The sequence below is a fragment of the Glycomyces tenuis DSM 44171 genome, assembly GCF_000427885.1.
Lineage (GTDB): Bacteria > Actinomycetota > Actinomycetes > Mycobacteriales > Micromonosporaceae > Glycomyces > Glycomyces tenuis.
In genome coordinates, this window is sequence record NZ_ATYW01000005.1 from 169466 (window position 1) to 283541 (window position 114076).

The window sequence follows — 114076 nt, forward strand, 5'->3', positions numbered from 1 at the left end:
GATGACGTCGACCGAGCCGTGCCCGTCGGCCGCCAGCGCCCGGCAGGAGCCGCATTCGCCGCACGGGGTGGGGGTGGGCCCGGCGGCGCAGTTGAGGGAGCGGGCGAGGATCCGCGCCGACGAGGTCTTGCCGCAGCCTCTCGGCCCGGAGAAGAGGTAGGCGTGGTTGAGGCGCCCGGCGCCGATCGCGTTGATGAGCGGCTCGGTGACGTGCTCCTGGCCGACGACTTCGGCGAAGGTCTGCGGCCGGTATTTGCGGTACAGCGCGAGTGCCACGGCTTCCTCCAGCTCTCAGTCTGCTCTGCCTTGCAGCCACGATACGGCGTGGCTCCGACAATGCGGGCTCCGACCGGCCGGGTTGCCGCCGGGGGCACACGGGCGCCCGCCGCCTCGGGCCGCGGATCGGCCCGAGGCGGCGGGCCCGCTCACGACGCCGTCAGCGCCTCGGTCGGCGAGAGCCGCGAGGCCCGGATCGCCGGGTAGAGCCCGGCTGTCGCGCCGATGAGGAGCGTCGCGGCCAGGCCGCCGCCCGAGGCCCAGGCGGGCACCACGGCGGGCCACTCCCGCGAGGAGGCGTACAGCGCGGTCACGGCGGTGCCGATGAGGATCCCGCCGACGCCGCCGAGCGCCGAGAGCAGGAGCGACTCGGTCAGGAACTGGAGCCGGATCTGGCCCCGCGTCGCCCCCAGGGAGCGCCGCAGGCCGATCTCCGAGCGCCGCTCCAGCACCGAGATCACCATCGTGTTCGCGACGCCGACGCCGCCGACCAGCAGCGCGACCGCGCCGAGGCCGAGCAGCATCCCGGTGAACGCGGTGTCCACGGCCTGCTGCGCCTCCAGCGCGTCCGAGGGCCGCGAGACCGAGACCTCGTCGGGCGCCTCGGGGTTCGCGGTCGTCGCCAGCACGGCGGCGACCTGCTCGACGTAGGCGTCCTCCGAGCGGGTGTAGACCGTCGTCGGGTGCCCGTCGAAGCCGAGGTGGGCCGCCGCGGCCTCCCAGCCGACCAGGACCGACAGGTCCAGTTCGGGGGCCAGCGCCACCGGTTCGAGGACGCCGACGACGGTGAACCACTGCCCGCCGAGGTAGACCTCGACGCCGTCGCCGACGCCGGTGACGCCCAGTTGCTCGGCGGCGCTCGCGCCGAGCACCGCCGCCGGGTACCGCGCGGTGGCCGCGTTCAGCCAGACCCCGTCGGCCAGTTCGGCGCCGACGGTGTCCAGGAGGCCGAGCTCGGCCGCGCGCACGCTCAGCCCGCCGGTCCGCCCCTCCGGGATGCGGTCGGTGCGGTAGACGTCCGCATCCGACACGTCCCCGGTCGCCGCCACCTCGTAGACCGGGGCTATCCGGGCGATCATCTCGACCGACTCGACCGGCAGGGCCCCCTCCTCGCCGCTGAGCATGGAGGTGCCGGGCGCGACGGTGAGCAGGTTGGTCCCGAGCGCGGCGAGCTGCCGGTCGAGTTCGGCGCGGCTGGACGAGGAGATCCCGACGACGCTGATCATCGCGGCGATGCCGATGGCGATCCCCAGGGCCGACAGCCACACCCGCAGCGGGCGGGTGCGCAGGCCGGTGGCGCCGACGCGGACGACGTCGCCGGGGCGCATCCGCGCCGGGCGGAGCGGGGCGGCCACTCAGACCACCCGCCCGTCGCGCATCGCGACCTGCCGGGGCAGGGACGCGGCGATCTCGCGGTCGTGGGTGATGACCACGACCGTCGTACCCGAGCGGTGCAGCTCGCGCAGCAGGTCCATCACCCCGGCCCCCGAGGCCGAGTCGAGGTTCCCGGTCGGTTCGTCGGCCAGCAGCAGCGCCGGGCCGCCGACCACGGCCCGCGCGATGGCGACCCGCTGCCGCTCACCGCCGGACAGCTCGTTCGGCAGGTGGTCGAGGCGGTGGTCCAGGCCCACCCGGGCCAGCGCCTCGCCGGCCCTGGTCCGCCGCTCGGAGGCGCCCGCGCCCGAGTAGAGCAGGCCGTCGGCGACGTTGTCGAGGACCCGCTGCCCCACGGCGAGGTGGAACTGCTGGAACACGAAGCCGATGCGGGAGGCCCGCAGCGCCGACAGCTGCCGGTCGCGCAGCTTCGCGACGTCGAAGCCGTCGATGCGGACGTTCCCGCCGGTGGGCCGGTCGAGCGTCCCGATCAGGTTGAGCATCGTGGACTTGCCCGAGCCGGAGGGCCCGACGATCGCGACCATCTCGCCGGCGTCGATGCCCAGGCTGACTTCGCGGAGCGCCCGCACCCCGCCCGGGTAGGACCTGGAGACCGCGTCGAGCTCGACCACCGGCCGCGGCCCGGCCTGCGGCCGCGCCGCCTCGGGTCCGGCGACCGCGCTCATGACGGCACCACCACCGAGGCGCCCGCTTCGAGGCCCTCGCCGCTGACCTCCACGCGGCCGTCGGCGAACAGGCCGGTCTCGACGGCGATGACCTCGGTGGTCTCGCCGGTCGCGAGCTCGAGGCCGTAGCCGCCCTCGGCGAGGCCGAGGAGGGCCTCGACCGGGACGGTGAGGACGTCCTCGGCGCTGTCGCCGGCGAAGCCGACGTCGACCGCGGCCTGGTCGAGCCCGTCGAAGACGCTCGCGTCGTCGGCGGCGACGGTGACTTCGAGGACGGTCTCGGACTCGGCGTCCGGGTCCGAGCTCTCGCCCTCGACGGTGACGGTCTCGGAGGCGGTGACGGTCCCGGTGGCCTCGGTGCCGTCCGGGAGGGTGATCCGGACCGGCTCGCCGATGACGACCAGTTCCTGGTCGTCGAGGTCGACCTGGACGGTGACGACCTTGTCGAGCCCGGTGTAGTCCAGGACGGCGGTGCCGGGGCCGGTCTGGCTTCCGAGCGCCGCCTCGACCGCGTCGACCCTGATCTCCGCCGGGGCGTAGGCGATCCGGCCCAGGTCGACGGTGCCGGTCTCGTCCAGGCCGAGGTCCTCCTGCCACTCCTCGACCGCCGCGGCGGTCTTGGTGGTGTACTCGTCGTCGACGGTGAAGCCGCCGTAGCCGAGCTCGGCGAGGTTCTCCTCGAACTGCTCGACGTCGTCGCCCTCGACGCCGGGGAAGAGGGACCGGTAGGCCGGGAGCGAGCCGTACATCAGGATCACGGGCCGGTCGTCGACCGCGTAGAGCTCCTCGCCGCGCCCGATCGCGTCGCCGACGGCGGGCAGGCCGGTGATGGTGCCGTTCAACCGGCAGCCGAGGGCGACCGCGTCGCCGTAGTCGAGGTCACCGGCGGCGGTGACGGTCTCGGTGAGGGTCTGCCGGGTGACCTCGGCGGTCTGGGGGGCGGCCTCGGTCGGCTCGGCCTCGGCGGGGCGCCCCAGGGAGGTCAGGTCGAATCCGAGCGCGGCGGCCCCGGCTCCGGCGGCCGCGAGGACCGCCACGGCGGCGGCCACGGCCTTCCCGGCGCGGCCTCTTCTGCGCCTGCCGCTCATGCGTCCTCTTCCTCGTTCAGGCCGGGCTCCTCGGGGCCTTCGGGACGGAGGCCCCTGCAGGTCTCCTCGGCGGCCTCGAAGTCCTCGTCCTCTGTGAACCCCTCGTCGAACTTGATGCCGCCGTTCGGTTCGGGGTCCGGGAAGTCCTCGACGCCGTTCTCCCGCATGCACTCCGAGTATTCGATGAGCGCCTCGTACATCTCCGGGTCGATCGTGTCGCCCTCGCCGGGCCCGGGCATGAGCTCCTCGCAGGCCTCCTCGGCCGCCTTGAACTCCTCGCTGCCGGAGTCGATGTCCTCGGGCAGGGACAGCGACATCCCGCCCTCGCCCTCCTGCTCGGGGTCCGGGAAGTCCTCGATGCCGTTCTCCCGCATGCACTCCGAATAGGCGAGGGCCTGCTCGAAGGCGCCCTCGGGGCCGGCCTCCCCGTTCTCCGCGCTCGCCGAGGCGGTCGCGTCGTCGGCCGAGGCCACGCCGCCGCCGTCGTCTTCGCCGCCGCACGCGGCCGCGAACAGCAGCAGCGGGCCGATGAGCACGAGCGCCGTCTTGATGCGCATCTCGTTCTCCTCTCGTCCGCGGCCGGGACGGTCCCGACCGCGGCATCAGTACAGCGACCGGCGCGTTTCCCGGCCGTAAGCGGAGACGGTGACGCGAAGGAAACACCGCGTCGGCCAGGATGGTGGCATGCGAATCCTGGTTGTGGAGGACGAGCCGCTGCTGGCCGAGGCGGTGGCCGAATGGCTGCGCGGCGAAGCGCACGCCGTCGACGTGGCCCTGGACGGCGGCGAGGCGCTCGAGCGCGTCGGCGTCAACGACTACGACGTGGTCGTGCTCGACCGGGACCTGCCGGTGGTGCACGGCGACCAGGTGTGCCGGGCGATCGGCGACGAAGCGGGCGAGACGCGCGTGCTCATGCTCACCGCGGCGGCCGACATCGACGACCGGGTCGCCGGGCTCGCGCTCGGCGCCGACGACTACCTGCCGAAACCGTTCGCGTTCCGCGAGCTCGCCGCCCGCGTCGCCGCCCTCGGCCGCCGGGCCCGGCCCGCCGCGCCGCCGGTCCTCGAGCGCGCCGGGATCCGACTCGACACGCACCACCACCAGGTCTTCCGCGACGGCAGGTACGTGCCGCTGTCGCGCAAGGAGTTCGCCGTGCTCGCCGAGCTCATGCGCGCCGACGGCGCACCGGTCTCGGCCGAGCAGCTGCTCGAGAAGGCCTGGGACGAGCACGTCGACCCGTTCACGCACGCGGTGCGGATGGCGATCCTGAAACTGCGGCGCAAACTCGGCGAGCCGCCGGTGGTGCTGACCGAGCCGGGAGTGGGGTACCGCATCCGATGAGACGGCCCCGCCTGACCCTCCGCGCCCGCCTGACGCTCGTCTACGGCGGGCTGTTCCTGCTCGCCGGGCTGGTGCTGCTGGGCCTGACCTACCTGCTGGTCGAAGGGCAGTTCCCCGACGAGGGGCAGGTCGTCAGCGACGCGGTCCACACGGAGCAGAACCCGCCACCGGGCGCCGAGGAGGAGTGGTCGCACCTCCAAGGCGTCGTCGACGTCACCTGGGACGAGGCGCTCTCGGCGATCCTCACCCAGGGCGGGCTCGCGCTGTTCCTGGTCGGCGCCATCGCCATCGCGATCGGCTACCTGGTGGCCGGGCGCATGCTGCAACCGCTCCAGCGCATCACCGACACCGCCGGGCGGATCGCCGAGGCCCCGGCCGCGGACCGCGGCCTGCACGAGCGCATCAAGCTCGACGGGCCCCGCGACGAGCTCGGGGAGCTCGCCGAGACCTTCAACGTCATGCTCGAGCGGCTCGACCACTCCTTCGACGGGCAGCGGCGGTTCATCGCGAACGCCTCCCACGAGCTGCGCACGCCTTTGACGCTCACCAGGGCGCTCCTCGAAGTCGCCCTGCACCGGCCGAACGCCTCACCGGAGGTGCGGCAGCTCGGCGAGACGCTGCTGGAGATCAACGGACGCCACGAGCGGCTCATCGAAGGGCTCCTGCTGCTGACGCGCTCGGACCGCGAACTCACCGAGCGGTCCTATGTCGACCTGGCCGACCTCGCCGAGCACGTCGCCGCCCAGACCCCGGCCGAGGGCCGCGAGATCGCCGTCGAGGCCGCCGAGGCCCCGGTGACGGGCGACCCGGTGCTGCTGGAGCGGCTGGTGCACAACCTCGTCGAGAACGCGGTGCGCTACAACGTGGACGGCGGCCGGGTGCGGGTGCGGACCGGCGCGCGAGGCGGGGCGGCGGTGCTGGAGGTGTCCAACACCGGCCCGGCGGTGCCCGCCTACGAGGTGGCGGCCCTGTTCGAGCCGTTCCGGCGGCTCGGGGCCGAGCGCCTCGCGAACACGCCCGGCGCGGGACTGGGCCTGTCGATCGTGCGGGCGGTGGCCAGAGCGCACGGCGGCGAGGCCGACGCGGCGCCGCGCGAGGGCGGCGGCCTGACCGTCACCGTCACGCTGCCCGCGGCCGAGACGCCGGTCAGTTCGGCATGAGCTTGGCGACCTCGGCCTCGAGGCGCTGGCGGGTCATCCGCAGCTGCTCCTCGGCGACCTCGACCGCCTCGAGGAAGCTGCGGGCCTTGACCAGCTGCCTGATGCGCTCCTCGGCTTCGCTGTCGCCCTCGCCCCGGTTCTGGTCGCGGTACTCGGCGACCGCCCGGTCGGCCTCGACCTGGGCCTTCTCCTGGGTGCGGCGCATGAGCTCGGCGGCCTGCGCCCGCGCCTGCCCGATGATCTGCCTCGAGTAGTGCTGGGCCTGGTCGACGTAGCTCTCGGCCTGCTGCTGGGCCCTGGCGACCAGCATGACCGCGTTCGTCGTCGGCGTCTGGACCGTCTGCTGGAGCCGCTTGTCGCTCTGCTGCGACTGCCACGAGCGCAGCGCCTCGCGGAGCTTGTCGGCGTCGGCCTGGAGGGCGGCCTCCCGCTGGTCGCGGCTGGCCAGCTCGTCGGCGACCTTCGCCAGGAAGCGGTGGACCTCGTCGGGCTGGTAGCCGCGGCGCGTCAGGCTCGTCATCGGGAACCTGGCCTTGTTGACCTGTCCGGCGGTCACTTTCGCGCCGGACGAGCGGTAGCTGTACATCGTCATATGTCCTCTCACTCGCCCAAGGACTCGTAGTGGATCGCACCGGCCGGGACGCCGGAGTCGACGAGCAGCTTGTGGCTCGCCTCCACCATGCCGGTCGGTCCGCACAGGTAGATTTCGGCGCCGGTGCAGCGCCGGTGGGCAAGGGCGAGCTCCGCTGGGGAGCCGGAGGGGACGCCGCGGCCGAAGAGGTCCTCGTCGGCGCACGGCGCGAAGTCGAGCCAGTCGTACTCGGCCGCCATGGACCGCATCCCGTCCAGGTCGTACAGGCCGCTCGCGGCGCGCGAGCCCCAGTAGAGGGCGACCGGCCGCGGTGCGGCGGCGACCTGCTCGACGAGGGCCTTCATGGGGGCCAGGCCGGTGCCTCCGGCGAGCATGACGATCGGGCGCGGCGCGGCCTCGCGGCGCATGACCAGGCCGGTGCCGACGGCCGGGCCCACCCGGATGGCGTCGCCGGGCTGGACGAGGGTGACCAGTGCCGTGGACACCTGCCCGCCGTCGACGGCGCGGACGTGGAGGTCGATGGTGCCGTCGGCTCTGGGGGCGTTCGCGGGCGTGTAGTAGCGCCAGACCCTGGGCCGCCAGTTCGTGCAGAGGGTGACCGACTGCCCGGGGAGGTAGTCGAGCCGGGGGGAGGTGGCGATGGTGATCACGGCGGTGTCGAGGTCGCGCCGGTCGTGCGCGACGACCTCGGCGTCCCACCAGGCGGGGGCGCGGTGCGCGGCCTCGTCGGCGGCGTCGGCCATGGTCTGGGCGACCAGGTCGTAGGCCGCGGACCAGTCGGAGGCGATGGCGGGGGTCCAGTGCGGACCGCTGAAGTGCTCGAGCGTGGCCAGCAGGGCCTGGCCGACGGCCGGGTAGTGGTCGCGGAGCGCGCCGAATTTGCGGTGGTCGCGGCCGAGCTGCTGGAGGTGGGGGACGACCCGCTCGATGGTGTCGACGTTGCTGATCACGGTTCCCAGCGCGGCCACGAGCTTGTCTCGCTGCGAGGCCATGTTCATCGGGAACATGTCGCGCACCTCGGGGTGGGTGAGGAACAGTGTGGAGTAGAAGTACAGAGGGACCTGCTCGCCGTGGGAGGCGACCAGGCTCCAGTTCTTCTTCAGCCTGTCGGCGTTGATCATGCGATCGGCGTCAGGCTTCGATGATGTCCGGGGCGACCGAGGCGAGGACCTGCTCGACCGACTCGATGATGTCGCGGGGGACCTCGAGTTCCTCGAGGACGGCGGTGAGGTGCATGCCGACGGCCTTGTACTGGCCGGGGCTGATGTCCATGCCGCGGTGGGCCTCGGCGAGCTCGCGGCCGGCGTAGGCCTTGGGGCCGTCGAGGACCTGGGAGATCAGGGCCACCTGGTGGCGCTTGAGCTGGGGGAGGTCGGTGCCGGTGAAGAAGTCGGACAGTTCGTCGTCGGCGAGGAGCCTGCGGTAGAAGCGGTCGACGGCCTCGGTGACGGCGGGCGCTCCGCCGATTCGGTCGTATGCCGACATCGCTGGTGCATCTGCGGTATTCATGGTGTCCTTTCCTCGAATGGGATGTCTCATCCGAGGCCAGATGTTACTCACCCCGCCAAGCCAAGTCCATAGTGTTACTCATGTTTTTACGTGTTCATCCCGGATATAGCACAAGGTGAGGAAATGACGACACTGTGCCAAATGGATCTTTGCGAATCCGCAATTGAAACCATCGAATGTGGCCCATGAGGCCATAGGAGGGCGACTGCGGAGCGCCCAGGCGGTACCGGACACACACCGGACACTGACCCCGAAACCGCAGCCGCACCGGAGGGCTTCCCGGCGGCCGCGAGCAACGCGGCCGACCGGCGCGGGCCCGGCCGCCGCGGCCTCGTCCGTGTCCGGCCGCCCGGACTCGCCCCTCCCCCGCGCGGGGCGACACAGCGAACGAGCCGGGAGGGCGGCGACACGGCCGGTCGCCGCGGGCGGCACCGCGGCGCCGGCCCCCGCCCGGCCCGTACCGCTCGCGGGCATGAAAAAAGGCCCTGTCACCAGGGCCTGAACGAGCCGCCTGTCGGAATCGAACCGACGACCTTGTTATTACGAGTAACACGCTCTGCCGACTGAGCTAAGGCGGCGGGGTCCCTCACGCACCCGCCAGAGCTCGCTTATCCTTGCTGCCTTCCGGCCCTGGGGAGGTTCACAAGATGACGCCGCATGAGGGACGGCCATAGCCTACCTCACCGAGCCGGTGTCCCCAAGGCGGGCGCGGGACCCGAGTCGCGAACGTCACCGCCGCTCACCCTGTGGGTGGCCCACTGCGGCATCGGGTAAGCTTCCCGGCGGAGGATTCGCATAGTGGCCTAGTGCGCTCGCTTGGAAAGCGGGTTGGGTGTTAAAGCCCTCAGGGGTTCGAATCCCCTATCCTCCGCCAGGATATACGCGGTTTACCTGCGAAAACATCAGCCGATCGGTTCTCACGAGCTGGTCGGCTTTTTGCTGCACGCGTCCGATCCTTGCCGTTGTTGTCCTCTGTTGGAGGCGCACGGGGGATGCAGTCCACTTTGACCTCATCAGTAGAGACCGGGCTCACTGAGCATGATCTGGTCGTGGTTCCGGGTGTCGGGTCTGGCCGACCCCTCCGCACTGCGGAGGTCAACCGAAGGCGGTTGTCACGTTCAAGCTTGAACATATGTACTCCCCGCGCAGCGGGGAAGGCTGTGTTTCGTTTGGGGCCCGGAACCACCTGACGGGACCCTGAAATCCAGGGTTGCGAACTGATGGAGGCCGGGTTCATCGGCCGGGACGATCCGCTGGACCGGCGACTGGGCGGCCCCGCTCACATGCCCCCGCGGGACTCCTTCCGACCGCCCGGCCGGAGACGCCGCCGCCCGGCTCGGTCCGTGTCGGACCGGCCGGGCGGAGATGTGCGGCGGGGATTCGGCCTCAGGCGCGGGAGACGACGTCCTGGACGGCCTCCAGGGCGACATCGGGCGCGTCGACGTAGATGTAGTGCCCGCTGCCTTCGGCGGTGTCCAGGCGGCTGTCGCTGGAGAGGGCCAGCCAGGCGTTCTGGCCCGCGGTCCAGTCCTCCTCCAGGCCCGCTCCGTACTCGGGGGACGCTTCGGCGAGGTACTGCACCCCGTGCTGGATCACCCGCACCGGGATGTCGCCCGCCGACTCCACCTCGCCGTCGGTGAAGACCAGTTGCTCGTGGTTCTCGCCCGCGAAGACCGCCAGCGTCCCGGCCCGCAGCTCGGCCGAAGGGCCGGTCGCGTCCTCGGGGATCCGCTCCTCCATGTCGCCGACCGCGGTCGGCGAGGTGGCGTCCAGCAGCACCAGACCGGCGACCTTGTCCTGGTGGTCGGGGGCGTACCTGCCGGCGATCAGCCCGCCCATCGAGTGGCCGACGAGGACGACGGGCTCGCCGCCGCCGATCGTGTCGATGACGCCGTTCAGCGTCTCACCGACGGCCGCGTAGTCCTGCGGGCCGTCGGGCCGGTCGCTCGCGCCCGCGCCGAGGCGGTCGTAGGAGCACGCCCGGCTGTCGGCGCTGATCGCCTCCTGGAAGTCGGCCATCGCGGTCAGGTCGTCGCCACCGCCGTGCAGGAGGAGGACGGTCGGGCCGTCGGCCTCGGGGTCGCCGGAGCACGAGATGTTCACGGTGTGGTCGCCGATGGTGAACGTCTCGGTGCCGGTGAGCAGCGCGCCCGCGACCTCGTCGGCCGCGCTGTCCATCTCCGACTCGAACTCCTCGACCGCGTCGTCCACTTCCGAGCTGCCGCAGCCGACGAGCGCCGCACCGGCCAGCACGCAACCCGCCACGGTGGCCGCCGTCTTCCCGATCCTCTTGCGGTTCATGCTTTCTCCTCCATCACGAGAATGTCCGTCTTATTGCAATCGAGACTATTGAGCAGGCGGCCCGGCATCATCCCCATTCGGTGGACACTTCCCCGTAGCTCGCATGGGGGACAAAAGGAAGCCTCCCGGCGGATCCGCTCTGAGGCGGGTCCGCCGGGAGGCTTCCTCGGTGTTCGGGGCCTAGCCGATCGTGCCGCAGTGCGGCTCGATGGTCTCGGCGAGCGTGGCGCCGTCGGCCTCCTCGACGCCGAAGAGCTCGGCGATGTCGCGGGCGAGGGTCTCCTCCTCCTTGCCCTCCTCGATCTGCCGGCAGGCCTCCTCGAGCTTGCCGAGCAGTTCCGTCGGGTCGACGTCGGGCGCGATCTCCATGACCTCGGAGGCGACGTCGGTGGGCAGCTCGGTGGGGAGGTCGGGGACGAGCTCCTCCAGGGATTCGTCGAAGGAGGGCGCGCTGGGCGCCTCGTCGAGGGGCAGCTCTTCGCCGCAGGCGGTGAGCGCGAGGGCCGCGCCCAGGGCGAGCGCCGCGAGTGCACGTCGTGCCATGGAACTTGCTCCGTTCGTCGAGGATTCCCGACCACGGTAACCGACGGGGCCGGCCGGCAGCGCCTTCGAACGGCGCGGCGGGAGCGCGCGGGCGGCGAGTCCGTCTGCGTATCATGGGGTCCGACTACCCCCGGGATGTTGGATGAGACTCGACCGCCAAGCAGTCCTAGCGGACAAATCCCTGCTCCTGCTCGATTTCGACGGGCCGGTGTGCAGTGTCTTCGCCGGTTACCCTGCGCCGACCGTCGCCGCCGAACTGGTCGAGCGCGTCCGCGGGTTCTCCCCGCGTCTGGCCGCCGAGCTGGGGGGCGAGACGGACCCGATGCGGGTCCTCCGCGCCGCGGCCGAGGCCCTGCCGAAGCACACGGTCGACCGGATCGACGAGTTCCTGTGCCGCGCCGAGCTCCGCGCCATCGACACGGCGACCCCCACACCGGGCACACCGGACCTGATCGAGGCCGCCCGCCGCGACGGGAAGACCGTCGGGATCGTCAGCAACAACTGCCCGCGGGCCATCGCCGAGCACCTGCGGCGGACCGGCCTGGACGCCCACATCTCGCTCGTCGTGGCCAGGCCCTACGGCCGCCCGCGGCGCATGAAGCCCGACCCGTACCTGCTGATCCGGGCGCTGTCCTCCACCGGCACCGACCCGGCCCGGGCCTGCTTCATCGGCGACTCGGTCACCGACATCGAGGCCGGCCGGGCGGTGGGCGTCACCACGATCGGCTACGCCAACCGGCCCGGCAAGGCCGAGCCGATGGCGGCGGCGGGCGCCTCGCTCGTCGTCACCGAGCTCTAGCCGTCTCGGTGATCACCCACTGGTGGTAGGCGGGGTTGGCGGCCATCACCGGCAGCGCGATGACGCACGGCACCTCGTAGGGGTGCAGTTCACCGACCCGGTCGACGATCGTCGGCACCAGCGAGGCCCGCGTGTGGAAGCGGACGCGTTCCTCGGGCTGGTGTTCGAGCTCGCCGTCCCAGCGGTAGGTCGACTGGACCCAGTCGGAGCGCTGCCCGCACGCGACGAGGCGCTCGGCGACGAGCGTCTCGACCATCTGCTGCATCAGGCTGGTGCGCGGGCCGGTCACCACGAGCTCGCAGATCGGTTCGGGATCCGGTGCCTGCTGGTCCACGACTCCCCCTCTCGAATGCGGCGGGGCGGAACCGTTCTCGGTCCCGCCCCGTCATTGTCGGTTTGTTCGTTCGTCGCCCTCGCCGCGGCTAAGCGCCGCCCTCGCCGGCCATGCCGCCCCTCGGCCCGGCTCCCGGGCTCTTCGGCGGCATCGTGCCGGTTCCGGCGCCGGGGCTCTTCGGGGCGCGCTCGCCGGCCAGCGCGGCCGGAGGCGTGTCCGGGATCCCGGCGGGCTTGTCGGCCCCGCGGAACGTCAGGTGCGCGTTCTCGATGTCCTTCGGGTCGCCCTCGACGTCGACGATGACGATCTGCCCGGCCACGAACTCGTTGAACAGGATCTTCTCCGAGAGCGTGTCCTCGATCTCGCGCTGGATCGTGCGGCGCAGCGGCCGGGCGCCCAGCACCGGGTCGTAGCCCTTGTGCCCGAGGTACAGCTTGGCGTTCGAGGTGAGCTCGAGCGCCATGTCGCGGTTCGCGAGCTGGTCCTCGATGCGCTTGACCATGAGATCGACGATCTCGACGATCTCGGGCTCGGACAGCTTCGGGAACACGATGGTGTCGTCGATGCGGTTGAGGAACTCCGGCCTGAAGTGGTTCTTCAGCTCGTCGGAGACCTTCTCCTTCATCCGCTCGTAGTCGTTCTCGGCCTCGTCGCCGGACTGGAAGCCCAGCGTGACGGCCTTGCCGACGTCCCGCGAACCGAGGTTCGTGGTCAGGATGAGCACCGTGTTCTTGAAGTCGACGATCCGGCCCTGGCCGTCGGTCAGGCGCCCGTCCTCGAGGATCTGCAGGAGCGTGTTGAACACGTCCGGGTGGGCCTTCTCGATCTCGTCGAACAGGACCACGCTGAACGGCTTCCTGCGGACCTTCTCGGTGAGCTGCCCGCCCTCGTCGTAGCCGACGTAGCCGGGAGGCGCGCCGACCAGGCGCGAGACCGTGTAGCGGTCGTGGAACTCGGACATGTCGAGCTGGATGAGCGCGTCCTCGGAGCCGAACAGGAACTCCGCGAGCGCCTTGGCCAGCTCGGTCTTGCCGACGCCCGAGGGGCCGGCGAAGATGAACGAGCCGGACGGGCGCTTCGGGTCCTTGAGCCCGGCGCGGGTGCGGCGGATCGCCTGCGAGACGGCCTTGACGGCGTCGATCTGGCCGATGATCCGCTTGTGCAGCTCGTCCTCCATGCGGAGCAGGCGGCTGGTCTCCTCCTCGGTGAGCTTGTACACCGGGATGCCGGTCCAGTTCGCGAGGACCTCGGAGATCATCTCCTCGTCGACCTCGGTGACCTGGTCGAGGTCGCCGGCCTTCCATTCCTGCTCGCGCTTGGTGCGCTTCTCGTGCAGGCGCTTCTCGGCGTCCCGCAGGCGCGCGGCGGCCTCGAAGTCCTGCGCGTCGATCGCGGACTCCTTGTCGCGGCGGGTCTCGGCGATCTCCTCGTCGATCTCGCGCAGGTCCGGCGGCGCGGTCATGCGGCGGATCCGCATCCGGGCCCCGGCCTCGTCGATCAGGTCGATCGCCTTGTCCGGCAGGAAGCGGTCCGAGATGTACCGGTCCGCGAGCGTCGCGGCCTGCACCAGGGCGCCGTCGGTGATGGAGACTCGGTGGTGCGCCTCGTAGCGGTCCCTGAGGCCCTTGAGGATCTCGATGGTGTGCGACAGGCTCGGCTCGGCGACCTGGATCGGCTGGAAGCGGCGCTCGAGCGCGGCGTCCTTCTCCAGGTACTTGCGGTACTCGTCGAGCGTGGTGGCGCCGATCGTCTGGAGCTCGCCGCGAGCGAGCATCGGCTTGAGGATCGAGGCGGCGTCGATCGCGCCCTCGGCGGCGCCTGCGCCGACGAGCGTGTGGATCTCGTCGATGAACAGGATGATGTCGCCGCGGGTCTTGATCTCCTTGAGGACCTTCTTCAGGCGCTCCTCGAAGTCACCGCGGTAGCGCGAGCCCGCGACCAGGGCGCCCAGGTCCAGCGTGTAGAGCTGCTTCTCCTTGAGCGTCTCGGGGACCTCGCCCTTGGTGATCGCCTGCGCCAGGCCTTCGACGGCGGCGGTCTTGCCGACGCCGGGCTCGCCGATGAGCACCGGGTTGTTCTTGGTGCGGCGGCTCAAGACCTGCATGACGCGCTCGATCTCGCGCTGACGGCCGATGACCGGGTCGAGCTTGCCGTCCCGGGCGGCCTGGGTCAGATTGCGGCCGAACTGATCCAACACGAGCGAACCGGACTGCTGCGACTCGGAGGTCGTGGCGCCGGTGGTGGCGCCGGCCGGCTCCTTGCCCTGGTAGCCGGACAGCAGCTGCAGCACCTGCTGGCGGACCCGGTTGAGGTCGGCGCCGAGCTTGATGAGCACCTGCGCGGCCACGCCCTCACCCTCGCGGATGAGGCCGAGCAGGATGTGTTCGGTTCCAATGTAGTTGTGGCCGAGCTGGAGCGCCTCGCGCAGGCTCAGCTCGAGCACCTTCTTCGCCCGGGGGGTGAAGGGGATGTGCCCGGCGGGGGCCTGCTGACCCTGGCCTATGATCTCCTCGACCTGCTGACGGACGCCTTCGAGGGAGATGCCCAGACTCTCCAGGGCCTTCGCCGCCACGCCTTCGCCCTCGTGGATGAGGCCGAGCAGGATGTGTTCCGTGCCGATGTAGTTGTGGTTGAGCATCCTGGCCTCTTCTTGGGCCAGGACGACCACGCGTCGAGCACGGTCGGTAAACCGTTCAAACATGCGCTTCTGCTCCTCGCACTGCAAAGTTACGGCTCGCGAGCTTCGCCGCGGTGGCGCCGCTACTTGTCGTCAATACTGGTCGTGGCTTGCAAAACCCTGTGGGTACACCTTATCTCCCGAGTCTGCGGACCACGGGCGCCACGTGGGTGACAACAAGCGTGCCCCCTGGCCCATTCCCATCGAGAAAACGTTCGCTGTGAGCGCAATGCCGCCTCCTTCTGCCGGTTCCACCGATCCAATGGTGCCTCGCGCCTGTGACAGGGAGGTGAAAGACCACCGTTTCGGCTGGGGGTGCCTGGTGGACCAGGGCGAGGCGGTATCCGAGTCCGTTTGTTCGCTCGCAGTGCCAAGTTATGGCTCGCAAGCTTCGCCACGTGGGCGGAAGGGTACCCAGATATCGGTGTTTATATCTGGGTACCCGACAACGCAGCCTTCCTTACAGGGCGAGCGCAGCGAGCACGATGTCGGGTGGTGGTGGGCGACGGGCACACGACCAGCCGCCGCAAAGCGGCGTCCGGTTCGGGTGGTGGTGGGCGACGGGCGGGACAAATGGGCCGGGTACCGCCCGGTCTGGTCCACCGGGCACCCCCGACCCGGGGCCTGGACGCGCGAAACGCCCGCGTCCGTGAGCGGAGGCGGGCGTTCGGCCGATCGTGGTCGCCTTTAGCGCGACGCGTTGTATTCCTCGACGATGCTCTGGGGAATGCGGCCGCGCGGGGACACCTTCTTGCCGTTGCGCTCGGCCCACTCGCGGATCGCCTTGTTCTGCTCGCGGTCGCCGGCGGGGCGGCGCACCGAGGTGCCCCGGGCCGGTCCGCGCACGGCGCCGACAGTGTAGCGGCCGAGCTTGGTGCCGGCCTCCTGGAATTTCGCCAGGGATTGGCGGAGTTCATTGGCGTGCGCAGGGGAAAGGTCGATCTCGTAGGCCTGCCCGTCGATGGCGAATTTGACGGTCTCCTCAGCCTTGCCGCCGTCGATATCGTCGATCAGGATGACCTGTGTCTTCTTCGCCATGGCAAATTCCTCTCGATGAGCTAGCGACTGGACGCTTACCGGCAAACCGTTGTCAATGCAAGAGCATATACGAGTCCCTTAGAGATGCGAAAGAGGGTCTCGGAGAAAGATCAGGCGGTCTCGTCTTCGAGGCGAATAAGGCCGCGAGGCCGTGAAAGGGACCGCTCCATCCGGTGCGGCGGCGCGGTCCAATTCTTTATTCCGGTTTCACCAGCGGGAAGAGGATCGTCTCTCGGATACCGAGTCCGGTGAGCGCCATAAGCAGCCGGTCGATTCCCATGCCCATGCCGCCGGTGGGCGGCATTCCGTATTCCATCGCCCGCAGGAAGTCCTCGTCGACGCCCATGGCCTCGTCGTCGCCTTTCGCGGCCAGCCTGGCCTGCGCTTCGAGGCGTTCACGCTGGACGACCGGGTCGACCAGCTCCGAATAGCCGGTGGCGAGTTCGAATCCGCGGACGTACAGGTCCCATTTCTCGGTCAGCCCGGGCAGGGACCGGTGACCGCGGGTGAGCGGCGAGGTCTCCTCGGGGTAGTCGTACACGAACGTCGGCGCCCGAAGCTCCGGGACGACGAGGTGCTCGAACAATTCCTCGGCGAGTTTCCCCGGTCCCCACACGGGGTCGACTCCGAGCTCGACTTTGTCGGCGTAAGCCCGCAGCGTCTCCATCGACGTGTCGACGGTCACTTCTTCGCCGAGTGCGTCGGAAAGGGAGCCGAAGAGGGTGATCTCGGCCCAATCGCCGCCCAGGTCGTAGCTCGAGCCGTCGGCGAGTTCGACGGTATGGGAGCCGAAGACGGACTCGGCGGCGCCTTGAATGAGCGTTTTGGTCAGTTCGCCGATCACGCGGTAGTCGGCGTAGGCCTGATACACCTCGAGCATCGCGAACTCGGGAGAATGCGAGGAATCGGCGCCCTCGTTGCGGAAGTTCCGGTTGATCTCGAATACGCGGTCGATGCCGCCGACCACGCACCGTTTCAAATACAACTCGGGCGCGATGCGCATGTACAGATCGATGTCGTACGCATTCATATGCGTGACGAACGGCCGGGCGGTGGCCCCGCCGGGCTGGACCTGCATCATCGGCGTCTCGACTTCGACGAAGTCGCCGTCGTGGAGTCGCTCGCGAATGGAGCGGATGACCGCGGCCCGGCGGCGCGCGGTGTCGCGGGCCTCGGGGCGCATGATGAGGTCGACGTAGCGCTGGCGGACGCGGGTCTCCTCGGCGAGCGGCTTGTGGGCCACCGGCAGCGGCCTGAGGGCCTTGGCGGTGATCGTGAAGGAGTCGGCCATGACCGACAGCTCGCCGCGCTTGGAGGTGACGACCTCGCCGGTGACGCCGAGGTGGTCGCCGATGTCGACCAGGCGCTTGAAGTCGGCGAGGGCCTCGGCCCCGACCTTGGCCTGGGAGAGCATCACCTGGAACTCGGTGCCGTCGCCGTCGCGCAGGCGCGCGAAGCACAGCTTCCCGGCGGTGCGCACGAAGATGACGCGGCCGACGGTGGCGACGGTGGTGCCGGAGGACTCGCCGGCCTCCAGGCCCGCGAAGCGTTCGCGCAGCTCGGCGAGGGTGTGCGTGCGCGAATAGCCGAGCGCGTACGGCTGCTTGCCCTCGGACAGGAGGGCGGCGCGCTTCTCGCGCCTGATCCTCATCTGCTCGGGAAGGTCGTCGCCGGTCTCTGTGGGCTGCTCGTGCTCGGTCACGTCTTACAGGGTAAACGCCGCTTCCGGGGCACGGCATGCGAGTTTCGCCGCACCCCCGGCGGATCACAGACCGTCCGGCGTCTCCACGGGCGGCGCCTCCACGGCGAACGCCGGGTAGCCGACGACGCGGTCGGTGTGGCCGGTGGTGTCGGCGGAGGTGCCGAGCGCGAGCTGGCGCGGGCGCCGCCCGGTCGCGTCGGCCCAGGCGACGGTGCCGCGCAGGGCGAACACGCCGCAGGCGTGGGTGGTGGAGATCTCGCGGGGACGCAGGCCTCGGATGGCCTCGGCGGTGCCCCCGTCGATGCGGCGGGCGGTCTCCAGGTCGTGGTAGTGCGACAGGTCGGTCGAGCACAGCAGGACGGCGCCCTCCCCGGCCTCGGCCAGGAGCGAGGCGATGACGCGCGCGGTGTCGGGCGTCTGGCTCATGCCGACGGCCACGGGCGTGACGGTGAAGCCCTCGCCGAGGGCGACCTGGAGGAACGGCAGCTGCACTTCCAGGGAGTGCTCCTCGGTGTGCGGGAGCCGCGAGGAGCCGACGACCCCCGTGGGCGCGGCCTCGATGAGCCCGAGCGGCGTCTCCCAGGCCGTGTAGGGGGCGGCGGCGTGCCCGCGCAGCGGGTGGTGGTGGGAGGGGCCGACGAGGACCACGCGCTCGATGCGGTCGCGGTGGCGGGCCAGGCGCGCGTACACCTCGGCGGCCACGCGTCCGGAGAAGCGGTGTCCGGCGTGGGGCACGATGTAGGCGCGCGCGAGCGGCTCGCCGCTCGGGACGTCGACCGCGTCGACGAGACGGGCGGTCTCGGCGCGGAGGCGGTCGGGGTCGGCGGAGTAGAACCGTCCGGCGACGGCCGGCGGCCTGACGGTGTCTGATGTCGTCAAGGGCATGTTCTCGCGTCTCTCGGGTTATGGTTCCTGCTGTGCTGTACCGGGCCACCAGCTGGGCTGTGTTACTTATGGGACGATGCGGTGAGGCGGATCGGTTGCCGCCTCGGACCCCAGTCTCCGGCCTTTCCCTCGTAGACACCGGGAATGTTCACGCCGCAGAATGAGCATTGTCCGGAATTTGACAACGCATAACGGTCAATCCGGTACCAATCGCGGATCACGAGAGCTTCGCCACAGCCGGGGCAGTAGGTCGTCTGGTTCGCCGTGTCGTGGACGTTGCCGGTGTAGACGTAGCGCAGCCCTTCGGCGAGGGCCCTCGCGCGGGCGCGCCTGAGGGTGGCGGGCGGGGTGGGCGGCACGTCGCGCATCTTGAAGTCGGGGTGGAACGCCGTGAAGTGCAGCGGGACGTCCGGGCCGAGGTGCTCGGCGATCCACGCGCACTCGGCGGCGATCTCGGCGTCCGAGTCGTTGTGGCCGGGGATGAGCAGCGTCGTGATCTCGGTCCACACCTCGGTCTCGTGCACGAGGTATTCGAGCGTCTCCAGGACCGTCCCCAGTGAGGCGAACGCGATCTTCTTGTAGAAGTCCTCGGTGAAGGCCTTGAGGTCGATGTTCGCGGCGTCCATGTGGGCGTACAGCTCGGCGCGCGGCTCGGCGTTGATGTACCCGGCCGAGACCGCCACGGCCTTGAGCCCGGCCGCTCGGGCGGCGTCGGCGCAGTCGGCGGCGTACTCGAGGAAGATCGTCGGGTCGTTGTAGGTGAACGCGATCGACTTGCATCCGAGGCGTTTCGCCTCGGCCGCGAGCGTCTCGGGCCCGGCCGCGGAGGCGAGCGTGTCGATCTCGCGGGACTTGGAGATGTCCCAGTTCTGGCAGAAGCGGCACCCCAGGTTGCACCCGGCCGTCCCGAACGACAGGACCGGCGTGCCCGGCAGGAAGTGGTTGAGCGGCTTCTTCTCGATCGGGTCGACGCAGAACCCCGAGGAGCGCCCGTAGGAGGTCAGGACGATCTGATCGCCCGCGCGGGCCCGCACGAAGCACAGCCCCCGCTGGCCGTCGCGCAGGCGGCACGCGCGGGGGCACACGGTGCACTCGATGCGGCCGTCGTCGAGCGCGCGGTGGTGGGCGGTGCCGACGGTGAACTCGTCGGCGCCGTCCACGCGGGGCCTGGCGGCGATCACGACCGGGCCGCCGCAATCGGGGTGATGCGGGCCATACCCCAACGGTAGCGCCCGCGTCGAGGCGCCGAAACGGCGACCGCGCGGCGCCCGGAGCGGGCGCCGCGCGGTCGGAATCGAATGTCGTCAGTTCAGGCGCTTGCCCGTGCTCGCGTGGAACACGTGCTCGTGGCCCGGCTCGGGGACCACGTGGACCGTCTCGGCCAGGCGCGGCACGTCCTTCGACTCGGCGCGGACGACGAAGCGCTCGCTGCCGCCGTTGTAGGTGGCGTGGCCGTAGACGTAGGCCTCCGAGCCGAGCTCCTCGACGAGGTCGACCTCGATCGGGATGCCGCCGGAGGACTCGGTGCCGAGCTTGCAGTGCTCGGGCCGGATGCCGATGGTGACTTCCTGGCTGCCGTTGTCGGCGGTGGCGGCGTCGCGGACCTCGCGGGAGAGCGGAAGCGTGACGTCGCCGAACAGGGCGCCGCCCTCGGTGAGCTTGACGGTCTTGATGTTCATCGCCGGCGAGCCGATGAAGCCCGCGACGAAGACGTTGCCGGGGGTCTCGTAGAGCACTCGCGGCGTGTCGCACTGCTGGAGGACGCCGTCCTTCATCACCGCGATGCGGTGACCCATCGTCATGGCCTCGATCTGGTCGTGCGTGACGTAGACGGTGGTGATGCCCAGGCGCTTCTGGAGCGAGGCGATCTGCGAACGGGTCTGGACGCGCAGCTTGGCGTCGAGGTTCGACAGCGGCTCGTCCATGAGGAACACCTGCGGCTCGCGCACGATGGCGCGGCCCATGGCGACGCGCTGGCGCTGGCCGCCGGACAGGGCCTTGGGCTTGCGGTTGAGGTAGTCGGTCAGGTCGAGGAGCTTCGCGGCTTCCTCCACGCGCTGCTTGATGTCGGCCTTCGGCATGCGGCGCAGCTTGAGGGCGAACGCCATGTTGTCGAAGACGGACATGTGCGGGTAGAGCGCGTAGTTCTGGAAGACCATCGCGATGTCGCGGGACTTCGGCGGGAGGTTGGAGACGTCGGTCTCGTTGATGAACACCGAGCCTTCGTCGATCTCCTCGAGACCGGCGAGCATCCGGAGCGACGTCGACTTGCCGCAACCGGAGGGTCCGACGAGGACGAGGAATTCGCCGTCCTGGATCTCGAGGTTGAGCCGGTCGACGGCGGGTACATCGGAACCCGGGTAGATGCGCGTGGCATCCGAGTAGGTCACTGTGGCCATGATGAGGTCCTTTCACTGGCAGGCACGTGCCAGACGATCCGTTGTAAAAGGCGTGCTTGTACAAGCCGTAGGAAGGACCTCGCTGAAGCGCGGCCCCGCACTGCGACCTGCGCGCCGCAGACGTCGCCGCCGCGGAGCGTGTGGTGAGCCTAACGGCATCTGAATGCCTTTGCCAAGTCGGCGGCGAACGTTTGTCCGATTTCCAAAGGAAAGTTTGCGGAACCGTTACCCGCGTCACTGCGCGTCATCGGACGCGACGCGCCGTCACCGGACGCGCAGCGACTGAAGCAGGGCCTCCTCGCCGGCGACGTCGCAGATGCCGAACGGCAGCCGCCCCCACAGGGCGAGCGCGATGTCCGAGGCCGAGCCCGCCGCGCGCGCCTGGAGGGCCGTGCGCGGCTCGGGGTCGTCGAGCAGCGACACCAGGCCGTCGCGCAGCCGCACGAACCACGTCGCGTCGGCGTCCTGGGCGAACAGCTGCACGAGCCCGCCGGGCTCGGCGTGCGGTCCGCGCCTGATCCCGACCGGGACGAACGCCTCGAACACCTCCGAGATCGCATCGGCGGCGAGCGCGGTGGGCAGCGGCGCGGTGGAGCCGACGGCCATCTGCGCGTCCCAGCGGGCCAGGGCGGTGGCGACGGCGGCGCGCCGCTGCCAGAACTCGGCGTTCCACGGCACGGGCGCCCACGTCCACACCGGCGAGTCGGCCGGGTGGGATTCGAACGCGCGGAGGAGGCGGTCGAGCGATGCGTCGAAGGCGGCGAGCGTCTCGGCCTCGGCCGGGCGCGCGGGCGGCGGCTCGGGGACGCCCTCCTCGACGGCGCCGGACGCGAGGGCGTCGACGGCCCAACCGTAGAGGCGCACGAGCTCGGCCGGCAGATCGGCGATGGTGACGTCGGGGCGGGAGGGGACGAGACGGCCGGGCGCTTCGCGGTCGGCGATCTCCCGCAGCGCGCCGGCCTCGTGCTTCAGCTCGGTCAGGTAGTCCGTGTTCCGTGGCTTCGCCATGGGTGACCGCCGATCGTTGTAGCCCATGAACAGCTTAGGCTTTGCGGCGTGACTGACGCCAGCCCACACGGAAGCGAGCATACCGCGACAGGCCGCGATCGCGGCGCGATGCTCGCGCCATTCACGACGCTGCGGCTCGGCGGCCCGGCGCGGCGCCTGGTGGAGGCGTCGAGCTCCGAGGAGGCCGTCGAGGCGCTGCGCGAGGCCGAGGGCCCGACGCTGGTGCTCGCCGGCGGCAGCAACGTCGTCATCGGCGACGACGGCTTCGACGGGACGGTGGTCCTGCTGCGCGGCGCCGGGATCGAGCCGCTCGACGACGACGTGGTGCGCGTCCAGGCCGGGCAGGTGTGGGACGAGTTCACGGCCTGGGCCGTCGACCACGGCCGCTCCGGCGTCGAGTGCCTCGGCGGCATCCCCGGCTCGGCGGGGGCGACCCCGATCCAGAACGTCGGCGCCTACGGCCAGGAGGTGTCGCAGACGATCGCGGCGGTGCGGGTGTGGGACCGCGAGGCCGACCGGATCCGCGACTGGTCGCCGTCCGAGTGCGGCTTCGCCTACCGGCACAGCGTCTTCAAGCGCGAAAGCCGCTACTTCGTGATGAGCGTCGACTTCCGGCTCGAACCGGGCGGGCTGTCGCGGCCGATCGCGTACGCCGAGGCGGCGAAGCGCCTGGGCGTCGAGGTCGGCGAGCGGGTGCCGCTGAAGCGGGCCAGGGAGGTCGTCCTCGAGCTGCGGCGCGGCAAGGGCATGGTGCTCGACGAGGGCGACCACGACACGTGGAGCGCGGGCTCGTTCTTCACCAACCCGGTGCTCGACCGAGGAGCGTTCCACGCCCTCACCGCGGCCCTGGGCAAGGACGCTCCGCATTGGCCGGTCGGCGAGGGCGAGGTGAAGGTCTCGGCGGCGTGGCTCATCGGCGCGGCGGGCTTCGACAAGGGCCACCGGCGGGGCCGCGTCGGCCTGTCGACGAAGCACACGCTCGCGCTGACCAACCGGGGCGGGGCGACGGCCGCCGAGCTGCTCGCGCTGGCGCGGGAGGTGGCCGACGGCGTCGAGGCGAAGTTCGGCGTCAGACTGCGCCCCGAGCCGGTCCTGGTCGGCGCCTCACTCGATTGAGGCCCTCGGGTCTCAGTCGCTGACGCCGATGCGGGCGTGGAGCCTGCGCAGCGGGGCGGGCGCCCACCAGTTCCACCGGCCGGTGAGCCGCATGAGGGACGGCAGGAGCACGCCGCGGATGACGGTGGCGTCGACGACCACGGCCAGGGCCATGCCGACGCCGAGCATCTGCAGCAGGACGACCTGGCCGGTGGCGTAGACGGCGAAGGAGAACGCCAGCACCAGCGCCGCGGCGGTCACCAGCGGCGCGCTGCGCTGGAGTCCGATCGCGATCGAGCGGGCGTTGTCGCCGGTGCGGTCGTACTCCTCTTTGATGCGCGAGAGCATGAAGACCTCGTAGTCCATGGACAGCCCGTAGGCGACGCAGAACATGAGGATGGGGATGCTCGGCTCGAAGGAGCCCTGCGGAGTGAATCCGAGGAGCCCTGAGAGGTTCCCCTCCTGGAAGATCCACACCAGAGCGCCGAACATCACCGACAGCGACAGCGCATTGAGGACGGTGGCCTTGAGCGGCGCGATGACGCTGCCGGTCATGAGGAACAGGATCACGAAGGTGACCAGCACGATCAAGGCGAGCACGAGCGGGAGCCGGTCGAGCAGGGCGTCGCGGAAGTCGGCCAGGTCGGCCGGGTAGCCCGAGACGGCGGTGTCGAACGGCGCCTCGACGGCCCGGAGGTCGACGACCATCCCGTAGGGGTCGTCGCGCATGGCCTCGCCGGTGGGCACCGCCTCCAGCCAGGTGTCGCCGTTCTCGGCGACGGCGAAGCGCCCCTCCGCGGCTGGCGAGGTCCGCTCGCCGTCGACGAAGCGGCCCGCGGCCGAGTCGACCTGGGCGATGCCGGGCACCTCGGACAGCTCGGCGGCGTAGGCGGCCAGTGCCGCCTCCTCGGGGGCGTGGGCGAGGACGCGCATCGCGTCGGTGGCCTCGGCGGCGAAGTTCGCGGTGATCTGGTCGGTGACGGCGCGGCTGTCGGCGCTCTCCGGCAGCGAGCGCTCGTCGGGGACGCCGAAGCGGACGCCGAGGAACGGCGAGGCCAGCAGCAGCACCAGCGCGAGCGCGGCGGCGCCCCAGGCGAGCGGGCGGCGCATGACGGCGGCGGTGAGGCGGTACCAGCGTCCCCGCTCCAGCGGCCGGGACGGGCGGCGGCGCAGCTCCACCCGGTGGCCCCAGGCGGCGAGCGCGGCCGGGAGGAGGACCACGGCGCCGACGACGGCGGTGAGCGGGACGAGGAGGCCGGCGTAGGCGAAGGAGCGCAGGAACGGGAACGGCATGGCCAGCAGCACCGAGAGGCCGGCGGCGACGGTGAGGGCGCTGAACAGGACCGTCCGCCCGGCGGTGGCGACGGTCGCGGCCACGGCCTCGGCGCGCTCGGCTCCGGCGGTGATCTGCTCGCGGTAGCGGTTGATGATGAACAGGCAGTAGTCGACGGCCAGGCCCACGCTCATGACGAGGACGAGGTTGGCCGCGAAGGTCGAGACCTCGACGAGGGCGGCCACGCCGCGCATGAGCGCCAGCGAGGCGACCAGGGAGAACAGTCCGACGCCCATGGTCAGCAGCGCGGCGACGGGCCTGCGGTAGAGGACGATCAAAAGCAGCAGCAGGCTGGGGATGATGATGGCCTCGGCCACCAGGAAGTCCCCGCGGGCCAGTTCGGCGACCTCGCGGAACAGCTCGTCCGAGCCGCCGACGCCGACCTCGACCGCGCCGTGCTCGCCCGCGAAGTCGTCTTTGAGGCCGGGCAGGACGTTCTCGCGCACGTCGGTGACATCGCCGGGGATGTGGGCGAGGATGAGCGCCTGGGAGCCGTCCTCGCTGACCAGCGTCGGGGACCGGCCGTCCCAGTAGGAGTCGACCGAGGCGACGCGCCCGTGGGCGGCCAGCTCGGCGGCGAGCGCCGCGCCGGCCTCGGCGGAGGCCGCCGAGTCGACCCGGCCGTCGTCGGCGGTGACCAGCAGCAGGAAGTTGGCGTTGCCGACCGCGAAGCGCTCGTCGAGCTCGTCGCCGGTGACGATGGACTCGGAGCCGGGCACCTCGTAGCGCGACAGGACCAGCGCGCCCATGGTGCCGGAGCCGATCAGGCCGCCGACGACGAAGAGGAGGGCCGCGGCGGCGAGCAGCGGGCGCCTGCGGCGGACGACGGCCCGGCCGAACCGGTGCAGCGCCGAGCTCGGCGGCTCATCGACCGGACTGGGCTTAGGATGCGGGGCGGTGGTGGAGGTCATGAGGGTCTCCCGACCGACGTAAACTGAATACGAGTAAATGCTCGTATTTAAAATACGAGCGTTTGCTCGTGTTTTCTAGAGCAAAGGACGCTTCGTGACCGACGACACGCCGAAGACGCCCCGGAAGCGGCAGGCCAGGGGCGAGAAGCGGATCGCCGAGCTGCTGGACGCCGCCGCGGAGGTCTTCGCGGAGGAGGGCTTCAAGGGCGCGAGCACGAACGCGATCGCCGCCCGGGCCGGGGCTTCGCCGGGGACGCTGTACCAGTTCTTCAGGAACAAGGAGGCGATCGCCGAGGCGCTGGTGGCCCGCTATGTCGAGCGGCTGCGGGAGGCCCACGGGGAGGCCTTCGACATCGAGGTGTCGAAGCTGCCCTTGGACGAGATGCTCGACCGGATGCTCGACCCGCTGATCGCCTTCGACCGCGCGAACCCGGGTTTCTACGTGCTGCTGTCCGATCCGCACGTCTCCCCCGAGCTGGCGGGGGCGAAGCGGCCGGCCCAGAAGCTGATGCTCGAGCGGATCGACCGGATCCTGGAGGCGCGGGCGCCGGGGCTGACGGCCGAGGAGCGGGGGCTCACCGCGGAGATGGCGGTCCACCTCTTCAGGGGGGTGCTGCCGATGATCATGGCGGCCGAGGAGGACGAGCTCCCGCGGGTGAGCGCCGAGACCAAACGCGCCCTGCGCGCCTACATCGCCCCGATCATCGGCGAGGACTGAGGAGCCGAGAGCGGCGCCGGAGCGGCCGCGCCGACCTCGCCGGATTCGCGCCGCAGAGCCGGTGCGGCACCGCCGGATAGGATTCGCCGCATGGCTCATACCGGTCCCCCGCCGCCGCAGTCGCTGATCGACGGCATCGCGGTCTCCTACACCGTGGCGTGCGCGTTCTTCACCGACCCCGAAGGCAAGGTGCTGCTGGTGAAGCCGAACTACCGCGACGACTGGGCGTTCGTCGGCGGCCTCGTCGACAAGGGAGAGTCACCCCACGAGGCGTGCGCGCGGGAGACCAAAGAGGAGATCGGGCTGGACGTGCCGCCCGGCGAGCTGCTGGTGCTCGACTGGGTTCCGATGCACGAGTTCGTGTCCGCGCCGTTGACGTTCTACCTGTTCGACGGCGGCGTCATCGACGACCCCGGTCGCATTCGGCTGCAAGCGGATGAGCTCGACGAGTTCGGCTTCTTCCAGCCCGAGCGGGCGGCGGTGCTGTCGGCCGAGGTCAACCCGGGCCGCGTCGATCTGGCGCTGCGGGCGCGGCGAACGGGGAGGACCGCCTACCAGCCGTCGCACCGCTCGGCCTGAGCGGGCCGCGGCTCCGGCTTCGCCGGATCCGATCCTCAGCGGAGCGTTTCCGCCTCATTCACCCCAAGGGCATCCATTTTGCCTCCGAGTCTTGCGCGGACGTAGAGAGGATATTAAATTTATCTATAAATAAGCTTTGTTAAAGATTAGAGGTGAAGCCCGTGCTTCTGCGACAACGCAAGAGAACCCTGGCGATCATCGGCGCCTTCCTCGCCGCCGCCGCGCTGGCGTTCGCGATCCCCGCCGCTCAAGCCAACGCCCAGGCCGCCTGCGCTTCGGCATGGAACGCGACCACGGCCTACACCGGCGGCGCCGTCGTCTCCCACAACGGCTACAACTGGACCGCCCAGTGGTGGACCCAGGGCGAGACCCCGGGCACCACCGGCGAATGGGGCGTCTGGCGCGACCAGGAGCCCTGCGGCTCTGGCGGCGACCCCGGCGACCCGCCCGGCGACGGCTGCGCGTTCACCGTCTGGTCCGCAGGAGCCGACTACCAAGTCGGCGACGTCGTCCTCTACAGCGACGGCAACTACTACGTCGCCGTGCACGCCAACCCCGGATACGACCCGACCATCAGCACCTGGTTCTGGGACCCCACCAGCTGCGACGACGGACCGACCGACCCGCCCGACCCGTCGGGCTTCGTCGTCTCCGAGACCCAGTTCAACCAGATGTTCCCGAACCGGAACTCCTTCTACACCTACCAGGGCCTGGTCGAGGCCACCGCGTCCTACCCGGGCTTCGCCGACACCGGCGGCGACACCGTCAGCCGGCAGGAGGCCGCCGCCTTCCTCGCGAACGTCAGCCACGAGACCGGCGGACTGGTGCACATCGTCGAGCAGAACACCGGCAACTACGGCCACTACTGCGACACCAGCCAGCCGTACGGGTGCCCGGCCGGGACGGACGCCTACTACGGCCGCGGCCCGATCCAGCTGAGCTGGAACTTCAACTACAACGCCGCGGGCGACGCCCTCGGGCTGCCGCTGCTCACCAACCCGTGGCTGGTCGAGCAGAACCCGACGGTCGCCTGGCAGGCCGCCCTGTGGTACTGGAACACCCAGAGCGGCCCGGGCACCATGAGCGGCCACACCGCCATGACCACCGGCGCGGGCTTCGGCGAGTCGATCCGCTCCATCAACGGCGCGATCGAATGCGACGGCGGCAACCCCGCCCAGGTGCAGAGCCGCGTCACGAAGTACCAGCAGTTCACCTCGCTGCTGGGCGTGCAGCCCGGCGGCAACCTCTACTGCTAGCGCACCTCCGACCTTTCGCGGTTCCCGATTCCACGGCCCGCGGGCGCCACCCTGAGGCGCCCGCGGGCCGTGGCCTGTCCGGGGCGACGGATTCGGGCGCTTGCGGCCTTCGACATGGGGCGAACCCGCTGAAGCGACGCTCCGGTGCCGCACCGGGGCCCCCGCGGACTTCGACTTGAAGCGGCCGCGGCACACCTGGGGCCGCCTCCGAACGATTCGCCGGACGCAAATACCCGATCACCATTCACGAATAGTGATCCTATGCAAATCTCATACCTCAATGGACGAATCATCCGAGATCCATGGAGGACTCTTGAAGCATCTCAGTCGAACTCATCGATCAGCTGAGCTGACCGCGGCAGTGCTCGCGGCGATCGTCGCGACCCTGTTCTTCGTCCCGGGGGCCGTATCCGCCTCACCGCAGGCCCCCGACGACAGCACGGTGGACGCGAGGAGACCGAGCAGCGTCCCGACGGGGCTGCAGACCGACCTCGACGCGCATTGGACGGCCGAGCGCATGGCCGCGTCGAGGCCCGCCGACGTCGACGAGGCGACGGTCGGCACCGACACGGGGACCGAGCTCGACCTCGGTCCCGCCAGAAGCGTCGAACCGACCGCACCCGAAGCGGAACCCGGCGCGAAGCAGCCCGCATTCTCCTACGCCACGGGGCGCCTGTTCTACGACGACCAGAGCGGCGAGCCCTGGAACTGCTCGGCATCCTCGATTGCCAGCACCAACCAGAGCCTGGTCCTGACCGCCGGGCACTGCCTGCACGACGGCGGCGGGACCGAGGCCGGCTGGTCGGTCAACGTCGTGTATGTGCCGGGCTACGACGAGGGCGACGAGCCGCGTGAACGGTGGAACGGCATCTTCTCCTCGCAGCTGGTCTTCGACACCTGGTACTCGGGCGGGGACCGCACGAGGGACGTCGGCATGTTCCTGGTCGAGCCCAACGCGATCGGCCAGAGGCTCACGCAGATGACCGGCGGGCACGGCTTCGCCACCGGCCAGGGCTACGACCTCGATCTGCACGTCATCGGCTACCCGTCGAACCTCGACAACGGCGAGGTCCAGCAGCATTGCTGGGGGCCGGTCTCCGAAGGGGACGATCGCGTCGAGCTCGAATGCGGCTTCGGCAAAGGCGCCAGCGGCGGGCCGTGGCTGAAGGACTATTCGGCCCCCGGCCCCGGACTCGGAAAGGCGAACGGGGTGACCTCGTCGCTGACGAACGATGGGAAGTGGAACCGCAGTCCGTACTTCGATGACGCGGTCTGGAACATCTACATGGAGATGGAGTCGCTGTAAGCCGCCTCCAAGGGGCGGCGGTGACGCCGCCCCTGTCCGCAGGGGGACAGGGAGGAGGCCATGCGAGTCCGAGCCGTGCCTCTCGTCGCGGGGCCGCCGTCGCGAATCGACGACCGAACCTCAGCGCTGAACATCACGGCCGGGAGCCTCAGCTCCCGGCCTCCGTCCGTCTCCGAACTCCCAACACCGCTCAAGGCCCCGCCAGCAGCTTCTCGAAGTCATCGCCCGCCAGCACGGCGTCCAGCGACCGCTGATCCTCCCGCCAGGCCTGGCAGCTCTGGTGAACCGTCCAGACCGCCGCCCACCGCCGTGCGCGATGCCCGTCCAGCCCCATCCGTTCGGCAATGGCCTCCGCCCGCTGCAGAATCGCGCTCGCCGGCCGGTGGTATGCCGCGAAGAACCCGACATCCGAGTGCGGATCACCCACCTGCGGCGACGGATCGACCACCGCATAACCGTCCCGGGCGCGGAGGATGTTCTTGTCCACGAAGTCGCCGTGCAGCAGCACGAGCCGGTCGGCACTGGCGCAGAGCGCCATCGCAGCGGCTCTGGCGGCGCCGATCCGGACGAGCCCGGCATCGCCCCGCTCGGGCTCGTCGCGGACCCGCCGTTCGAAGGCGACGTCATCGAGTGCCTGCGCCTCAAGCGAAGGATAGGCCTCGGCGAGAGTGGGGAAGGAGAGCGCCTCGGGCGTGGCCCGGTGCAGTCTCGTCAGAAGGTCGGCCGCCACCTCGACAGCCTCGTCGTCACTGCCTTCCTGCAGCGGTGTTCCCGGTCGCATCCGCTCCAACAGCAACGCGCCGAGAGCGAAGTCCGTCTCGATGAGGCGCACCGCGGCCCGCGTGCCCGCCCATGCGGCCAGCGCTCCCGCCTCCGCTCGCGCCTGGCCGGGCGGCTTCACCAGCTTGAGGACGACTTCACCGCCGCCGATGCGCGAAACGGCGAAGACGTCCGCAACGCATCCTCCGTCCAGACGCCGAGGATCTTCGAGGCCCCAGCGGCGCGCACACGCCTGGAGCCTCCATTGGACATCATCCACCGCGACATCGTTTCAGCTCCCAAGGGCAGCCGCAAGCCTGATCCGTAAGCGGCCCGTGCGTCAAGGTCTTCGCCGACATCACTCCAGCGGGGACCCGGGGAGCTCATGCAGGACTCTCAATGGTGTTTGTCAAGCCTTGAGGCCGGGTGGGTCGGGGGTGAAGAGGCGGTTGTCGCGCAGGAGTGCCCAGAGGACGTCGATTCTGCGGCGGGCGAGGGCGATGAGGGCCTGGACGTGACGGCAGCCCTCGGCGCGTTTCTTCAAGTAGTAGTCCCGGCTCGGGCCTTGGGCGACGATGCTGGCCTGCGCGGACATGTAACACACCCGGCGTAGCTTGCGACTGTAGCGTTTTGGCCGATGCAGGTTCCCGGTCCGGCGACCCGAATCACGGGGCACTGGGGCCAAACCGGCTGCCGAGGCCAGGTGGCCGGCGTCGGCGAAGGACGACAGGTCACCTGCAGCGGCGATGAACTCCGCGCCCAGGATCGGGCCCATGCCCGGCAGCGAGGTGATGATCGTTGACTGCGGGTGGGTCTCGAACACTTCCCGGATCCGCCGGTCGAGCCGGACGATCCGCTCGTCGTAGCCGAGGACGGCCTCGGCCAGGTCGGCGACGAGTTCGGCGGCGACATCCTCGCCGGGCAGCACCGTCCGCTGCGCCCGGGCCGCCTCGACGGCTTTGGTCGCCAACCGTTCGGCGGCATCGATGCGGATACCGTGCCGGTTCAGCCAGGCTCCCAAGCGCTTGAGGCCGCGGCGGCGGATGGCCGCCGGGGTCTGGAAGCCGGTCAACAGGACCAGGCCCGCGCGGGACCCGGCCAGATCCAAGGCCCGCTCGAGGGTGGGGAAGACTCCGGAGAGCAGGTCTCGCAGCTGGTTGATCGCCCGGATCCGCTCGGCGGCGATGTCGCGGCGCCGCTCGGTCAGCATCCCCAGATCGGCCACCAACTGGGCCGGGATCTCCACCTCGGTCAGGTCCCGGCGCAGCCGGGCGGTCTCGGCGATGACGAACGCGTCGCGGGCATCGGTCTTGGCATCACCGGCGAATGCCCCGGTCATGCGATGCACCGTGCGGCCTGGCACGTAGACCACATGCTGGTCCTCGGCGGCCAGGAGCGCTAGCAGCAGCCTGGCCGCGGTTCCGGTGATGTCGACCGCCCAGACGAGTTCGGCGGCAAATGATCTGGCTTCGCTGACGGCCTCGATGATCGCGGTCTCGTCGTTGGCGAAGGGCTTGGAGTGCAGGATGCGGCCGTCGGTATCGACCACCGCCACGTGGTGGCGGGTCTTACCGACATCGATCCCTGCCCAGGCCTGGTCTATGCGATCCATGGTGGTCCTCCTCAAGGCTGGTGTTCTCCGGTTCAGCCCGTGGAGCACTCCGCCTCCATGTCCCTAGATAGCGACCAGAACGCACATCTCAATCAGTGGCCGGAGCGCCCCGCCGGACCGGGCGGCCAGTCCTGCAAAGCCACCATCGCGGCAACAACCTTTCAGCCACACCCGACCCGACTGGGCTGCTTACCAACCTAGGGACAACCTCTTTCGAGTGATGTCGGCACCTCTGGAGCTTGATCCGGGTCTGTCGGGGCTGCACGCTCTGCGAACGTCGACCGGCAGGCGATCCCGCCTGCTGCGAGAAGTCGAGGACAGCGGGGGCCGCCCGTCGAAGCCGATCGGCTCAAGTGAAAACCGTCTCGATATCGAAGATCCGCCATGTCCGAGCGCGGTCGTCTCGCCCGTCTCCCGAAGCTGTCGAAGGAGGAGCGGGCTGCTCTGCCTCGGCCGCCCTGTGTCGAGAGCACACCAGCTCCGGCCCGCGGGCCGGAGCTCGTCCGGGGCCGAACGTCGGGGTCGGGAGCCGAAGGGCTCCCGGCCCCGACGCGGAACGCCCGACATCAGGTCAGCCGGCCGGCGCACCGGCCGTCACGCGCAGCTCGGGCGCCCCCTGGATCCGCATGGACGGCTCGAACCACATGGACAGCCGTCCGCACTCGCAGCGGGCGTACACCACGGTGCCGGTGGAGGTGCGGTGGCGGGACACCACGGTCATGGCCTCGCTCATGCGCAGCTCGCAGAGCGGGCAACGGTCGCCGGAGAACTTCTCGGTGTTGGTCATGAGGCAAGTGTCGACCTAGAATCGTACGAGAGCAACGAAAGTTTTCACACGTGACCTTGCGAGGTTGTCGAATGATCGATCCGAGGCTGCACACGCTCCGCGTCCTGCGGACGCAGGGCACGGTCACCGCCACCGCCCTCGCCCTGCACCTCACGCCGTCGACGGTCTCGCATCAGCTCAAGCAGCTCGCCGAGGAGACCGACATCCGGCTGCTGGAGCCGAACGGCCGCCGGGTCCGCCTCACCCCGGCGGCGGAGCTCCTGCTCGAGCACGCCGACGTCCTCTACGCCCAATGGGAACAGGCCAAAGTGGCCCTGGCCGCGCTCGCCGCAGGGCAGATGGGCGAGCTGCGGGTGTGCGGCCTGTCCAGCACGGTCTCGGCCTTCATCGCCCCGGCCGCCAAACGGCTGCGCGAGGACCATCCCGGGGTCCGGCTGCACCTGGCCGCGGTCGAGTCGGACGAGGCGTTCCGCAGGCTGGAGGCCGGCGACGCCGACATCGCCGTCTTCAACCCGACCTACGCCACGCCCCAGCCGAGCGACCCGCGGTTCGAGCAGCACCTGCTCATGGACGACGTGGAGGACCTGCTGGTGCCCGCGGGCCATCGCCTGGCCGGACGCGAGAGCGTGGCGCTGGCCGAGGCCGCGGACGAGGAATGGGTCGGCATGCCCACCTGCCTCGACCAGGAGCAGCTGCTCCGCAGCTCCGCGGCGGCCGCGGGATTCACCCCGGACGTCGCCCACCACGCCGACAGCTGGACCAGTGCGTCCGGGCTGGTGTGCACCGGTTTCGGGGTGAGCCTGTACTCCCGGCTGGCGCCGATCCCGGCCGAGCACGCCGTGGTGCGCGTCCCGATCCACGGGAACCCGGTGCCGACGCGGCGGCTGTTCACCGCGGTGCGCCGCGGCAGCACCGAGCAGCCCGCGATCGCGCGCGGCCTGGCCGCGATCCGCGAGGCGGCCGAGGCCCACCGCCGAGGCGGCGGCAACGACGGCACGAAGTGAGGCCGGACCGTGCTGGATCTGCGGCGCGGCAAGGGCATGGTGCTCGACGCCGACGACTGCCGGGCTTGACCGAGAAGGCCGGCGGCGAGGCCCCGCGCTGGCCCAGCGGAGACGGGGTGAAGGTCTCTGCCGCCTGGCTCATCGGCGCGACCGGTTTCGAGAAGGGCTGCCGCAGGGGCGAGGCGGGCCCGTCGACCGAGCACACTCCCGCGTTGACGAACCGGGGCGGGGCGACGACGGCGGAGTCGCCGGCGCTCGCCACGGAAGTGGCCGACGAGGTCGAGAGGCGGTTCGGCATCCGCCTGCACCCCGAGCCGGTCGTCATCGGCGCCCGATTCGACTGGACGCTCCAGGGGCGCGGGCTTCGCCCGCGCCCCTGGAGCGTCCGCACTACCGAGGCAGGTTCAATTCGGTGTAGTAGTTGGGATCGCCGTCGAGTTCGCCGTTGTACGGGTTGTCGCTGGCGTCCTCGTCGCGTTCGGTGGGCCGCGCGGCCCTGTCCACATCGAATCCTGGGTCGACCTCTCCGACGCCGCTCCGGTCCCAGCTGTCCAAGGTCCGCTCGACGGCGGCGGCCGAGTCCTCGTCGACCTGCGCGTAGGCCTCGGCGGCCGCCCGGATCTCCTCGTGGGCGAGGTAGTACCGGGCCGAGGTCGTCTTGACGAAGCCCTTGAAATCGGCGAACATCTGCTTCACATCCTTGTCGGCTGCAGTCGGATCACCGTCCTTGTCGGCCAGGTGCGGCTCGGCGTCGAACAGGTCTTCGAAATGCCGCAGCAGGCCTTCGTAGTCCTCCCCGGCCAACTCGCAGTGCTCGGCGAGGGTCAGCACGTTGCTGATGTCGACGGTGTAGCCCTCGGCCGAACCGGCGCTGTCGGTGCCGCCCGGGGTGTTCTCGGTGAGGTCGTAGAGCTCGAGGTCGAAGCTCGCGGCATCGTTGATGGCCTCCATCGCGGACGCGGCGGCCTCGCGGTACTGCGCCTCCTGTTCGTCGAGTTGGTCGTTCAACTCGATGAAACCGTCGACCAGGCCGGTCACGATGTCGACCATCGCATCGGCGAAGGTGTGCGCCTCGACCTCGGCGAACCACTTGTCGCCCAGGAACTGCAGCAGCTTGAGCGCCGCAGCGACCGCTTTGGGCAGCGGCCCGCCCAGGGCGCTCCACAGTGAGAAGGCGTCGAGCCCCGACTGCACCGACTTCCAGCCCTCGGTCTCGGTGAACGGGCTCGCATCGACCTCCCCGAGCGCGGCCGTGGCCCGCTCGATCAGATGCAGGCCATTGTTGCGTCCCGCTTCGATGATCGCGGCGCGCGTGGTCACGAGGTTCCCCAGCGCGGTCGCGATGACCGAGTGGTTCATCAGGGTCGGCCCGGCGGAGGTGCAGAAGTTCCCTCTGACGTGGTCGGCCGCCAGCCCGGTCCACCCGACCCACCAGTCGCGGCTCTCGCTGTCCTTCGACCAGATCTTGGCGACCGTGCCGGGAAGGTCACCGCCGCCGGCAAGGTCGCGGTGGCCTCCCTGGCTGATGTCGACGTCGGTGTATTCGGCGAGCGTGGCCTCGCGCAGCTTCTTGGCCGCGTCGTAAGCGGATTCGAGCTTGGCGACGTCGTGCCCCTGGAACTTCGGGATGCTCGGCTCGATCGCCGACCGCTCCTGCACCGCCCATTGGTCGACCATCGCCAGTGCCGCGTCGAGCGGGCAGTCGATCTTCGGCCCGATCGCGACCATCTCGCCGCTGCTGTTCTCCACCTCGACCGGCTGCCCGTTGGGATCGAGCCAGCCCTCGCATCGGCCCGCGTCGCCGGGGTCGCCTCCTTCCAGATAGTGCGGCATGGTGCCGCAGTACGTCTTGTGCGCGGACCATTCCGCGCTCGTGAACTGGCCCGCGAGGTACCCCGGCACCGGGTTGCCGAAGGTGTTGCGCACGATGCTGGTGACGATCGGCTCGTCGCTGTTGACTCGCTCGGCGATCTCGCGCCTCCACCGCTTCACCAGGGCCTTCTCGAATTGATCCATCCGTTCCGCGATCGCCGCGAGATGGTCGGTCTGTTCGATGTATCCGCTCATGGCCGCAGTGCTCGCTCAACGCCGCTCGGGCGGGTCAACGCCCCGCTCCCTGAGCTCGTGCCGTATGCGCTCGAAGACCCGCGCCAGCTCGCGTTCGAGGGTGTGCCGGTCCTGGGCGTACGCCGACTCGAAGGCCACGTCGTCGAATCGCTCGTCACCGTCGCCGTCGCGGGAATCACGCGAGGAGTGCGCTCTCATGTCCGGTCTCCCGATCGCCGTCACAGCGTTCACTCGCAGGTCCAGATCACGGCGTTCTGCACGTACGAGCCGTCGGCGTCCTGGCGGACGTAGAGGTTCCCGGCGATCAGTGAGCCGTCGGCGCTGATCTCGACGGCCACGTCCCGCGGAAGGTCGACGTCGGAGTCGACGCCGGGGAGCTCGACGACCGTGTCGCCGTCCTGGTAGGCGGCGTTGTCGGTGTCGGGGTGGTATCCGGCGACCGTGCCGTCGGCGCTGACGGCGACCTGGCGGTTCAGCTCGGTCATCTCGGCGGTGCCGTCGGCGAGGTTCCAGCGGATGCCCTGTGCCCTCGAGCCGGTCCCCGGGCTGTAGAAGTGTCCGGAGGCCCAGTCGCCGTTGATGTCCCAGGCGATCCCCGTCCAGTGATCCGCGGGGTCGGCCGCGGGCGGCAACGGCAGCTCGCCGCCGACGTGGTCGCCGGAGGCGTCCGGACGCCAGGTGTAGGCCTTGGCGGTGCCGTTCTCGTCGTACACCGCCCCGACGACGGTGCCGTCGTAGCCGATGTCGTGGGCGGTGCCGCTCTCGGCGCCGTCGGGCAGCGGCAGTTCGACCGGCCCGGACCCGTCGGCGGGCCAGAGGACCGGCCTGCGCTGGTCGACACCGACGATGTCGCCGTCCTCGTTGATGCCCCTGGCCTGGGCGGATCCGGCGCTCGGCAGTACGTCGAGCTCGCCGTCGCGCCAGACGTAGGGAACATAGGCACTGTCTACATATGACAAACCGACGGCGACTTCGGCCGAGTTCACGTCCAGCAGCTCCGGGTATTCGCCGGGCATCCGCACCTCGGTTGCCTCGCCGCCCGCGTAGAGGTGGGGAAAGTTCACCCAGTCCTCGGGTCCGTTCTGGACCACCGGCAGCGCCTGGTAGGCGATGACCGAGCCGTCGTCGCTCATACCGGTGACCTGCGTGGTCCGGAGCCCCTCGGGGATCGGAAGGGCTTCCCAGCTGCAGGCCTGCGCCGCTTCGTGATCGGTTTCGTCGGCAGCGGCCGTCTGGATCGAGAACGCCCCGGCCGCGGTGGCGGCGGCGACCGCGGCGATCGCGGTCATGGTGCGCGTCTTAGACTTTCGTTCGAAGATGGTCGACATCGCGCCTGTCCTTTCGGGTGTTGGCTTCGGCCGGACCGATCCGGCCACCGCCAGGCTATGCCGACCGTTCCGGTGAGGACAGACACTGTTTTCCGGGCGACCGTCGCGACCGGCGCCCGTTTCGGCTGGTGAGAGCCGTCCTGATGCGATTTCGTCCGCGACCGGCGGCCGAGCGGCCGCCGGTTTCCCGCCGGTGTCCCGCCGCCGATCCTCCGGGCCGCTAGAGCCGCATGGCGATCGCCTCGGCCTCGGGCACACCGCAGTCGGCGTATCCGCGGGCGGCCAGTTCCAGATGGCGCCGCTCCGCGGCCGCGTCGCCCGATCGTCTGCGCGCGTCGGCCAGGCCGTGGTGGGCCCGTGCCAGTTCGTAGGCGTCCTCGTGGACCTCGGCCAGGTCCGCCGCCCGCCGGTGGTGGGCCTCCGCCTCCTCGGGGCGACCGGAGGCGGTCAGCGCGCGACCGAGCGCGTTCCGGGTGGAGCGCTCCAACGAAGGGTCGGCGAGCCGCACCGCGTACGAGACGGCCCGGTCGAGGTGGCCGGCCGCCTCGGCGCCCCGCCCCGAGCGCAGCAGGTCCTCGCCCAGCTCGATGAGCGTGGCGGTCACGTCGGCCGTGACTCCTTCGCCGCGGTAGGCCTTCAGGCATTCGGTATGAGCGGCCACGGCCGCCGCCGCGTCCCCGCGCTCGCGGGCCAGCACCCCGCGGAAGACCTCGATGCGGATGCGGTTGTGCTCGTCTCCCGCGTCGAGGCGGCTCTCTGCCGCCGCCAGCAGGCACTCGGCTTCGTCGAAGCGTCCGAGCCGCAGCAGCGGGACCACCATGTTCGTCCGGATGAGCGCCGCCGCGGCCTCGTCGGCGGCCTCCTCGGCCTGCGCCAGCGCCGCCCGGTGCACCTCGACCGATTCGGCGAACCGGCCGGACCGGCGATGCAGGACGCCGATGTTGGCCAGCGTCAACGCCGCGTCGCCGTACTCGCCCAGGTCGCGTTTGAGCACGACGGACCGCTCCAGGCACACGATCGCCTCCCGGTGCCTGCCCGCCGCCAGCAGCTGGCGGCCCGAGTCGCCGAGCGTGAAGGCCTCCTTCCGGCGGTCGGCGGTGCGGCGGGCGATGTCGAAGGCGATCCGGTTGACCTCGGCGTGCGGCCCGGCGTCCGGGTCGTGCACGAAGAACGCGTTGAACGCGGTCGCCAGATGCCAGGCCTGCTCGGTCAGGTCGGCGCGCTCGGCCGCGACCACCGCCGCCTCCAGATTGCCCCGTTCGGACTGGAACCACGACAGCGCGGCGGGCTGGTCGGCGAAACCGGGGAGGCCCGCGTCGTGGTCGGCCGCGCCCCCGGTGAAGCGGCGCTTGTTCGGATGCAGCCGCGCCGCCGCCTGGAACGCGAAGTGCAGGTAGCACTCGACCAGCCGGGCGAACGCCGCGTCCAGGTCGCCTCGGGTCTCCTCCCGCGCGGCGACTCGGGCCGCGAACAGGCGCACCAGGTCGTGCAGCCGGTACCGCCCCGGGGTCCGGGTCTCGGCGAGATGGACGTCCACCAGCGATTCGAGCATCGCCTCGGCCCGCTGCGGGCTCGCGCCGCACAGCGCCGAGGCCGCGAAGGCGTCGACGTCGTCGCCGTGGACGAGGCTGAGCCGCCGCAGCAGGCGCCGCTGGTCGCCTTCGAGTTCGAGGTAGGAGGCGCGCAGGGCGGCGGCGACGCCCCGGTGTCCCATGTCCAGTTCGTCGAGCAGCCGCTCCTCGTCGGCGAGGCGCGTCAGCAGGTCCTCGGCCCGCCACTGCGGGCGGCTGCTCAGCCGGGCGGCCGCCAGGCCCATCGCGAGCGGGAGGCGGCCGCAGCGCTCGGCGATCGCCGCGGCCTCGTCCGCGGTGATCCGGTCGACGACGGCGGCGGCGAGCATCGCCACGGCCTCGGGCATCGGCGGCGGCTCCAGCGCCACCGAGTGCGCTCCGGCCAGCGCCGACAGATCGTGGCGGCTGGTCGCCACCACCAGGCTTCCCGCCGTTCCGGGCAGCAGCGCCTCCACCTGCTCGGGGCCGGTCGCGTTGTCGAGCAGCAGCAGGACCCGGCGGTCGGCGATGACGCTGCGGTACCTGGCGGTGAGCTCGTCGACGTCGGAGGGGACGGACTGGGCGTCGGCGCCGAGGCAGCGCAGCACGCGCGCCAAGACCGATTCGAGGCTCGGGCGCGGACCGGGCGCGGGCGAGAAGCCGCGGAGGTCGATGAACAGCTGCCCGTCGGGGTACCGGGGGGCGAGGACGTGGGCGGCCCACACGGCCAGGGAGGTCTTGCCGACTCCGGCCATGCCGTGGACCGCGACGACGGCGGCGCCCGCTTCGACCGCGGCGCCGAGCGCCTCCAGGTACCGTTCGCGTCCGGCGAAGGTCGACAGGGCCCTGGGCAACTCGCGCGGCGCCACCGGAAGCGGGGGGTCGAGGACGCCGGTCGGCGCCAGCTCGCGCTCATCCACGCCCAGAGCCTCGGCGAGCAGGCGCAGCGTCTTCGCCTGCGGCCGTACCCGCCCCGACTCGATGTCGCGGATCGTCCGCGCCCCCACTCCCGCTTTGCGTGCGAGCTCCTCTTGCGTCATCACCGCCCGCAGCCGGAGCGGCCGGAGACTGATGTGGGCGTCGGGCCGTCGCTCAGTCATACGGCCATGATAGGGAGGTCCGACCCCCCACTAAGTAATCGATGAAGATCGATTCCATAAGCGCAGGAGGTTCGCCGCGTCGATCGCGGCGTAGGTGGCGATGATGCCCGCTCCGGCCCGCTTGATGCTCGTCAGGCTCTCCAGGATCGCCGCGTCACGATCGATCCAGCCGCGTTCGGCCGCCGCTGCGATCTGCGCGTACTCGCCTGAGATGTGGTAGGCCGCCACCGGCACCGGGGAGTGGTCCGCCGCCGCCCGCACGATGTCCAGATAGGGCAGCGCCGGCTTCACCATCACGATGTCCGCCCCTTCGGCCACGTCGAGTTCGATCTCGCGCAGCGCCTCGGTCGCGTTCGGCGGGTCCTGCTGGTAGGTGCGCCGGTCGCCCTGCAACTGCGACTCCACCGCCTCGCGGAACGGCCCGTAGAAGGCACTGGAGTACTTGGCGGCGTAGGCGAGCAGCCCGGTGTCGCTGTGCCCGGTCCGGTCGAGCGCGGCCCGGACGTAGCCGATCTGGCCGTCCATCATCCCCGAGGCCCCGAGCAGGTCCGCGCCAGCTTCGGCCAGGCGCTCGCCCATCTCGGCGTAGCGCTCCAGCGTCGCGTCGTTGTCGACCGTCCCGTCCGCCTGCAGCACACCGCAGTGGCCGTGGTCGGTGAACTCGTCCAGGCACAGGTCCGGGATGAGCACCAGCTCGTCGCCGATCTCATCGCGGATCGCCCTGGTCACGACATTGAGGATCCCGTCCGGGTCCGTCGCGGCCGAGCCGATCGCGTCGCGCCGCTCCGGGACGCCGAAGGGCATCAGCCCGCCGATGCCCGCCCGCCGGGCCTCCACGGCGAGCTTGCGCGCCGAGTCCACAGTGTGCTGCCACACTCCCGGCATCGAGGCGATCGGCCTCGGCTCGCCCAGGCCCTCCTTGACGAACAAGGGCAGCACCAGATCCGCGGGATGCACGCGGGTCTCGGCGACCAGACGGCGAATGGCCGCAGTGCGGCGCAGCCGCCTGGGACGGATCGTCGGAAAGGCGGGTTCGTTGCGCGGCACTGCGGCCATCTCCTTACGGCTTAACGGAACCTCAGCGCCGTGGGCCCCTGCACCTTCTGGCCGCGCCGGGTCTTGATCGGACCTTCGGCGAGGCGCTTGCGCAGCTCCACGGCGTATTCGGCGAGTGATTCGATGAGATCCGGGACCGAGGCGTTCTCGGGCTTGGCGTCCACGCGCAGCCCGAACTCGATCGCGGTGTCGGCGGTGTGCGGCCCGATGCAGGCCACGACGGTCCGCTGGTGCGGCTTGCCGGCGATGCCGACGAGGTTGCGCACCGTCGAGGACGAGGTGAACAGGACCGCGTCGAAGCCGCCGGACTTGATCGCGTCGCGGATCTCGGCGGCGGGCGGCGAGGCGCGCACCGTCCGGTAGGCGGTGACGTCGTCGACCTCCCAGCCGCGCTCGGTCAGCCCGGACACGAGCGTCTCGGTGGCGATGTCGGCCCGCGGCAGCAGCACGCGCCCGACCATGTCCAGGACCGGGTCGTGCGGGGGGAAGACCTCGAGCAGCCCTTCGGAGGTCTGCTGCCCCGAGGGCAGGAGCTCGGGCTCGATGCCGAACTCGCGCACCTTGTCCGCGGTGGCCTCGCCGATGCAGGCGATCTTGATGCCGCCGAAGGCGCGCGCGTCCAGGCCGTGCTCCTTGAACTTCTCCCAGATCGCCTTGACGGAGTTCTGCGAGGTGAACACGATCCACGCGTAGCGGCCGTCGACCAGGCCCTTGATGGACCGCTCCATCTGGGCGGGGGTGCGCGGCGGCTCGACGGCGATGGTCGGCACCTCGCACGGGATCGCGCCGTAGGACCGCAGGCGCTCGGACATGACGCCGGCCTGCTCCTTGGTGCGCGGGATGAGGACCTTCCAGCCGTACAGCGGGCGCGACTCCCACCAGGCCAGCTCGTGCCGGTCCTCGACGCCGGGGCCGATGGTGAGGACGACCTGCCCGGCGTAGCCGAGCGCGGCCTCCACGAAGGTGTCCACGGCGGAGGTGGTGGTGTACTCGGTCTCGCCGGTGGCGTCGCCGGTGACGGCGACGGCGGTCTCGCCGGAGACCCCGCCGGCGAGCAGGATGTCGCGCAGGGACGACAGGTCGGAGACGTCGGCGGTGACGGTCAGGCTGCCGCGCTTGACGGCGTCGGCGAGGGCCTGCGGCTCCAGGGAGGCGATGTCGTCGATGTCGATGACCGTGCGGACCTCGCCGGGGGGCATCCCGGCGTACACGGCGACGGCCTGGGCGTGGCTCATGCCGGGGATGACCTCGAAGCGGGCCTGCTCGGCGGAGGCGGCCTTGATCTCGGCCTTGGCGAGGCGGTTCGGGTAGGCGTCGCCGACGACGAGGCGGGCGATGTTCTCGCCTTCGCGGGCCGCGGCGGCCATGAGCTTGCCCTGGTCGCTCGGGGAGTTCTCGATCAGTCTGATCTTGCCGTCGTCGCCGGCGATCTCCTTGGCGGCCTCGATCAGCGACTGCGGCAGGGACCGGTCGTAGTAGACGCGGTCGGCCTCGCTGATGGCGTCGAGGGCGCGCTTGGTCAGCAGTCCCGGATCGCCTGGGCCGGTCCCGACGAATCGCACGCGGCCCACCAGCTTACGGGCACTGGTCATGTTCTCTCCATCAACAGTCGTCTGAGCTACAGGTCTAATTTCAATGGTCGCTCGGCGCCGCCGTCGGCGGCGCGTGCAAGCCGTAAATTCGCAATGCTCAGCAAGTCGTCGGCCAGCGCCCGCCCCACGTCGGCGGCTTCGGCGGTCAGCTCCTCGCCCGCCGCGTCGGCGAGCGTGGCGGTGGTCGAGAGTCGTTCGACCGAGCTGCCGTCGACTTCGCCGACCGCCCCCCGCAGGTACAGGTCGATCTTGCCGGGCGATGAGCCCTCTGAGACGTCGGCGAGTGCGGCGACCGGGGCGCTGCATCCGGCTTCGAGGCGTTCCAGGAGGCCGCGCTCGGCGGCGACCGCGGCTTGTGAGTACCGGTCGTTGAGCATACTCGAAATACGCGCGGATGTCTTGTCCGCTTTGCGGCATTCGACCGCCAATGCCCCTTGTGCCGGTGCGGGAAGCATCACCAGCGGGTCGAGGTATTCGCTCACGTCACCCGCTCGGCCTACCCGCTTGAGCCCGGCGGCGGCGAGGACGACCGCGTCGAGGTCGTCGCCGACGCGGCCCATGCGGGTGTCGATGTTGCCGCGGATCGGGACGCACTCGAAGCCGCGCCCGAGGGCGAGCAGCTGGCTGATGCGCCGCGGCGAGCCGGTGCCGATGCGGCTGCCGGGCTCGAGTTCGGCGAGGGTGCGGCCGCCGGAGGCGATGAGGACGTCGCGCGGGTCGGCGCGCGGCGGGACGCTGACGACCAGGTGCTCGGGCTGGGCGGTCGGCAGGTCCTTGTAGGAGTGGACGGCGATGTCGATCTCCTCGCGCTCCAGCGCTTCGCGCAGTTGGTTGACGAAGACGCCGACGCCGAGCTGGGCGACCGGCACGGTCGTGCCGTCGCCTGTGGTCTTGATCTCCACGAGCTCGACGTCCTCGCCCGAGACGCGGGCGAGCTCCTCGGCGACCATCCCGCTCTGGGCGAGCGCCAGCTTCGAGGCTCTGGTACCGACACGGATCATTTGGCACTGCCTTCCGGCTTGACTTTCAAGGCTTCGGCGAGGGCGGTGTCGCGGGGATCGGCGAGCGCGGCGGGCGTGAGCGCGAACAGCTCGCGCAGCGCCTTGGCGTAGTCGGGGGCGCCGGGCTGCCCGGCGAGCTCGCGGACGCGGACGGTCGGCTCGTGCAGCAGCCGCTGGACGACGCGGTGGACGGTGCGGGCGACCTCGGCGCGCTGGTCGTCGGTGAAGTCGCCGCGGCGGGCGACGCGGGCCAGCTCGGCCTCGACGATGTCGGCGGCGGTGGCCCGCAGGGCCGCGACGGTGGGCGTGACGGCGTCGGCGCGGAGGCTCTCGTCGTAGGCCTCGATCTCCTCGGCGATGAGCCGCTCGACGTGGGCGAGGGTCTCGGCTCCGGCCCCGGCGGTCTCGGAGCGCTGGATCTCGGCGATGTCGATGACGGTGACCCCGTCGAGCCCGGCGACCTCCTCGGCGACGTCGCGGGGCAGCGCGAGGTCGCAGATCACCAGCGCCGAGCGGCGGCGCTCCAGCGTGGCGGCCTCGATGACGGGCGCGGTCGCGGCGGTGGCGCACACCAGCAGGTCCACGCCGGAGGCGAGCGAGGCGAGGTCGTCGTACGCGGCGACGACGGCGCCGTGCTCGGCGGCGAGGCGGCGGGCCTTGCCGCGGTCGCGGTTGGCGACGGCGAGCGTCGCGGTCCCCGCGCGAGCGAGCGTGGCGGTGGCGAGGCCGCCCATGGCGCCGGCGCCGACGACGGCGGCGTCGGCCTCGTCCAGCGGCTTGCCGAGCGCGGTCCGCGCGAGGTCGAGGGCGGCGGTGACGACCGAGGGCGCGGCGGCGTCGACGTCGGTCTCGGCGTGGACGCGCTTGCCGACGCGCAGGGCCTGCTGGAACAGTTCGTGCAGGTGGCGGCCGACCAGGTCGGCCTCGCGGGCGGTCTCGTAGGCGTCGCGCAGCTGCCCGAGGATCTGGGGCTCGCCGGCGACCATGGAGTCCAGGCCCGCGGCGACGCGGAAGACGTGGGCGACGGCGTCGGCGCCGTGGCGGACGTAGCCGCAGGAGGCGAAGTCGAGGGCGGCCTCGGTCTCGGCGTACCCCCACAGCTCGTGCAGCTCGTCGACGATCGCGGAGAGGGCGCCGTGGAAGCCGGCGGCGGCGGCGTAGACCTCGACGCGGTTGCAGGTCGAGAGGACCACCGCCTCGCGGACCTCGCCGCCGGCGAGGAGCCGCTCGGCCAAGCGCGCGCCCGCCTCGGCGTCCACCGCGAGCCGTTCGAGGGTCTCCACCGCGGCGCTCCGGTGCGAGATGCCGACTACCAGGAGGTTCACTTCACCGTTCCCGTCTCTTGACGTCTGAGCGTCTTGTGGTGTTCGTGGAATGACAGGATCTGCAACTCGACGGCCAGGTCCACTTTGCGGACCGCCACGCCCTTCGGCACGGCGAGCACGCATGGCGCGAAGTTGAGAATGCTCGTGACCCCAGCATGGACGAGGAGATCGGCCACGTGTTGCGCGGCCGCTTCAGGTGTGGCGATCACCCCTATGTTGATGCCTTCGTCACGGATCGCGGCGGCCAGGTGGGCGACGTCGCGCACGGTCAGGCCGTCGAGGTCCTTCCCTATGATGCCCGGGTCGGCGTCGAAGAGGCCAACGATGTCGAAGCCGCGTTCGGAGAATCCGGGGTAGCGGGCGAGGGCCTGCCCCAGGTGGCCGAGGCCGATGATGGCGACGCGGGAGTCTTTCGTGAGTCCGAGCACGCCCGCGATGTAGGAGGCGAGCGCGGCCACGTTGTAGCCGACGCCGCGCATGCCGGTCGCCCCGAGCTGGGAGAGGTCCTTGCGGAGCATCGCGGAGTTGACGCCGGTGGCGGCGGCGAGGGTCTCGGAGGAGACGGTGTCGACTCCGGCGTCGGTGAGGGTGCTGAGGGCGCGAAGGTATTCGGGCAGGCGCCTGACGGTGGCGGCCGGGAGGTCGGCGGCCGTGGTGAGGTAGGGGTTCGCGGGGGCCTGCTGCTCGGTGCCTTCGCCGGTGGTCGTCAATGGAACTCCAGGTCTCTCGCCGCCTGTGCTGTTGCGCGTGGCCGTTGTGCGTGCGGGTGCGGGCGGGCCCGCGTTCGCCGGAGCGTTCCCGCCGCATCCGCCGGGGTCGATGTCTTCGCCGTGTGGCGCACAGCTCTTGTGAGTTACTCAGCTTAAGACTTCGGCCGGAGGGGGGATCGCGTAGGCAGTGCTAACCGGCGGCGCCGAACGCGGGCCCCTGCGGGATGCGACGGCGCTCACGTCGGCCGCGGGCCGATCCGCGGCGGCCGGGCCCGAAGCCGGATCGGGCCGCGCAGGCGATCGGCGCCCGGGCCCGACGGCCCGATCGCCGGACATGGTCGCGGCTACTGCCGGGCGGCCGATCCGGTACACCCCCGTAACACTGAGCAGCGCTCAGCTGTACCGAACCGTTCGGTCTCGCCCGGCGAGTAGCCGTCGGCACCATTTTGCCCCGAAACAAGACACATGCCCGCTAACCGGTGTGCTTCGGCGCGTCACAGGGCGTGTCGCGCGGAGTGCCGCGAGTGAGGGCGGCGTCCGAGCGCGGGGCGCTCCGATCCGCCGACCGCGCGCACGGCGGCGCCGGCGCGGCGTGGTCACGTTCCGGCGGCCAGGTCCCGCTTGAGCCGCTCGACGTCGACGTCCCAGTAGCCGTGCTCCCTGCCGTCGAGCAGCACGACCGGCAGGCGGTCGCCGTACTCGCGGGCGAGCTCGGCGTCGTCGGCCACGTCGACCTCGGTCCACCGCTCGCCCGTCTCGCGCGCCACCGCGTCGAGGTCGGCCCTCGCCCTGCCGCACAGATGGCAATCCTTTGTAGTCAAAAGAGTCAGTCTGTTCACCCTGCTCCCTCCCTCGATCGCGGGTCGGCTCCAAGATCGCACAACCTGTGCGACACCCTCTGTCATTTCTCCGTCACCATTGGTTCAGATCAGGTCCGGGACACCGGGCCGTTGAACATATGGGGAGGTAATGGTGGGATTCCGCCCCCGCGAGGAAGGGTACGCCGAACGCGGCTTCGAAGACCGACATCGGCGTGCGGGCGGCCGTCACTCATTGCGACACGCCGACTCCAAATCCCTCTGGAGTGCCATTGCGATTCCTAGAATCAGGCGGGTCAGTCCCTGCGGGACCCGATCGCATGACTCGGCCCGACCCCTCACACGAGGAGGCCAATAGTGCCCGGTATTGCACCAGCAATGGCAACACTCGCAAGCCATCGATTCGCAACGCACACAGCAGATACCGTCCCCTTTCTTCATGGCGGCGCGATCGCCGGGGCCCTGTCGCTCACCGCGGCGCCGCCTCTGGAGCGGCTCCGCCACGCCCTCTGGGCGGTCCTGAGCCTGGACACCGGCACGGCCGAACAGCACTCCGTCCGCGTCGGACGCTCCGCTCCGGACACGGCCGAGACGGCGCGGACGCGCGGCGGCAAGCACCGCCGCGAACCGGAGGAGCAGGTCGACGGCGAGGAGGTGGCGGCCCTGGTCGCCAGGGCCCAGGCGGGCGACTCCTCGGCCTTCGGCGAGATCTACGACCGCTACAACGAGACGGTCTACCGATACATCTACTTCCGCGTCAACAACGCCCAGCTCGCCGAGGACCTCGCCTCCGAGACCTTCCTGCGCGCGCTGCGGCGGATCTCCAGCTTCAGCTGGCAGGGTCGGGCCTTCGGGGCGTGGCTCGTGACGATCGCGCGGAACCTGGTGGTCGACCACTTCAAGTCCGGTCGCTACCGCCTGGAGATCGCCAAGCCCGACGTGCTCGGCGCCGACTCCCCCGAAACCGACCCGTCCACCTCGCCGGAGACCGCGGCGCTGGAGAAGCTCACCAACGCCACGCTCCTGACCGCGGTCAAGAAGCTCAACCCCGACCAGCAGGAGTGCATCGTCCTGCGGTTCCTCCAGGGCTTCACCGTCGCCGAGACCGCCCGCACCATGGGCAAGAACGAGGGCGCGGTCAAGGCGCTCCAGTACCGGGCCGTGCGCACCCTCGCGCGGCTGCTGCCGGAGGGGTTCCGCGGCTGAAGCGGCCGCGGCCCCTCGGCCCACGACGCAACTGTCGGGTACCCGACACTCGACCGTTCGCCAGGGCGGGAGCCCGCGGCCGCGGGGCGCATCGGCCGGCCAGAGCCGGTGCGCGGCGCGCACACGCCGTCACGGTCCGGACCCCGCCGTGGCCGACGAACACCATCGGACCGAAGCAGAGGCCGACCCCGGCACGACTCGAACCGAATTCATGTTTCGCAGGCATCGCCATGGCGGCCGTAACCTCAGGGGCTATTCGTGCGTTGTTCTAAGTACAGGAGCAGGATCCACGCAGTGAGAGGGGGTGTGCCCGGTGATCTACAACCCTTTGGAACGCCGGCGCGCGGAGGAATTCGCGCGTCAGCTTGATTCCGACGGTCCGACCCTCCCTCATTCGAGCGATGACGCTCACGCATCGGGTGCGTCAGAGGAAGCACTCGTCGAGCTCGTCGGCGTCACCGAACGCCTCCACGACCTCGGCGACCAGATGAACGCCACGATGAGGCCGTCGGCCGATTGGCAGGACGCCACGCGCCGCCGCCTCATGGCCGTCGCCGCCGACGAGGGGATCGGCGTCACCGCCCGCCACCGGGCCAGTGCCGCCGTCCCCGACTCCGAGAAGGCGCCGGTCCTCGACGAGCTGTTCCCCCGCCGCCCGCGCGGCGGCAGGCGTCTCGCCGTCGTCGCCGCGCTGCTCACCGGCACCGTCGCCGTCTCCGGCGTCTCCGCCGCCTCCGGCGACGCGCTGCCGGGCGAGACGCTGTACAACGTCAAACGCTCCACCGAGCGCGCGCAGCTCGCGCTCGCCGGCAACGACCTCGGGCGCGCCCAGCTGCACCTCGAGTTCGCGGGCACCCGCATCGAGGAGGCCGCCGCGCTCGCCCACGACGAGGACGCCGCCGCGGGGGCGCTGCACGAGGCCGCCGACGAACTGCGCGCCGGCACCGTGCTCCTCGGCGAACTGGCCGTCGAGAACGGCGAGGCCGCGCCGCTGGACTACATCGACCTGTTCACCAACGAGCACCGCTGGACGCTCGAGGAGCTCGCCGCGGGCCTGGACGGCGAGGCCGCCGACGCCGGGGACGAGCTGATCGCCCTGGTCGAAGAGGCGGCGCTGCGCTCGGTGGAGCTGCGCGAGTCGCTCGACTGCACCGAGCCCGGCGGGCCGGCCGACGAGCTCGGGCCGGTCCCCGGCGGGTGCGCCGACGGCGCCGCCGAGAGCGTGGTCCCGTCCGAGCAGGGCTCGGACGACACCTCCGTCACCGGCGAGACCGAAGGCGAGGGCACCGAGGAGGCGCCGCCGACCCAGGCCGAGCCGTCCCAGGAGGGCGCCTCACCGAACCTCACCGAGGACGTCGTCGAGGACGTCACCGACGCCGTGAGCGACCCCGCCACCAGCACGGACACCGACGTCGAGGGCGAGGACCCCGACGACGCCCTCGACGAGCTCTCCGGCATCGTCGAGGACCTGTTCGGCTGACCCGGCCGCAGGCCCGGGACAAGCCCCCCAAGGGGTGCGTAACTGGGCCCACACTGGAAATTCACCAAGCTCGCGTCCTGGCGTTACAGGCCGTCTGTTTTTGACCGGTAGGCTTCTAGAGTGTCTGAAACCGAGGCTTCCAGCATCGCCTCCTGCGTGACCCGACCCACGGCCATGCGGGCCGGCGGCCACGAGCAACCGCGACACCACACCGTCGTCGTCCAGGACGACGCCCCCGGCGAGGACGAGCGGGCCCATCTGCCCTCGGCCGCGTTCTTCGACGTCGACAACACCCTCATGCACGGCGCCTCCATCTACTGGCTGGCGCGCGGCCTCGCCCGCCACGGCGTCCTCTCCGGCCGCGACATCGCCCAGTTCGCCTGGAAGCAGGCCAGCTTCAAGTTCCGCGGCACCGAGCACCACGGCCACATCCAGTCGGTCAAGGCGTCCGCGCTCGAACTGGTCGCCGGCTACCCCGTCGCCGAGATGCGGCAGCTGTGCGAGGAGGTCGTCGACCGCGACATCTCCCCGCGGATCCTCGCCCCCGTGCGGCGCCTGGCCGAACGGCACCTCGAAGCCGAGCAGGAGGTCTGGCTCGTGACCGCCAGCCCCGTCGAGCTGGCCGGAGTGATCGCGTCCCGGCTCGGGCTCACCGGCGCGCTCGGCACCATCGCCGAGGTCGCCGACGGCTGCTACACCGGCCGCCTCGTCGGCGGCCTCATGCACGGCCCGGCCAAGGCCGACGGGATCGCCGAGCTCGCCGCCGAACGCGGCCTCGACCTGGACCAGTGCACCGCCTACTCCGACTCGGCCAACGACCTGCCGATGCTGCGCAAGGTCGGCAAGGCCATCGCGGTCAACCCCGACGCCAGGCTGGCCCGCCAGGCGAGGCACCACGGCTGGCCGGTGCTGGACTACCGGCGCGGCCGTCGCGCCGCGAAGCTGGCGCTGCCCTCGGCCGCCGCCGCGGGCGTCGCCGCCGGGCTGTTCTACCTGCTGCGGGGACGCGACCGCGAGTAATGGCCCTGGACAGGCGACTGACCTTGGCGGGCGCGGTCGCGCTCGCCCTCGCCTGGCTGGCCTGGCCCGCCCCCGAACGCGGCGAGCCCGCCACCGCTCCGGCCGAAGACGGCACGCCGACCGTATGGGAGACATGGGATCTGGCGCCCGCCGAGTGGCCGGGCACGATCGACGGGCAGGCGTGGCGGCCGATGTCCTTCTTGGACGACACGGCGGCGCTGGGCACCGACGAGGCCGGGCGGCTGCTGTACGTCGAGGCCGAGGGCGACGCCGAGCCGACCGCGACGGTGGTCGCCGCCCCCGGGGCCGTCCCCGGCGTGGTCGCCGCCGCCGCGAGCGGGGAGCACCTCGCCTGGATCGAGTCCCGCCCCGACGAGGCGGGCCGGGTCGTCTCCGAGCTATGGATCGCCGACCGCGGCACCGACGGGTCCCCTGGCGAGGCACGGCTGCTCACCGGCGACACCGGCGACGTGGTGCTCGCCGGCAGCGCCTACGACCTCCAGTTCGCCGCCGAGGAACTGCACTGGCTCGCGACGGCCCGCAGCGCCGAGCGCATCACCGAGCACCGCTCGGTGAGCACCGGAGGCGGCGAGGTCGAGGTGGTGGGCCATGTCGGCGCCTGGCAGGCCGCCGCGTGGCCGTGGCTGTCCAGCGCCGGATCCGACTCGCTCGGCGGGGCCGAACTGGTGCGCACCGACAACGGCTCGGGCGTGAGCGTGGCGGCCGGAACCGACGAGCTGGCGCTGTGCTCGGCGACGTGGTGCCGGCTCATCGTGACCGCCGCCGACGGCTCCCGCATCGACCTCGTCCGTCCAGACGGGACCGAGCGGGTGACCGTCGCCGAAGGCTTCGCCTCGGCGGTCTCGGCCGACGTCGGACTCATCGACCGCTTTGAACCCCTTGAGGAGTCGACCGGGGAGACCGGCGACTCGCAGCGGGTGACGCTGTTCGACCTGGCCGAGTCCGAGACGTACCTGGTGGCCTCGGCCGCGGGCGAGACCGGCGCGGACGCGCGGCATCTGTGGTGGTCGACCGGCTCGGACGAGTTGCGCCAGTGGCACGTGCTGGACCTCACGGACCTCGCTTAATCCGATTCGCCGGGCCGAGAAGCGCGAGTAACGTCGAGTTCGTGACCACACCACACGACACGGATCCGGTCCGGCCGCAGATCATGGGGATCCTCAACGTCACGCCCGACTCCTTCTCCGACGGCGGGCGCTACCTCGACTTCGGCGACGCGGTGGGCCACGGCGAGCAGATGGCCGCCGAGGGCGCCGACCTGATCGACGTCGGCGGCGAGTCGACCCGGCCGGGCGCCGAGCGCGTCGACGCGGCGACCGAGATCGCGCGGGTGGTGGACGTGGTGGCGGCGCTGGCCGAGCGGGGCCTGGCCGTGTCGATCGACACGACGCGCGCGGCGGTGGCCGCGGCCGCGATCGAGGCGGGGGCGAGCGTGGTCAACGACGTCTCGGGCGGGCTGGCCGATCCGGACATGGCCGGCGTGGTGGCCGACTCCGGGGTGCGGTGGGTGCTCATGCACTGGCGCGGGCACTCCTCGGACATGCAGCGGCTGGCGCACTACGACAACGTGGTGGCGGACGTGAAGGCCGAACTGGAGGACCGCGTCGAGGCGGCCTTGGAGTCCGGTGTGGATGCGGGCAGGCTCGTCCTGGACCCGGGCCTCGGCTTCGCGAAGACCGCCGAGCACAACTGGCGGCTGTCGGCGCACCTGCACGAGTTCGTGGCGCTGGGCTACCCGGTGCTGTTCGCCTCGTCGCGGAAGTCGTACCTGGGGTCGCTCCTCGGCGAGGAGGGCGGCAAGCCGCGCCCGGTGGGGCAGCGGGAGGCGGCGACGCTGGCGACCTCGGTGCTGGCGTTCGAGGCGGGGGCGTGGGGCGTGCGCGTCCACGACGTGGCGGGAACGGCCGACGCCCGAGCGGTGTGGCTCGCGACGAAGCGGGCCGCCTGAGCGAAGGCCGTGACCGCACCTCCGGTTCCACCTCGTGACCGCCCTCCGGTTCCACTTCGTGACCGCCCTCCGGTTCCACTTCGTGGAACTACGGTTGCAGTCCAGCTTCGGGCGGCCGTAGCATTCGGCTCGTACTTCATCCAGAGCAGCTGAGGGGTCCGGCCCGACGACGCTGCGGCAACCACCGGCGGCAACGCCGGCAGGTGCCAATTCCGGCCCGCGCAGCGGGAAAGATGAGGGAGGAGCCTTCTCGTATGTCTTCAAGCAGCACGCAGTCCACGGAGCAGAGCAGCCTGTTCGCCGACAGCCCGGCCAAGGGACTCATCTGTCGCAACTGCGGCACCACCTATGACCTGATCGCCCAGCACGCCTGCTGGCAGTGCTTCGGCCCCCTCGAAGTCGACTACGACCAGGCCGCGCTCACCAGGGTCACCCGCGAGCAGATCGAATCCGGCCCGCAGAACATCTGGCGCTACGCCCCCCTCCTCCCCGTCGGCATCGACCCGGCCGACCGCGTCAGCCTCGACCCGGGCCTCACCCCCCTCGTCGACGCGAAGCACCTCGCGAAGGCCCTCGGCATGCGCAGGCTCTGGGTCAAGGACGACAGCGCCAACCCCACCCACTCCTTCAAGGACCGCGTCGTCTCCACCGCCGTCTCCGCCGCCGTCAAGCTCGGCTTCGACCGCTTCGCGTGCGCCTCCACCGGCAACCTCGCCAACTCCGTGGCCGCCCATGCCGCGCGCGCCGGCATCCCCTCCACCGTGTTCGTCCCCCACGACCTCGAGCCGGGCAAGATCGTCCAGACCGCCGTCTACGGCGGGCAGCTGGTCGCCGTCGAAGGCTCCTACGACGACGTGAACCGGCTGTGCTCGGAGCTGACCGAGACCGACGAGTTCGAGTCGACCGCGTTCGTGAACGTCAACATCCGCCCCTACTACGCCGAGGGCTCCAAGACGCTCGGCTACGAGGTCGCCGAGCAGCTCGGCTGGCGGCTGCCCGAGCAGGTCGTCGTCCCGATGGCCTCGGGCGAGCTGCTCACCAAGATCCACAAGGCCTTCGAGGAGTCGGCCGAGATCGGCCTGACCGAGCCGGGCAAGGTCCGCGTCTTCGGCGCGCAGTCGGCCGGGTGCAGCCCGATCGCCGACGCCTTCGACTCCGGCACCGACGTCATCACGCCCGTCAAGCCCACCGGCATCGCCAAGAGCCTCAACATCGGGGACCCGGCGGCCGGCCCGTACGCGATCGAGGCGTGCCGGTCGACCGGCGGCGGCATGGCGAAGGTCGACGACGACGAGATCCGCGAGGGAATCCGGCTGCTCGCCTCTACGACCGGAATTTTCGCCGAAACGGCCGGCGGCGTGGTCGTCGCTACGCTCCGTAAGCTTCTGGAATCCGATCGGCTCGACCCCGAGGCGGAGACGGTCATCTACAACACCGGTGATGGACTGAAGACTTTGGACGCCGTATCATCACTGGTGGGGCCGACCCACACCGTGAAACCTTCGCTGAAATCGGCTCGCGAGGCGGGGCTGCTGGAGGCCTGAGCAGAGGTGACGTAAAACGCTTGCCGAACCGCCAAAATTATCACTCTGCGTGACCAATGGGAAGGTAAGTGTCGGCTACCCGACAAAAAGAAGCGAAGATCGGGTCTTGACCGTATTCACTGAATGAGTAAGAATTCTTCTTGCGGGAGGCCGCAGCTGTCCTGTCGCCACTCACCCGGTTGACTGCGAGTCCTGGGGCTAGAACGTGTCGAGCAGCGCCAGCCGGTGTCAGGGACTGCGGTCTCCCGACCAACTTCTCCCCTCAGTGTCCCCCAACGGCAGCGATCTGTCAGCGAAACCGGATCTTCGGCTGCGCGGCCACTTCCATGAGCACCTCCATGGACGCCGTCATCCTTCTGGCGCACTGGAATTCCGTACCTCCCTGCGTTTTGTCGGAGGGACCGGACACACTCGTCGGATGAGCGACTTCACGATCGTCCGCCTCGACCACACCGACCACGAGCTGGTGCAGTCCAAGATCGACGCCGCCCTCGAGGTCTTCGCGCACGACCGCGTCCCGCTGCCGCCGCCCACGCCGACCGAACTCATGCTCGAGCTCGTCCAGCACCCGCGCGACAGGGCCGAGGAGCAGTGGGTCGCCGTCGAGGACGGCCGCGTGATCGGCTTCGCCCCAGTGCGACTGCCGGTCCTGGACAACACCCACAACCTCCAGTTCGACGTCCGCGTCCGCCCCGGCTCCCGCGGCCGGGGCGTCGGATCGGCCCTGCTCGGCCACGTCGAGGCCCGCGCCGCCGAGCTCGGCCGCACCAACCTCACCGCCTTCGTGCGCAGCCCCGTCCCCGAAGGATCGGCGTTCCTCGACCCCGGCTCCGCCTTCCTCGAACGGCGCGGCTACACGAGCGCGATGACCATGGGCCTGCGCGTGGTCGACCTCGACGACGTCGACGACGCCGAAGTCGATCGACTGTGGACCGAGGCGTGGAAGCGGGCCGAGGGCTTCGAACTCGTCCTCTTCGAAGGCGCGCCCGACGAGGCGCTCCTCGAAGGCATCGGCTACCTCCACGGCCGCGTCTACGCCGACTCCCCCACCGGCGACTGGGACATCCGCGAAGTCGTCTACGACGCCGAGCGCGTCCGCGACGGCGTGCGCCTCCAACGCGAGTCGGGCAATCTGCACCTCCAGGCCGCGGCGATCCACACCGAGACGGGCGCGCTCGCCGGCTACACCGAGATCGTCATCGCGGCCGGCCACGAGCACGCCGCGAACCAGGGCGACACGATCGTCGACCCGCGCTTCCGCGGCCACCGGCTCGGCACGATCCTCAAGATCGCCAACCAGCGCCGCGTCCGCGACTGGCGCCCGAAGATGCGGCGCATCTGGACCGGCAACGCCGAGGACAACCACCACATGATCGCCGTCAACGAATCGATCGGCTACCGGCGGGGCGCCCTCGGCTCGCTGTTCCAGAAGGACCTCGCCTGAGGCAAATCGACTTGCCGCCACCTGCACTCCACGGGAGACTCGCCGCATGAAGGATTTCGACATCGTCCCGATCGACCCCGCCGACCACGGCCTGGTGCAGTCCTGGCTCGCCATCGGCGAGGCCGTGGAGCGGCACGACTGGCGCGACACCCTGGGCTGGCATCCCACGCGCCGCATGATGAGCCTGGTCCAGCACCAGTCCGACACCGACACCGAGCGCTGGGCGGCCGTCCGGGACGGCCGGGCCCTCGGCTGGGTCTCCCTCGACCTGCCGGTGCGCGACAACACGCACCTGGCCGAGTTCGACCTCGAAGTGCACCCCGAGCACCGCCGCCAGGGCATCGGCTCGGCGCTGCTGGCGCACCTGGAGCGCCGCGTGGCCGAACTCGGCCGCACCACCCTGTCGACGTGGGCGCCCGTCCCGGCACCCGGCGGCGTGCCCGTCGGCGACACCGCCGTCGGCTTCGCCGAGGCCACCGGCTACCGCAACACGCTCGACAACGTGATCCGGATCTGCGACCTCGACAAGGTCGACGACGCCGAGATCGAGCGGCTGTGGGCCGCGGCGTGGGAGCGGGCCGAGGGCTTCGAGACCGTCGTGTTCGAAGGCGAGCCGCCCGCCGAGCTGCTCGACGGCATGGCGTACATGCACGCCCGCATGTACACCGACATGCCGCTGGGGGAGTGGGACCTCCAGGAGGCCGACTTCGACGCCGGGCGCGTCCTGGAGATGGCGCGGCTGCGGCGCGAACGCGGCGAGCTGGAACTTCATGTCGTGGTGCGCCACATCGAGTCCGGTGACGTCGCCGGGCTCACCTCGATCATCGTCGAGGGCGGCCGGGAGCACCACTGCTTCCAGTCGGACACGATCGTCGACCCGCGCTTCCGCGGCCACCGGCTCGGCACGATCCTCAAGATCGCCAACCAGCGGCGCGTCCGCGAGTGGCGCCCGAGGATGCGGTACGTGTGGACCGGCAACGCCGAGTCGAACGAGCACATGATCGCCATCAACGAAGCGGTCGGCTACCGCAAGTTCTGCGACGAGCGCGTCTACCAGAAGAAGCTGGGCTAGCCGCCGGTCCGGCGGAATCGCTCATCGGCGGGCACCGGACCCTCACGGCCATTACTCTGTGTGACAGCAGGGAGGCAGGAGCGTCAACATGCCCGCGAAGGACAAGCGCGAACGGAAGAGCGACGGGACCGAGGCGGACGGGAAGCGCCGGGAGCGGACCGAGGCCGGCGCGGCGATCGACCGGCCGTCGGCGGAGCCGGACGTGTACCTCGACGTGCCGCAGGTCGACGTCGAGGAGCTCATCGTCGACGTCGAGGACCTGCGGGCCCGCGTGTCGCTGAGCGTCGAGGTGCTCGACCTGGTCAGGCTCAACGTGGGAGCGGACGTCGTGCTCGGCAAGGTGCACCTCGACCTCAAGGGCGTGCACGCGCAGGCGATGCTCAAGGTGCGGCTCGACCGCGTCGCCGAGATCGTCGCCAGGGTCCTCGAGACCGTCGACCGGAACCCCCAGGTCCTCGAGCAGGCCCTGTCCGCGGTCGAGCGGACGGTCGAACCGGTGACCGAGAGCGGCGGCAAGGCGGTCGAGGCCGCCGGGAAGGGCGCCGCCGGGGCCCTCGAGCGCACGGGCGAAGGCGTCGGCGACGCGGTGCACCGCACCGGGGAGGGCGTCGGCGAGGCGGTCGAGTCCGTGCCGGAGACCGCCGAGAACGTCGCCGACGGCGAGGACGGACAGGACGCGAAGGACGGCGGCCGCGCCCGGAAGCGGCAGCCGGGCAAGCGCGAGCGCACGGCCAAGAAGGCCGCGAAGAAGGCGGCGCGGAAGCGGACGGCCCGGAAGCGGTCGTCGTGACCGCGCGGGAAGCCGGACCCGGCCCCGACATCGAGTTCGACTCGGTCGTGGAGGCCGAGGAGCTGCGCTTTCGTGAAGCGCCGCGCACCGAGGTGACCTTCGACGGCGAACCCGGCAGGCGATGGGTGAAACGCAGCCGTCGCGTGCGCCTGCCCGAGGCGGTCGAAGCCGGGGTCGTCTACCGCGAGGTGCGCGTCGAGTACGGCTTCGAGGTCAGCGTCGACGTTCCCGGCTAGCGCTGCCTGGGCGTCTCGGTCGGGCTCGCGGGCCGGTCGACGACGGCGGCGTGGATCTCGGCGACCTGCGCTTCGAGCGCGGCCAGGCGCTCGCTCAGCTCGGCGGTCTCGGTGTGGGCGGTCTCTTCGCCTTTGGTGCTGACCCGGTTGACGAACCAGGACGCGAGGGAACCGCTGACGAGGCCGACGAGGCCGATGCCGGCGAACATGAGCATCGCGGCGATGATCTGGCCGGAGGGACTCTGCGGGACGAGGTCGCCGTAGCCGACGGTCGTGGCGGTCACCACCGACCACCACAGGGCGTCGCCGAAGGTGGTGATCTGCGCGGCCGCTTCGCCCTGCTCGGCGTCCAGGACCGCCAGGCTGGAGACGAACAGGATCATCGCGGTGAGGCCGGTGATGTACAAGGTGGCCTTGGTGCGCAGCGAGGTCCGGGCGTGGCGGCTGAACGCCTCGACGATCACGAGCATCATGCGCACGACCCGCAGGGGACGGGTCAGCGGGATGAGGACCATGACGAGGTCGAGCGGGTGGGTGTAAACGAAGCGGAGCCGGTTGCCCCGGCCGGCCAGGACGAGCCGCCAGATGTAGTCGGCGGCGTACAGGACCCAGACCGCGAGGTTGATCAGGGTGGCGACCTGTTCGCCCCAGGCGGGCATGTCGTCGTAGAGGATCGGGGCGGCGTAGGCGATGAGGAACAGCAGCGCGAGCAGGAACAGGGGCGTGTTCGTCGCGCGTTCCCAGGCGGTGAGCTGCTCGGGCCAGCGCGCCTCGCGGTCTCGGGGGGAAGGTGAAGCAGGCACGCCCCCAGGCTAGCGGTCGGTCCTGAATCAGGAGCGAAGCCCGTGAGCGGGCCGGATACGGTCGGTCACTCCGCCTCCATGAGCCGGCGGAGCCGGGGCGAGAAGACGGCGAGCACGAGCGCGCACACGACGGCGAGCCCGGCGAGGACGTAGAAGAAGCCCATCTCGCCGATGCGGGGCACCAACAGTGCGTAGACCTGCCCGCCGAGGGGCGTGCCGACGGCCGGGGCCAGGAACCACACGCCCATCATCTGTCCCTTGAGATGCGCCGGCGCCAGTTGCACGGTCACGCTGAGGCCGACCGGCGAGAGCGCCAGCTCGCCGAAGGTCATCAGCAGGTACACCAGCGCCATCCAGCCCAGGGCCACGAGCACGCCGTCGTCGGCCCGGCCCTGGAGCAGGCCGAGCAGGGCGTAGGCGAGGCCGACGAGGCCGACGCCGAGGGCGAACTTCTTGGACGCGTCGAAGCGGTCGCCGGCCTTGAGCCAGATGTAGCCGAAGATCGGCGAGAAGACGATGATGAAGACCGAGTTGAAGTTCTGGACGCCGCCGGCCGGCACGTGGAGGCCGAACAGGCTCAGCTCGACCGAGTCCTCGGCGAAGGCGGTGAGCACGCTGCCCATCTGGAGGAACAGCATGAAGAACACGACCGCGGCGATGAACAGCCCCACGTAGGCGCGCAGCCCGGCCATCTCGGTGCGGGTGATGTCGCCGGCCGCGCCGAAGATGTAGATGAAGTACCAGACGGCGGCGGCGATCGACAGGGCGGTCAGGACGGTGGGGACCGTCTGGAGGGTGAGCGTCCCGGTCAGGGCCCACACGACGACGGCGACGACGGCCAGGGCGGCGGACCAGGCGACGATCTTGACGACCTTGCGCCGCTCGTCGTCGTCGAGCGGGCGGCTCGGGCCGACGCCGGTGCCCTTGAGGCGGGGCCAGCCGCGGATGTACCACAGCAGGCCGATGGCCATGCCGACGGCGGCGGCGCCGAAGCCGAGGTGCCAGCGGTCCTCCCCGGCCAGGTAGGGGGTGAGGAGGATGCCGAGGAAGGCGCCGAGGTTGATGCCCATGTAGAACACGGAGAACCCGGCGTCGCGGCGGGCCTCGCCCTCGCCGTCGTAGAGCCTGCCGACCATGACGGAGATGTTGGGCTTGAGCAGGCCCGAGCCGGTGATGACGAGGAAGAGCCCGAAGAAGACCGTGGCGGGCCCCTCGAAGGGCAGGGCCATGCTGATGTGGCCGCACATGATGATGATGCCGCCGATGAGGACGGCGCGGCGGGGGCCGAGGAGGCGGTCGGCGAGCCAGCCGCCGGGCAGCGAGGTCAGGTAGACCATGCCGGTGTAGATGGAGGCGATGGGGACGGCGGTGGTCTCGGCGAGTTCGAGGCCGTTGTCGGCGGGCGAGGCCATGAGGAACAGGACGAGGATGGCCTGGAGCCCGTAGAAGCTGAACCGTTCCCACATCTCGGTGCCGAAGAGCACGGCCAGCCCGCGCGGGTGGCCGAAGAAGGTCCGCTGATCGCTGACGGCGCGCTCTCCTTTGGACATCGCTGCTCCCGGCGTCGCACGACGGCGGCACCGGTGTGGTGCCGTCGACCTTGAAGGTAGTCGGTGGGGTGGGGCGGCGGAGGGATATCCGGAGCGAGCGGGGGTGAAACCCGGACAACAGTGCAGTAATTCGTCACTTATGCGCGTTCGCTCCTCTACGATCCGGCTATGAGCGACGATCCCTACTGGAGTGCCGAGACGCCCGGCGAGCCGTCGGGGCGCTTCAGCGGTGCGGACCCGCTGGTGACCGACACCTTCGTCCCGTGGTGGAACGCCTCGATCGGTGTCGTCGCCCGCTCGTGGCGGTCGATGGGGCTCATCCTGCTCATCGGCGCGGTCCTGCCGCGCTGGATCCTGGGCGCCTACTGGTCGCTCGCCTCGCCCGATCGCTCCTTCGAGGGCGAGGACTGGCGGGAGGCGGCCCAGTCCGCGCTGCCGGGCTGGCCCGCCGCGTTCATCGGCGGTCTGCTGGGCCTGGTGCTGCTGTACCTCGCCGCGGCGGCGGCGCTGGCCGCGACCAGGACCGCGGCGGCCGAGGCCGCCGGCGGCTTCCTCAGCCTCGGGGAGGCCTTCGGCTTCGGCTTCGCCCGCGGCTGGAAGCTGTGGCTGTGGCTGCTGCTGGCGTGGGTCACCGTCTCGGTCGGCCTCGTGCTGTGCCTCCTGCCGGGCCTGTGGGCGGCGTTCGCGCTGAGCCTCATGGTGCCCGCCGCGACCTTCGAGCACCGGCGCAGCCCTTACGCCCGCTCGATCCGCTTGACGCACTCCTCGTTCTGGCCTGCGCTGGGCCGCCTGATCATCGTCGTCCTGGTCGTCTTCGCGGCCAACGCCGCCATCGGGCTGCTCGGCGCGCTGCTGGCGGGCCTGTGGCACGCGGTCTTCGCCGGCTGGCTCGCCTCGGTCCTCACCGTCGCCACCGAGGCGGTCATGGCCCTGCTGCTGCTCGTGCCGATGGTGTGGGCGCTGGCCGCCGCGCTGTGCTCGTACGCGTGGCTGCGGGGCCGGGGCGAGCCGGTCTCGGCGACGTCCCTGTCGGCCGAGGCCTCCGGCGGGGCGCGCGCCTGAGCGCGCCGGGGCCTGCCACTTGTTTCGCGCCCCGGATTGGCACTCTCGAGTCGAGAGTGCTATACCTGACTTGGCACTCTCAGACTGTGAGTGCTAACGCGCGATGAGGTGGTCGGGCCTGCGCACCGCGAAGCTCGCGAGCCGAGGCGCTCGCGGGCCGCGTTCACGCCGGCCCACCGTCGCGGGTGCCGCCTCACCGTCGACAACGCACGTTATCCGAAAGGAAGCCATCTGCAATGGCGAAGATGATCGCATTCGACGAGGAGGCCCGCCGCGGACTCGAGCGGGGTATGAACATCCTCGCGGAAGCCGTCAAGGTGACCCTCGGCCCGAAGGGCCGCAACGTCGTGCTGGACAAGAAGTGGGGCGCCCCCACGATCACCAACGACGGTGTCTCCGTCGCCAAGGAGATCGAGCTGGAGGACCCCTACGAGAAGATCGGCGCCGAGCTCGTCAAGGAGGTCGCCAAGAAGACCGACGACGTCGCCGGCGACGGCACCACCACTGCCACCGTCCTCGCCCAGGCCCTGGTGAAGGAGGGCCTGCGCGCGGTCGCGGCCGGCGCCAACCCGATCGCCGTCAAGCGCGGCATCGAGAAGGCCGTCACCGCCGTGGTCGAGGAGCTCCAGGCCGCCTCCTCCGAGGTCGACACCGAAGAGCAGATCGCGAACACCGCCTCGGTCTCCGCCGGCGACAGCACCGTCGGCGCCATCATCGCCGAGGCGATGGAGAAGGTCGGCAAGGAAGGCGTCATCACCGTCGAGGAGTCGAACACCTTCGGCCTCGACCTCGAGCTCACCGAGGGCATGCGCTTCGACAAGGGCTACCTGTCCGGTTACTTCGTGACCGACCAGGACCGCATGGAGGCCGTCCTCGAGGACCCGTACATCCTGATCGCCAACCAGAAGATCTCGGCCGTCAAGGACCTCCTGCCGACCCTGGAGAAGGTCACCCAGACCGGCAAGCCGCTCCTGATCATCGCCGAGGACGTCGACGCCGAGGCCCTGGCCACCCTCGTGGTCAACAAGGTCCGCGGCATCTTCAAGTCCGTCGCCGTCAAGGCCCCGGGCTTCGGCGACCGCCGCAAGGCCATGCTCGGCGACATCGCCATCCTCACCGGCGGCCAGGTCATCTCCGAGGAGATCGGCCTCAAGCTGGAGGGCGCCACGCTCGACATGCTGGGCACCGCCCGCAAGGTCGTCATCACCAAGGACGAGACCACCATCGTCGACGGCGGCGGCGAAGAGGACCAGATCCAGGGCCGGGTCGGCCAGATCCGCGCCGAGATCGAGAACTCCGACTCCGACTACGACCGCGAGAAGCTCCAGGAGCGCCTCGCGCGCCTGGCCGGCGGCGTCGCGATCATCAAGGTCGGCGCGGCCACCGAGGTCGAGCTCAAGGAGCGCAAGCACCGCATCGAGGACGCCGTGCGCAACGCGAAGGCCGCGGTCGAGGAGGGCATCCTCCCCGGCGGCGGGACCGCGCTCGTGCAGGCCGGCGCCACCGCCTTCGACAAGGTCGAGGCCGACGGCGACGAGGCCACCGGCGTCGAGATCGTCCAGCGTTCGCTGGGCGCCCCGCTGCGCGCCATCGCCGAGAACGCCGGCCTCGAGGGCGGTGTCGTGGTCGAGAAGGTCAAGGGCCTGCCCAAGGGCGAGGGCCTGAACGCCGCGACCGGCGAGTACGTCAACATGCTGGACGCCGGCATCCCGGACCCGACCAAGGTGACGCGCTCGGCGCTGCAGAACGCGGCCAGCATCGCGGGCCTGTTCCTCACCACCGAGGCCGTCGTGGCCGACGCCCCCGAGAAGGAGGCCCCGGCCGGCGGCGCTCCCGACATGGGCGGCATGGGCATGATGTAAGTCGGTTCCGCACGGCGGCGAGCTTGCGAGCCGTCGATCGGCACCGAAGTGCTGCGAGGGAGGACCGCTCACGGTAGAGTGAGTGGTTCTCCCTTTCTCTGTACTGGCCGACAGTGCAGAACAGGCCAAGCGCCTACTGCGCCTGCGGCAGGCCGTTCTCCCAGAACGGCCTGCCGCAGCCGTGTTCGCACCCGTGTACAGGACATGCGGGGCGGGATACCCTGGAGCCATGCCCCCGCATGCCCGCAATGTCCTTCTGCCCGTGGCACTCAGCGCGCTGGCGGGCGCCGCCGTGGGCGCGCTCGCGGCCGCCGCTCCGGCCGCCGCCCAAGGCGCCGAAGCACCCGAGCACCGCGGCGACGGCCCCTACCTGCTCGTGTGCGGCGACGACGCCGAGGCCTTCGCCGAGCGCAACGACCAGGTCGCCTACAACCAGCGCATCGTCAACGAGCGGCTGTTCGAGGAATGCCTCGACACCGGCCACCGGGACCTCGCCGCCGCACTGGAGGCCGTCGAGGAGCCCGGCACGCGGATCCAGATCCTCCCGGGGCGCTACGCCTTCGAGGAGACCGTCGTCGTCGACGGCGCCGAGGACCTCCAGATCGAAGGGCTCGGCGACAGCCCCGACGACGTCCACCTCTCGGTCCGGTACGTGGCCGAGGCCGTCATCGAGGCGAGGGACTCGACCGGCCTGTACTTCAAGGGCTTCACCGTCGGGCAGAGCCTGGGCGCCGGGCTGGTCGTCAGCGGCGCCGAAGGCGCCGCCGTGGACGGCGTGAAGGCCGTCCACAATGGTGGAGACGGTCTGCGCGTGTCCGACTCGACCGCGGTGCGCCTGAGCGGGTGCGCCGCGTCGGGCAACGACGGCGCGGGCATCGCGGTGGACGACACCGACGCCGAGGTCACCGGCTGCGAGTCCGCGGAGAACCTCATCGGCCTGCGCGAGGGCGGCGGCGGCGAGGTCGTCCTCGAATCGAACCGCCTGCACGACAACACCACCGGCCTGGTCGTCACCGAGACCTCGGAGGGCCACCGCCTGGAGGCGAGCGGCAACAGCGTCTTCGACAACAACGCCGACCACTACGCGAACCTCACCAATGGACATTGCGATGTCGAAGCGACGCAGCGCGACTGGTCTTCGGGCGGCCGCTGCCCGGCCGAGGCGGCGCCCGTGGGCGTCGGCGTCCTCATCGCGGGCGGCAACGACACCGCCTTCACCGGCAACCACATCTGGGGCCAGGAGACCGCCGCGGTCATGGTGTGGGGCGAGCCGGGCGCGGGCGACGCCGCCTCCCACCGCAACCGCTTCGAGGACAACGAGCTCGGCTACCGCGACGACGGCCGCCGCTTCCGCAACCGCCTCGACCTGTGGTGGGACGGCAAGGGCGACGGCAACTGCTTCGCCGAGCCGACCGCCTGGCACACCACGCCGGCGGTCATGCCCTCGTGCGAGGACCCCGGGCCGGGGCGGATCCTGGCCGAACCGCTGAAGGCCTTCAAGGTGTGGCACTGCGGCACCGACGCGATCGGGGACGGCGTCCCCGCCGGGTGCGACTGGTTCGGCGCCAAGTTCACCGACCGGATCGAGGCGCAGGCGGCCGTCGCCTTCGCCGCGGGGCTGCTGTTCCTCACCGGGGCGGGCTGGTTCGGCGCCGCCCGGGCTCCCGAACCGCCGCCGCCGATGTCCATGACGTTCTCCGCCATCGCGACCTGTCTGGGGGCGCTGCTGCTGGTGCTCGCGTCGTGGTCGGGCCGCAGCGACTACGAGGCGCTCGCGATCGGCCTGTGGGGCTTCGGCTGGATCCTGGCGGGCCGCTCCTGGTTCTCCTCGGGGCTCGGCGCCTTCGGCGGCTTCACCGCGCTCATCGGCGGGCTCGCGGTCATCGACGCCGTCGATCGCGGCGTGTGGATCGTCCCCGTCCTGCCGGTCTCCCCCGGCTGGATGTGGCTCGTCCTGCTGCCGCTGTGGGTCCTGCTCGCCCTCGGCGCGGTCTTCCGCCGCCGCCCGCGCGCGGACGCCCGGCCGCCGGTGGAGCGCACGCCCGCCACCGTCCCGCCGCGCGACCGCTTCGACTGGTAGGCCCGGATCGCATTGCGGGCAAACACGGCAGGAGGCGGACGTGTCGGGCCGCCTACGGTACCGTTACGCCATGACTTGGACCTGGCAGATCGAAGACGCCGACGGCAACGCCCTCGAAGTGCCCGACACCGACCTGGGCAGTCAGGGCGACGCCGAATCGTGGCTGGGCGAGCGCTGGCGCGACTTCGTCGCCGACGGCGCGACGACCGCCGTCCTCCAGGAGGACGGCAGGACGATCTACCGGATGGACCTGGCCACGGCCGAGGAGTAGCGGCCCCGCCGGGCCGAGGACGGCCGCCCGCGGACGAGTACCCACGGCGACGCCTGCGGAGCCGTAGATGAGTACCCACGGCGACGCCTGCGGAGCCGTAGATGAGTGCGGCCTGAGCGTAATAGGCTGGTCGGTGTGACCGATGCTGGTTCTCTCACACTCACAGCCGCCAGAGCGCGAGCCGCGCTGGACGCCCGACGCGGCATCGTCCGCCTCCACTCCGAGGTGCTGACCGCCCTCGGACTCCAGGCGGGCGACGCGGTGGACATCGCGGCGCGGCGCACGACGACGGCGATCGCACTCGCGGCCGACCGGTACGCGTCCCGCCGCTCCCTCTACGCCGACGACCTGACGCTCGGCAACATCGGCGCCAGGGACGGCGACCCGGTGCGCCTGAGCCCGGCGCGGCTGGCCGCGGCCGACCGGGTCGTGCTGTCGGGGCCCGCGTCGGTGGTCGCGGCCGTCGACCCGGACACGCTGCGGCTGGCGCTGCTGAGCAAGGTCGTCAGCGTCGGCGACGACGTCTCGCTCCTGCCGATCGAGATCGGCGACGGCCAGCGGGAGATCGTCTCGGCGACGCGGCGGACGCTGAACAACACGCTCGGCATGGGCTGGACGACGATGGTGCTCAACGTCACCGAGGCCGAGCCGGCGCAGGCGGCGATGATCACCACGGACACGCTGGTGCGCTGGGAGCACGAGGCGCCCGCGTCGATCGACGTGCCGCTGCCGGGCCTGGGGCGCGTGGCGAAGCTCGAGCGGGCCCGCGTGCCGGTGCCGACCGGCGGCGAGGCCGTGCGGCAGCGGGAGTCGCCGCCGCGGGCCGAGACGCCGGTGCGCGCGGAGGAGCCGCGCCGGGAGCCGCACATCCCCTACGAGGAGCTCGCGGGCGCGCGGATCCCCGCCGAGGAGCTGCGCGAACTGCTCGACCTGGGTTTCAACCACCGCGAGGTGCTCACGGTGGTGGGCACGGACATGACGCTCGGCGTCCTCGTCTCCGGGCCGTCGGGCGCGGGCAAGGCGACGGTGGTGCGCTCGGTGGCCGCCGAGGTCGGCGCGGGCGTCAGCGAGGTCGCCGGGCCGGATCTGGCGGCGATCGAGGCCAACGCCGCCGCCGACCGCCTCAGGAGCGCCGTCGCGGCGCTGCGGGCACCGGGAGTGCTGCTGGTGACCGGCGCCGAGGCGATCGCGCCCGCCGAGCGCACGACGCCGCTGGGCACGATGTTCAAGAAGCTCGTCGAGGAGGTCCTCGCGGGCGGGCACGCCGTGGTGTGCACGACCGCCCGCGTCGACGACCTCGACACCGAGCTGCGCGGCCGCCTCGAGCACGAGGTGGTGGTGCCGATGCCCGACGCCGACGCCCGGCGCGAGCTGCTCTTGTACTTCACGCGCGGCATGAAGGTCGCCGAGGACGTCAAGCTCGAGTCGGTGGCGCACCGCTCGCCGGGCTACGTCGCGGCCGACCTGGCGACGATGGTGCGCGAGGCCGGGGTGCGGGCCGCCATGCGCGCCAAGGACGGCGGGGCGACGGCGCTCCAGACCACCGACTTCGACGCGGCCCTGGACTCGGTGCGCCCCTCCAGCATGGCCGGGGACTCGGTGGAGCTGGGCGGGCTCACGCTCGACGACGTCGGCGGCATGGAGGAGCTGAAGCAGACCCTCACCGAGACGGTGCTGTGGCCGCTGACCTACCCGGACGCGTTCACGCGCCTCGGCATCGACGCGCCGCGGGGCATCCTCCTGTACGGGCCGCCGGGGTGCGGCAAGACCTACATCGTCCGCGCCGTCGCCGGCGAGGGCCACGCGAACGTGTTGAGCGTCAAAGGCTCGGAACTGCTGAACAAGTGGGTCGGCGAGTCGGAGAAGAACGTGCGGGAGCTGTTCCGCCGGGCCCGCCAGGCGAGCCCGACGCTGATGTTCTTCGACGAGCTGGACGCCCTGGCGCCGGTGCGCGGCGGCGGCACGGACGGCGGGACCGCCGACCGGGTGGTCGCGGCGCTGCTGACCGAGTTGGACGGCGCCGAGGCGCTGCGGGACGTCGTCGTGGTGGGCGCGACGAACCGGCCGGACATGATCGACCCGGCGCTGCTGCGGCCCGGGCGCCTGGAGCGGCTGGTGTACGTGCCGCCGCCGGACGCGAGCGGACGCGCCGACATCCTGCGGGCCAACGCGAAGAACGTGCCGTTCGCCGACGACGTGGACCTGGACGAGGTGGCGGACGAGCTGTGGCTGTACTCGGCGGCGGACTGCGCGGCCCTGGTGCGGGAGGCGGCGCTGACGGCGATGCGCGAGTCCCTCGAAGCCACCGTGGTGACGGCCTCGCATGTGGAGCAGGCGATCGAGCGGGTCCGCCCCAGCCTGGATCCGAAGCAGCTGGAGTACCTGGAGAACTACGCGAACGACCGCGAGGCGTAGCGGGCGGCAGCGCCGCCCGCCTCCCCCCGCCGCGTCAGCCGATCGGGTCCCAGCCGTCGGAGCCGCTGAGGTAGTCGGACGGCTCGTATTCGGCCGCTTCGGCATCGCTCATCTGCGGGCGGTCGTCGTTCACGCCCGCGCCGGGGCCGGTGTTGGCGTACTCGCTCAGGCGCGCGTCCCTCCAGTCCAGACCGGACATGTCGGTCCACGGGTCGCTTCGGATGTGCGAGCCGAGGTTCGACTCGCGCACCAGGACCTGGCCGCGGGCCGTCTCGGACCCGCCCGCGGGCCAGGGCCGTCCGAGGTAGACCGAGCCGTCGGGGGCGTCGCTGACGAAGTCGCAGCCGGTGAACAGGTACCCGTACCGGTTGCTCAACTCGGTGCTGGCGGCGGTGATGTAGCCGTTGTCGGCGTCCGAGCCGCGGTCGAGTGATCGGATGGTGCAGTCGTCGAACACGGCGGTGCCGCGGCCGAAGATGAAGTCGACGTCGCCCTCGACGTAGCAGTCGCGGTAGTACTGCCTGCCGGCCTCGTCCTCGCTGGGCGAGTTGGCGTAGAGCGTGTCCTGGTTGCCCAGGAAGCGCACGTTGTCGAAGACCATGCGGTCGCCGTTGACCTTGACGGCCACCGCTTGGCTGTCGCCGTTCGCGGCCTCGTCGTAGGCGTTCTCGAAGGTGAGGTCCGAGGCGGTGAAGTCGTCGCCGTTGAGGGTGACCGAGGCGCTGCCGGTGGTGCCCCAGGTGCCGCCGGAGCCGTCGTCACAGGCGGCGCAGCGGTCGTCGGTGATGACCACGTCCGTCGGGTCGCCGGTGGCGCCGACGAAGCTCAGGCCGGTCTTGTCGCCGGGCACGGTCACGTTGCCGTCGTAGGTGCCCGGCTCGATGAGGATGGTGAAGCCGTCCGAGGCTGCGTCGACGGCGGCCTGGACGGTGGTGTGGGTGCCCGAGCCGTCGGCGGCCACGACGAGGTCGGCGTCGACCTCGCCGCCGCCGTAGCCCCATTGGGTGAGCTGGGCGCCCGGTTCGGTCGAGCCGCCCTCGATGTCGAAGACGAGGCCCGAGCGCCGGGATTCGATGGCGTACCAGGTGTCGGTCTCGATCGCGGCCGCATCGGAAGTGACCGTGACCATCGCCGCGACGACGGCGAGGGCGGCGCCGACGGCGCCCACCAGGAGGCCCGCCCGTCGGCGGGCGCGAACGGAGAGGGTGTTCGTATGCATGATCGCTCCATTGGGAGAGTCGTTCGTCAAGGGAGCCTGGACGGTGCCGGGTGGGTGCCCAAGACACGATATCGAGATATGTAAATTGATTTTACATAATGCGGCGGCCGGGAGGAAGACCGGCCGCCGGAACCGCACGGGGGATTCAGGCGTCGCCGTCGAGCTCGGTGCACTGGCGCACGACCCGCAGCCCCTCGTCGGACAGTTCCATCTCGTACAGCTTGCCGCGGGCGTTCGTGAAGGGGCGGTGCAGCACCATCATCAGCCGCCCTTCGAAGTCGGTGAAGAGCATCCCGTGCCCCGAGTCGCCGCGCACGAGCGGTTCGCCTTGCGCCCAAGGGCCTTCGAGCGCGCCGCTGGCGGCGACGGCGTAGGTCTGCACGTACTCGCCGTCGATCCGGCCGCCCGAGGCGCGGTTCTTCTCGTAGGTCGACCACAGGCACACCAGCGCGCCCGAGGGGGTGCGGTACAGCTGCGGCCCGTCGGTGACGTAGGGCGCGAGCTGGTACGGCACCCCGGCGGGCAGCTCGCGGGTGATCCAGGCGGCGTCGGAGCCCTTGAACAGCATGACGGCCGCTCCGGCGACCGCGTCGAGGCCCTCGGTGAGCGGGAACGCCTCGACGGTGCCGTCGACGCGCTGGAGCCATTCGTTCGCGTAGACCATCCACGGCCGGCCCTCGTCGTCGACGAACAGGGTCCCGTCGAGCGTCATCAGCTCGGCCGGGAGGATCGGCGCCTCGGGCTTGAGCATCCGGAACGGCCCGGTGAGCGAGTCGGCGACGGCCGTGACCGTCGAGCGGCGGTGGCCCGGAAGCGGGACCGGCAGGCCGTAGCGGTCGGGCGGGGGCACCTCGAGCACCGCGTCCTCGTCGTGGAGCGTGGTGAACAGGTACCAGGCGTCCTTCCAGCGGTGGACCTCCGGCGCCCACGCGCCGTGCCTCGCCCAGGGCTCGTCTTGATCGTCGACGAGGAACACCGGGACCGGTTCGGCCCAGTCGCGGAGGTTCTCGGAGCGGTAGACCATGGTGCCGACACCGGTGCCGAGGCCCTGGGCGGCGGTGTACAGGTGGTAGAGCCCGCTCTCGGCGTCGGCGACGACGTACGGGTCGTGGAGCGGCATCCGGGGCATCCGCAGCGGGAACGAGGTGGGGCGGGCCGACCCGGGAGCACTCATGAGGCAAACGCTAACAACGGTTTCGGGCGGTGTCAATCGTCCCTGCCGAGCCACTCCCCCGCCTGGGCGACGAGCCGCCGCACCGGGTTCTGCGACGGCAGCGAGGCCCGGCTCGGGCCCGCCTGCGGGACCTTGAAGCCCGGCTCGATCAGGCGCGGGCGCAGCGGCTCGACCGGTTTGATCCACGAGTCGGCTGGGGCCCCTTCGGGATCGGCGGCCCACTGGCGGCCGGATCGGTCGAGCCCGATCGGGTAGACCGTGGCCCCGTCGGGGCCGATCCTGATCCGCAGGAAGCACTTCTGGTCGATGATGGACAGACCGGCGAACAGCTCGTTGGCGTTGACGCCGAAGCGGTTGGCGACCACCAGGTACAGGCCCACCAGCCAGGTGGAGACGAGCCCGGCGACCGGGAAGTAGGCCGCGAACGCCCAGAAGTCCGGCCACGGCATCGCCTTGACCGCCTGCGCCCCGGCCCAGGCCAGGCCCAGCTGCGCCGCCCCGTGCGAGAGCCCGAGCAGGTAGTGCCGCACGCCCCTGGCGCCCTGGCCGGGGTGCGCGAAGCCGACCCCGGCGGCCAGGAGCACCGCCGCCACGGCCACGAACGGCCCAGTGCCTTCCAATATGGACACGGTCCCGATGAGCATGATGACGCTCATCAAGAGCGTGAAGCCCTTGTTCAGCAGCGGCAGGCGCCCGAAGATCCCGAAGGCGTAACCGAGGGACCGCGGCTGGCTCGGGTAGGTGTGCGCGAGCTGGTATTCGCGCTGGGCCGCATCGGGTTCGCTGATGGACTTGCGCGGCGCGGTCAGCCGCGCGGGCAGGTTGTGCGTCGGCGACAGGTAGGCCCCGCCGCCGCCCGCGGTCACCAGGTGCCGCTTGCCGTCGATCTCGGCGTAGTGCGCGTAGTGGTGCCGGTCGCCGGTGAGGATGAGCGGCACGTCGGCCTTGCGGTCGGCGATGACGTCGCGGATGAAGTGGTCGATGCGGTCGTAGGAGCGCGGGTCGTCCTCGGTCCACACCCACGAGGGCTGCGGCACGCACAGGATCACCTGGTCGCCGGGGCCGAGGTCTTCGGCGGCGCGCTTGAAGTACTCCAGCTGCGGCCGGTCGAGGTGCGCGTCGAACTGGGCGTCGACGGCGAACAGCCACCAGTTGTGCGGCAGGCTCAACGCGAAGTACGAGCGGGCCTGCGCGGTCCGGTAGCCGCCGAAGGTGCGGCCCTCGACGAACTGGCGGCTGAAGGCGGTGAGCCCGTCGAACCAGTCGTGGTTGCCCGGGATCGCGTACAGCGACACCGGGGTCGCGGGGTTCGCGGCCTCGTAGGGGCCCTTCATGCGGTGCTCGTACTCGCGCCAGTTCGCCGCCGGGTAGACCTCGTCGCCGCCCATGACGAGGACCGAGCCGCGCGGCAGGCGCTCGCCGCCGACCTCGAGTTCCCTCTGCGCGGTCAGGTAGGCGATCGAGTAGGTGGAGTCGAAGCCGTCGCCGATGTCGGCGACGTAGTCGAGCCACAGCTCCTCGCCGGCGTCGTGCGCGAACACGCCCTGCTCGCGGGAGCCGAACAGCTCGCGCTTGTCGAGGTAGCCGCCGAGGAGCCGGGCGAGGCCGAAGCGGGCGGAGGTCTCGGCGAGCGTGCGCGGGGACATCCACCGGACCGGGCGCTGCGGGAAGAAGCGGAGTTCTTCGGGGCTCAGATCTCGTGGGCGGGGACGTTCCATGTGCACATAATGGCATGTTTTATGCCCCAAGGGAACCCATGATGCCCACTTGTCCGTCCCGATGGGCGGAAAACGGTTCGGGCGCCACGGTGCCCCACAGTACCCTCTCGGGCATGGGTATCGCGAGGTTCGCCACCGCCGACGACGTCGAGGAGATCGTCCGGCTCCGCCAGGTCATGCTCGAGGAGTGGTTCGACTGCCCCGACGACGGCTGGAAGGAGGGCACGGCCGTGATCCTGAAGCGGCGCCTCGGCGAAGCCGAGCCGACGATGGCCGTCACGGTCGTCGACGCGCCGGGTACTCCAGGCGCCCTGGCCTCCTGCGCCGCCGGGGTGATCTCCGAGCGGCTCCCGTCGCCGCACAACCCCACCGGCCTGGCCGGCTGGGTCTTCAACGTCTCGACCGACCCCGCATGGCGCCGCCGCGGCTTCAGCAGGGCGTGCATGGAGGCGCTGCTCGAGTGGTTCGACGATCGCGGTATCCGCTCGGTGGACCTGCACGCCTCCAGTCAGGGCGAGGGCCTGTACCGGCAGCTCGGCTTCCAGCCTCCCGCGGAACCGGCGATGCGCCGCAAGTCGCCGTAGCGCCCCGGCGGTGCGGCGTGCCATGACAGGAGCGCCGCGATCCGCTACCGTGAAAGGCAGCCGTCTCGCGGGCCGAGGCCGGATGCCAAGGCCGCCAGCGGTTCCCTCGATCAGAACGGAGCCTTGCACCATGGCCAACATCGATGAGCTGTCGAGCGCTATCGGCGCGAACAAAGAGGCGATCGAGCAGGCGAACACGAGCGTCGCCGCGTCCATGAGCAGCGCCGACGAACTGTCCGGCCAGTTCCAGTCCCTCGGCAGCGAGGACAAGGTCGGCGAGATCGAGCAGATCAAGCAGGGACTCGAGCAGCTCCAGCAGGCCCTGGCCGGGCTCGTCTCGAACGTCGAGTCCATCCACGCGCAGGCCGAGGCGCTCCGCGGATAGCCCCTGCCGGGCCCGGGGCAGCGCCCGGGGCCCGGAACACCGGGGATCCAGACGCCGCGGCAACGCTGAGTCGCCCGTTAAAATCGAGACGTGACACGCCGTCGCGTTCCAACGATCCAGGGCCGTTTTCCAGTAGAATGAGCACCAGCACCCCAGCACCCCAGCACCCCAGCACCCCAGCACCCCAGCACCCCAGCACCCTCGGCCCGAGCGAACGGCTCCTCATCCTCGCGGGCCGCACCTCCCAGGCCCTCGCCCGCCTGTACTTCGACGTCGCGCCGCTCATCGCCCACGACCCCCGCATCGCCGTCGCTTACGCGCTCATCCCCGGCTCCCGTTTCGAGCCGGGGGCGCCCGTCTTCGCCCGCCGCGTCGGCATCGACCTCCACCCCTGGGACACCGCGAAAGTCCTGCGTCCGAACCTCATCGTCACCTCCAGCCCCGACCCGTGCCTCTACGAGGCGGGCGCCCCGGTCCTCAGCCTCCCGCACGGCGCCGGTCACAACCGCCTCCGCGCCGAGCTGAGCGGAGTGTCGGGCCTCTCCCCCGAGCAGATCCTCGGCCCGCAGGGCCAAGTCCCGTCCTTCCTGGCCCTGCCCGGCCCGGCCGCCGCCAAGCGCCTCGCGATCGACTGCCCGACAGCCACGGGCAACGCCGAAGTCATCGGCGACCTGTGCCTCGACCGCCTTCGCCGCAGCGCCCACCTTCGCGAGGACTACCGCCGCGCCTTCGGCGTCGGGCCGGACCGGCGCCTCGTCGTCATCTCATCCTCATGGGACCGGTCGGCGCTGACGCGCAAGTCCACGACGCTCCCCGAGCAGCTCCTGGGCGAGCTGCCCATGGACGAGTTCAAGCTCGCGTTCGTCCCCCACCCCAACGACGAGGTGGGCGAGGCCCCGCACCCGGTCGAGTCCCTGCGCCCCTACGTCGACAACGGTCTGATCATGATTCCGCCCGAAGAAGGATGGAGGGCGCTCGTCCTCGCCGCCGACTGCCTCATCGGCGACCACGGCTCGGTGACGTTCACGGCCGCCGCGATGGGCGTGCCGGTCCTGCTGGCGTCCTTCGGGTTCGCGGGCATGCCGCCGGACGTGCCGCTGGCGCGGTTCGGCCGGATCGCTCCGCGGTTCGAGCCGAACGCACCCGCCGCCCCGCAGATCCGCGCGGCGATCGAGGCCGGACCGGTCGGTTTCGACTTCGCCGACGCGCTCGCCGAACCCGAACCGGGCGCGCCGTTCCTGCTCGCCGAGGCCGTATACCGCCTCATCGGACTGGACGCCCTCGAGCTCGTCGAACCCGAGCCGCTGCCGCTCCCGGCACCGGTCCCGGAGCACCGCGACACCCGCGCATGGCGCTGCCGGACGCGGCCGACCACCGCGGGCGCGGCATGGGAGCGGCGCCCGGCCTCGGTTCCCGAACCCGGCGAAGGCCACCTGGCGGCGGACGTCACCTGCCGCGACGGACGGCTCCGCTCGGCCGCGAACGTGCTGGTGCGGCACCGCGGGACGGTCGATCCGGCGATGGCGCGGCAGACGCTGCGAGCCATGCTCGAAGCGCATCCGGTGTGCACCGTGGCGAGTGCGCGCGTCGGCGCCGGCGAGGTCATGATCGCCGTGCGCGACGGCACGGTCCTGCGCGTCGGCGCCCGGCCCGCGCAACTCGACCTGATCCCTTCGGCGGTCTACGAGCGCCTAGCCGAGCAGGGCTCGGACGCTCCCGGCCTGTCCGCTGCCGAGACGCTCGTATATCTCCAGCGCCGCTTCGAGCCTGGTCCGGCCTTCATCACCGCCGAGGATGCCGCCTAGCCGCTCCAGCGCTTCGCCGGCGGAACGCTCCAGGCCGAGATCCCGCAGATAGCCGATGGCCGTGTCGGCGTCGGCGACGGCTCCCGGCTCACCGGCGGCGGCTCCGAGCGCCGCGAGTTCGAATCGCACGATCACGATGTTGCGCGCATCCTGGATCTGCATGAAGATCGCCAGCGCCTTGGCAAAGCGCAGGCGCGCCCGATCCGGCTCGCCGAGGTCGCGGTAGACCAGGCCCAGGAGCTTCAGTTGGAGCGCCTGCGCGCGGCGGCGGCCGCCCTGCTCGGCGATCTCCAGGGCCGCGGTGTACATGGCCTCGGCCTCGAGGAAGCGGCCGCGCCGGTAGGACAGCCATCCGAGCTGTTCGGTCGCGGATCCGAGCAGCGCCCGGTCGCCCTCGGCGTTCGCCAGGCTCACCGCCTCGGACAGGACCCGTTCGGACTCGTCGTCTTCGTGCAGGTCGATCAGCGTCCGGCCGAGGCATATCAGCATCCGGGCCTTGGCGGCCGGTTCGTCCGCGGACTCGGCTGCCACCCGGTAGCAGCGTTCGGCGGCTTCCGGATAGGAAAGGTTCGTGAAGAAGGCCCACATCGCCTCCGCGAGCGCCCACGACTCCTCCCGGCGGCCGAGCAGCGCCGCGGTGCGGACGAAGCCGATGAGCGTCCGGTGGTTGTCGTGGAGCCACGCCAGCGCCGCGCCGGAGGACTCGAAAGCGGGGCAGTCGATCTCGGCGGGCACCGTCCCGAGGCGGAGCCGCTGCTCGCCCATGACCTTCCGGTCGGCGAGCTGCGCCCGCTTCACATGCCAGCGCAGCGACACCTGGAGGGCCGCGGTGAGGTCCACCGGCAGCACCCGATCGGAACGGCCCGCGTCGCCTTCGAGGCGGTAGCGGTCGGGCCGGACGCGGGTCACCAGTTGCGCGTCGACCAGTTCCTGGAAGGCCGTGTCGTCCGCGGCGCTGAGCGCGGCCAGGATGTCGCCGTCGAACTCCTCGCCGGGCAGCGCCGCCAGGAAGCGGTACAGCCACGCGGCCGGTTCGCTCAGCGCGCGGTAGGTGGCGTCGATGAAGTCTTCTGTGGAATACGCGGCGACCGACTCGCGTCCGAGCTCCGAACCGGCTCGGGACCGGTGGCGGGCGCTGAGCAGGCCCGCGAGATGGCGAACCCGCTCCGGCCGCCACTCGCGGCCGGCGACATGCTCCTCGGCCTCCGCCGCGGTCAGCCACGGGCAGGTGTTCACCAGCAGCTTCGCGGCGTGCTCGGCCTCCAGGTCGCGCACGTGGTGGACGACCGCGTCGAGGTCGCGGGGCCACCGTTGCCCGAGGACCATGAATCCGGCGGCGCGCGAAGCGGGTTCGAACAGGAGGCCCGCTTCCCGGGAGGGCGCCTCGTCGACGATGACCAGCAGCGCCTTGTCGCGGGTCGCGGAGCGGTACTGCGCTGTGAGGCCGGTGAGGGTGTCGCTCAGCTGGTCCTTGGGTTCCCCGAGGCGGCCGAGCGCCGAGCGCATGGCGGTCAGCGGGTCGTCGCGGCCGAGGTCGACGTAGAGCTGGCCGTCGGCGAAGCGCTCTTCGAGCAGGACGGCGAGCATCGCCGCGAGGGAGGACTTGCCCGCGCCCGCCGGACCGGTGACCACGATCGGAGTGCGGCGGCCGGAGCCGAGGTGGTCCCGCAGTTCGGCCAGGGCCTGTTCGCGGTCGACCCAGTGGGGCGGCGGGAGCGGGGCCTCGCGCGGCTTGGCGGGCCGCAGGGCGCCCATCTCGATGCGGTGCGCCTGGACGAAGTTGTGGATCTCGGTGTCGTCGAAGTAGTTCGAGTACTCGACGGGCCCGGTCGGCTCGATGGACTCGCCGCGGGTCGCATCGCGCTCATTGGACTCGTCGGGCATCGCAACTCCAAGGGATGTGGTCGTCACGCCAATGTTCGCACAAATCGCTCCGCCCGTTCTCCCCATGGCCGCCGCGCGCCCCTGAGGTGGGCGCCCCGCCTCATGGGTTCGCGGTGCCGACAGCGGGGCCGGTTTCCCGACATCCCCGAGGAGATCCGACTGAGCGCCCTTCGCGGACGCGGGCGGCGGCGCGACACGGCCGATCGCAAGTGCTTTGTCGGTGGGGCGGTTCCGGTTCGGGGCGGGCCGGGTCTTCACCGCCGACTCGGATCCGAAGCCGATCCGCCGCGGACCGAACCCGTCGAGCGGATCCGGCAGCACGCGTCCTTTGGTGTTCGAGCCAGTCAGTGACCGGGTCGCCAGGTGGTGCGGCTGTCGAGTCAGTCGTTGCGGCCGTCGAATTCGGCCCGGGTCTGCTGGATCTGGTGCGCGTTGTCCCTGATCCACTCGAACATGGCCGCGAGCGGCTCGCCGGTGCCCTCGCCCAGGGGCGTCAGGCCATAGGTGACCTTCGGCGGGACGGTCGGCTCGACCTCGCGCCAGACCAGGCCGTCGCGCACGAGGTTGCGCAGGGTCTGCGACAGCATCTTCTCGCTGATGCCCTCGATCCGCTCGCGCAGTTCGAAGAACCGCAGCGCTTTCTCGCGCAACGCGATCAACACCCACACGCCCCAGCGGCTGGTGACATGATCGAGCACTTGCCTCGCCGGGCAGTTGGAGTGAAACACCTCACTGCCGTCGGGCGGACCCCATTCGGTGACCTGATTTCCTCCCGCCACGTCATGAGCTTACTTCAAGGTATGTCCTTCCGGAAAGTAAGCACGGTCCCTACCTTTGGTCCCACCACGAAAACCGGAAGGAGCGAACATGATCGTCGTCACCGGAGCCACCGGCAACATCGGACGTCCGCTGGTCGAAGCCCTCTGCGCCGCGGGCGAATCCGTCACCGCCCTGTCTCGAAGCCACCACGAATCGACCGCCGCCGTCACCTGGGTCCGGGCCGACCCCGCCGACCCGGCGAGCCTCAAGCCGGCCTTCGACGGCGCCGACAAGCTGTTCTTGATGGCCCCCGGCCCGCAGTTCGACCTCACCGCGATCGTCGACGCCGCCAAGACCGCCGGGATCGAGAAAGCCGTGCTGGTCTCCTCCCAACGTGTCGGAAGCCGCCCCGAGGAGGGGCTGGAGCCGATGGAGCGCCCCGTCACCGAATCCGGTCTGGAATGGACCGTCCTGCGGCCCGGCGGTTTCGCCTCCAACGCGCTGCTGTGGGCCGAGTCGGTGCGCGCCTCCCGTTCGATCACCGCGCCGTTCGGCGATGTCGGGCTGCCGGTGATCGATCCCGCCGACATCGCAGCGGTCGCGGCGGCGGCGCTGCTCGGGGACGGACACGCCGGGCTGACCTACACCCTGACCGGCCCGGCCCTGGTCACCCCGCGGGACCAGGCGAAGGCGATCGGCGAGGCGCTGGGCGAACCGGTCCGGTTCATCGAGCAGACCGAGCACGAGGCGTTCGAGGCGCTGACGCGGTTCTGGCCCGCGGAGGTCGTGGAGGGAACCTTGCAGGTCCTGGGCGAACCGAACGACGCCGAGCGAACCATCAGCCCCGATGTCGAGACGGTGACCGGCCGCCGGCCGAACGCGTTCACCGGTTGGGCGCATCGGAACGTCGCCGCGTTCCGCTGATCGCGACGCACGGCGACGATCCCGGCTCGGGCTCTGATGCGGGGACCGCGGTCCCGGCACCGGGGCCCGAGCCGTTTCCGACCGACTTCGGACGACCGACGGCCGCCGCCCGGCCGGGCGGCGGCCCGCGTTCAGTCGGGCCGGGGGCTGACGTCGGCCATGACCGAGCGCAGCAGCGGCCGCGAGGCCGCGCCGGCGCCGATGACCGCCGCCGCGCCGACCGCGAGCGTGACCGCGAGGATCAGCACTCCGCTCACGTCCAGTCCCATCGCACCGATCAGCGGCGAGGTGATCAGCATCCCGGCCAGCACCGAGGATCCGCCGATGAGCGCCAGCGGCAGGACCGTCTCCTGGCGCCTGGCCGCGTCCAGCACCCGCTGCGGCGTCCCCGACAGGTGCAGCAGTCGATAGGTCTTGCGCCGGTCCAGGACCGAGCCGATCGCGGAGATCCCCGCCGAGACCGCCGCGGTCGCGAACACGACGGCCAGGACGACGGTGACGCCGACGCGGATGCTGCCGACGAGCCGGTTCGACAGGATCGTCTCGTCCACCTCGCGCTGCGGCGGGTCCCCCGCCAGGGTCGCGGTGAGGACGCTCCTGACGCGCTCGACCTCGTCACCGGACGTCGTGGCCCTCACCTCGGCGATCGTCTCGGACTCGTCGAGCGGGTCGGCCCGCTCGACGAGCTCCACTTCGGCCAGTCCCGCGAGGGCGGCCTCGGCCCGCGCGGTGAGCTCGTCGGCGTCCTCGGCGGCGACGGTCGCCGTGACCGTCTCGGTCGCCTCCGGCTCGGTGTCGCTCTGCACCAGCGGGAACAGGGCCACCGACCCGGCAATGAACCCGGCGATCGCCACGCCCGCGACGGCCCGCCACGCCGCCTTGGGGTCCTCGCTCAGCCGCCGGGCCGCCAGCATCCGGGCCGGGCCCCGGGCCGTGCGCGCCAGCGTCCTCCCCATCTTCTGCACGATCCACGGCCCCACCAGGTTCACCGCCGCGACGGTGGCCGCGAGCAGACCGAGCAGGACCGCGACGACGATCATGTCGCTGCCGCTGACGACCTGCGTGCCGACCATGAACGCGACGGCGCACAACGCGAAGACCACCAGACGGATCGACCGCAGCCCCTTGGGCCGCACCCGCCTGGCGACGCCGAGCGGGCTGATGACGACGCTCCGCAGGCCGACGACGGCCGATACGGCCACCAGGAGCGGCACTGTCAGCGCGACGGCCGCCATCCACGGCGCGCCGGCCCACAGGTCGGCGACGTACCAGGAACCGCCGTCGATCGGGATGAGCGCGACCAGCGGCGTGGACGCCGTCCACAGCAGCGTGCCCGCGACGGACCCGGCCACTGCCGCGAGCACGGTCTCGATCAAGGTCAGCCGCACCACCTGCCCGGGGGTGGCGCCCATGAGCCGCAGGGCCGCGAGCCGCTCGTCGCGCCTGGCGACGGTCAGGCGGGCCGCTGCGGCGCCGAAGACCGCCACCGGCACGGCCATCAGGATCGTCGCCAGGACCATGAGGACCTGGTAGAAGGCGTACACGAAGCCGGGGGCGCCTTCGTCGAAGCCGTCGATCGCCGTCGGCGAGACCATGTCGCCGTCGGACCGCTCGGTGGTCATGGCGGCGTCGTCGGCCTCGCGGCCGACCACGGCCAGCAGCTCGCCGCCGTGGGCGAGGGCCTCGTCGCCGACGGTCCCGGCGATCGTCCCCTCGTAGCGGTCGAGGAAGTCCTCGTCGGGGACGCCTTCGAGGAGCTCGGCCAGCGCCGGCGAGACCCAGACCTCGCCGGGAGCGGGGAAGGACTCCAGGCCGGGCGGGGCGGGCGCGCTCTCGTCGAGCTTCGCCAGGTCGACGCGGGCGATCGCGTCGCCGCCCAGGTAGTCGACGGCGGTGGCGATCATCGCCGAGCCGTCCTCGGCGGCCACCGGGGCGCGCCATTCGGTGCGCTCGGCGCGCTCGGCGAACGCGAAGTTCCCGGCGACGGCGAACTGGAGCAGCAGCGTCGCCACGGCGACGGCCAGGGCGGTCAGGCCGGTGCTGAGCACGGCGCCGCGCCCGCCGAGCCGGGTCAGGCGCCAGGCGAGCTCGGTCATCGGCGGGCCTCCGCCAGGTCGCCGCCGTGGAGCAGGCCGTCGTGGATCACGATGGTGCGGGTGCAGCGGGCGGCGATGAGCGGGTCGTGGGTGACGACGACCAGGGCCGCGCCGAGCTGCGACACCGTGTCGAGCAGGACGCCCATCACCTGGTCGCCGGTGGCGCGGTCGAGCGCGCCGGTCGGCTCGTCGGCGAACACGACGGCGGGGTTCACGACCAGGGCGCGGGCGAGCGCGACGCGCTGCGCCTCGCCGCCGGACAGCTCGCCGGGGCGGCGGTCCTCCTTGCCGGCCAGGCCGAGCTGGGCGAGCCGGTCGCGGGCGGGGCCGAGGGCCTTGCGGCGGGGCGTGCCGCCGAGCATGAGCGGCAGCGCGACGTTCTCCTCGGCGGGCAGTTCGGGCAGCAGCTGCCCGAACTGGAACAGGAACGCGAACCTGGTGCGCCGCAGGTGGCTGCGTTCGCGTTCGGAGAGCGTGTCGACGCGCTCGCCGAACAGCCGCACCTCGCCCTCGTCGGGGCGGATGACCCCCGCCAGGCAGTGCAGCAGGGTCGACTTGCCCGAGCCGGACGGCCCGGTCACGGCCACCGATTCGCCGCCGGCGACGGCGAAGTCGACGCCGCCGAGGGCCACGGCGGTGCCGTAGCGCTTGCGGAGACCGTGGGCGGTGAGCATGGGCGCGCTCATCGGTGGTCCTTTCGCTCGATGGAGATGAAGGGGAGGACGGCGCCGGAGAGGAGGAACGCGGCGCTGAGGGCGAGGCTGACGGCCATGCCGACGTCGAGGAATCCGTTCATGCCACCACTGTCGCCGCGCGGGCGGGGCCGCGCCTTCGGCTCGATGGCCGGTTTCGGGCCGGGCGGGTCGGCCGTTCGGCGGAGGCGGCGTTTTTCCGGGCTAGGTTCGATGGCATGAGCTCGAAACCCAGCTGGAGTGTCCGCATGACCCGGCTGAGCATGCGCACCCTCAAGATCGGCATCGTCTCGGGTCTGGGGCTGACACTGCTGGCCGAGTCGCTGTCGAGCATCGGCTTCGAGAATCTGCCGATCCTCTCGCCGTTCGGCATGGCGCAGGCGGCGACGTCGATGTTCGCGATCGGCGTGTACGTGTACTACCGGCCCGGCCGCAAGCGGTGGATCGCCGCGGCCGCGATCGCCTCCCTGGCGGTAACGCTGGCGTCGCTGCCGTCATGGACGGACTACGACCGCGGGATCGGCGTGGCCGAGAGCTTCGCGCTGCTGCTGCTGATGCTGTTCACCATCCGCACCTGGGACGCGCCGCCGGGCCGATGGGTCGCGTTCGTGCTCGGCGCGGCGATCGGCGTGATCGGCCTGCGGTTCTTCGTCTACCCGGGCTCGATCGTCGGCGGGACGTTCATGTACCTGATGGCCCTGTCGACCGTGATCGGCTTCGGCGCCTACCTGCGTGGCCTGGACAGGCTGCGCCGCGAGACGCAAGAGGAGGTCAGGCGCGCCGAGCGCATGGAGCTGGCCCGGGAGATGCACGACTTCGTGGCCCACCACGTCACCGGGATGGTGGTGCTCGCGCAGGCCGCGCAGGTCACCGACACCGACCCGCGCAAGGCGTTCGCCGACATCGAGGAGGCGGGCCTGGCGTCGCTGGCGTCGATGCGGCGGATGGTGAAGATGCTCCGCGCCGAGGACGCCGGGGCCGGGGTGAACCCGCTGGGCGACCTGGCGCAGATCGAGGACCTGGTGGAGCGGTTCAGCCGGGAGGGCACCGACGCGTCCTGCTTCATCTCCCCCGAACTGGCGGGGAAGGTCGAGCCGGAGATCGCGGCGACGGCGCACCGGATCGTGCGCGAGTCGCTGACGAACGTCCGCAAGCACGCCCAGGACGCCAGGCAGGTGCGGGTCGTGGTGGCGGCGGCCGGCTCGCAGGGCCTGGAGGTGTCGGTGCGCGACGACGGGCGGGCCGCGCGCAAGAGGCTGGCCGAGTCCGGCGGCGGGATGGGGCTCCTGGGCCTCGGCGAGCGGGTGGAGGCCGTCGGCGGCCAGCTGCGGGCCGAGCCGCGGCCGGGCGGCGGCTGGCAGGTCGTGGCGTGGCTGCCGCACACCCCGGTGCTCGCCGCCTAGCAGCGGGCAGCAGCACGGCCCGCGCCCGGGTTTCCCCAGGTCACGGGCCGTTTCTTCACGGGTGGCAGGTGTAGGATTCGAACCTACGTAGGCAATGCCGGCTGATTTACAGTCAGCTCCCTTTGGCCGCTCGGGCAACCTGCCGTGCTGTGTGGCGAGAGCAAGGATAGCGTCATGCGGGTGGGTGTGCGCAAGCGGGTTCTCCTCCGATGAGATCGCGTTCACTCGCCCTCCGCCGGTGGGCGCGTGGCAGTGCGACGCGCGGCGGCGGGCCGAGACCGGTCCGCGAGCGCGGCGCGGCGCCCGACTAAGCTTGACGCCCGTCGCCCCTACCGACCGGAAGGACTGGTTTCCATGGCTGACGCCTCGTTCGACATCGTCTCCGAGATCGACCTGGCCGAGCTCGACAACGCCGTCAATCAGGCCCAGAGGGAGCTGTCGACCCGGTTCGACTTCCGCGGCACCGGCGCCAGCGTCGAACGCAGCGGCGAGGAGGCCGCGGTCCTGTCCGCCGAGACCGAGGACCGCGTCAAGGCCGCCCTCGAGGTGCTCAAGGAGAAGCTGATCAAGCGCGGCATCTCGCTGAAGGCCATGGAGGCCTCCGAGCCGCGCCAGTCGGGCAAGGAGTCCAAGATCGACGTCGCCTTCCAGCAGGGGATCTCGCAGGAGCACGCCAAGAAGATCGGCAAGATCATCCGCGACGAGGGCCCCAAGGGCGTCAAGCCGCAGATCCAGGGCGACAAGCTCCGCGTCACCGGCAAGAAGCGCGACGACCTCCAAGAGGTCATCCGGCTCCTCAAGGGCAAGGACCTCGACGTCGCGCTCCAGTTCACCAACTACCGGTAGCGGCGTGTCGCCCGCGCTGTACGCGACGCTCGCCGGCGGCGCGGTGCTCCTCGGAGCCGCCGTCGCGGTGATGGCGCGCCGGGGCGCGCCGAAGCGGACCGGCTCGGGCAATCGGATCGTGTACGAGAACCCCGACGGCAGCCCGCTCGCCGTGGTCGAGCAGCCCGGCACGCCCGGCCGGTACACGCTCACGCTCGACGGGGTCGGCGGCGCGGAGGTCCGCGTCGTCAAGGAGATCCGGGCCGTCACCGGGCTCGGGCTCCTCCCCGCGAAGCAGCTGGCCGACGGCGTGCCGTCGACGCTCCTGTCCGGGGTCGACCACGGCACGGCGAGCGAGGCCCACCGCAGGCTCACGGCGGCCGGCGCCGCCGCGCGCATCACGGAGATCTAGCGCTCAAGCCGCGAGGCGGTGCGTCAGGCCCGTGTGGCGCTTGCCGGTGCCGGCGGTGCGCACGGCCACCGCGAGGGCCTTCTTCGAGCCGACGAGCACCACGAGCCGTTTCGCCCTCGTGATGGCCGTGTAGATCAGGTTGCGCTGCAACATGGTCCACGCGCTCGTGGTCACCGGGACCACCACCGCCGGGTATTCGCTGCCCTGGGAGCGGTGCACGGTGATCGCGTAGGCGTGGACGAGCTCGTCGAGCTCGGCGAAGTCGTAGTCGACCTCCTCGTCCTCGTCGGTGCGCACCCGCAGCGTCTGCGCCTCGAGGTCGAGGGCCTCGACGACGCCGACGGTGCCGTTGAAGACGCCGCTCCTGCCCTTCTCGTAGTTGTTGCGGATCTGGATGACCTTGTCGCCGACGCGGTAGACGCGCCCGCCGTAGCGGCGTTCGGGCATGCCTTCGCGGCCGGGTGTGAGGGCCTCCTGCAAGCGGAGGTTGAGGTTCCCGGCGCCGGGCCCGCCGCGGTGCATGGGGGCGAGCACCTGGACGTCCCGCACCGGGTGCAGCCCGAACCTGGCGGGGATGCGGCGGGCCACGATGTCGACGACGCGGTCGGCGACGAGCTCGTTGTCGTCGCACGCGAAGTAGAAGAAGTCGTCGTAGCCCTCCAGCGCGGGGAACTCGCCGCCGTTGACGCGGTGGGCGTTCGCGACCACCCCGGATTCGGCCGCCTGGCGGAAGATCCGCGTCAGGCGCACGCGCGGGACGGCCGGGGCGGCGAGGACGTCGCGCAGGACCTCCCCGGCGCCGACGCTCGGCAGCTGGTCGACGTCGCCGACGAGCAGCAGGTGCGCCCCCTCGGGGATGGCCTTGACGAGCTTGTTCGCCAAAATCGTGTCCAACATGGATGATTCGTCGACGACGAGGAGGTCGACGTCCAGCGGCTTGTCGCGGTCGTAGGCGGCGTCGCCGCCGGGCCGCAGTTCGAGCATCCGGTGCAGCGTGGTGGCCTCGAAGCCGGTGAGCTCGGCGAGGCGCTTCGCGGCCCGGCCGGTGGGGGCGGCGAGCATGACCTTGGCGCCCTTGGCGCGGGCGAGGTCGACGATCGCCGAGACGGTGAAGCTCTTGCCGCAGCCGGGCCCGCCGGTGAGGACCGCGACCTTCTCGGTCAGCGCCAGGCGCACCGCCTGGGCCTGCTCGGGCGCGAGCTCGGCGTCCCTCCTGCGCCGCAGCCACGCGAAGGCCCTGTCCCAGTCGACGCCGGCGAAGACGCCCAGCCGGTCCCCTTCGGCGCGCAGCAGGCCGAGCAGCCCGGCGGCCAGGCCGCGTTCGGCGTGGTAGAACGGCGCGAGGTAGCGGGCCGGCACCGTCGAGTCCCCGACGGGGACCTCCTCGGCGATGACGCGCTCGCCGTCGGCGGCGAGCGCCTCGAGCGCCTGGGCGACCGGCCCGGGCTCCAAACCGAGCAGCTCGACCGTGTCGGCCACGAGGTTCGGCGCGGGCAGGAAGCAGTGCCCGGCGTCGCCGGCCTCCGAGAGCGTGTACTGGAGCGCGGCCTTGATCCGCTCGGGCGCGTCGTGGGCGATGCCGACGGCGCGGGCGACGGCGTCGGCGGTCTTGAAGCCGATCCCCCACACCTCGTTCGCCAGCCGGTACGGCTCGTTCTTGACCACGCCGATCGAGGCGTCCCCGTACTGCTTGTAGATCCGCACGGCCAGTGAGGTGGAGACGTCGACGGACTGGAGGAACACCATGACCTCCTTGATGGCCCGCTGCTCCTCCCAGGCCGCCGCGATCGACTTGGTGCGCTTGGGCCCCAGGCCGGGCACCTCGATGAGCCGCCCGGGGTCGGCGTCGATGACATCGAGGGTCTCGGCGCCGAAGTGCGCGACGATCTTCTCGGCGGTCTTGGGGCCGATGCCCTTGATCAGCCCCGAGCCGAGGTAGCGCTCGATGCCCTGGACGGTGGCGGGCAGGACCGTCCGATAGGACCAGACCTCGAACTGGCGGCCGTACTTGGGGTGGCTGGTCCACCGCCCGGTCAGGTCGAGGCTCTCCCCGACCTGGGCACCGAGCAGCGGACCGACGATGGTGAGCAGGTCCGAGCCCGACCCGGCGGCCGAGGCGCGGGCGATGGTGTAGCCGGTCTCCTCGTTGGCGTACGTGACGCGTTCGAGGACCGCCTCCAATGTCGCTGCGCCGGGCCGGGTCTCAGACATGGCCACCATGCTATGCGCGGTGTCCGACAGCGGTCTAATCCGACTTGGGCCCGCCCGCCGGCTCGGGGGCGCCTCCCTTCTCGTCGAGGGCGGCGTCCGTGGGCAGCATCCGCCAGTCGGGCCGGTCGAAGAACCGCTTGGTCTCGCGGTAGACCAGCGGCGAGAGGATCACCAGTCCGATGAGGTTCGGCAGCGCCATCAGGCCGTTGGCGATGTCCGAGAAGGCCCACAGCAGGTCGAGGCTGGTGACCGCGCCGAGGTAGGCGACCAGGATGAACACGATCCGGTACGGCAGGATCAGCCAGTCGCCGCGGAAGCGCTCGAGGCACTTCTCGCCGTAGTAGGACCAGCCGATGAGCGTGGAGAACGCGAACGTCGCGATCGCGACGGTGACGATGAGGCCGCCGATGGTGCCGCCGGTGGTGTCGACGCCGCCGAGGCCGGTCTCGAACGCCAGCCTGGTGAGCGCGGCGTCGCCGAGCAGCTGCTCCTCGCCGTCGACGACGTGGGTCGTGCCGAACACGCCGCTGACGACGATGACCAGGCCGGTGAGGGTGACGACGATGAGCGTGTCGATGAACGTCTGCGTCATCGACACCAGCCCCTGGCGCACCGGCTGGTCGGTCTTCGCCGCGGCGGCGGCGATGCCGCCGGTGCCCAGGCCGGACTCGTTGGAGAACAGGCCGCGGGAGACGCCGGCGCGGATGACGGTCAGGATCGCCGCACCGGTGAAGCCGCCGACCGCCGCGCCGCCGCTGAACGCCTGTTCGAAGATGTCGGCGAAGGCACCGCCGATCGCGTCGACGTTGAGCACCAGGACCGCCAGCGAACCGGCGATGTAGAAGACGATCATGAACGGCACCAGCGCCGAGGCGACGCGCCCGAGCCACTTGATGCCGCCGAGGATGACCAGGCCGACCAGGACGAGGATGGTCACGCCGGTCCACGCGGGCGTCCAGAAGGTGTCCTCGGGCAGCTGGGCCTGGACGGCCCCGGCGACGTTGCCGGCCTGGACGGCGTTGCCGATGCCGAAGCTGGCGACGACGGCGAAGATCGCGAAGGCGATCGCGAGGACCTTCCCGAGCGGGCCCTTGATGCCCTCCGAGAGGTACCACTGCGGGCCGCCGGTCTTCTGGCCCTTGCGGTTGGTCTGCCGGAACTTGACGCCGAGGACCGCCTCGGAGTACTTGGTGGCCATGCCGACCAGGCCGGTCACCCACATCCAGAACAGGGCGCCGGGCCCGCCCAGGGCGATGGCGGCGCCGACGCCGCCGATGTTGCCGACGCCGACGGTGGCGGCCAGGGCCACCGACAGGGCCTGGTAGTGGCTGATGTCGCCGTCCGAGTCGCGGTTCTCGTGGCGTTTGAACAGCGCCAGCCACAGGCCGTAGCCGAGGCGGCGGAACTGGATGCCCGCGAGCAGGGTCGTCAGGTAGACGCCGACGAGGACCAGCAGCGGGATGAGCAGCCATGGGCCCCACACGAATTCGCTGACCTTGCCGACGCCCTCGCCGTAGTCCTCGTTGAGTCCGTCCGCCCACGACTGTATGGCGTCGATGACGGGATCGAGAAAGTCCAATGCTCCTCCAGGGGATCGCTTATGGGCATAAGAAGGGATTTGCGCGCTTAAACGCACGCCAGCGATCGTATCGGGGCCTTGTCACACCCGGCGGTTAAGGTGGCGCCATGAGCGTGCATTGGTATGAAGGTCCGCTTTTGGGCTTCGACACGGAGACCACGGGCGTCGTCTGCGCCGCCGACCGGATCGTGCAGGCCGCGTTGGTGACCGTCGCCCCGGCCGGGCCCGGCGAGCCGCCGCCGGCGTGGATGGGCGAGACGTGGCTGATCGACCCGGGCATCCCGATCCCGCCGGGCGCCTCGCGCGTCCACGGCATCACCGACGAGCGGGTCAAGGCCGACGGGGAGCCGCCCGCGAAGGCGCTGGCCGAGATCGCCTCGAGCCTGGCCGCGGCGATCGACGCGGGCACGCCGGTGGTGGCGTTCCGGGCCGGGTTCGACTTCACGATGCTGGCGTTCGAGCTCGAACGGCACGGGATCGACGCGCCGGACTGGGAGCGGATGGCGGTGGTGGACCCGGCGGTGCTCGACAAGCGGGTGGACCGCTTCCGCAAGGGCAAGCGCACCCTCGGGGCGAGCTGCGCGCACTACGGCGTGGCCCTCGACGAGGCGCACTCGGCGGCGGGGGACGCGGCGGCGACGGTGGCGCTGGCGCGGGTCATCGGCGCCCGCTTCCCCGAGGTCGGCGGCATGGAGCCGGCGGAGCTCCACCGGGCGCAGGTGCGCTGGCACGCCGAGGACGCGGCCTCGCTGGAGGCCTACTTCCAGCGCCGGGGCCGCGCCGAGACCGTCGAGCGGCGCTGGCCGTTCGCGAAGTAGCCGAAGGAAGCGAGGCGGCTCCGCCCCCGGGCGGGAGCGGAGCCGTGGAAGTCGGGCGCGGTCGGCCGCGGCCTCGGTGGACCGGGCCTAGTGGGCGGGTCCGGGGTGCTCCATGTACGTGCGGTCGTCCTCGTCGCCGACCTGCGGCTGGGTCACCGGGATCTCGACCGGGAACTCCTGGCCGTTCGAGAACACGAAGGTCACGGTGATGTTCTCGCCGGGCATGAGCGGCTCGGCGAGCCCTTCGAGCACGAGGTGGTCGCCGTCTTCGACGCCCTGGTCGAGGCGGACGAAGCCGCCGGGGGTGATCTCGATCGGCTCGAAGCCGAGCGCGGGGGACTCCGCTTCGGTGGGCTCGGCCGCCGGCTCCTCGGTGGCGCCTTCGGTGGCCTCGTCGGTCGCCTGCTCGGTGGCGCCGTCCGTCGCCTCGTCGGTGGACTGCTCGGTGGTCTCCTCGGTCGCGCCGTCGGTGGTCTCCTCGCCGCCGGTGGGCGCCTCGGAGGTCGCCTCGCTCTCGGGCGCCTCGGTGGTCTCCTCGACGTCGACGCCGGGCTCGCCGCCATCGACGAGGGTGACGCCCTCGGCCGCGTCGGTCTCGATCCCGACCAGGCTGACCGGCTCGTCGCCGTTGTTGGCGATCCACAGCCGCAGCGGCGCGGTGCCGCCCGCCTCGTAGCCCTCGGCGGAGTACTCGACCTGGAGGTCGCGCAGGGACAGCTCGCCCTCGTCGGTGTTGACGCCGGCGATCGCCGTCTGCTTGGTGTCGGTCTGGGTCACCTGACCCGCGCCGCAGGCCGACAGCCCGGTCGCAGCGGCCGCCGCGATCGCGAGCGCCGCCGCGCGACGAGCGATGGTCGCCGTGCTGATTCCCCTGGCCACTGGTGGTCCTCCCTGAGTCCTACACGCATGCTGCCGACAGCCTAGACGACGGGCCGACGGGCGCTGTCCCAACCTGCCGCGGGCCGAGGAGTGGGTCTCACAGGCGGCTCGCCGCGCCGATGAAAAAGACTCGACTCGGCCTCGAATGCCGTCGAATGCCGCTCCGTCCAAGTGAGCGACGCAGGCCTCATTTGTCGCAGGCTTGTCGGCTCCCGGTCCCCAAGGTGCCGTAGAGTAGTCAGTCACATACCAATTGACCAGGGCGTTTATGGCGATCCGCTGTCGGGGGAAACCCCGATGACGTGTTAGGCTAGACACAGCGAAAGGGGTTTCGATCCTATGGGTTTTAGTGTCGGCGAGACCGTTGTCTACCCCCACCACGGGGCCGCACTCGTTGAAGCTGTTGAAACTCGCGTCATCGGCGGTATTGAACAGGAATACCTCGTACTGCGAGTCGAGCAGGGTGACCTCACGGTCAAGGTTCCAGCCAAGAACGTCGAACTCGTCGGCGTCCGGGAAGTCGTCGGCGCGGAAGGCCTCAACGAGGTCTTCAACGTGCTGCGGGCCCCTCACACCGAGGAACCCACCAACTGGTCGCGACGTTACAAGGCCAATGTCGAGAAGCTCGCCTCCGGCTCCCCGCTGAAGATCGCCGAGGTCGTGCGCGACCTGTGGCGCAGGGACCGTGAGCGCGGCCTGTCGGCCGGCGAGAAGCGCATGCTCTCCAAGGCCCGCGAGATCCTCGTCGGAGAGATCGCGCTGGCTGAGGACTGCGTCAAGGACGAAGCAGAGAACGTCCTCGACAAAGTCCTCCTCTCGGAGGCTCCCGTCCAGTAGCCTCCGGCTCGATCAACGAACTCCACACGAGTGAATCTCGAATTCCCGCCCGTGGTCGTCGGGCACGGCACCGACGTGCACCGCTTCGACAGCGAGCGTCCCTGCCTCCTGGCATGCCTCGAATGGCCGGACACGCCCGGCCTGGCCGGGCACTCCGACGGCGACGCCGCCGCGCACGCCGTGTGCGACGCGCTGCTCTCGGCCGCCGGTCTCGGCGACCTGGGCGCCAACTTCGGCACCACCCGGCCCGAATGGGCCGGCGCCTCCGGCGCCGCCCTCCTCGGCGAGACCGCGCGCCGCGTCCACGAAGCCGGATGGCGCATCGGCAACGTCTCCGTGCAGATCATCGGCGCCCACCCCAAGATCGCCCCCCGCCGCGCCGAGGCCGAGACCGCCATCGAGGCCGCCGTCGGCGCCCCCGTCAGACTCTCGGCGACCACCACCGACGGCCTGGGCTTCACCGGACGCGGCGAAGGCCTGGCCGCGACCGCGGTAGCGTTGCTGTACCAGCTCTGACTCCCATTCGAGAGTGAAACCCATGGACGACGACCCCAAACGGCGCACCGTCGCCGAGCATCTCAAGAGCGCCGAGCTCCTGTACGACCTCGACCACATCACCGACGCGCGGACCGAGGTCGACGCCGCGCTGCGCCTCGACCCGCTCGATCCCGACGCCAACGCCATGGCCGGCGTCGTCGCCCTCGCCGAGCGCGACCCCGACGAAGCGCTCGTCTTCGCCGGCGCCGCGCTCGCCCACCAGCCCCAACACCGCCGCGCCATGATCGTCCGCGGCTACGCCCTCGCCGACGCCGAACGCCGCGAAGAGGCCCTCCAAGCCGCCGCGAGCCTGCTCGACCTCGACCGCGACTCGTGGATCCACCACGTGCACTACGCGCTCATCACCCGCCGCGCCGGCGCCGCCCAACCCGCCCTCGACGCCGCCTGGAACGCCGTCAACCTCGCCCCCGACCAGCCCCGCACCCACCTCACGCTCGCCGCCGTCGCCGAAAGCCTCGACATGAACGACCTGGCCCGCCGCTCCCGGCAGGCCGCCGTCGACCTCGACCCCGAGGCCGACATCTCCCCCGGGCAGCGGCTGCCGCCCGAGGCGCGACGCCGGGTCCAGAACTACGTCGACGCCGACCCCGACGACCCGACCTGGCGCTCCAAGATCTACGGCCCCGGCCTCTTCCGCGGCGCCCTCGGCCGGTCGATCCTGCTCGGACTCGCCGTCGCCTTCGCCGTCCCCGCGGTGCTGGGCACCGGCATCGACACCGGCGCCCGACTGTTCTTCGCCGTCATCGCCATCGGCGCCTGGGTGGGCTGGTTCACAGTTCTGCGCCGGCACCGACGCGCCGAGTGACTTCGCCGGGCCGCGATCGTTAATCCTCCGCAAGCGCACCGACGATGGAGGAACAACGTGAACAGCTGGGTCCCCGGGGCCGACCAGAGCCCGTACAACGTCCACAATCTCCCCTACGGGGTCTTCTCGACCGCCGACGAACCCACGCCGCGCATCGGAGTCCGCATCGCCGACCAGGTCCTCGACCTGCACAAAGCCGTCCTCGCCGGCGACTGCCAGACCTGCGCCTCATGCACCGCGCTGCGCGAACCCGCGCTCAACCGGCTGCTCACCCTCGGCCGCGACGTGTGGACCAAAGTGCGCGCCCAAGTGCAGGAGGCGCTCACCGAACCGAGCCTGGAAGACGCCGCGAGCCTGTGGCTGACCCCCCTCGCCGACACCAGAATGCACGCACCGCTGCTCGTGACCGACTTCGTCGACTTCACCTCGCACGCCCCCGGCACCCGCACCCAGCCGCGCGGCTCGAACGGACGGGCCTCCACCGTCATCCCCTCCGGCATGGACCTCGTGCGGCCCACCGGGCACCGCCGCGACGAACGCGGCGAGATCGTCTTCGGGCCCACCGGCGCGCTCGACATCGAGGCCGAAGTCGGCTTCATCGTCGGCTCCGAATCGGAGATCGGCCGCCCCGTCACCCCCGACGCCTTCGACCGGCACGTGTTCGGCGCCGTGCTGCTCAACGACTGGACCGCCCGCGACTTCGCCGAACTCGAAACCGACGCGCTCGGCCCGTTCACGTCCAAATCGTTCGCCACATCGATGAGCGCCTGGGTCACCCCCATCGACGCGCTCGGCGCCGCCCGCACCGCCGCGCCCGCACAGGACATGAACATCCCGCCCTACCTCAAGGAATCCGACCGGTACGGCTTCGACCTGCGGTTGAACATCGAAGTGAACGGCGTGTCAGTGGCCGGCGCCGACTTCGGCGACTCCTACTGGACACCCGCCCAGCAGCTCGCGCAACTGACCGCGAACGGCTCGGTCCTGCGCTCGGGCATGCTGTTCGGCTGCGGGGAGGCCCCGTCGCCGCGATGGCGGCTCCACAACGGCGACATCGTCAAGATCACCGCGACCGCGCCGGGACCGCGCGGCACCGCCATCGCCCTCGGCGAAGTCGAAGCCCGAGTCGTTCCCCCGATCGGATGAAAAACGCGGGCCCGGCCGCCAGCCGACGGCCGGGCCCGCGTCACACGAACCGCATGACACGGCGCTCACCACACTGCGCCATCACACCAGGCGCACCTTCGCGCTCGGCGCCATCGCCGCGATGAGCTCGACCTCCACCGGCGCGCCCAGCGGCAGCTCCGAGACGCCCACGGCACTGCGGGCGTGCCGACCGGCCTCCCCGAACACCTCACCCAGCAGATCGCTGGCGCCGTTGACGACCGCCGGCTGACCGGTGAAACCGGGCGCGGACGCGACGAAACCGGCGAGCTTCACGATCCCCGCGACCTCCTCCAAGTCCGCGATCGAAGCGATCGCGGCGAGCCCGTTCAACGCGCAGATGCGCGCCAACTCGTACGCCCGCTCGGCGTCGACCTCCCCGCCGACCTTCCCGGTCCCCGCCAACTCGCCCTCGACCATCGGCAGCTGACCCGAGACGTACACGTAATCGCCCGACCTGACCGCCGGCTGGTAGGCCGCCACCGGCGGCACCACGGCGGGCAGCGTCAGGCCCAGGCGCTCGAGCGCCGCCCTGACACCGGCCATCTACTGCTCCCGCTTGCGCTTGAAGTAGGCCACGAGCTGCTCCGAATTCTGACCGGGCAGCACCGTGACGAGCTCCCATCCGTCCTCGCCCCACATGTCGAGGATCTGCTTGGTGTTGTGGATCAGCAGCGGTGCGGTGGCGTACTCCCATTTATCCATGCGCCCCACAGTACGGCGTCTTGATTCGACGACGTCGCACCGCTACGCTCAGAGTGCGTCGCCTCCCCAACAGTGAATCACTCATAGGGAGTACCCGTGTCGCCAGACACCGCCGCCCAGCGGCATGACAGCACGGTCGCCCAGCGGCCCGAGAACAGGGGAGCCGGCGCCACCGGTCCCGACGAGGACCGCGGCGAACCCGCCCCCGAACGCGACCGGCCGGACCGGACCGGCCACGCGAAACGGGCGCCCGAGGAGCCGGCCCGGACCGGCCGCATGTGGACCTACCTGACCATCGCGGCGGCCGCCGCCTTCGCCGGCACCGTCGCCGTGGTCGGAACGAACCTGTTCGCCGGCACCGGCGTCGCCGAAATCTCCGACACGCCCGAACACTCCGTAGAGGAGTTCCTCGGCGCACTGCTCGACGACCACGACGCACCGGGCGCACGCGAATGGATGTGCGCCGACAAGGCCGACCGCGACCTCAGCGAGGCCACCGCCGAACTCGCGGCGATCAACGACCGGACCGGCGTGGACTGGTCGAACGTCACCGAGACCGGCCGCAGCGTGGGCAAGGCCACCGTCACCGCCGAGCTCAGCACCGGCGGCGAGGCCGTCACCTGGACTTTCACGCTCGTCGCCGAGGACTCCGATCCGCAGTGGCAAGTGTGCGATATGGCCGTCAGGTGACTACACTCCGGTGAATGAGTGCCACCGCTCCTCCCGTGCCGCGACTGCATATCGTCACCGGTAAGGGCGGTACCGGGAAGACCACGGTGGCCGCCGCGCTCGCACTGGCCCTCGCCGGGCCCGGGCGCCGCGTGCTGCTGGCGGAGGTCGAAGGACGCCAGGGCATCGCACCGCTGTTCGACGCTGCCCCGCTGCCGTACGCCGAGCGGCACCTGGCCGCGGGCCTCGACGGCGGCGAAGTGTTCGGGCAGGCGGTGGACGCCGACGAGGCGCTGCTGGACTACCTGGACATGTTCTACAAGCTCGGCTCGGCCGGGCGGGCGCTGCGAAAGTTCGGGGCGATCGACTTCGCCACGACGATCGCGCCCGGACTGCGCGACATCCTGCTGACCGGCAAGATCAAGGAAGCGGTCTCGCGGACCGAGGCGGGCCGGATGGCCTACGACGCGGTCGTGCTCGACGCACCGCCGACCGGCAGAGTCGTGAAATTCCTGAACGTCACCGTCGAAAGCGGCAGGCTCGCCAAGACCGGGCCCATCGGCAAGCACTCGCGGTCGGTGGCGCGACTGCTGCATTCCTCGCTCACGGCCGTCCACCTGGTCACCACCCCCGCCGCGATGCCGGTACAGGAGACCCTCGACGCCCACCGCGACCTCCTCGCCGCCGACCTGCCGGTGGGGCACGTCGTGCTCAACAAGGTGGCGGGCACCAAGACCGTCGACGTCACCGCCGAACAACTGCGCGAAGGACTGCGCCGAACCGGACTGCCGTCCGACGACGGCCTCGTCGACGCCCTGCTCGACGAGTACGCGGCGAGCCGCGTCGAGACCGAGGCGGTCGACGCCTACCGGGACCGCCTCGAGCGCCTCGGCCGCCCGATCGACGAACTCGCGCTCCTCCCCGAAGGCGTCGACCTCTCAGGCCTCTACCAACTCGCCCGCGCACTGCGCACGAGCCTCGGAGAGACCCGCAGAGCGGCCGCGGAGCCCGAAGGAGACGACCATGGCGAGTGACCGCAAACCTCAACAGCCCCGGCGAACCGACCCCGAAGGAGAAGCGGCCACGGTGGGCGACCGCGCCCGCGGGCGCCCTGCAGCGGCACCGGCGAACCGACCCCGAACGAGGTCGCCCATGGCGAACGACCCCGGCCCGCGGGCAAGCCTCAACGGCCCCGGCGAATCACCCCCCGAATCCACCGACCCCCGAAGGAGGCGACATGGCGAGTGATCTCGAACTCGACACCCTCTTGAGCGACGAGGGCAAGCGCGTCATCGCGTGCTGCGGCTCCGGCGGCGTCGGCAAGACCACCACGGCCGCGGCGCTGGCGCTGCGGGCCGCCGAGCGCCACGGGCGCCGCACCGTGGTGCTCACGATCGACCCGGCCCACCGCCTGGCCCAGTCGCTGGGCATGGAGGCCCTCGACAACACCCCGCGCCCGGTGGACGGCCTCGAAGGCGGCTCGCTCGACGCGATGATGCTCGACATGAAGCGCACCTTCGACGACGTGGTCGCCTCCCACACCACCCCCGACCGGGCCGCCGAGATCTTCGCCAATCCCTTCTACCAGGCGGTCTCCTCGACCTTCTCCGGTACGCAGGAGTACATGGCGATGGAGAAGCTCGGGCAGCTGCGGGCCTCGGGCCGGTGGGACCTGATCGTCCTCGACACGCCGCCGTCGCGCTCGGCCCTGGACTTCCTCGACGCGCCGGCCCGCCTGGCGCGCTTCCTCGACGGCCGGATCATCCGCCTCCTGTCCGCCTCCACGCCGGGCTCGCGGCGCTCGATGCTCTCGCTCATGGGCGCGAGCGCCGCGGTGTTCACACGGGTGTTCAACAAGATCCTCGGCGGGCACCTCCTGACCGACGTCGCCGAGTTCACCGCGAGCCTGGAGGACACCTTCGGCGGTTTCCGCAAACGGGCCGAGGCGACCTTCCGTGCCCTCCAGGGCGACCAGACGTCGTTCCTGGTCGTGGCCACGCCCGAACCGGCGGCGATCAACGAGGCGGTGTACTTCTCGCGGCGTCTGACCGAGGAGCGCATGCCGCTCGACGGCATGATCCTGAACCGCCTGACGCCCGTGGGGGCGTCGCTGCCGGCAGAGCGGGCCCTGGGGGCCGCGGCGGCGCTGGAGGAGGACGACCCCGACAGCCCGGTGGCGGCGGCACTGCGGACCCACGCCGACCTGGCCCGACGGCGCGCGAGCGAGCAGCGAGTGGCGGCCCGCTACGGCGCGGCCTGCCCGGACATCCCCCAGGCCTGGCTGCCGACGCTCGGCGCCGAGGTGGTCGACCTCGAAGGCCTGCGGGACTTCGGTGCCACGGCCGCCGGTGCCGCCGCGGCCGCGTAGAACGCACGAGCCGCCGTGGTTGCTCGAGGGGGGGGTGATCGCGGGTGGGCCGGGCGCCCGGCCCACCCGCGATCGATTACCGCGGCGGTGGTCGGCGGGCGCCGCGCGGGGGGCGACCCCGCGCGAGCTTGTCTGCGGTGTCCGCGGATCCCACTGCACCGCTGGCCTGCCGACCACCTAGAGGAACGACCGTCATGGGGCGGCTGTGTCCGTTTTTGTATGGACCCTCCCACGCGTCGTCAAGACGTTCAAGGGTTCTTTTTCCGCCTGTGGACAACTGCCGGAGCGGTCGGTGTTCTGGCTGGTCCTTGTTGTGACGGCGGGGGCGGGGGACGGTTACGGTTCCCTTCCTCACCTGTGGATAAGCGAGCGGGCGCGGACATGACAACGCGCCCGGACGGAGCTCTCCGTCTCGGGCGCGGTGGGCCGCTCGCCGCCTTGCGGCGGCGGGCCGCTAAGAAGTTGACGTTCACCGGAATGCGGCGGCGGCTGGATTTCCTCGCACTTCGCTGTTCTTCCTCCAGCGCCACCTCGAAGACCGACCTCCAGGAGCGGACGTCGGCGTGTTTGCGCAATAGTGCGCGCCGTTCGCGTTCGGTCATGCCGCCCCACACCCCGAATTCGATTCGATTGTCGAGCGCATCGGCGAGACATTCGAGCCGGACCGGACAGCCGCGGCAGATCTTCTTCGCATTGTTCTGTTCAGCCCCCTGCACGAACAGTGCATCCGGGTCGCCCTCTTGGCAGAGCGCCTTGGTTGTCCAGTCGATCAGCAGTCCCATCTGCATGACCTCCCCGTGAGATTTTCCCTTCATACCCCCCGACGACTCCGAAACAGTAATCTTTCGATCACACAACGTCGCCGTCAAGAACGGACCCTACACCTCTTGTAAGTGTTTGACTACTCTCCGAGACGAAAATCGGACTTTGCGGGAGGCCTTCACCCCTAGGGCTTGGATCGCGAAGACGCCTCGCGATAATAACGATTGCGATACGAGGGCATCTCGTCTCAATGCTTGCGGCGTATCAAACCCGGGCACTCGACGACAAAGCGCCCCCGGCTATCGCAACGTTCGTTCTAATCTGAGGCGGTGGAGACGTTGAGACGCGACCGAAGTCCCCTGGGGGACGGCATAGCCCTGCTCGCATGTGGAGTCCTGGCCGGGATCCTGGCGGCAGCGGCGGCCTTCCCTCTCGTCGCGACGGGGGGCATCGTGGTCGGCGACAGCGTCGATTCGTTCGAGTCGCTGCCGACCGAGCTCACCCAGCCGACCCTGCCGCAGACGAGCTACGTCTACGCTTCCGACGGAGAAACCCTCATCACCTCCTTCTATGAGGAGAACCGCCGCGAGGTGTCCCTCGACGAAGTAGATCCCCTCATGATCGACGCCCTCCTGGCGGCGGAGGACTCCAAGTTCTATGAACACGCCGGTGTCGACTGGGTCGGCATCGTGCGCGCCGCCGTCGCCAATCAAAGCGGTGACACGCAGGGCGCCTCGACCCTCACCATGCAGTTCGTGCGTAATACCCTCATCTACTCCGCTTCAACCATCGACGAGGTCCTCGAAGCTTCCGAAGACACGTACGAACGCAAGCTCCGCGAAGCCAGGTACGCCTTGGCCATCGAGGAGACTATGTCCAAAGAGGAAATACTCGAGGGCTATCTCAACGTCATATATCTGGGCAATCAGGCCTACGGGATCCACGCCGGCTCCTACACCTACTTCAACAAGCCGCCGACCGAACTCGCGCTCCACGAGGCGGCCACACTCGCCGCGCTCCCCAAATTCCCCTCCTACGCCGACGGACTGCTCGACGGCGAGGGCGACGACTCCCTCATCCTCGACCGCCGCAACTGGGTCCTCGAACGCATGGTCTCGCTCGACATGGTCACCGACGCCGAAGCCGAAGAGGCCAAGGCGCAGCCGCTGGGCCTCGACCCGCGCGAGGTCCGCTCCGAGTGCGTCGACGTCCCCACCGCCGACTGGGGCTTCTTCTGCGACTACTTCAAGGAGTGGTGGGCGAGCCAGGAGATCTTCGGCGAGACCGAGCGCGACCGCCTCAGCCTGCTCAAGCGCGGCGGCTTCCAGATCGTCACCTCCTTGGACGCCGACCTCCAGGCGGACGCGATGAACGCCATCCACGACGAGATCGACGACGACGATCCCCGGGCGCTCGGCTCGGTCACCATCACCCCGGGCACCGGCCATATCCGCTCCATGGCCGTCAACCGCGTCTACAGCCTCGACCAGACCGAGAACGGCCCGCGCACCGACGGCGAGGACGGGCCCTCGAACTATCCGAACACCACCATTCCGCTGCTGAGCGGCAACGAGGAGGTCTCCGGTTTCCCGGCTGGCTCGACGTTCAAGATGTTCACCATGCTCGCCGCCCTCGAACAGGGCTGGCCGCTCAAGACCACACTGCCGTCGCCGAAGCAGTACACCTCGCAGTACGTCGTCGGCCCGGAGGCCGACGACGACGTCAAATGCAACAGGCAGTACGACGAGTCCGGCAACGAGTTCTGGAGCTGGTGTCCCACCACCGAGAGCTATTCGGCGGGGCCGCCGCTCGACTTCTGGGGCCTGTTCGGCAAGTCCTCCAACACCGGGTTCGTGGCGCTCCAGGAGATGGTCGGCACCTCCAAGGCCGTCGAGGTGGCCGAGCGGATCGGCGTCCAGTTCTCCGCGGACAGCGGTGTCGCCAGGGCCCGCGAGAACGACAATCTCGACGACTACGGCGTCTTCACGCTCGGCATGGGCGACAACACGACCCCGATGGACATGGCCGAGGCCTACGCCACCGTCGCCGCCGAAGGCCTGCACTGCGATCCGCTGCCGGTGATGAAGGTCGTCGGCGCCGACGGCGAGGAGTGGGCCGAGGCCTCGCAGCCCAGCTGCGAGCAGGCCATCGACGAGGACGTCGCGCTGGCGGCCGTCAGCGCCGCCCACTGCCCGGTCTACGACGACGCCGACAAGACCCGCTGCGTCGGCGGCACCGCCCGCGAGGCCGACGACTTCGGCCGTCCCGTCATCGGCAAGACCGGGACGGCCAACGCCGACCGCTCCTACTGGTTCATGGCCTCGACGCCGAACGCCACCACCGCCACCTTCGTCGGCGACCCCGACAACTCGGCCCACGACGGCCTGGCGGCGGACTTCCACAATCAGGTCCGCGAGACCGGTGTGGACGTTCTCCAGGCCGCCGTGGAGGGCCTCGACGAGGAGGGCTGGGCGGCGCCGCCGGACAGTCTGGTCAACGGCAAGGACCTGGTCTCGGTCCCGAGCATCGGCTGCGAGGACCCGGACTCGGCGAGGTCCAAAGTGGCCGGCGCCGGTTTCGATGCGTCGATCGCGCCCGGCAAGTTCGATTCCGAATGCGAAGAGGGCCAGGCGTTCTCGACCTCGGTGACCGGTTCGGCGCCCGCCGGCAGCCCGATCTACATCCTCATCTCGAACGGCTCGGGCTTCGAGGAGGGCGGCGGTGACGACGACGAGGGCGGAGGCGGTGACGATCCGCCGGGCGGTGGTGATCCGCCGGGCCGGGACGACTGAGCCCGAGACGCGGGCCCGCCCGCTCCGTCGGCGACGGAGCGGGCGGGCCCGCGTCTTGCGCGAGGGGCCGCGGCTCAGAAGTCGAAGTCGGCCTGGACGGGCAGGTGGTCGGAGGCGGTGGCCTCCAGGACGTCGGAGCCGGTGGCATCGAGGCCGCGGTAGAGGACCTGGTCGATGCGGGCGAGCGGGTTGCTCGCGGGCCAGGTGAAGCCGAAGCCCTTCCCGGCGGTGGCGTGCGCGGATTCGAGCTGGTAGGTGATGGGCGCGAGGGCGCGGTCCTGGGCGGTGCCGTTGAGGTCGCCGAGGAGGACGACGCGGTCGAGCTCCTCGGCGGCGATCGCCTCGCCGAGGAGTCTGGCGGTGTGGTCGCGCTGGTCGGAGGTGAAGCCCTCGGTGTTGACGCGGACCGACAGGAGGTGGGCGATGTAGAAGGCGACGGGCCGCCCCTCGATGTCGATGGCGGCGCGGAAGGCGCGGGTCCACCCCAGTCCGAGGTCGATCTCGCTGGAGGCGGTGATGGGGTGGTCCGACCAGAGGGCGACGGTGCCGTAGACGATCGAGTAGTCGTAGTCCCGGCCGAGGATCCGGTCGTATTCCTCGCGCTGCTCTTCGGTGACCTCGACCAGGGCGATGACGTCGGGTTCGGCGGTGAGGAGGGCGTCGGCGGTGGCCTCGGTGGCGGTGTTCTCGGCGTTGATGTTGTGGGCGATGACGCGGAATTCGCCGTCGCCGTCGGCCTTGTCGGGGAGGAGTCCGGCGTAGAGCTTGAGCCAGACGAGGCCGGGCAGGAGCGCGATGAGGATGGCGAGGGGGCGGCGGCGGACGGCGGCGAGGATGACCAGCGGGGGGATGAGGAGGCCGAACCACGGCAGGAAGGTCTCGATGAGGCTGCCGAGGTTGAGCCAGCGGTTGGGGATGAACCGGTGGGCGAGCAGCATGGCGGCCAGGATCAGTGAGGACGCGATGATGATCGCGCTGAAGACTACTGCGCCCCTTGAGGACCGGCTCACACTTCGCCCGCCTTTCGTTGCCGCTCGACTCGGACAGCCTAAACGGACCGTGCCAGGGCGCATTGCCCGGTCCGCACTGCGGCGGACACGAAAAAAGCTCCTGATCTGCCGATCAGGAGCGCTGGCGGTGGCGGTGGGATTTGAACCCACGAAACGCGTGAACGTTTACTCGCTTTCGAGGCGAGCTCCTTCGGCCGCTCGGACACGCCACCGCGGAAAAGGCTACCGGATCCTCGCCCTGCGGCGGCAAGCGGGTGGCGCGGGATCTGGCTCACAGGCACTGTCCGCGGATTCATGGGATGTTTATGGCATGCTGGCGCCATGACAGCGCACATCTCCGCATCGCCCGGCGACATCGCCGAGAGCGTCCTGCTGCCCGGCGACCCGCTGCGCGCGAAATGGATCGCCGAGACGTTCCTGACCGACGCGGTGTGCTACAGCGAGGTCAGGAACATGCTCGGCTTCACCGGCACCTACAAGGGCCGGCGGGTCTCGGTCCAGGGCACCGGCATGGGGCAGCCCTCGGCGTCGATCTACACGCACGAGCTGCTCGACGTCTACGGCGTCACGACGCTGGTCCGGGTCGGTTCGGCGGGCGCCGTCCACGACGACATCGAGCTGCGCGACGTCGTGGCCGCGATCGGGGCGTCGACGAACTCGAGCATGAACCGCATCCGCTTCAAAGGCGTGGTCGACTACGCGCCGGTGGCCGACTTCGGGCTGCTGCGCGCCGCCGTCGACGCCGCCGAGGCCAGGGGCGTGGCCCTGCGGGTGGGGCAGCTGTACAGCTCGGACACGTTCTACACCGACGCGCCCGACGTCGAGGAGCTGCTCCGCGACTACGGGATCCTGGCGATCGAGATGGAGGCCGCGGCGATCTACACGCTCGCCGCGAAGTTCAAGGCCCGCGCGCTGGCGGTGTGCACCATCTCCGACCACATCCGCAAGGGCACCGAGCTGCCCGCCGCCGAGCGGCAGGAGTCGTTCTCGGAGATGGTCGAGATCGCCCTCGACGCCGTCGTGGCCTGAGGGCCTCACTCCGCGGAGCGGTCGAGGACGGGGAGCAGCTCGGCCTCCAGGTAGGGGGCGAGGGTCGCCGCGTACGTGTTCGTCAGGTGGGCGTCGTCGCGGTAGACCAGGACGTTCCCCACGACCGGCTCGCAGGCGGCGGGCGCGCAGATGTAGTCGGTGAGGTCGATCTTGTGCACGCCCTCGGGGACGCTCAGCTCGGCGAAGGCGTCCTCGTCGGGGTAGTAGTCGTCGCGGTCGACGGTGCACGCCTCGGAGCCGGGGCCTTCGAGGTCGACGCAGGTGGGCATGTCGAAGCGAGGGCTGGGCGTGTCGCGGATGACGGCCACCTCGGCGCCGCTGGCGAGCAGCTGCTCGTAGCGTTCGCTGTAGTCGGGGAACGATTCGACCGCGTCGTAGCCGACGCGTGAGCCGTACGTGAACACCAGGTCCGGCGCGATCTGTGCGATGGCGTCGACGGCGTCGTCGTTCCAGGCCGCGCAGGAGCGGTAGCGCTCCTCGTCCCGGTTCGGCTGCTCGGTGGCGATGATGCACGCGTTCTTGATGAACGTGATCAGGTGCCAGTCGTTGCGTTCGGCGACGGCCCGCATCGCCGGCAGCCAGTGCCAGATCTTCGAGCCGCCGTACATGACGACCGTGGCCTGCGCCGCGCCCTCCTCGACGTCGCCGTCGACCGGTTCCGCTCCGAGGAAGTCGCATCGGACGAGCTCGTAGCCCTCCATGGACTGGTTGCACTCGTCCGACAGCTCCGGGTCGCGGTCGTCGGCGGCGTCGAGGGTGGAGGGGATGAAGTCGGCCGGCGCGGCCTCGAGGCCTTCGGCGAGCGCGGCGGCTCCCGGGTAGGCGGCGGGGTCGGCCCCGGCGGGGTCGAGGCGGTCGCGCTCGTAGGCGATGTAGCCGGCCAGGGCGCCGGTGGCGGCCAGGACGAGCGCCAGGGCCGCGGCGCCGAGCGCGAGGCCGCCGCGGACGGTGCGCTGGCCGAGGCCGCTGGCCTTCAGGCGCAGCTCGACCGCCCAGCGGGTGGCGGCGGCGAGGGCGAGCGAGCCGGCGATGACGCCGAGGCCGCCGAGGAGGCTGGCGGTGTCCCGGCCGGTCGCGGCCAGGTAGCAGATGAGGACGGGCCAGTGCCACAGGTACAGGGCGTAGGACAGTTCGCCGAGCCGCTGGAGGGGCCTGGTGGTGAGCAGGCGCCCGGCGCCCGCGCCGGGCCGGGCGGTGGCGACGGCGATGACGGCGGCCGCGGCGGTGACCGGCCACAGCGCGGCCAGGCCGGGGAACTGGGTCGAGTCCAGGAGCATGCCGCAGGCGGCGAGCGCGGCGACGGCGAGCCAGCTGAGGGCGGCGGCGGTGCGGCGCCCGAGCCTGAGGTAGGGCAGGGCGAGGAACAGCAGGCCCCCGGCGGCGAACTGCCACAGGCGCGCCCGCGTGTCGAAGTAGGCGTACGCCTGGTTGGCCTCGACCTCCCACAGGGCGAACGCGAAGGAGCCGGCGAAGACGGCCAGGAGCGCCGGGGCCAGGGCGCGGCGCAGTCCCCCGCCGGTGCGGGCGCCGATCCAGGCGCACAGGGCGATGAGGATCGGCCACAGGAGGTAGAACTGCGCCTGGATGCCCAGCGACCAGTAGTGCTGGACGACGCTGGCGCCGTTGTTCGAGGAGAGGTAGTCGACGGAGGTCTCGGCCAGGCGCCAGTTCCCGACGTAGAACGCCGAGGCGAGGATGTCGCCGAGCTGCTGGTTCCAGGTGGCCCGCGGCAGCCAGATCGCGGCCATGGCGACCGTGGCCGCGGCGACGACGAGCGCGGGCGGGAAGATGCGGCGGACGATCCTGGCCGCGTAGCGGGCCGGGCCGATGCCCCTGCCGGACTCGACGGCGCGCACGAGGCTGCCGGTGATGAAGAAGCCGGACAGGAGCAGGAAGACGTCGACGCCGCCGGAGACGCGGTTGAACCAGATGTGGTAGACGGCGATGACGATGATGGCGGCGCCGCGCAGGCCCTCGATCTCGGGCAGGTACTGCCGTTCGGCGCCGCCTCGGCCGGTGGCCGGCGGCGCGGGGCGCGCTGCGGTCTCGCTGGTCTCGGTGCTCATGGGTCTCCGGGTCGGGGCCGTGGCGGTGGACGGCTCGCGGGGGCGGCCATACCAATGTACGGCGCGCGGGCGCCCGTCCGGCGGGCCCTGCGCCTCGGCGGGACGGGCGTGCGGCGCGCGGTCCCGAGGAAAGGCCGGCCGGGAACCGGAAGGCGTTGACAGCGGGTGGTTCTCGGGCCACAATGAAATCACCTTAACGATCGTTAAGTTCCGGGGCTGTGAGAGGGGCGCACATCGTGGACTACGCTGCCGAACGCGACGGCATCCTGCGCGGAGGCGCCGAGAAGTACCACAAGGCCGCCGCCGCGGCGGGCAAGTACCACGCCCGCGAGCGCATCAGGCGCCTGACCGACGTCGACTCCTTCACCGAGGACGCGCTGTGGGCGAACCCGGACCCGGCGCTCCCGGCGGACGGGGTCGTGTGCGGGACGGCGACCGTGCAGGGGCGGCCGGTGCGCGTCATCGCGAACGACTCGACGGTCAAGGCCGGCTCCTGGGGCGCCAGGACGGTCGAGAAGATCATCCGCACCATCGAGGCCGCCCAGGTCGAGCAGCACCCGATCGTGTACCTGGTCGACTCGGCCGGAGCGCGCATCACCGACCAGGTGCAGCTGTTCCCCGGCCGCAGGGGCGCGGGCCGGATCTTCCACGAGCAGGTGCGGGCCTCGGGCCGCGTCCCGCAGGCGTGCGCCCTGTTCGGGCCCTCGGCCGCCGGCGGCGCCTACATCCCGGCGTTCTGCGACGTCGTGGCGATGGTCGACGGCAACGCCTCGATGTACCTGGGGAGCCCCCGCATGGTCGAGATGGTCACCGGCGAGCGGACCACACTGGAGGCCATGGGCGGGGCCCGCGTCCACTGCGAGGAGTCCGGCGTGGGGCACTTCCTGTGCCGCAACGAGGACGAGGCGATCGCCACGATGCGCCGCTGGCTGTCGTACCTGCCCTCGAACTGGACGCAGCCGCCGCCGGTGCGCGCGGCCCGGCCGCCGGCCGAGACCGAGCTCGCCTCGGTGGTCCCGCCCGGCGAGTCGACGCCGTTCGACATGCACGCCTTCATCGACGGCCTGGTCGACCGCGACTCGGTCCTGGAGGTCCAGGCCAGGTGGGCCGGGGAGCTCATCTGCGCCTTCGCGCGGCTCGACGGCCGCAGCGTCGGCGTCGTGGCCTCGAACTCGGCCGTGCGCGGCGGGGTGCTGTTCGCCGACTCGGCCGACAAGGCCGCCCGCTTCGTCAGCACCTGCGACGCGTTCAACGTGCCGCTGCTGTTCCTGGCCGACGTGCCGGGCTTCATGGTCGGCGCCGAGTTCGAGAAGGGCGGCATCATCCGCCACGGCGCCAAGATGATCGCCGCCGTCGCCGAGGCGACGGTGCCGAAGCTGTGCGTCGTGGTGCGCAAGGCCTACGGGGCGGGGCTGTACGCGATGTCCGGGCCCGCGTTCGGCTCGGACGCGGTCCTCGCCCTGCCGAGCGCGAAGATCGCCGTCATGGGCGCCGAAGCGGCCGTGAACGCCGTCTACGCCGGCAAGATCGCCCAGATCGAGGACGAGGCCGAGCGCGAGCGGTTCGTCGCCGACCGGCGCGAAGCATACGAAGCCGACGTCGACCTGCGCCGCCTCGCCGGAGAGATGGTCGTCGACGACATCGTCGAGCCCGCTCATCTGCGGGCCGACCTGATCGCACGCTACCGCCGGCTGTCCCACAAGGACCGCCGGTTCGGCGAGCGCAGACATCCGATAACACCGGTGTAGGAGGAGCCATGAGACTGACCCCGGAGCAGGCGGCGTTCGCCGCCGCGGTGAGGGAATTCGCCGAGACGGAGATCCGCCCCGTGATCGGCGACTACTACGAGCGGGGCGTCTTCCCCGCCGATCTGGTCCGCGAGCTGGGCAAGCTCGGCGTCTTCGGCGTCACGCTGCCCGAGGAGCACGGCGGCGCCGAGGCCGGGCTGCTCATGCTCTGCCTCGCCTTGGAGGAGATCGCCCGCGTCGACTCCTCGGTGGCCGTCACCGTCGAGGCCTCGGTGACGCTCGGCGCCGAGGCGATCGCGAAGTTCGGCACCGCGGAGCAGCGGCGGCGGTGGCTGCCGAGTCTCGCCGCGGGCGAGGGGCTGTGCGCCTTCGCGCTCACCGAACCCGGCGGCGGGACCGACGCCGGGCACACCGACACCCGCGCCCGCCTGGAGGGCGGGGAGTGGGTGATCGACGGCGCGAAGTGCTTCATCACCAACGCCGGGACGTCGATGACCGAGCTCATCATCGCCACGGCCGCCACCGGGCCCGGCGAGGTCTCCTGCATCGCGGTGGAACCGGGCACGCCCGGGCTCGAGATCGGACCGGAGTACTCCAAAGTGGGCTGGCGGGCCTCGGACACGCGGCCGGTGTACTTCGACGGCTGCCGCGTCCCGGCCGGGCACCTCGTCGGGGAGCGGGGGCGGGGCCTCGGCCAGTTCCTCGAGCTCCTCGACTCCGGGCGGGTCGCCTTGGCGGCCTTGGCGACCGGGATGGCGCAGGGCTGCCTGGACGAGGCGCTCGCCCACGCCAAGGAGCGCGAGGCCTTCGGCAGGCCGATCGGGGACAACCAGGCGATCGCGTTCATGCTCGCCGACATGCGCCTGCGTTCGCACACCGCGCGCCTGGCGTACCGGGACGCGGCCGAGCGCGCCGACGCCGGCGAGGCCTTCGGCACCGACGCGGCGATCGCGAAGCTGTACGCCAGCCAGGCGGCGGTGGAGAACGCGCGGGAGGCCACGCAGATCTTCGGCGGCTACGGCTTCATGAACGAGACGGCGGTGGCCAGGGCCTGGCGCGACTGCAAGATCCTGGAGATCGGCGAGGGCACGAACGAGGTGCAGCGCATGCTCATCGCGAGATCCCTGGGAGTTTTATTAAAACTTCAACAAAATACTTGAAATCTGAAGTTTATTCGTGACATGCTCGGTGTCGCGGGCGTATTGTTGCCGCATGGCCGCCTAAAAGGGATGGTCCCCCTCTTATCTCACTTATAGGCATATAAGCCGTGACACTGCGTGACGGCAGACTGAGGAGCAGCAATGACCGACATCGACACGGGCCGCGCTGCGGCGCAGCGGGTCCTCGCCTCCCGGCGCGGGCTCATGTGCGGCCTCGCCGGGCTCGGCGCCGCCGGTGCGCTCGCCGCCTGCGGCACCGCCGAGCCGGCCGACGAATCGAGCGAGAGCGGCGGCGAGGCGACCGGCGGCGCGACCGAGGACGGCGGCGGCGAGGCCCTGGCCTCGACCTCCGAAGTGCCCGTCGGCGGCGGCATCGTCGTCGGCGAGACCGTCATCGTCCAGCCGGCGGCGGACGAGTTCCTGGCCTTCTCGGCGGTGTGCCCGCACATGCAGACCATTGTGGACCCTCCGAACGAGGAGGGCGTCATCGTCTGCTCGAACCACTTCTCGGAGTTCGACATGGAGGGCGGGCTGCTCAAGGGCCCGGCCGAGACCGGCCTGACCGAAGTGGCGATCACCGTCGAGAACGGCGGCATCACCCTCGCCTGAGCGCCCGGCGCGCGGTCGGCTCCGATCCGCGTCCCGGCGCCCTCCGGCCTCGAACCCGACAGACCGCGTCCGGCGCGGAGTTGACAGGGGACGCCTCCGGCCCGAGCGGCTGTGCCGCTCGGGCCGGAGGCGTCCCTGCACGTCTAGGTGAGGGCGTCGGCCGCGGCCGGGTCGGAGTCGCGCAGGAACTGGGCGCAGCGGGCGGCCTCGTCGGCCTCGCCGATCGCCGCGGCGGCGCGCGAGAGCTGGTAGAGCGACTTGAGGAAGCCGCGGTTCGGCTTGTGCTCCCACGGGATCGGGCCGTGGCCCTTCCAGCCGCTGCGCCGCAGCTGGTCGAGACCCCGGTGGTAGCCGGTGCGGGCGAAGGCGTACGCCGTCACGTCGTCGCCGCTCTCCAGTGCGTTCTTGGCCAGCCGCGCCCAGGCCGCGCAGAACCACGGGAATTGCCGGACCGTGTCCTCCGGCGAGTGCTCATCGAGGTATTTCCTGGCCTCGGTGTCCTCGGGGAGCAGCGTGTCCGGGGGCTGAGCCATGAGATTCTGCGGAGCCAATGCGGTGTCCTCACTCTGAGATCGAGTCGCTCGTGAACTGAGCCAAGCCTAACGCCCCCCGGTCGCGTCCTCGCGGGGCTCACCGCGCCTCGGCGCGGCCACGCTCAGCACCGCCGCGCCCAGGACGGCGGCCACGAACGAGCCGCCCAGGACGCCGATCTTGGCCTCGTCGGTCAGCAGCTCGGCGTCGCCGCCGCCGAAGGCCAGCTCGGTGATGAACAGCGCCACGGTGAAGCCGACGCCGGCGACGGTGGCCAGGCCCGTCAACAGCCGCCACGACGTCTCCTCGGGCAGCCGGCCCAGGCCGGTCTTGACCACCAGCCAGGTCGTGGCCGCCACGCCGATGATCTTGCCGGCCACCAGGCCCACGGCGATCCCGATCGTCACCGTCGAGCCGACCGCGGCCGCCAGCAGGTCCCCGCTGAGCGCCACCCCGGCGTTCGCGAGGGCGAACAGCGGCAGCACCACGAACGAGGAGAAGGGGTGGAAGCGCTCTTGGATGCGCTCGGACGGCGCGGCGGCGTCGCGGGTGAGCTTGACGAGCCGCTCGGTCTCGGCGGCGGTCAGCCCGCCCTCGGCCATCTCCTGGGCCTTGGCGTGGGCGACCGCGGGATCGAGCAGGGGCTTGGCCGAGATGACCAGGCCCATGATGACGCCGGCGATCGTGGCGTGGACGCCCGATTCGAGCATCGCCACCCACAGGGCGACGCCGATGACGACGTAGACCGGCGCCGACCAGACGTTGACCAGCCGCATCGCCACGGCCGCCAGCACCAGGGCCGCGGCGGCGGCGAGCCAGCCCATCGACAGGTCGTCGGTGTAGAACACGGCGATGACGGCGATGGCGCCCAGGTCGTCGACGATCGCGAGGGTGAGCAGGAAGATCCGTGCGGGCGAGGGGATGCGGCTGCCGAACAGGGCGAGGATGCCGAGCGCGAAGGCGATGTCGGTGGCCATCGGGACGCCCCAGCCGTGGGCGCCCTCGCCGCCGAAGTTGAAGCCGGTGTAGATCAGGGCCGGGACGACCATGCCGCCCGCGGCGGCGGCGATGGGCGTGACGGCGGTGCGGACGTTGTGCAGCTCCCCCGAGACGATCTCGCTCTTGATCTCCATGCCGACGACGAAGAAGAAGATCGCCATCAGGCCGTCGTTGATCCAGTCCTGGAGGGTGTGCGAGAGGGCGAAGTCGCCGATCCGGAGCGTGATGTCCATGCCCCACAGGGCGGTGTAGGACTCGCCCCACGGCGAGTTCGCCCACAGCATGGCGACGACGGCGCAGACGAGCAGGACGATGCCCGCGGCCGGTTCGATCTTGAGGAATTCGGCGGCGGGGCGGCCGAAGTAGCGGGCCAGGGGCTGCCGCGAGTACAGGAAGGCGGGGCCGGAGCGCCAGATGGGGGATTTCCAGGGTTCCTTCGCGAGCCTCATGCGAGGGAGCCTAGCGAGCGGCGAGGCGCGGCCGATGGGTGTCGCCGCTTTTCGCGCGTCGCGGCGGGCGCTGGAGACGTGCGAGGGGGCCCGCTTCGGCCGCGGCGCACCGGCGCGGGCCCGGCGGCGCGCTCCCGCGGGCCGCTCAGCGGGCCGGGGCGCACTCGGGGCACAGCCCGCGGAAGGTGATGGAGGCCTCGGTGACGGTGAAGCCGTGCCGTTCGTCGCCGGGGAGCCACTCGAGGGGGTCGGCGACGGTGTGGACGTCCTTGGTGACGCCGCAGCCGTCGCAGATGAGGTGGTGGTGGTCGTGGTCGACGTTCGGGTCGTAGCGCTTGGACCGGCCGTCGAAGTTGAGCTCGACGACCTCGCCGAGGGCGACCATCTCGTTGAGGGTGTTGTAGACGGTGGCGCGGGAGATCTCGGGCATGCGCTCGCAGGCGCGGTCGAGGATCTCCTCGGCGGTGTAGTGCACGTGGGCGCCCTCGAGCGTCTCGGCGATGACGCGGCGCTGCGGCGTCATGCGCCATTGGTGGCGGCGCAGCCGGGTAACGAGGTCACTCATGGTCGTCTCTCAGGGCGGTCTTCGGGAGCTTCACCCAGCCTAGCAGCAGGAACATTGTGGCACCACTTACCCAGGACTGGATCTTTCCTTAGACAGAGTCTAAGCTAGGATCGTGTCGAAGGCAGGAGACCCCGACCGGTCCGGCACATCGGATCGGGCTCTGATCCACCACAGTGAGGAAGGGCGCTTCATGAGCGAACAGTTCGACAACACCGCGGGACCGCTGACCACCGAGTCCGGCGCGCCGGTGGCCGACAACAACCAGAGCGAAGCGGCCGGTGTTGGCGGGCCGCTCCTCATCCAGGACCAGGTGCTGCTGGAGAAGCTCGCGCACTTCAACCGCGAGCGCATCCCCGAGCGCGTCGTGCACGCCCGCGGCGCCGGGGCCTACGGCACCTTCACCGCCACCGCCGACGTCACGCGGTACACCAGGGCCGCGTTCCTGAACACGGTCGGCAAGGAGACCGAGACCTTCCTGCGGTTCTCGACCGTGGCCGGGAACCTCGGCGCGGCCGACGCCGTGCGGGACCCGCGCGGCTTCGCGCTGAAGTTCTACACCGAAGAGGGCAACTACGACCTGGTCGGCAACAACACGCCGGTCTTCTTCATCCGCGACGCGATCAAGTTCCCCGACTTCATCCACACCCAGAAGCGGGACCCGTACACCGGCAGCCAGGAGGCCGACAACGTCTGGGACTTCTGGAGCCTGTCGCCCGAGTCGGTGCACCAGGTGACCTGGCTGCACGGCGACCGCGGCATCCCGGCGTCCTACCGGCACATGGACGGCTTCGGCTCCCACACCTACCAGTGGGTCAACGCCGAGGGCGAGCAGTTCTGGGTCAAGTACCACTTCAAGACCGACCAGGGCATCAAGTGCCTCACCTCGGACGAGGCCGACGAGCTGGCCGGCAGGGACCCCGACTCGCACCAGCGGGACCTGCGCGAGGCGATCGAGCGCGGCGAGTTCCCGTCGTGGACGGTCTACGTGCAGATCATGCCGGCCGCCGAGGCCGCGACGTACCGGTTCAACCCCTTCGACCTGACGAAGGTGTGGCCCAACAAGGACTACCCGCGGATCGAGATCGGCAAGCTGGAGCTGAACCGCAACCCCGACAACATCTTCGCGGAGGTCGAGCAGTCGATCTTCTCGCCGGCGCACTTCGTGCCGGGCATCGGGCCGAGCCCGGACAAGATGCTGCAGGGCCGCCTGTTCGCCTACGGCGACGCGCACCGCTACCGCGTCGGCATCAACGCCGACCACCTGCCGGTCAACCGCCCGCACGCCACCGAGGCGCGCAACGGCAACCGCGACGGCTACGCCTACGACGGCCGGCACGGCCGCCAGAAGAACTACGAGCCGAACTCGTTCGGCGGCCCGAACCAGACCGGGCAGCCGCTGTGGGCGCCGGTCGAGGTCAGCGGGGCCACCGGCGCGTGGGAGACCCCGCGCCACGCCGAGGACGACGACTTCGTGCAGGCGGGCGACCTGTACCGGCTCATGTCCGAGGACGAGCGCGACCGCCTCATCGCGAACCTGGCCGGCTCGCTCGCGAAGGTCAGCCGCGACGACATCGTCGACCGCGCCGTCGGGAATTTCGCGAAGGCCGATGAGGACTTCGGGAAGCGGCTCGCGGCGAGTGTGGCCGAACTGCGACAGTGAAGGACGCCGCTTCCCGAAGCGGAAAGCACAGCGGGAAGCGGCTCGCGGCCACCGTGGCCGAACTGCGACAGTGAAGGTCCACGCTGTGCTCGCCGGAACGGAGGGCGCAGCCCGAAGCGCGGTGGGGCCTCCCCGCCGCTCAAGTGAATAGACGCCGAGAGCGTACGGCGGGCCCATTGAAGCCGCCAGGGTCCGCCGCAGCTCCTCGACACGGCTCAGCAACGCCGGCTCCCCTGTCAACGCCGCGCTGAGCCACCACCGCCCGGCCGGGGTTTGAAGGGTTTCCCCGGCCGGGCACTTTCGTCCCCGTCTCCCGCCGCTCCCCCGCTAGTCCTCCAGGATCCGGCCGCACTCGCCGCATTCCGGCGGTTTCTGCCGCGGCACCTCCACGAACTCCTCGGCCACGATCCACAGGCGCCACGCGCGCTCGGACTCCCGGATCACCGTGATCGAGGTGATGTCGTCGCGGCTGGGCCGCTCGAGCCCCCAGTCGATGTTCAACGGCGTCCGGTGCTTCGCGAGCTTCACTTCGCGGCCTTTGAGGTAGTACCCGGCGCGCGAGTACACCAGCACCTGCTGCTCCCCGTGCTCCTTGGGCACCGGTTCGGGGCGGCGCTCGTTGATGAACGCGTGGTACTCGGTGTGGAGCTGGCGCGCGATCTGCTGGAGCGGCACCGACGAATACGCCTTGACCCAGCGGTTCGCCGACTGGTTCTTCCATCTGGTCAACCTCGCGGAGATCTCCGCGTACGTCAGCTTCGCGCGCCGGCGCCGCCACTCGGTCTGGAACACCGAAAGCGACCAGTTGTAAACGGCGCGAACCGCTTCCAATGTCTCCTCCAGGTTCCGCCGCTGCTCGTCATCGGGCGTGAACGTATACTCGTAACCGCGTTTCACCAAGTGGGTCATGGGTTTCGTCAAGTCCATGACCTGTTGATAGCAGATGATTACGGGCCGAAACGTGTTCCTCACCTCATCGGCGTGTCGGCTGGCCGTGCGGCTAGTTAAGCTCTGGCGGTGCCCATCGAGCTCGACGCCTCCCTGATCGCGCTGCTGGTGGCGGCCGCACTGTTCGCCGGCTGGATCGACGCGGTCGTCGGCGGCGGCGGGCTCGTGCAGCTGCCCGCGCTGATGGTCGCCTTCCCCCACGCGCCCGCCGCGCTCCTGTTGGGCACCAACAAGCTCGCGTCCATCTGCGGCACCTCGATCTCGGCGCTCACCTACGCCCGCACGATCAAGCTCGAGCACCGGCTGCTGTGGCCGACCGTCGCACTCGCGCTCGCCGGGGCGGGCGCGGGAGCGGCCGCCGCCACGGCCATCTCCTCACAGGCGTTGAAGCCCATCGTCATCGCGATCCTGCTGGCCGTGCTGGTCCTGGTCATGGCGCGGCCGAGGCTCGGCCTGGAGCCGCAGCCGAAGCTGCGCACCGCCTCCCGGGCCGCGGCGGTCATGCTCGTCTGCGGCGTCGCGGTCGCCTTCTACGACGGCCTCATCGGGCCCGGCACCGGCATCTTCCTGTCCGTGGCGTTCACCACGCTGCTCGGCTTCGACTACGTGACCGCCGCGGCGCACACGAAGGTGGTCAACGTCGCCACGAACCTCGGCGGGCTCGTCGTGTTCGCGCTCCAGGGCAACGTGTGGTGGCTGCTGGGCCTGGCGATGGGCGCGGCGACGATGACCGGCGCGTGGCTCGGCGCCCGCACGGCGATCGCGCGGGGCTCGGGCTTCGTGCGCGTCATCCTGCTCGTGGTCGTCCTGGCGCTCCTGGCGCGCCTCGGCTGGGACGTGTGGGCCGCCTTCAGGGATTGACGGCCAGGAATAGGAAGGCCGCCATGAGCACCAGGTGCACGCCGCCTTGAAGGCGGGTGGCCCGGCCGGGCACCACCGTCAGGACGCTGACGACCACGGTGAGCGCCAGCAGCACCATCTGCGTCGGGCCCAGGCCGAGCAGGAGCGGCCCGTCCAGCCAGATCGAGGCCACCGCGATCGCCGGGATCGTCAGGCCGATGCTGGCCATCGCCGAGCCGTAGCCGAGATTGAGGCTGATCTGGATGCGCCGCCGCAGCGCGGCCCTGGCCGCCGCGATCGACTCGGGCAGGAGCACCAGCAGCGCGATGACCACGCCCACGAACGAGGGCGGGAAGCCCACGGCCTTCACGCCCGACTCGATCGCCGGGGAGGCGATCTTCGCGAGCCCGACGACGGCCACGAGCGCGACCATGAGCAGCCCGAGGCTCAGCAGGGCGCGCCTGCCGCTGGGCGGGCTGGCGTGCTCGTGCTCGTGGACGACGCCGTCGTCGATGTCGACCGGCAGGAAGAAGTCCCGGTGGCGCACGGTCTGGGTGAACACGAACATGCCGTACAGGGCCAGGGAGGCCAGCGCCGCGAAGACCAGCTGCGAGCTGGAGAACTCCGGGCCGGGCTGGGAGGTGGTGAAGGTCGGCAGCACCAGGCACACCGTGGCGAGCGTGGCGACCGTCGCCAGGGCCGCGCCGGAGCCTTCGGGGTTGAACACCGTCGTCCCGTAGCGGAGGGCGCCGACCAGGAGCGAGAGGCCGATGATGCCGTTGACGGTGATCATGACCGCGGCGAAGACGGTGTCGCGGGCCAGTGAGGACGACTCGGGGCCGCCGGAGACCATGAGGGTGACGATGAGGGCGACCTCGATGACCGTGACCGCGACGGCCAGCACCAGCGAGCCGAACGGCTCGCCGACCCGGTGGGCGACGACCTCGGCGTGGTGGACGGCGGCGAGGACCGAGCCGGCCAGGGCGGCGGCGACGATGACGACCACGGCGGCACCGAGGTGGTAGCGGCCCCACGTGAGGGCGAGCAGGATCACGCCGATGACGGGGACGAGAGCGGTCCAGGACAAGAGATTCGTTCGGATCGCGGCAGGCATGCCGAAATACTTTCATAAGAGCCGACCCGGCCGCCTCGGCTGTGCGTGGACCCACATCCGGGCGGGCCGCCGCCGCGTCCACCCGGCGGCGGCCCGAACCGATACGCTCGCAGCATGGTCAGCGCACACCTCTCGGACACCGTCGCCCGTCTCCGCTCCCACTACGACTCGGGGCGGACCAAGCCGATCCCGTGGCGCCTCGCGCAGCTCAAAGGGCTCGACCGGATGCTCAAGGAGTCCGGCGGGGAGCTCGTCGAAGCGCTCCGCGAGGACCTGGGCAAGGCCGCGCCCGAGTCGTTCCTCGCCGAGCTCGACTTCGTCGCCGCCGAGGTGCGCGGCATGCGCAAGCACCTGCGGTCGTGGCTGCGGACGAAGCGGGTGCACACGCCGCCGCACCTCCAGCCGGCGAAGTCGTACCTGCTGCGCGAGCCGCTCGGGCTGGTGCTGGTCATCGGGCCGTTCAACTACCCGGTGCAGTTGACGCTGGCGCCGCTGGTGGGCGCCCTGGCCTGCGGCAACGCAGTGATCGTGAAGCCCTCGGAGGCCTCGGCGCGGACCTCGGCGACGCTGGCGCGGCTGCTGGGCGAACACCTCGACCCCGACGCGGTGGCCGTCGTCGAGGGCGGGCCGGAGGCGACCTCGGCGCTGCTGGCCGAGCGGATGGACCACGTCTTCTTCACCGGCTCGGCCAGGGTGGGGCGGGTCGTCGCGAAGGCCGCGGCCGAGCACCTGACGCCGGTGACGCTCGAGCTGGGCGGGAAAAGCCCGGCGATCGTCGAGCCGGGCGTGGACCTGGCGGTGGCGGCGCGGCGGATCGCGTGGGCGAAGTTCATGAACGCCGGGCAGACGTGCCTGGCGCCGGACTACGTGATCGCGC

99 protein-coding genes, 4 tRNA genes, 1 other RNA gene, 3 pseudogenes and 1 riboswitch (2 of these 108 cut by a window edge) are annotated in these 114076 nt (G+C 71.1%); of the genes and pseudogenes, 49 read left to right on the forward strand and 58 right to left on the reverse strand.

The window, feature by feature from the left end:
- The 5 genes from YWW_RS29385 to YWW_RS29390 form a co-directional block, all read right to left on the reverse strand.
- Positions 1–276, reverse strand: the start of a protein-coding gene (locus YWW_RS29385; protein WP_051325596.1) for a DNA polymerase III subunit gamma and tau. Its footprint begins 1578 nt before the window's first position; only the first 276 of its 1854 coding nucleotides appear in the window; the start codon lies at positions 274–276; the stop codon falls past the left edge of the window.
- A 149-nt stretch (positions 277–425) separates the two neighbouring features.
- On the reverse strand, positions 426–1604 hold the full coding sequence (locus tag YWW_RS0109610; RefSeq protein ID WP_035698296.1) for an ABC transporter permease: 1179 nt from the start codon (positions 1602–1604) through the stop codon (positions 426–428).
- A 27-nt stretch (positions 1605–1631) separates the two neighbouring features.
- The gene (locus YWW_RS0109615) at positions 1632–2336 is read right to left on the reverse strand and encodes an ABC transporter ATP-binding protein (protein WP_051325597.1); all 705 of its coding nucleotides are present in this window, start codon (positions 2334–2336) and stop codon (positions 1632–1634) included.
- A complete protein-coding gene (locus YWW_RS0109620; protein ID WP_026929959.1) occupies positions 2333–3424 on the reverse strand; it encodes an efflux RND transporter periplasmic adaptor subunit in 1092 nt (363 codons plus the stop codon). Before YWW_RS0109620 ends, YWW_RS0109615 begins: the two co-directional genes overlap by 4 nt.
- On the reverse strand, positions 3421–3981 hold the full coding sequence (locus tag YWW_RS29390; RefSeq protein ID WP_051325598.1) for a hypothetical protein: 561 nt from the start codon (positions 3979–3981) through the stop codon (positions 3421–3423). Before YWW_RS29390 ends, YWW_RS0109620 begins: the two co-directional genes overlap by 4 nt.
- A 127-nt stretch (positions 3982–4108) precedes the next feature.
- Here YWW_RS29390 and YWW_RS0109630 point away from each other — a divergent pair, with 127 nt between their 5' ends.
- Together YWW_RS0109630 and YWW_RS0109635 are read left to right on the forward strand one after the other, a co-directional pair.
- A complete protein-coding gene (locus YWW_RS0109630) occupies positions 4109–4765 on the forward strand; it encodes a response regulator transcription factor (protein ID WP_026929960.1) in 657 nt (218 codons plus the stop codon).
- A complete protein-coding gene (locus YWW_RS0109635) occupies positions 4762–5925 on the forward strand; it encodes a sensor histidine kinase (protein ID WP_026929961.1) in 1164 nt (387 codons plus the stop codon). Before YWW_RS0109630 ends, YWW_RS0109635 begins: the two co-directional genes overlap by 4 nt.
- On the opposite strand, the gene YWW_RS33950 is transcribed toward YWW_RS0109635, so the two are convergent.
- From YWW_RS33950 to ffs, 5 genes are all read right to left on the reverse strand, one after another.
- Positions 5912–6517: a DivIVA domain-containing protein gene (locus YWW_RS33950; protein WP_051325599.1), complete on the reverse strand. Its 606-nt coding sequence runs from the start codon at positions 6515–6517 to the stop codon at positions 5912–5914. The genes YWW_RS0109635 and YWW_RS33950 overlap by 14 nt on opposite strands.
- An 8-nt stretch (positions 6518–6525) precedes the next feature.
- Complete coding sequence (locus YWW_RS29400; protein ID WP_051325600.1) at positions 6526–7638, reverse strand: globin domain-containing protein; 1113 nt, start codon at positions 7636–7638, stop codon at positions 6526–6528.
- 10 nt (positions 7639–7648) lie between these two features.
- A complete protein-coding gene (locus YWW_RS0109650; RefSeq protein ID WP_211228496.1) occupies positions 7649–8026 on the reverse strand; it encodes a group I truncated hemoglobin in 378 nt (125 codons plus the stop codon).
- A gap of 505 nt (positions 8027–8531) precedes the next feature.
- A tRNA-Thr gene (locus YWW_RS0109655) sits at positions 8532–8604 on the reverse strand.
- Positions 8602–8695, reverse strand: an RNA gene (gene ffs, locus YWW_RS34955) — signal recognition particle sRNA small type. Before ffs ends, YWW_RS0109655 begins: the two co-directional genes overlap by 3 nt.
- 115 nt (positions 8696–8810) lie before the next feature.
- Here ffs and YWW_RS0109660 point away from each other — a divergent pair.
- A tRNA-Ser gene (locus YWW_RS0109660) sits at positions 8811–8900 on the forward strand.
- 512 nt (positions 8901–9412) lie between these two features.
- Here YWW_RS0109660 and YWW_RS0109665 read toward each other — a convergent pair.
- Together YWW_RS0109665 and YWW_RS0109670 are read right to left on the reverse strand one after the other, a co-directional pair.
- A complete protein-coding gene (locus YWW_RS0109665; protein WP_026929963.1) occupies positions 9413–10327 on the reverse strand; it encodes an alpha/beta fold hydrolase in 915 nt (304 codons plus the stop codon).
- 180 nt (positions 10328–10507) lie between these two features.
- Complete coding sequence (locus tag YWW_RS0109670; RefSeq protein WP_026929964.1) at positions 10508–10870, reverse strand: hypothetical protein; 363 nt, start codon at positions 10868–10870, stop codon at positions 10508–10510.
- A gap of 142 nt (positions 10871–11012) precedes the next feature.
- Here YWW_RS0109670 and YWW_RS0109675 point away from each other — a divergent pair, with 142 nt between their 5' ends.
- Positions 11013–11669, forward strand: a complete 657-nt coding sequence (locus YWW_RS0109675) for an HAD family hydrolase (protein WP_026929965.1) — start codon at positions 11013–11015, stop codon at positions 11667–11669.
- On the opposite strand, the gene cutA is transcribed toward YWW_RS0109675, so the two are convergent.
- From cutA to YWW_RS29410, 8 genes and pseudogenes are all read right to left on the reverse strand, one after another.
- Complete coding sequence (gene cutA / locus YWW_RS0109680; protein ID WP_211228497.1) at positions 11656–12003, reverse strand: divalent-cation tolerance protein CutA; 348 nt, start codon at positions 12001–12003, stop codon at positions 11656–11658. The two genes, YWW_RS0109675 and cutA, sit on opposite strands and share 14 nt — an antisense overlap.
- A gap of 190 nt (positions 12004–12193) precedes the next feature.
- Positions 12194–14704, reverse strand: a pseudogene (locus YWW_RS29405) (ATP-dependent Clp protease ATP-binding subunit); the annotation flags it as partial.
- A gap of 663 nt (positions 14705–15367) precedes the next feature.
- A complete protein-coding gene (locus YWW_RS0109690) occupies positions 15368–15718 on the reverse strand; it encodes a histone-like nucleoid-structuring protein Lsr2 (protein WP_026929967.1) in 351 nt (116 codons plus the stop codon).
- A gap of 196 nt (positions 15719–15914) precedes the next feature.
- Positions 15915–17369: a lysine--tRNA ligase gene (lysS, locus tag YWW_RS0109695; protein ID WP_155830094.1), complete on the reverse strand. Its 1455-nt coding sequence runs from the start codon at positions 17367–17369 to the stop codon at positions 15915–15917.
- A gap of 114 nt (positions 17370–17483) precedes the next feature.
- Positions 17484–18299 (reverse strand): AmmeMemoRadiSam system protein B, encoded by an 816-nt coding sequence (amrB, locus tag YWW_RS0109700; protein WP_026929969.1) that lies wholly within the window; start codon positions 18297–18299, stop codon positions 17484–17486.
- Positions 18300–18367: 68 nt separating this feature from the next.
- Positions 18368–19483 carry an AmmeMemoRadiSam system radical SAM enzyme gene (gene amrS, locus YWW_RS0109705; protein ID WP_342673572.1) on the reverse strand — a complete coding sequence of 372 codons (1116 nt, stop codon included), beginning with the start codon at positions 19481–19483 and terminating at the stop codon, positions 18368–18370.
- A 126-nt stretch (positions 19484–19609) separates the two neighbouring features.
- Complete coding sequence (locus YWW_RS0109710; protein ID WP_026929971.1) at positions 19610–20704, reverse strand: ABC transporter ATP-binding protein; 1095 nt, start codon at positions 20702–20704, stop codon at positions 19610–19612.
- Positions 20705–20968: 264 nt separating this feature from the next.
- On the reverse strand, positions 20969–21712 hold the full coding sequence (locus YWW_RS29410; RefSeq protein WP_051325602.1) for a hypothetical protein: 744 nt from the start codon (positions 21710–21712) through the stop codon (positions 20969–20971).
- Between the two features lie 48 nt (positions 21713–21760).
- Here YWW_RS29410 and YWW_RS0109720 point away from each other — a divergent pair, with 48 nt between their 5' ends.
- Positions 21761–22828 carry a UDP-N-acetylmuramate dehydrogenase gene (locus tag YWW_RS0109720; RefSeq protein WP_281170990.1) on the forward strand — a complete coding sequence of 356 codons (1068 nt, stop codon included), beginning with the start codon at positions 21761–21763 and terminating at the stop codon, positions 22826–22828.
- Positions 22829–22840: 12 nt separating this feature from the next.
- Here the strand turns inward: YWW_RS0109720 and YWW_RS0109725 are convergent, their stop codons facing one another.
- Positions 22841–25051 (reverse strand): MMPL family transporter, encoded by a 2211-nt coding sequence (locus YWW_RS0109725; protein ID WP_026929973.1) that lies wholly within the window; start codon positions 25049–25051, stop codon positions 22841–22843.
- Between the two features lie 94 nt (positions 25052–25145).
- Between YWW_RS0109725 and YWW_RS0109730 the strand changes: the two genes are divergently transcribed.
- The 4 genes from YWW_RS0109730 to YWW_RS0109745 all read left to right on the forward strand — a co-directional run bounded on the left by YWW_RS0109730 (position 25146) and on the right by YWW_RS0109745 (position 28910).
- Positions 25146–25769: a TetR/AcrR family transcriptional regulator gene (locus tag YWW_RS0109730; protein WP_026929974.1), complete on the forward strand. Its 624-nt coding sequence runs from the start codon at positions 25146–25148 to the stop codon at positions 25767–25769.
- A 90-nt stretch (positions 25770–25859) separates the two neighbouring features.
- Positions 25860–26348 carry an NUDIX domain-containing protein gene (locus YWW_RS0109735; RefSeq protein WP_051325603.1) on the forward strand — a complete coding sequence of 163 codons (489 nt, stop codon included), beginning with the start codon at positions 25860–25862 and terminating at the stop codon, positions 26346–26348.
- 161 nt (positions 26349–26509) lie between these two features.
- Positions 26510–27604 carry a glycoside hydrolase family 19 protein gene (locus YWW_RS37290; protein ID WP_245595391.1) on the forward strand — a complete coding sequence of 365 codons (1095 nt, stop codon included), beginning with the start codon at positions 26510–26512 and terminating at the stop codon, positions 27602–27604.
- Between the two features lie 280 nt (positions 27605–27884).
- On the forward strand, positions 27885–28910 hold the full coding sequence (locus tag YWW_RS0109745) for a trypsin-like serine peptidase (protein WP_155830070.1): 1026 nt from the start codon (positions 27885–27887) through the stop codon (positions 28908–28910).
- Between the two features lie 190 nt (positions 28911–29100).
- On the opposite strand, the gene YWW_RS33955 is transcribed toward YWW_RS0109745, so the two are convergent.
- The 3 genes from YWW_RS33955 to YWW_RS29420 all read right to left on the reverse strand — a co-directional run bounded on the left by YWW_RS33955 (position 29101) and on the right by YWW_RS29420 (position 32068).
- Entirely contained in the window at positions 29101–29949 is an 849-nt protein-coding gene (locus YWW_RS33955; protein ID WP_051325604.1) for an aminoglycoside phosphotransferase family protein, read from the reverse strand.
- 129 nt (positions 29950–30078) lie between these two features.
- Positions 30079–31281, reverse strand: coding sequence for an IS110 family RNA-guided transposase (locus YWW_RS0109755; protein WP_035698285.1), 1203 nt, complete (start codon positions 31279–31281; stop codon positions 30079–30081).
- A gap of 571 nt (positions 31282–31852) precedes the next feature.
- Entirely contained in the window at positions 31853–32068 is a 216-nt protein-coding gene (locus YWW_RS29420) for a hypothetical protein (protein WP_035696613.1), read from the reverse strand.
- 71 nt (positions 32069–32139) lie between these two features.
- Between YWW_RS29420 and YWW_RS0109765 the strand changes: the two genes are divergently transcribed.
- Both YWW_RS0109765 and YWW_RS37960 read left to right on the forward strand, forming a co-directional pair.
- Entirely contained in the window at positions 32140–33072 is a 933-nt protein-coding gene (locus YWW_RS0109765; RefSeq protein ID WP_026929979.1) for a LysR family transcriptional regulator, read from the forward strand.
- A pseudogene (locus YWW_RS37960) lies at positions 33069–33338 on the forward strand (hypothetical protein); the annotation flags it as partial. The gene YWW_RS0109765 and the pseudogene YWW_RS37960, both read left to right, overlap by 4 nt.
- 124 nt (positions 33339–33462) lie before the next feature.
- Here the strand turns inward: YWW_RS37960 and YWW_RS37295 are convergent.
- The 10 genes from YWW_RS37295 to YWW_RS0109820 all read right to left on the reverse strand — a co-directional run bounded on the left by YWW_RS37295 (position 33463) and on the right by YWW_RS0109820 (position 45658).
- Positions 33463–35139: a hypothetical protein gene (locus YWW_RS37295; RefSeq protein WP_026929980.1), complete on the reverse strand. Its 1677-nt coding sequence runs from the start codon at positions 35137–35139 to the stop codon at positions 33463–33465.
- Positions 35140–35154: 15 nt separating this feature from the next.
- Positions 35155–35337, reverse strand: coding sequence for a hypothetical protein (locus tag YWW_RS0109775; protein WP_155830072.1), 183 nt, complete (start codon positions 35335–35337; stop codon positions 35155–35157).
- Between the two features lie 29 nt (positions 35338–35366).
- A complete protein-coding gene (locus YWW_RS0109780; RefSeq protein ID WP_155830074.1) occupies positions 35367–36467 on the reverse strand; it encodes a hypothetical protein in 1101 nt (366 codons plus the stop codon).
- 220 nt (positions 36468–36687) lie between these two features.
- Positions 36688–39117: an ATP-binding protein gene (locus YWW_RS0109790; RefSeq protein WP_081687322.1), complete on the reverse strand. Its 2430-nt coding sequence runs from the start codon at positions 39115–39117 to the stop codon at positions 36688–36690.
- Between the two features lie 30 nt (positions 39118–39147).
- Positions 39148–40164, reverse strand: coding sequence for a porphobilinogen synthase (gene hemB / locus YWW_RS0109795; protein WP_026929984.1), 1017 nt, complete (start codon positions 40162–40164; stop codon positions 39148–39150).
- A 20-nt stretch (positions 40165–40184) separates the two neighbouring features.
- Positions 40185–41765 carry a bifunctional uroporphyrinogen-III C-methyltransferase/uroporphyrinogen-III synthase gene (locus YWW_RS0109800; RefSeq protein WP_026929985.1) on the reverse strand — a complete coding sequence of 527 codons (1581 nt, stop codon included), beginning with the start codon at positions 41763–41765 and terminating at the stop codon, positions 40185–40187.
- A gap of 26 nt (positions 41766–41791) precedes the next feature.
- Complete coding sequence (gene hemC, locus YWW_RS29425) at positions 41792–42766, reverse strand: hydroxymethylbilane synthase (protein ID WP_051325605.1); 975 nt, start codon at positions 42764–42766, stop codon at positions 41792–41794.
- Positions 42763–44091 (reverse strand): glutamyl-tRNA reductase, encoded by a 1329-nt coding sequence (locus tag YWW_RS0109810; protein ID WP_026930048.1) that lies wholly within the window; start codon positions 44089–44091, stop codon positions 42763–42765. Before YWW_RS0109810 ends, hemC begins: the two co-directional genes overlap by 4 nt.
- Positions 44088–44801 (reverse strand): redox-sensing transcriptional repressor Rex, encoded by a 714-nt coding sequence (locus YWW_RS29430; RefSeq protein ID WP_081687323.1) that lies wholly within the window; start codon positions 44799–44801, stop codon positions 44088–44090. Before YWW_RS29430 ends, YWW_RS0109810 begins: the two co-directional genes overlap by 4 nt.
- A gap of 596 nt (positions 44802–45397) precedes the next feature.
- On the reverse strand, positions 45398–45658 hold the full coding sequence (locus YWW_RS0109820; protein ID WP_425402689.1) for a glutaredoxin family protein: 261 nt from the start codon (positions 45656–45658) through the stop codon (positions 45398–45400).
- A gap of 339 nt (positions 45659–45997) precedes the next feature.
- On the opposite strand from YWW_RS0109820, the gene YWW_RS29435 reads away from it, so the two are divergent.
- The 10 genes from YWW_RS29435 (at position 45998) to YWW_RS36420 (ending at position 56380) form a co-directional block, all read left to right on the forward strand.
- Entirely contained in the window at positions 45998–46825 is an 828-nt protein-coding gene (locus YWW_RS29435; protein WP_081687325.1) for an ECF subfamily RNA polymerase sigma factor, BldN family, read from the forward strand.
- Positions 46826–47312: 487 nt separating this feature from the next.
- Positions 47313–48305: a DUF5667 domain-containing protein gene (locus YWW_RS33960; RefSeq protein ID WP_155830076.1), complete on the forward strand. Its 993-nt coding sequence runs from the start codon at positions 47313–47315 to the stop codon at positions 48303–48305.
- A gap of 120 nt (positions 48306–48425) precedes the next feature.
- A complete protein-coding gene (locus YWW_RS29445) occupies positions 48426–49325 on the forward strand; it encodes an HAD family hydrolase (RefSeq protein WP_245595393.1) in 900 nt (299 codons plus the stop codon).
- On the forward strand, positions 49325–50413 hold the full coding sequence (locus tag YWW_RS0109840) for a hypothetical protein (RefSeq protein ID WP_026929987.1): 1089 nt from the start codon (positions 49325–49327) through the stop codon (positions 50411–50413). Before YWW_RS29445 ends, YWW_RS0109840 begins: the two co-directional genes overlap by 1 nt.
- An 83-nt stretch (positions 50414–50496) precedes the next feature.
- Positions 50497–51294 (forward strand): dihydropteroate synthase, encoded by a 798-nt coding sequence (folP, locus tag YWW_RS29450; RefSeq protein WP_035696616.1) that lies wholly within the window; start codon positions 50497–50499, stop codon positions 51292–51294.
- Between the two features lie 133 nt (positions 51295–51427).
- A riboswitch (SAM riboswitch) is annotated at positions 51428–51534 on the forward strand.
- Positions 51535–51548: 14 nt separating this feature from the next.
- A complete protein-coding gene (gene thrC / locus YWW_RS0109855; protein WP_026929988.1) occupies positions 51549–52838 on the forward strand; it encodes a threonine synthase in 1290 nt (429 codons plus the stop codon).
- Positions 52839–53256: 418 nt separating this feature from the next.
- On the forward strand, positions 53257–54282 hold the full coding sequence (locus YWW_RS0109860) for a GNAT family N-acetyltransferase (protein WP_026929989.1): 1026 nt from the start codon (positions 53257–53259) through the stop codon (positions 54280–54282).
- 46 nt (positions 54283–54328) lie between these two features.
- Positions 54329–55354 carry a GNAT family N-acetyltransferase gene (locus YWW_RS0109865; protein ID WP_026929990.1) on the forward strand — a complete coding sequence of 342 codons (1026 nt, stop codon included), beginning with the start codon at positions 54329–54331 and terminating at the stop codon, positions 55352–55354.
- Between the two features lie 88 nt (positions 55355–55442).
- Positions 55443–56144 (forward strand): hypothetical protein, encoded by a 702-nt coding sequence (locus YWW_RS29455; RefSeq protein ID WP_051325607.1) that lies wholly within the window; start codon positions 55443–55445, stop codon positions 56142–56144.
- Positions 56141–56380: a hypothetical protein gene (locus tag YWW_RS36420; RefSeq protein WP_051325608.1), complete on the forward strand. Its 240-nt coding sequence runs from the start codon at positions 56141–56143 to the stop codon at positions 56378–56380. The genes YWW_RS29455 and YWW_RS36420 overlap by 4 nt, the downstream gene beginning before the upstream one ends.
- Here YWW_RS36420 and YWW_RS0109880 read toward each other — a convergent pair.
- A complete protein-coding gene (locus tag YWW_RS0109880; RefSeq protein ID WP_026929992.1) occupies positions 56377–57183 on the reverse strand; it encodes a potassium channel family protein in 807 nt (268 codons plus the stop codon). The two genes, YWW_RS36420 and YWW_RS0109880, sit on opposite strands and share 4 nt — an antisense overlap.
- A 65-nt stretch (positions 57184–57248) precedes the next feature.
- Entirely contained in the window at positions 57249–58733 is a 1485-nt protein-coding gene (locus tag YWW_RS0109885) for a peptide MFS transporter (RefSeq protein ID WP_026929993.1), read from the reverse strand.
- Between the two features lie 168 nt (positions 58734–58901).
- Here YWW_RS0109885 and YWW_RS0109890 point away from each other — a divergent pair, with 168 nt between their 5' ends.
- The 5 genes from YWW_RS0109890 to YWW_RS0109910 all read left to right on the forward strand — a co-directional run bounded on the left by YWW_RS0109890 (position 58902) and on the right by YWW_RS0109910 (position 66423).
- A complete protein-coding gene (locus YWW_RS0109890) occupies positions 58902–59795 on the forward strand; it encodes a hypothetical protein (protein WP_026929994.1) in 894 nt (297 codons plus the stop codon).
- 236 nt (positions 59796–60031) lie between these two features.
- A complete protein-coding gene (gene groL, locus YWW_RS0109895; RefSeq protein WP_026929995.1) occupies positions 60032–61657 on the forward strand; it encodes a chaperonin GroEL in 1626 nt (541 codons plus the stop codon).
- A 262-nt stretch (positions 61658–61919) separates the two neighbouring features.
- Entirely contained in the window at positions 61920–63737 is a 1818-nt protein-coding gene (locus YWW_RS0109900; protein WP_155830078.1) for a right-handed parallel beta-helix repeat-containing protein, read from the forward strand.
- Positions 63738–63807: 70 nt separating this feature from the next.
- Positions 63808–64008 (forward strand): hypothetical protein, encoded by a 201-nt coding sequence (locus tag YWW_RS0109905; RefSeq protein WP_026929997.1) that lies wholly within the window; start codon positions 63808–63810, stop codon positions 64006–64008.
- A 135-nt stretch (positions 64009–64143) separates the two neighbouring features.
- The gene (locus tag YWW_RS0109910) at positions 64144–66423 is read left to right on the forward strand and encodes an AAA family ATPase (protein WP_035696626.1); all 2280 of its coding nucleotides are present in this window, start codon (positions 64144–64146) and stop codon (positions 66421–66423) included.
- Positions 66424–66457: 34 nt separating this feature from the next.
- On the opposite strand, the gene YWW_RS29460 is transcribed toward YWW_RS0109910, so the two are convergent.
- The 3 genes from YWW_RS29460 to YWW_RS29465 all read right to left on the reverse strand — a co-directional run bounded on the left by YWW_RS29460 (position 66458) and on the right by YWW_RS29465 (position 70534).
- Positions 66458–67642 (reverse strand): pectinesterase family protein, encoded by a 1185-nt coding sequence (locus YWW_RS29460; RefSeq protein ID WP_211228499.1) that lies wholly within the window; start codon positions 67640–67642, stop codon positions 66458–66460.
- 145 nt (positions 67643–67787) lie between these two features.
- Positions 67788–68816 carry a glycoside hydrolase family 43 protein gene (locus YWW_RS0109920; RefSeq protein ID WP_026929999.1) on the reverse strand — a complete coding sequence of 343 codons (1029 nt, stop codon included), beginning with the start codon at positions 68814–68816 and terminating at the stop codon, positions 67788–67790.
- Positions 68817–68848: 32 nt separating this feature from the next.
- Positions 68849–70534, reverse strand: a complete 1686-nt coding sequence (locus tag YWW_RS29465; RefSeq protein ID WP_155830080.1) for a metallophosphoesterase family protein — start codon at positions 70532–70534, stop codon at positions 68849–68851.
- 113 nt (positions 70535–70647) lie between these two features.
- Here YWW_RS29465 and YWW_RS0109930 point away from each other — a divergent pair, with 113 nt between their 5' ends.
- From YWW_RS0109930 to YWW_RS35835, 3 genes are all read left to right on the forward strand, one after another.
- Positions 70648–71118, forward strand: coding sequence for a GNAT family N-acetyltransferase (locus YWW_RS0109930; RefSeq protein ID WP_026930000.1), 471 nt, complete (start codon positions 70648–70650; stop codon positions 71116–71118).
- A gap of 130 nt (positions 71119–71248) precedes the next feature.
- Positions 71249–71503 carry a hypothetical protein gene (locus tag YWW_RS0109935; RefSeq protein ID WP_026930001.1) on the forward strand — a complete coding sequence of 85 codons (255 nt, stop codon included), beginning with the start codon at positions 71249–71251 and terminating at the stop codon, positions 71501–71503.
- A 137-nt stretch (positions 71504–71640) separates the two neighbouring features.
- The gene (locus YWW_RS35835) at positions 71641–73308 is read left to right on the forward strand and encodes a hypothetical protein (protein WP_026930002.1); all 1668 of its coding nucleotides are present in this window, start codon (positions 71641–71643) and stop codon (positions 73306–73308) included.
- Here the strand turns inward: YWW_RS35835 and YWW_RS0109945 are convergent.
- Positions 73195–75192 (reverse strand): tetratricopeptide repeat protein, encoded by a 1998-nt coding sequence (locus YWW_RS0109945; RefSeq protein WP_026930003.1) that lies wholly within the window; start codon positions 75190–75192, stop codon positions 73195–73197. The two genes, YWW_RS35835 and YWW_RS0109945, sit on opposite strands and share 114 nt — an antisense overlap.
- Before the next feature lie 380 nt (positions 75193–75572).
- A complete protein-coding gene (locus tag YWW_RS29470; protein WP_026930004.1) occupies positions 75573–75971 on the reverse strand; it encodes a winged helix-turn-helix transcriptional regulator in 399 nt (132 codons plus the stop codon).
- 88 nt (positions 75972–76059) lie between these two features.
- Here YWW_RS29470 and YWW_RS0109955 point away from each other — a divergent pair, with 88 nt between their 5' ends.
- Positions 76060–76875 (forward strand): NAD(P)H-binding protein, encoded by an 816-nt coding sequence (locus YWW_RS0109955; RefSeq protein ID WP_026930005.1) that lies wholly within the window; start codon positions 76060–76062, stop codon positions 76873–76875.
- 131 nt (positions 76876–77006) lie between these two features.
- On the opposite strand, the gene YWW_RS0109960 is transcribed toward YWW_RS0109955, so the two are convergent.
- Both YWW_RS0109960 and YWW_RS0109965 read right to left on the reverse strand, forming a co-directional pair.
- Positions 77007–78971 carry an FtsX-like permease family protein gene (locus YWW_RS0109960; RefSeq protein ID WP_026930006.1) on the reverse strand — a complete coding sequence of 655 codons (1965 nt, stop codon included), beginning with the start codon at positions 78969–78971 and terminating at the stop codon, positions 77007–77009.
- Positions 78968–79657, reverse strand: coding sequence for an ABC transporter ATP-binding protein (locus YWW_RS0109965; protein ID WP_026930007.1), 690 nt, complete (start codon positions 79655–79657; stop codon positions 78968–78970). Before YWW_RS0109965 ends, YWW_RS0109960 begins: the two co-directional genes overlap by 4 nt.
- Positions 79658–79881: 224 nt before the next feature.
- Between YWW_RS0109965 and YWW_RS29475 the strand changes: the two genes are divergently transcribed.
- Positions 79882–81066, forward strand: coding sequence for a sensor histidine kinase (locus YWW_RS29475; protein WP_081687328.1), 1185 nt, complete (start codon positions 79882–79884; stop codon positions 81064–81066).
- Positions 81067–81128: 62 nt separating this feature from the next.
- Here YWW_RS29475 and YWW_RS0109980 read toward each other — a convergent pair.
- A tRNA-Tyr gene (locus YWW_RS0109980) sits at positions 81129–81210 on the reverse strand.
- Positions 81211–81420: 210 nt separating this feature from the next.
- Between YWW_RS0109980 and YWW_RS0109985 the strand changes: the two genes are divergently transcribed.
- Together YWW_RS0109985 and YWW_RS29480 are read left to right on the forward strand one after the other, a co-directional pair.
- A complete protein-coding gene (locus YWW_RS0109985; protein ID WP_026930008.1) occupies positions 81421–81912 on the forward strand; it encodes a YajQ family cyclic di-GMP-binding protein in 492 nt (163 codons plus the stop codon).
- A 4-nt stretch (positions 81913–81916) separates the two neighbouring features.
- Positions 81917–82303, forward strand: coding sequence for a ribosomal protein L7/L12 (locus YWW_RS29480; protein WP_051325611.1), 387 nt, complete (start codon positions 81917–81919; stop codon positions 82301–82303).
- 3 nt (positions 82304–82306) lie between these two features.
- On the opposite strand, the gene recD2 is transcribed toward YWW_RS29480, so the two are convergent.
- Positions 82307–84523 carry an SF1B family DNA helicase RecD2 gene (gene recD2 / locus YWW_RS0109995; protein ID WP_425402686.1) on the reverse strand — a complete coding sequence of 739 codons (2217 nt, stop codon included), beginning with the start codon at positions 84521–84523 and terminating at the stop codon, positions 82307–82309.
- 25 nt (positions 84524–84548) lie between these two features.
- Complete coding sequence (locus YWW_RS29485; RefSeq protein ID WP_051325630.1) at positions 84549–86063, reverse strand: alanine/glycine:cation symporter family protein; 1515 nt, start codon at positions 86061–86063, stop codon at positions 84549–84551.
- Between the two features lie 137 nt (positions 86064–86200).
- On the opposite strand from YWW_RS29485, the gene YWW_RS0110005 reads away from it, so the two are divergent.
- A complete protein-coding gene (locus tag YWW_RS0110005) occupies positions 86201–86911 on the forward strand; it encodes an exonuclease domain-containing protein (RefSeq protein WP_026930010.1) in 711 nt (236 codons plus the stop codon).
- 87 nt (positions 86912–86998) lie between these two features.
- Here the strand turns inward: YWW_RS0110005 and YWW_RS36425 are convergent, their stop codons facing one another.
- Entirely contained in the window at positions 86999–87790 is a 792-nt protein-coding gene (locus tag YWW_RS36425; RefSeq protein ID WP_026930011.1) for a copper chaperone PCu(A)C, read from the reverse strand.
- Positions 87791–88129: 339 nt separating this feature from the next.
- Between YWW_RS36425 and YWW_RS0110015 the strand changes: the two genes are divergently transcribed.
- Genes YWW_RS0110015 through YWW_RS0110030 form a run of 4 tightly spaced genes read left to right on the forward strand, consistent with a single transcriptional unit; the run spans position 88130 to position 91136 of the window.
- Positions 88130–88627, forward strand: a complete 498-nt coding sequence (locus YWW_RS0110015; protein WP_026930012.1) for a CarD family transcriptional regulator — start codon at positions 88130–88132, stop codon at positions 88625–88627.
- Positions 88628–88657: 30 nt separating this feature from the next.
- Positions 88658–89143: a 2-C-methyl-D-erythritol 2,4-cyclodiphosphate synthase gene (gene ispF, locus YWW_RS0110020; protein WP_035696635.1), complete on the forward strand. Its 486-nt coding sequence runs from the start codon at positions 88658–88660 to the stop codon at positions 89141–89143.
- Positions 89144–89165: 22 nt separating this feature from the next.
- Complete coding sequence (locus YWW_RS33965; protein WP_051325612.1) at positions 89166–89990, forward strand: tetratricopeptide repeat protein; 825 nt, start codon at positions 89166–89168, stop codon at positions 89988–89990.
- Positions 89991–90047: 57 nt separating this feature from the next.
- Positions 90048–91136 (forward strand): fumarylacetoacetate hydrolase family protein, encoded by a 1089-nt coding sequence (locus YWW_RS0110030; RefSeq protein ID WP_026930014.1) that lies wholly within the window; start codon positions 90048–90050, stop codon positions 91134–91136.
- A gap of 81 nt (positions 91137–91217) precedes the next feature.
- Here YWW_RS0110030 and YWW_RS0110035 read toward each other — a convergent pair whose 3' ends face one another.
- Both YWW_RS0110035 and sp36 read right to left on the reverse strand, forming a co-directional pair.
- Positions 91218–91700 carry a RidA family protein gene (locus YWW_RS0110035; RefSeq protein ID WP_026930015.1) on the reverse strand — a complete coding sequence of 161 codons (483 nt, stop codon included), beginning with the start codon at positions 91698–91700 and terminating at the stop codon, positions 91218–91220.
- Positions 91701–91859, reverse strand: a complete 159-nt coding sequence (gene sp36 / locus YWW_RS36630; protein WP_169732258.1) for a Sp36 family protein — start codon at positions 91857–91859, stop codon at positions 91701–91703.
- Between the two features lie 96 nt (positions 91860–91955).
- Between sp36 and YWW_RS0110045 the strand changes: the two genes are divergently transcribed.
- From YWW_RS0110045 to YWW_RS0110055, 3 genes are all read left to right on the forward strand, one after another.
- Positions 91956–92549: a hypothetical protein gene (locus YWW_RS0110045; protein ID WP_026930016.1), complete on the forward strand. Its 594-nt coding sequence runs from the start codon at positions 91956–91958 to the stop codon at positions 92547–92549.
- Positions 92550–92563: 14 nt separating this feature from the next.
- Positions 92564–93562, forward strand: a complete 999-nt coding sequence (locus YWW_RS29495; RefSeq protein WP_051325613.1) for an ArsA-related P-loop ATPase — start codon at positions 92564–92566, stop codon at positions 93560–93562.
- 203 nt (positions 93563–93765) lie between these two features.
- Positions 93766–94896: an ArsA family ATPase gene (locus tag YWW_RS0110055; RefSeq protein ID WP_026930017.1), complete on the forward strand. Its 1131-nt coding sequence runs from the start codon at positions 93766–93768 to the stop codon at positions 94894–94896.
- A gap of 506 nt (positions 94897–95402) precedes the next feature.
- On the opposite strand, the pseudogene YWW_RS37965 reads toward YWW_RS0110055, so the two are convergent.
- A pseudogene (locus YWW_RS37965) lies at positions 95403–95678 on the reverse strand (WhiB family transcriptional regulator); the annotation flags it as partial.
- A gap of 309 nt (positions 95679–95987) precedes the next feature.
- Here YWW_RS37965 and YWW_RS29500 point away from each other — a divergent pair.
- Positions 95988–98450, forward strand: coding sequence for a transglycosylase domain-containing protein (locus tag YWW_RS29500; RefSeq protein ID WP_081687330.1), 2463 nt, complete (start codon positions 95988–95990; stop codon positions 98448–98450).
- Positions 98451–98524: 74 nt separating this feature from the next.
- Here YWW_RS29500 and YWW_RS0110065 read toward each other — a convergent pair whose 3' ends face one another.
- Positions 98525–99460, reverse strand: a complete 936-nt coding sequence (locus YWW_RS0110065; RefSeq protein WP_051325615.1) for an endonuclease/exonuclease/phosphatase family protein — start codon at positions 99458–99460, stop codon at positions 98525–98527.
- 122 nt (positions 99461–99582) lie between these two features.
- Positions 99583–99672: transfer RNA gene (locus YWW_RS0110070), tRNA-Ser, on the reverse strand.
- A 109-nt stretch (positions 99673–99781) separates the two neighbouring features.
- On the opposite strand from YWW_RS0110070, the gene deoD reads away from it, so the two are divergent.
- Positions 99782–100489 (forward strand): purine-nucleoside phosphorylase, encoded by a 708-nt coding sequence (gene deoD, locus YWW_RS0110075; RefSeq protein ID WP_026930019.1) that lies wholly within the window; start codon positions 99782–99784, stop codon positions 100487–100489.
- Positions 100490–100494: 5 nt separating this feature from the next.
- Here deoD and YWW_RS37740 read toward each other — a convergent pair whose 3' ends face one another.
- Positions 100495–102576 (reverse strand): acyltransferase family protein, encoded by a 2082-nt coding sequence (locus tag YWW_RS37740; RefSeq protein ID WP_026930020.1) that lies wholly within the window; start codon positions 102574–102576, stop codon positions 100495–100497.
- A 236-nt stretch (positions 102577–102812) separates the two neighbouring features.
- Here YWW_RS37740 and YWW_RS0110085 point away from each other — a divergent pair, with 236 nt between their 5' ends.
- From YWW_RS0110085 to YWW_RS0110095, 3 genes are all read left to right on the forward strand, one after another.
- On the forward strand, positions 102813–104324 hold the full coding sequence (locus tag YWW_RS0110085) for an acyl-CoA carboxylase subunit beta (protein ID WP_245595395.1): 1512 nt from the start codon (positions 102813–102815) through the stop codon (positions 104322–104324).
- A gap of 8 nt (positions 104325–104332) precedes the next feature.
- The gene (locus tag YWW_RS0110090) at positions 104333–105484 is read left to right on the forward strand and encodes an acyl-CoA dehydrogenase family protein (protein WP_026930022.1); all 1152 of its coding nucleotides are present in this window, start codon (positions 104333–104335) and stop codon (positions 105482–105484) included.
- A 141-nt stretch (positions 105485–105625) separates the two neighbouring features.
- On the forward strand, positions 105626–106093 hold the full coding sequence (locus tag YWW_RS0110095) for a QcrA and Rieske domain-containing protein (protein ID WP_035701411.1): 468 nt from the start codon (positions 105626–105628) through the stop codon (positions 106091–106093).
- Positions 106094–106236: 143 nt separating this feature from the next.
- On the opposite strand, the gene YWW_RS0110100 is transcribed toward YWW_RS0110095, so the two are convergent.
- The 3 genes from YWW_RS0110100 to YWW_RS0110110 form a co-directional block, all read right to left on the reverse strand.
- A complete protein-coding gene (locus tag YWW_RS0110100; RefSeq protein WP_035701413.1) occupies positions 106237–106626 on the reverse strand; it encodes a DUF3151 domain-containing protein in 390 nt (129 codons plus the stop codon).
- A 66-nt stretch (positions 106627–106692) separates the two neighbouring features.
- A complete protein-coding gene (nhaA, locus tag YWW_RS29505) occupies positions 106693–108072 on the reverse strand; it encodes a Na+/H+ antiporter NhaA (RefSeq protein WP_051325616.1) in 1380 nt (459 codons plus the stop codon).
- Positions 108073–108217: 145 nt separating this feature from the next.
- The gene (locus YWW_RS0110110; RefSeq protein ID WP_026930025.1) at positions 108218–108637 is read right to left on the reverse strand and encodes a Fur family transcriptional regulator; all 420 of its coding nucleotides are present in this window, start codon (positions 108635–108637) and stop codon (positions 108218–108220) included.
- 190 nt (positions 108638–108827) lie between these two features.
- Between YWW_RS0110110 and YWW_RS0110115 the strand changes: the two genes are divergently transcribed.
- On the forward strand, positions 108828–110297 hold the full coding sequence (locus tag YWW_RS0110115) for a catalase (RefSeq protein WP_026930026.1): 1470 nt from the start codon (positions 108828–108830) through the stop codon (positions 110295–110297).
- 327 nt (positions 110298–110624) lie between these two features.
- Here the strand turns inward: YWW_RS0110115 and YWW_RS34970 are convergent, their stop codons facing one another.
- Entirely contained in the window at positions 110625–111224 is a 600-nt protein-coding gene (locus YWW_RS34970; RefSeq protein ID WP_081687331.1) for a helix-turn-helix domain-containing protein, read from the reverse strand.
- A gap of 96 nt (positions 111225–111320) precedes the next feature.
- Between YWW_RS34970 and YWW_RS0110130 the strand changes: the two genes are divergently transcribed.
- On the forward strand, positions 111321–112106 hold the full coding sequence (locus YWW_RS0110130; RefSeq protein WP_026930028.1) for a TSUP family transporter: 786 nt from the start codon (positions 111321–111323) through the stop codon (positions 112104–112106).
- Here YWW_RS0110130 and YWW_RS0110135 read toward each other — a convergent pair.
- Positions 112096–113199 (reverse strand): calcium:cation antiporter, encoded by a 1104-nt coding sequence (locus YWW_RS0110135; RefSeq protein ID WP_026930029.1) that lies wholly within the window; start codon positions 113197–113199, stop codon positions 112096–112098. The genes YWW_RS0110130 and YWW_RS0110135 overlap by 11 nt on opposite strands.
- A 114-nt stretch (positions 113200–113313) precedes the next feature.
- Between YWW_RS0110135 and YWW_RS0110140 the strand changes: the two genes are divergently transcribed.
- Positions 113314–114076, forward strand: the 5' portion of a protein-coding gene (locus YWW_RS0110140; RefSeq protein WP_026930030.1) for an aldehyde dehydrogenase family protein. It continues 617 nt past the right edge of the window; only the first 763 of its 1380 coding nucleotides appear in the window; the start codon lies at positions 113314–113316; its stop codon lies off the right edge, out of view.

Bases quoted from the DNA above. Each gene is read 5' to 3' on its own strand.
- YWW_RS0109610 (WP_035698296.1), bottom strand. From the start codon at position 1,604: ATGCGCCCCGGCGACGTCGTCCGCGTCGGCGCCACCGGCCTGCGCACC.
- YWW_RS0109735 (WP_051325603.1), top strand. From the start codon at position 25,860: ATGGCTCATACCGGTCCCCCGCCGCCGCAGTCGCTGATCGACGGCATC.
- folP (WP_035696616.1), top strand. From the start codon at position 50,497: ATGGGGATCCTCAACGTCACGCCCGACTCCTTCTCCGACGGCGGGCGC.
- YWW_RS0109840 (WP_026929987.1), top strand. From the start codon at position 49,325: ATGGCCCTGGACAGGCGACTGACCTTGGCGGGCGCGGTCGCGCTCGCC.
- YWW_RS0110090 (WP_026930022.1), top strand. From the start codon at position 104,333: ATGAGACTGACCCCGGAGCAGGCGGCGTTCGCCGCCGCGGTGAGGGAA.
- YWW_RS0109635 (WP_026929961.1), top strand. From the start codon at position 4,762: ATGAGACGGCCCCGCCTGACCCTCCGCGCCCGCCTGACGCTCGTCTAC.
- YWW_RS0109790 (WP_081687322.1), bottom strand. From the start codon at position 39,117: ATGACTGAGCGACGGCCCGACGCCCACATCAGTCTCCGGCCGCTCCGG.
- YWW_RS0110115 (WP_026930026.1), top strand. From the start codon at position 108,828: ATGAGCGAACAGTTCGACAACACCGCGGGACCGCTGACCACCGAGTCC.
- deoD (WP_026930019.1), top strand. From the start codon at position 99,782: ATGACAGCGCACATCTCCGCATCGCCCGGCGACATCGCCGAGAGCGTC.
- YWW_RS33950 (WP_051325599.1), bottom strand. From the start codon at position 6,517: ATGACGATGTACAGCTACCGCTCGTCCGGCGCGAAAGTGACCGCCGGA.
- YWW_RS0109920 (WP_026929999.1), bottom strand. From the start codon at position 68,816: ATGAGTGCTCCCGGGTCGGCCCGCCCCACCTCGTTCCCGCTGCGGATG.
- YWW_RS37740 (WP_026930020.1), bottom strand. From the start codon at position 102,576: ATGAGCACCGAGACCAGCGAGACCGCAGCGCGCCCCGCGCCGCCGGCC.
- YWW_RS29460 (WP_211228499.1), bottom strand. From the start codon at position 67,642: ATGCATACGAACACCCTCTCCGTTCGCGCCCGCCGACGGGCGGGCCTC.
- YWW_RS0109965 (WP_026930007.1), bottom strand. From the start codon at position 79,657: ATGAGCGCGCCCATGCTCACCGCCCACGGTCTCCGCAAGCGCTACGGC.
- YWW_RS0110110 (WP_026930025.1), bottom strand. From the start codon at position 108,637: ATGAGTGACCTCGTTACCCGGCTGCGCCGCCACCAATGGCGCATGACG.
- YWW_RS0109710 (WP_026929971.1), bottom strand. From the start codon at position 20,704: ATGGCCACAGTGACCTACTCGGATGCCACGCGCATCTACCCGGGTTCC.
- YWW_RS0109675 (WP_026929965.1), top strand. From the start codon at position 11,013: ATGAGACTCGACCGCCAAGCAGTCCTAGCGGACAAATCCCTGCTCCTG.
- YWW_RS0109620 (WP_026929959.1), bottom strand. From the start codon at position 3,424: ATGAGCGGCAGGCGCAGAAGAGGCCGCGCCGGGAAGGCCGTGGCCGCC.
- YWW_RS0110100 (WP_035701413.1), bottom strand. From the start codon at position 106,626: ATGGCTCAGCCCCCGGACACGCTGCTCCCCGAGGACACCGAGGCCAGG.
- YWW_RS29390 (WP_051325598.1), bottom strand. From the start codon at position 3,981: ATGCGCATCAAGACGGCGCTCGTGCTCATCGGCCCGCTGCTGCTGTTC.
- YWW_RS0109800 (WP_026929985.1), bottom strand. From the start codon at position 41,765: ATGACCAGTGCCCGTAAGCTGGTGGGCCGCGTGCGATTCGTCGGGACC.
- YWW_RS0109690 (WP_026929967.1), bottom strand. From the start codon at position 15,718: ATGGCGAAGAAGACACAGGTCATCCTGATCGACGATATCGACGGCGGC.
- hemC (WP_051325605.1), bottom strand. From the start codon at position 42,766: ATGATCCGTGTCGGTACCAGAGCCTCGAAGCTGGCGCTCGCCCAGAGC.
- YWW_RS0109775 (WP_155830072.1), bottom strand. From the start codon at position 35,337: ATGAGAGCGCACTCCTCGCGTGATTCCCGCGACGGCGACGGTGACGAG.
- YWW_RS0109755 (WP_035698285.1), bottom strand. From the start codon at position 31,281: ATGGATCGCATAGACCAGGCCTGGGCAGGGATCGATGTCGGTAAGACC.
- YWW_RS0110015 (WP_026930012.1), top strand. From the start codon at position 88,130: ATGGGTTTTAGTGTCGGCGAGACCGTTGTCTACCCCCACCACGGGGCC.
- YWW_RS0109945 (WP_026930003.1), bottom strand. From the start codon at position 75,192: ATGCCCGACGAGTCCAATGAGCGCGATGCGACCCGCGGCGAGTCCATC.
- YWW_RS29400 (WP_051325600.1), bottom strand. From the start codon at position 7,638: ATGATCAACGCCGACAGGCTGAAGAAGAACTGGAGCCTGGTCGCCTCC.
- YWW_RS29465 (WP_155830080.1), bottom strand. From the start codon at position 70,534: ATGGAACGTCCCCGCCCACGAGATCTGAGCCCCGAAGAACTCCGCTTC.
- thrC (WP_026929988.1), top strand. From the start codon at position 51,549: ATGTCTTCAAGCAGCACGCAGTCCACGGAGCAGAGCAGCCTGTTCGCC.
- YWW_RS0110135 (WP_026930029.1), bottom strand. From the start codon at position 113,199: ATGCCTGCCGCGATCCGAACGAATCTCTTGTCCTGGACCGCTCTCGTC.
- YWW_RS0109650 (WP_211228496.1), bottom strand. From the start codon at position 8,026: ATGAATACCGCAGATGCACCAGCGATGTCGGCATACGACCGAATCGGC.
- YWW_RS0109745 (WP_155830070.1), top strand. From the start codon at position 27,885: ATGGACGAATCATCCGAGATCCATGGAGGACTCTTGAAGCATCTCAGT.
- recD2 (WP_425402686.1), bottom strand. From the start codon at position 84,523: ATGGTGGCCATGTCTGAGACCCGGCCCGGCGCAGCGACATTGGAGGCG.
- YWW_RS0109765 (WP_026929979.1), top strand. From the start codon at position 32,140: ATGATCGATCCGAGGCTGCACACGCTCCGCGTCCTGCGGACGCAGGGC.
- YWW_RS0109960 (WP_026930006.1), bottom strand. From the start codon at position 78,971: ATGACCGAGCTCGCCTGGCGCCTGACCCGGCTCGGCGGGCGCGGCGCC.
- YWW_RS37295 (WP_026929980.1), bottom strand. From the start codon at position 35,139: ATGAGCGGATACATCGAACAGACCGACCATCTCGCGGCGATCGCGGAA.
- YWW_RS0109890 (WP_026929994.1), top strand. From the start codon at position 58,902: ATGAGCGACGATCCCTACTGGAGTGCCGAGACGCCCGGCGAGCCGTCG.
- YWW_RS0110035 (WP_026930015.1), bottom strand. From the start codon at position 91,700: ATGGCCGGTGTCAGGGCGGCGCTCGAGCGCCTGGGCCTGACGCTGCCC.
- YWW_RS29495 (WP_051325613.1), top strand. From the start codon at position 92,564: ATGAGTGCCACCGCTCCTCCCGTGCCGCGACTGCATATCGTCACCGGT.
- YWW_RS34970 (WP_081687331.1), bottom strand. From the start codon at position 111,224: ATGGACTTGACGAAACCCATGACCCACTTGGTGAAACGCGGTTACGAG.
- YWW_RS0110095 (WP_035701411.1), top strand. From the start codon at position 105,626: ATGACCGACATCGACACGGGCCGCGCTGCGGCGCAGCGGGTCCTCGCC.
- YWW_RS0109780 (WP_155830074.1), bottom strand. From the start codon at position 36,467: ATGTCGACCATCTTCGAACGAAAGTCTAAGACGCGCACCATGACCGCG.
- YWW_RS0109865 (WP_026929990.1), top strand. From the start codon at position 54,329: ATGAAGGATTTCGACATCGTCCCGATCGACCCCGCCGACCACGGCCTG.
- YWW_RS0109860 (WP_026929989.1), top strand. From the start codon at position 53,257: ATGAGCGACTTCACGATCGTCCGCCTCGACCACACCGACCACGAGCTG.
- YWW_RS0109905 (WP_026929997.1), top strand. From the start codon at position 63,808: ATGACTTGGACCTGGCAGATCGAAGACGCCGACGGCAACGCCCTCGAA.
- YWW_RS0109615 (WP_051325597.1), bottom strand. From the start codon at position 2,336: ATGAGCGCGGTCGCCGGACCCGAGGCGGCGCGGCCGCAGGCCGGGCCG.
- YWW_RS0109630 (WP_026929960.1), top strand. From the start codon at position 4,109: ATGCGAATCCTGGTTGTGGAGGACGAGCCGCTGCTGGCCGAGGCGGTG.
- YWW_RS33960 (WP_155830076.1), top strand. From the start codon at position 47,313: ATGAACGCCACGATGAGGCCGTCGGCCGATTGGCAGGACGCCACGCGC.
- YWW_RS0109665 (WP_026929963.1), bottom strand. From the start codon at position 10,327: ATGAACCGCAAGAGGATCGGGAAGACGGCGGCCACCGTGGCGGGTTGC.
- YWW_RS33965 (WP_051325612.1), top strand. From the start codon at position 89,166: ATGGACGACGACCCCAAACGGCGCACCGTCGCCGAGCATCTCAAGAGC.
- YWW_RS0109935 (WP_026930001.1), top strand. From the start codon at position 71,249: ATGGCCAACATCGATGAGCTGTCGAGCGCTATCGGCGCGAACAAAGAG.
- YWW_RS0110005 (WP_026930010.1), top strand. From the start codon at position 86,201: ATGAGCGTGCATTGGTATGAAGGTCCGCTTTTGGGCTTCGACACGGAG.
- YWW_RS0110055 (WP_026930017.1), top strand. From the start codon at position 93,766: ATGGCGAGTGATCTCGAACTCGACACCCTCTTGAGCGACGAGGGCAAG.
- YWW_RS29475 (WP_081687328.1), top strand. From the start codon at position 79,882: ATGAGCTCGAAACCCAGCTGGAGTGTCCGCATGACCCGGCTGAGCATG.
- YWW_RS0109885 (WP_026929993.1), bottom strand. From the start codon at position 58,733: ATGTCCAAAGGAGAGCGCGCCGTCAGCGATCAGCGGACCTTCTTCGGC.
- YWW_RS0109985 (WP_026930008.1), top strand. From the start codon at position 81,421: ATGGCTGACGCCTCGTTCGACATCGTCTCCGAGATCGACCTGGCCGAG.
- YWW_RS0109955 (WP_026930005.1), top strand. From the start codon at position 76,060: ATGATCGTCGTCACCGGAGCCACCGGCAACATCGGACGTCCGCTGGTC.
- YWW_RS29420 (WP_035696613.1), bottom strand. From the start codon at position 32,068: ATGACCAACACCGAGAAGTTCTCCGGCGACCGTTGCCCGCTCTGCGAG.
- sp36 (WP_169732258.1), bottom strand. From the start codon at position 91,859: ATGGATAAATGGGAGTACGCCACCGCACCGCTGCTGATCCACAACACC.
- nhaA (WP_051325616.1), bottom strand. From the start codon at position 108,072: ATGAGGCTCGCGAAGGAACCCTGGAAATCCCCCATCTGGCGCTCCGGC.
- YWW_RS0109930 (WP_026930000.1), top strand. From the start codon at position 70,648: ATGGGTATCGCGAGGTTCGCCACCGCCGACGACGTCGAGGAGATCGTC.
- YWW_RS29435 (WP_081687325.1), top strand. From the start codon at position 45,998: ATGGCAACACTCGCAAGCCATCGATTCGCAACGCACACAGCAGATACC.
- groL (WP_026929995.1), top strand. From the start codon at position 60,032: ATGGCGAAGATGATCGCATTCGACGAGGAGGCCCGCCGCGGACTCGAG.
- YWW_RS35835 (WP_026930002.1), top strand. From the start codon at position 71,641: ATGAGCACCAGCACCCCAGCACCCCAGCACCCCAGCACCCCAGCACCC.
- YWW_RS0109670 (WP_026929964.1), bottom strand. From the start codon at position 10,870: ATGGCACGACGTGCACTCGCGGCGCTCGCCCTGGGCGCGGCCCTCGCG.
- lysS (WP_155830094.1), bottom strand. From the start codon at position 17,369: ATGAGGATCAGGCGCGAGAAGCGCGCCGCCCTCCTGTCCGAGGGCAAG.
- YWW_RS29410 (WP_051325602.1), bottom strand. From the start codon at position 21,712: ATGGCGAAGCCACGGAACACGGACTACCTGACCGAGCTGAAGCACGAG.
- YWW_RS0109725 (WP_026929973.1), bottom strand. From the start codon at position 25,051: ATGACCTCCACCACCGCCCCGCATCCTAAGCCCAGTCCGGTCGATGAG.
- YWW_RS29455 (WP_051325607.1), top strand. From the start codon at position 55,443: ATGCCCGCGAAGGACAAGCGCGAACGGAAGAGCGACGGGACCGAGGCG.